The 115343-nt window shown below is 45.0% G+C and carries 98 protein-coding genes, 1 other RNA gene and 3 pseudogenes (2 of these 102 only partly in view); 44 read left to right on the forward strand and 58 right to left on the reverse strand.

Annotation, left to right across the window (positions count from 1 at the left end):
* Positions 1 to 458, forward strand: the 3' portion of a protein-coding gene (gene hutG / locus KUL49_RS00705) for a formimidoylglutamase (protein ID WP_131135975.1). 511 nt of this gene lie to the left of the window's left edge; only the last 458 of its 969 coding nucleotides appear in the window; the start codon falls outside the window, past its left edge; its stop codon occupies positions 456 to 458.
* 34 nt (positions 459 to 492) lie between these two features.
* On the opposite strand, the pseudogene KUL49_RS00710 reads toward hutG, so the two are convergent.
* The 13 genes and pseudogenes from KUL49_RS00710 to KUL49_RS00765 all read right to left on the reverse strand — a co-directional run.
* Positions 493 to 711: pseudogene (locus tag KUL49_RS00710) on the reverse strand (serine/threonine transporter SstT); the annotation flags it as partial.
* A 297-nt stretch (positions 712 to 1008) separates the two neighbouring features.
* Positions 1009 to 2898, reverse strand: coding sequence for a PhoX family phosphatase (locus tag KUL49_RS00715; RefSeq protein ID WP_131135976.1), 1890 nt, complete (start codon positions 2896 to 2898; stop codon positions 1009 to 1011).
* A 62-nt stretch (positions 2899 to 2960) separates the two neighbouring features.
* Positions 2961 to 5534 carry a TonB-dependent receptor gene (locus KUL49_RS00720; protein WP_131135977.1) on the reverse strand — a complete coding sequence of 858 codons (2574 nt, stop codon included), beginning with the start codon at positions 5532 to 5534 and terminating at the stop codon, positions 2961 to 2963.
* A 102-nt stretch (positions 5535 to 5636) separates the two neighbouring features.
* Positions 5637 to 8489 (reverse strand): TonB-dependent receptor, encoded by a 2853-nt coding sequence (locus KUL49_RS00725; RefSeq protein ID WP_131135978.1) that lies wholly within the window; start codon positions 8487 to 8489, stop codon positions 5637 to 5639.
* A gap of 7 nt (positions 8490 to 8496) precedes the next feature.
* On the reverse strand, positions 8497 to 9369 hold the full coding sequence (locus KUL49_RS00730) for a FecR family protein (protein WP_131135979.1): 873 nt from the start codon (positions 9367 to 9369) through the stop codon (positions 8497 to 8499).
* Positions 9366 to 9863 carry an RNA polymerase sigma factor gene (locus KUL49_RS00735; RefSeq protein WP_131135980.1) on the reverse strand — a complete coding sequence of 166 codons (498 nt, stop codon included), beginning with the start codon at positions 9861 to 9863 and terminating at the stop codon, positions 9366 to 9368. The genes KUL49_RS00730 and KUL49_RS00735 overlap by 4 nt, the downstream gene beginning before the upstream one ends.
* Before the next feature lie 34 nt (positions 9864 to 9897).
* Positions 9898 to 10083, reverse strand: a complete 186-nt coding sequence (locus KUL49_RS20995; protein ID WP_258312596.1) for a hypothetical protein — start codon at positions 10081 to 10083, stop codon at positions 9898 to 9900.
* A gap of 212 nt (positions 10084 to 10295) precedes the next feature.
* On the reverse strand, positions 10296 to 10613 hold the full coding sequence (locus KUL49_RS00740) for a transposase (protein WP_308805563.1): 318 nt from the start codon (positions 10611 to 10613) through the stop codon (positions 10296 to 10298).
* Positions 10614 to 10830: 217 nt separating this feature from the next.
* Positions 10831 to 14571 (reverse strand): AAA family ATPase, encoded by a 3741-nt coding sequence (locus tag KUL49_RS00745; protein ID WP_131135981.1) that lies wholly within the window; start codon positions 14569 to 14571, stop codon positions 10831 to 10833.
* A 4-nt stretch (positions 14572 to 14575) separates the two neighbouring features.
* Positions 14576 to 16084: an exonuclease subunit SbcD gene (gene sbcD, locus KUL49_RS00750; protein ID WP_131135982.1), complete on the reverse strand. Its 1509-nt coding sequence runs from the start codon at positions 16082 to 16084 to the stop codon at positions 14576 to 14578.
* Positions 16085 to 16300: 216 nt separating this feature from the next.
* A complete protein-coding gene (locus tag KUL49_RS00755) occupies positions 16301 to 18016 on the reverse strand; it encodes an alpha-amylase family glycosyl hydrolase (RefSeq protein ID WP_242633684.1) in 1716 nt (571 codons plus the stop codon).
* A gap of 122 nt (positions 18017 to 18138) precedes the next feature.
* Positions 18139 to 18540, reverse strand: a complete 402-nt coding sequence (locus KUL49_RS00760; RefSeq protein ID WP_230598743.1) for a heme-binding protein — start codon at positions 18538 to 18540, stop codon at positions 18139 to 18141.
* Positions 18537 to 19505, reverse strand: coding sequence for an aldo/keto reductase family oxidoreductase (locus KUL49_RS00765; RefSeq protein ID WP_131135984.1), 969 nt, complete (start codon positions 19503 to 19505; stop codon positions 18537 to 18539). The genes KUL49_RS00760 and KUL49_RS00765 overlap by 4 nt, the downstream gene beginning before the upstream one ends.
* 238 nt (positions 19506 to 19743) lie before the next feature.
* Between KUL49_RS00765 and KUL49_RS00770 the strand changes: the two genes are divergently transcribed.
* On the forward strand, positions 19744 to 20661 hold the full coding sequence (locus tag KUL49_RS00770; protein ID WP_014975775.1) for a LysR family transcriptional regulator: 918 nt from the start codon (positions 19744 to 19746) through the stop codon (positions 20659 to 20661).
* Between the two features lie 123 nt (positions 20662 to 20784).
* Here the strand turns inward: KUL49_RS00770 and KUL49_RS00775 are convergent, their stop codons facing one another.
* The gene (locus KUL49_RS00775; protein WP_131135985.1) at positions 20785 to 22077 is read right to left on the reverse strand and encodes a TMEM143 family protein; all 1293 of its coding nucleotides are present in this window, start codon (positions 22075 to 22077) and stop codon (positions 20785 to 20787) included.
* Positions 22078 to 22742: 665 nt separating this feature from the next.
* On the opposite strand from KUL49_RS00775, the pseudogene KUL49_RS21495 reads away from it, so the two are divergent.
* From KUL49_RS21495 to KUL49_RS00785, 3 genes and pseudogenes are all read left to right on the forward strand, one after another.
* A pseudogene (locus tag KUL49_RS21495) lies at positions 22743 to 23054 on the forward strand (PAS domain-containing protein); the annotation flags it as partial.
* A gap of 123 nt (positions 23055 to 23177) precedes the next feature.
* Entirely contained in the window at positions 23178 to 23585 is a 408-nt protein-coding gene (locus KUL49_RS21500) for a methyl-accepting chemotaxis protein (RefSeq protein ID WP_321825600.1), read from the forward strand.
* Positions 23586 to 23905: 320 nt separating this feature from the next.
* Complete coding sequence (locus KUL49_RS00785) at positions 23906 to 24508, forward strand: YigZ family protein (RefSeq protein WP_131135987.1); 603 nt, start codon at positions 23906 to 23908, stop codon at positions 24506 to 24508.
* Between the two features lie 130 nt (positions 24509 to 24638).
* Here KUL49_RS00785 and KUL49_RS00790 read toward each other — a convergent pair whose 3' ends face one another.
* From KUL49_RS00790 to KUL49_RS00800, 3 genes are all read right to left on the reverse strand, one after another.
* Positions 24639 to 25175, reverse strand: coding sequence for a redoxin domain-containing protein (locus tag KUL49_RS00790; RefSeq protein WP_131135988.1), 537 nt, complete (start codon positions 25173 to 25175; stop codon positions 24639 to 24641).
* 320 nt (positions 25176 to 25495) lie between these two features.
* Positions 25496 to 27442: a M1 family metallopeptidase gene (locus tag KUL49_RS00795; RefSeq protein WP_131135989.1), complete on the reverse strand. Its 1947-nt coding sequence runs from the start codon at positions 27440 to 27442 to the stop codon at positions 25496 to 25498.
* 220 nt (positions 27443 to 27662) lie between these two features.
* Positions 27663 to 28091 carry an organic hydroperoxide resistance protein gene (locus tag KUL49_RS00800; RefSeq protein ID WP_014948414.1) on the reverse strand — a complete coding sequence of 143 codons (429 nt, stop codon included), beginning with the start codon at positions 28089 to 28091 and terminating at the stop codon, positions 27663 to 27665.
* Between the two features lie 139 nt (positions 28092 to 28230).
* On the opposite strand from KUL49_RS00800, the gene KUL49_RS00805 reads away from it, so the two are divergent.
* The 3 genes from KUL49_RS00805 (at position 28231) to KUL49_RS00820 (ending at position 30269) form a co-directional block, all read left to right on the forward strand.
* Positions 28231 to 28674, forward strand: coding sequence for a MarR family winged helix-turn-helix transcriptional regulator (locus KUL49_RS00805; protein ID WP_131135990.1), 444 nt, complete (start codon positions 28231 to 28233; stop codon positions 28672 to 28674).
* 346 nt (positions 28675 to 29020) lie between these two features.
* Positions 29021 to 29695: a hemolysin III family protein gene (locus KUL49_RS00815; protein WP_131135991.1), complete on the forward strand. Its 675-nt coding sequence runs from the start codon at positions 29021 to 29023 to the stop codon at positions 29693 to 29695.
* Positions 29696 to 29741: 46 nt separating this feature from the next.
* Complete coding sequence (locus KUL49_RS00820; RefSeq protein WP_131135992.1) at positions 29742 to 30269, forward strand: hypothetical protein; 528 nt, start codon at positions 29742 to 29744, stop codon at positions 30267 to 30269.
* 100 nt (positions 30270 to 30369) lie between these two features.
* Here the strand turns inward: KUL49_RS00820 and KUL49_RS00825 are convergent, their stop codons facing one another.
* The 4 genes from KUL49_RS00825 to KUL49_RS00840 form a co-directional block, all read right to left on the reverse strand.
* Positions 30370 to 31311, reverse strand: a complete 942-nt coding sequence (locus KUL49_RS00825) for a hypothetical protein (RefSeq protein WP_131135993.1) — start codon at positions 31309 to 31311, stop codon at positions 30370 to 30372.
* A gap of 17 nt (positions 31312 to 31328) precedes the next feature.
* Positions 31329 to 32087 (reverse strand): hypothetical protein, encoded by a 759-nt coding sequence (locus KUL49_RS00830; protein WP_131135994.1) that lies wholly within the window; start codon positions 32085 to 32087, stop codon positions 31329 to 31331.
* Positions 32087 to 32617, reverse strand: coding sequence for an RNA polymerase sigma factor (locus KUL49_RS00835; RefSeq protein ID WP_131135995.1), 531 nt, complete (start codon positions 32615 to 32617; stop codon positions 32087 to 32089). The genes KUL49_RS00830 and KUL49_RS00835 overlap by 1 nt, the downstream gene beginning before the upstream one ends.
* 256 nt (positions 32618 to 32873) lie before the next feature.
* Positions 32874 to 33782 (reverse strand): hydrogen peroxide-inducible genes activator, encoded by a 909-nt coding sequence (locus tag KUL49_RS00840; RefSeq protein ID WP_014948406.1) that lies wholly within the window; start codon positions 33780 to 33782, stop codon positions 32874 to 32876.
* A gap of 334 nt (positions 33783 to 34116) precedes the next feature.
* Here KUL49_RS00840 and KUL49_RS00845 point away from each other — a divergent pair, with 334 nt between their 5' ends.
* On the forward strand, positions 34117 to 35094 hold the full coding sequence (locus KUL49_RS00845) for a universal stress protein (RefSeq protein WP_131135996.1): 978 nt from the start codon (positions 34117 to 34119) through the stop codon (positions 35092 to 35094).
* 96 nt (positions 35095 to 35190) lie between these two features.
* On the opposite strand, the gene KUL49_RS00850 is transcribed toward KUL49_RS00845, so the two are convergent.
* The 6 genes from KUL49_RS00850 to KUL49_RS00870 form a co-directional block, all read right to left on the reverse strand.
* Entirely contained in the window at positions 35191 to 36462 is a 1272-nt protein-coding gene (locus KUL49_RS00850; RefSeq protein ID WP_039224609.1) for an inorganic phosphate transporter, read from the reverse strand.
* A 340-nt stretch (positions 36463 to 36802) separates the two neighbouring features.
* Positions 36803 to 37519: a phosphate signaling complex protein PhoU gene (gene phoU, locus KUL49_RS00855; RefSeq protein WP_014948403.1), complete on the reverse strand. Its 717-nt coding sequence runs from the start codon at positions 37517 to 37519 to the stop codon at positions 36803 to 36805.
* Entirely contained in the window at positions 37507 to 37677 is a 171-nt protein-coding gene (locus KUL49_RS20745; protein WP_155279921.1) for a hypothetical protein, read from the reverse strand. Before KUL49_RS20745 ends, phoU begins: the two co-directional genes overlap by 13 nt.
* Positions 37670 to 38476 carry a phosphate ABC transporter ATP-binding protein PstB gene (gene pstB, locus KUL49_RS00860; protein WP_131135997.1) on the reverse strand — a complete coding sequence of 269 codons (807 nt, stop codon included), beginning with the start codon at positions 38474 to 38476 and terminating at the stop codon, positions 37670 to 37672. Before pstB ends, KUL49_RS20745 begins: the two co-directional genes overlap by 8 nt.
* A 15-nt stretch (positions 38477 to 38491) precedes the next feature.
* A complete protein-coding gene (pstA, locus tag KUL49_RS00865; RefSeq protein WP_131135998.1) occupies positions 38492 to 40051 on the reverse strand; it encodes a phosphate ABC transporter permease PstA in 1560 nt (519 codons plus the stop codon).
* On the reverse strand, positions 40044 to 42221 hold the full coding sequence (locus KUL49_RS00870) for an ABC transporter permease subunit (RefSeq protein ID WP_131135999.1): 2178 nt from the start codon (positions 42219 to 42221) through the stop codon (positions 40044 to 40046). Before KUL49_RS00870 ends, pstA begins: the two co-directional genes overlap by 8 nt.
* 209 nt (positions 42222 to 42430) lie before the next feature.
* On the opposite strand from KUL49_RS00870, the gene KUL49_RS00875 reads away from it, so the two are divergent.
* The 3 genes from KUL49_RS00875 (at position 42431) to ppx (ending at position 46777) form a co-directional block, all read left to right on the forward strand.
* Entirely contained in the window at positions 42431 to 42937 is a 507-nt protein-coding gene (locus KUL49_RS00875; RefSeq protein ID WP_014975755.1) for a glycine cleavage system protein R, read from the forward strand.
* 188 nt (positions 42938 to 43125) lie between these two features.
* Complete coding sequence (gene ppk1, locus KUL49_RS00880) at positions 43126 to 45198, forward strand: polyphosphate kinase 1 (RefSeq protein WP_131136000.1); 2073 nt, start codon at positions 43126 to 43128, stop codon at positions 45196 to 45198.
* Between the two features lie 16 nt (positions 45199 to 45214).
* Positions 45215 to 46777 (forward strand): exopolyphosphatase, encoded by a 1563-nt coding sequence (gene ppx, locus KUL49_RS00885; RefSeq protein ID WP_131136001.1) that lies wholly within the window; start codon positions 45215 to 45217, stop codon positions 46775 to 46777.
* A gap of 577 nt (positions 46778 to 47354) precedes the next feature.
* Here the strand turns inward: ppx and KUL49_RS00895 are convergent.
* Positions 47355 to 48371: an IS110 family transposase gene (locus KUL49_RS00895; protein WP_131136002.1), complete on the reverse strand. Its 1017-nt coding sequence runs from the start codon at positions 48369 to 48371 to the stop codon at positions 47355 to 47357.
* Between the two features lie 92 nt (positions 48372 to 48463).
* Here KUL49_RS00895 and KUL49_RS00900 point away from each other — a divergent pair, with 92 nt between their 5' ends.
* Positions 48464 to 49033: a transporter substrate-binding domain-containing protein gene (locus tag KUL49_RS00900; RefSeq protein ID WP_242633685.1), complete on the forward strand. Its 570-nt coding sequence runs from the start codon at positions 48464 to 48466 to the stop codon at positions 49031 to 49033.
* 24 nt (positions 49034 to 49057) lie between these two features.
* On the opposite strand, the gene KUL49_RS00905 is transcribed toward KUL49_RS00900, so the two are convergent.
* On the reverse strand, positions 49058 to 51184 hold the full coding sequence (locus KUL49_RS00905; protein ID WP_131136003.1) for a S9 family peptidase: 2127 nt from the start codon (positions 51182 to 51184) through the stop codon (positions 49058 to 49060).
* Between the two features lie 233 nt (positions 51185 to 51417).
* Between KUL49_RS00905 and KUL49_RS00910 the strand changes: the two genes are divergently transcribed.
* Positions 51418 to 51867, forward strand: a complete 450-nt coding sequence (locus tag KUL49_RS00910) for a hypothetical protein (protein WP_131136004.1) — start codon at positions 51418 to 51420, stop codon at positions 51865 to 51867.
* A 107-nt stretch (positions 51868 to 51974) separates the two neighbouring features.
* On the opposite strand, the gene KUL49_RS00915 is transcribed toward KUL49_RS00910, so the two are convergent.
* The 6 genes from KUL49_RS00915 to KUL49_RS00940 form a co-directional block, all read right to left on the reverse strand.
* A complete protein-coding gene (locus KUL49_RS00915; protein ID WP_131136005.1) occupies positions 51975 to 53453 on the reverse strand; it encodes a TolC family protein in 1479 nt (492 codons plus the stop codon).
* On the reverse strand, positions 53443 to 56628 hold the full coding sequence (locus tag KUL49_RS00920; protein ID WP_131136006.1) for an efflux RND transporter permease subunit: 3186 nt from the start codon (positions 56626 to 56628) through the stop codon (positions 53443 to 53445). The genes KUL49_RS00915 and KUL49_RS00920 overlap by 11 nt, the downstream gene beginning before the upstream one ends.
* Before the next feature lie 9 nt (positions 56629 to 56637).
* A complete protein-coding gene (locus tag KUL49_RS00925) occupies positions 56638 to 57723 on the reverse strand; it encodes an efflux RND transporter periplasmic adaptor subunit (RefSeq protein WP_014948392.1) in 1086 nt (361 codons plus the stop codon).
* A gap of 195 nt (positions 57724 to 57918) precedes the next feature.
* The gene (locus KUL49_RS00930) at positions 57919 to 58233 is read right to left on the reverse strand and encodes a hypothetical protein (protein WP_242633686.1); all 315 of its coding nucleotides are present in this window, start codon (positions 58231 to 58233) and stop codon (positions 57919 to 57921) included.
* Between the two features lie 212 nt (positions 58234 to 58445).
* Positions 58446 to 59870 carry a HAMP domain-containing sensor histidine kinase gene (locus tag KUL49_RS00935; RefSeq protein WP_131136007.1) on the reverse strand — a complete coding sequence of 475 codons (1425 nt, stop codon included), beginning with the start codon at positions 59868 to 59870 and terminating at the stop codon, positions 58446 to 58448.
* The gene (locus KUL49_RS00940; protein WP_131136008.1) at positions 59854 to 60543 is read right to left on the reverse strand and encodes a response regulator transcription factor; all 690 of its coding nucleotides are present in this window, start codon (positions 60541 to 60543) and stop codon (positions 59854 to 59856) included. The genes KUL49_RS00935 and KUL49_RS00940 overlap by 17 nt, the downstream gene beginning before the upstream one ends.
* Positions 60544 to 60836: 293 nt before the next feature.
* On the opposite strand from KUL49_RS00940, the gene KUL49_RS00945 reads away from it, so the two are divergent.
* Together KUL49_RS00945 and KUL49_RS00950 are read left to right on the forward strand one after the other, a co-directional pair.
* On the forward strand, positions 60837 to 62444 hold the full coding sequence (locus KUL49_RS00945; protein ID WP_131136009.1) for a phosphoethanolamine transferase: 1608 nt from the start codon (positions 60837 to 60839) through the stop codon (positions 62442 to 62444).
* Positions 62432 to 62851: a diacylglycerol kinase gene (locus tag KUL49_RS00950; protein ID WP_131136010.1), complete on the forward strand. Its 420-nt coding sequence runs from the start codon at positions 62432 to 62434 to the stop codon at positions 62849 to 62851. The genes KUL49_RS00945 and KUL49_RS00950 overlap by 13 nt, the downstream gene beginning before the upstream one ends.
* A gap of 156 nt (positions 62852 to 63007) precedes the next feature.
* Here KUL49_RS00950 and KUL49_RS00955 read toward each other — a convergent pair whose 3' ends face one another.
* The 4 genes from KUL49_RS00955 to tkt form a co-directional block, all read right to left on the reverse strand.
* A complete protein-coding gene (locus KUL49_RS00955) occupies positions 63008 to 63907 on the reverse strand; it encodes a fructose bisphosphate aldolase (RefSeq protein WP_131136011.1) in 900 nt (299 codons plus the stop codon).
* Positions 63908 to 64189: 282 nt separating this feature from the next.
* Positions 64190 to 65383 carry a phosphoglycerate kinase gene (locus KUL49_RS00960; protein WP_131136012.1) on the reverse strand — a complete coding sequence of 398 codons (1194 nt, stop codon included), beginning with the start codon at positions 65381 to 65383 and terminating at the stop codon, positions 64190 to 64192.
* A gap of 116 nt (positions 65384 to 65499) precedes the next feature.
* Entirely contained in the window at positions 65500 to 66510 is a 1011-nt protein-coding gene (gene epd / locus KUL49_RS00965) for an erythrose-4-phosphate dehydrogenase (protein WP_131136013.1), read from the reverse strand.
* 18 nt (positions 66511 to 66528) lie between these two features.
* Positions 66529 to 68520, reverse strand: a complete 1992-nt coding sequence (tkt, locus tag KUL49_RS00970; RefSeq protein WP_131136014.1) for a transketolase — start codon at positions 68518 to 68520, stop codon at positions 66529 to 66531.
* A 427-nt stretch (positions 68521 to 68947) separates the two neighbouring features.
* Here tkt and metK point away from each other — a divergent pair, with 427 nt between their 5' ends.
* Together metK and KUL49_RS00980 are read left to right on the forward strand one after the other, a co-directional pair.
* Positions 68948 to 70093 (forward strand): methionine adenosyltransferase, encoded by a 1146-nt coding sequence (metK, locus tag KUL49_RS00975; protein ID WP_049586187.1) that lies wholly within the window; start codon positions 68948 to 68950, stop codon positions 70091 to 70093.
* A 250-nt stretch (positions 70094 to 70343) separates the two neighbouring features.
* Positions 70344 to 70814 (forward strand): hypothetical protein, encoded by a 471-nt coding sequence (locus KUL49_RS00980; protein WP_131136015.1) that lies wholly within the window; start codon positions 70344 to 70346, stop codon positions 70812 to 70814.
* 88 nt (positions 70815 to 70902) lie between these two features.
* Here KUL49_RS00980 and KUL49_RS00985 read toward each other — a convergent pair whose 3' ends face one another.
* Positions 70903 to 71400 (reverse strand): exonuclease domain-containing protein, encoded by a 498-nt coding sequence (locus KUL49_RS00985; RefSeq protein WP_014948380.1) that lies wholly within the window; start codon positions 71398 to 71400, stop codon positions 70903 to 70905.
* Between the two features lie 336 nt (positions 71401 to 71736).
* On the opposite strand from KUL49_RS00985, the gene KUL49_RS00990 reads away from it, so the two are divergent.
* The 4 genes from KUL49_RS00990 to KUL49_RS01000 are packed head-to-tail and all read left to right on the forward strand — an operon-like array spanning position 71737 to position 76577.
* Entirely contained in the window at positions 71737 to 72915 is a 1179-nt protein-coding gene (locus KUL49_RS00990) for an ABC transporter substrate-binding protein (RefSeq protein ID WP_131136016.1), read from the forward strand.
* A complete protein-coding gene (locus KUL49_RS00995; protein WP_242633687.1) occupies positions 72912 to 75437 on the forward strand; it encodes an ATP-binding protein in 2526 nt (841 codons plus the stop codon). Before KUL49_RS00990 ends, KUL49_RS00995 begins: the two co-directional genes overlap by 4 nt.
* Positions 75430 to 75789 (forward strand): response regulator, encoded by a 360-nt coding sequence (locus KUL49_RS21000; RefSeq protein WP_232306485.1) that lies wholly within the window; start codon positions 75430 to 75432, stop codon positions 75787 to 75789. Before KUL49_RS00995 ends, KUL49_RS21000 begins: the two co-directional genes overlap by 8 nt.
* Before the next feature lie 23 nt (positions 75790 to 75812).
* Positions 75813 to 76577, forward strand: coding sequence for an ABC transporter substrate-binding protein (locus KUL49_RS01000; RefSeq protein ID WP_131136017.1), 765 nt, complete (start codon positions 75813 to 75815; stop codon positions 76575 to 76577).
* A 19-nt stretch (positions 76578 to 76596) separates the two neighbouring features.
* Here KUL49_RS01000 and KUL49_RS01005 read toward each other — a convergent pair whose 3' ends face one another.
* Positions 76597 to 77541 (reverse strand): DMT family transporter, encoded by a 945-nt coding sequence (locus KUL49_RS01005; protein ID WP_039224586.1) that lies wholly within the window; start codon positions 77539 to 77541, stop codon positions 76597 to 76599.
* A 400-nt stretch (positions 77542 to 77941) separates the two neighbouring features.
* Here KUL49_RS01005 and KUL49_RS01010 point away from each other — a divergent pair, with 400 nt between their 5' ends.
* Positions 77942 to 80338 carry a TonB-dependent receptor gene (locus KUL49_RS01010; protein ID WP_181412759.1) on the forward strand — a complete coding sequence of 799 codons (2397 nt, stop codon included), beginning with the start codon at positions 77942 to 77944 and terminating at the stop codon, positions 80336 to 80338.
* A gap of 68 nt (positions 80339 to 80406) precedes the next feature.
* Here the strand turns inward: KUL49_RS01010 and rnpB are convergent.
* The 4 genes from rnpB to KUL49_RS01030 form a co-directional block, all read right to left on the reverse strand.
* Positions 80407 to 80757, reverse strand: an RNA gene (gene rnpB / locus KUL49_RS01015) — RNase P RNA component class A.
* Positions 80758 to 80794: 37 nt separating this feature from the next.
* Positions 80795 to 82258: a potassium/proton antiporter gene (locus KUL49_RS01020; protein ID WP_131136019.1), complete on the reverse strand. Its 1464-nt coding sequence runs from the start codon at positions 82256 to 82258 to the stop codon at positions 80795 to 80797.
* 154 nt (positions 82259 to 82412) lie between these two features.
* A complete protein-coding gene (gene secD, locus KUL49_RS01025) occupies positions 82413 to 84980 on the reverse strand; it encodes a protein translocase subunit SecD (RefSeq protein WP_131136020.1) in 2568 nt (855 codons plus the stop codon).
* An 85-nt stretch (positions 84981 to 85065) separates the two neighbouring features.
* Entirely contained in the window at positions 85066 to 85380 is a 315-nt protein-coding gene (locus KUL49_RS01030) for a hypothetical protein (RefSeq protein ID WP_232298263.1), read from the reverse strand.
* Between the two features lie 293 nt (positions 85381 to 85673).
* Here KUL49_RS01030 and KUL49_RS21005 point away from each other — a divergent pair, with 293 nt between their 5' ends.
* The gene (locus KUL49_RS21005; protein WP_258312599.1) at positions 85674 to 85997 is read left to right on the forward strand and encodes an alpha-E domain-containing protein; all 324 of its coding nucleotides are present in this window, start codon (positions 85674 to 85676) and stop codon (positions 85995 to 85997) included.
* Here KUL49_RS21005 and KUL49_RS01040 read toward each other — a convergent pair.
* Positions 85950 to 86606: an NAD(P)H-dependent oxidoreductase gene (locus KUL49_RS01040; protein ID WP_131136021.1), complete on the reverse strand. Its 657-nt coding sequence runs from the start codon at positions 86604 to 86606 to the stop codon at positions 85950 to 85952. The two genes, KUL49_RS21005 and KUL49_RS01040, sit on opposite strands and share 48 nt — an antisense overlap.
* A 430-nt stretch (positions 86607 to 87036) precedes the next feature.
* Here KUL49_RS01040 and KUL49_RS01045 point away from each other — a divergent pair, with 430 nt between their 5' ends.
* The 3 genes from KUL49_RS01045 to KUL49_RS01055 all read left to right on the forward strand — a co-directional run bounded on the left by KUL49_RS01045 (position 87037) and on the right by KUL49_RS01055 (position 90430).
* Positions 87037 to 88938: a bifunctional diguanylate cyclase/phosphodiesterase gene (locus KUL49_RS01045; RefSeq protein WP_131136022.1), complete on the forward strand. Its 1902-nt coding sequence runs from the start codon at positions 87037 to 87039 to the stop codon at positions 88936 to 88938.
* Positions 88939 to 89038: 100 nt separating this feature from the next.
* The gene (locus tag KUL49_RS01050; protein ID WP_131136023.1) at positions 89039 to 89986 is read left to right on the forward strand and encodes a DUF3034 family protein; all 948 of its coding nucleotides are present in this window, start codon (positions 89039 to 89041) and stop codon (positions 89984 to 89986) included.
* A gap of 12 nt (positions 89987 to 89998) precedes the next feature.
* The gene (locus tag KUL49_RS01055; RefSeq protein ID WP_014948363.1) at positions 89999 to 90430 is read left to right on the forward strand and encodes a group 1 truncated hemoglobin; all 432 of its coding nucleotides are present in this window, start codon (positions 89999 to 90001) and stop codon (positions 90428 to 90430) included.
* 134 nt (positions 90431 to 90564) lie between these two features.
* Here the strand turns inward: KUL49_RS01055 and KUL49_RS01060 are convergent.
* Both KUL49_RS01060 and zapE read right to left on the reverse strand, forming a co-directional pair.
* Positions 90565 to 91286, reverse strand: a pseudogene (locus tag KUL49_RS01060) (YebC/PmpR family DNA-binding transcriptional regulator).
* A 330-nt stretch (positions 91287 to 91616) separates the two neighbouring features.
* Positions 91617 to 92714: a cell division protein ZapE gene (gene zapE, locus KUL49_RS01065; RefSeq protein WP_014948359.1), complete on the reverse strand. Its 1098-nt coding sequence runs from the start codon at positions 92712 to 92714 to the stop codon at positions 91617 to 91619.
* Positions 92715 to 92969: 255 nt separating this feature from the next.
* On the opposite strand from zapE, the gene KUL49_RS01070 reads away from it, so the two are divergent.
* The 3 genes from KUL49_RS01070 (at position 92970) to KUL49_RS01080 (ending at position 96344) form a co-directional block, all read left to right on the forward strand.
* Entirely contained in the window at positions 92970 to 93404 is a 435-nt protein-coding gene (locus KUL49_RS01070) for a ZapG family protein (RefSeq protein WP_014948358.1), read from the forward strand.
* Positions 93405 to 93492: 88 nt separating this feature from the next.
* Positions 93493 to 94854: a DegQ family serine endoprotease gene (locus KUL49_RS01075; protein ID WP_014948357.1), complete on the forward strand. Its 1362-nt coding sequence runs from the start codon at positions 93493 to 93495 to the stop codon at positions 94852 to 94854.
* A gap of 419 nt (positions 94855 to 95273) precedes the next feature.
* Positions 95274 to 96344 (forward strand): trypsin-like peptidase domain-containing protein, encoded by a 1071-nt coding sequence (locus KUL49_RS01080; RefSeq protein WP_131136024.1) that lies wholly within the window; start codon positions 95274 to 95276, stop codon positions 96342 to 96344.
* A 145-nt stretch (positions 96345 to 96489) separates the two neighbouring features.
* On the opposite strand, the gene murA is transcribed toward KUL49_RS01080, so the two are convergent.
* The 7 genes from murA to mlaF all read right to left on the reverse strand — a co-directional run bounded on the left by murA (position 96490) and on the right by mlaF (position 101197).
* The gene (gene murA / locus KUL49_RS01085) at positions 96490 to 97752 is read right to left on the reverse strand and encodes a UDP-N-acetylglucosamine 1-carboxyvinyltransferase (protein WP_014948355.1); all 1263 of its coding nucleotides are present in this window, start codon (positions 97750 to 97752) and stop codon (positions 96490 to 96492) included.
* Positions 97753 to 97764: 12 nt separating this feature from the next.
* Entirely contained in the window at positions 97765 to 98022 is a 258-nt protein-coding gene (locus KUL49_RS01090) for a BolA family protein (RefSeq protein ID WP_012517351.1), read from the reverse strand.
* Positions 98023 to 98051: 29 nt separating this feature from the next.
* Complete coding sequence (locus KUL49_RS01095; RefSeq protein ID WP_131136025.1) at positions 98052 to 98360, reverse strand: lipid asymmetry maintenance protein MlaB; 309 nt, start codon at positions 98358 to 98360, stop codon at positions 98052 to 98054.
* A complete protein-coding gene (locus tag KUL49_RS01100) occupies positions 98357 to 99022 on the reverse strand; it encodes a phospholipid-binding protein MlaC (RefSeq protein ID WP_131136026.1) in 666 nt (221 codons plus the stop codon). The genes KUL49_RS01095 and KUL49_RS01100 overlap by 4 nt, the downstream gene beginning before the upstream one ends.
* Positions 99023 to 99140: 118 nt before the next feature.
* Positions 99141 to 99614 carry an outer membrane lipid asymmetry maintenance protein MlaD gene (gene mlaD / locus KUL49_RS01105; RefSeq protein WP_014948351.1) on the reverse strand — a complete coding sequence of 158 codons (474 nt, stop codon included), beginning with the start codon at positions 99612 to 99614 and terminating at the stop codon, positions 99141 to 99143.
* A 9-nt stretch (positions 99615 to 99623) separates the two neighbouring features.
* Positions 99624 to 100400: a lipid asymmetry maintenance ABC transporter permease subunit MlaE gene (gene mlaE / locus KUL49_RS01110; RefSeq protein WP_014948350.1), complete on the reverse strand. Its 777-nt coding sequence runs from the start codon at positions 100398 to 100400 to the stop codon at positions 99624 to 99626.
* On the reverse strand, positions 100397 to 101197 hold the full coding sequence (mlaF, locus tag KUL49_RS01115) for a phospholipid ABC transporter ATP-binding protein MlaF (RefSeq protein ID WP_014948349.1): 801 nt from the start codon (positions 101195 to 101197) through the stop codon (positions 100397 to 100399). The genes mlaE and mlaF overlap by 4 nt, the downstream gene beginning before the upstream one ends.
* Positions 101198 to 102045: 848 nt before the next feature.
* On the opposite strand from mlaF, the gene KUL49_RS01120 reads away from it, so the two are divergent.
* The 12 genes from KUL49_RS01120 (at position 102046) to mgtE (ending at position 111425) form a co-directional block, all read left to right on the forward strand.
* Positions 102046 to 103002 (forward strand): calcium/sodium antiporter, encoded by a 957-nt coding sequence (locus KUL49_RS01120; protein WP_014948348.1) that lies wholly within the window; start codon positions 102046 to 102048, stop codon positions 103000 to 103002.
* Positions 103003 to 103004: 2 nt separating this feature from the next.
* Positions 103005 to 103985, forward strand: coding sequence for a KpsF/GutQ family sugar-phosphate isomerase (locus KUL49_RS01125; RefSeq protein WP_014948347.1), 981 nt, complete (start codon positions 103005 to 103007; stop codon positions 103983 to 103985).
* The gene (kdsC, locus tag KUL49_RS01130; RefSeq protein WP_131136027.1) at positions 103986 to 104534 is read left to right on the forward strand and encodes a 3-deoxy-manno-octulosonate-8-phosphatase KdsC; all 549 of its coding nucleotides are present in this window, start codon (positions 103986 to 103988) and stop codon (positions 104532 to 104534) included.
* Entirely contained in the window at positions 104531 to 105109 is a 579-nt protein-coding gene (gene lptC / locus KUL49_RS01135) for an LPS export ABC transporter periplasmic protein LptC (RefSeq protein WP_014948345.1), read from the forward strand. Before kdsC ends, lptC begins: the two co-directional genes overlap by 4 nt.
* Positions 105078 to 105632: a lipopolysaccharide transport periplasmic protein LptA gene (gene lptA, locus KUL49_RS01140; protein WP_131136028.1), complete on the forward strand. Its 555-nt coding sequence runs from the start codon at positions 105078 to 105080 to the stop codon at positions 105630 to 105632. Before lptC ends, lptA begins: the two co-directional genes overlap by 32 nt.
* Before the next feature lie 2 nt (positions 105633 to 105634).
* The gene (gene lptB, locus KUL49_RS01145; protein WP_014948343.1) at positions 105635 to 106360 is read left to right on the forward strand and encodes an LPS export ABC transporter ATP-binding protein; all 726 of its coding nucleotides are present in this window, start codon (positions 105635 to 105637) and stop codon (positions 106358 to 106360) included.
* A gap of 73 nt (positions 106361 to 106433) precedes the next feature.
* Positions 106434 to 107915 carry an RNA polymerase factor sigma-54 gene (locus tag KUL49_RS01150; RefSeq protein WP_014948342.1) on the forward strand — a complete coding sequence of 494 codons (1482 nt, stop codon included), beginning with the start codon at positions 106434 to 106436 and terminating at the stop codon, positions 107913 to 107915.
* 30 nt (positions 107916 to 107945) lie between these two features.
* Positions 107946 to 108233: a ribosome hibernation promoting factor gene (gene hpf, locus KUL49_RS01155; protein WP_012517338.1), complete on the forward strand. Its 288-nt coding sequence runs from the start codon at positions 107946 to 107948 to the stop codon at positions 108231 to 108233.
* Between the two features lie 13 nt (positions 108234 to 108246).
* Complete coding sequence (gene ptsN, locus KUL49_RS01160; RefSeq protein ID WP_014975727.1) at positions 108247 to 108690, forward strand: PTS IIA-like nitrogen regulatory protein PtsN; 444 nt, start codon at positions 108247 to 108249, stop codon at positions 108688 to 108690.
* An 84-nt stretch (positions 108691 to 108774) separates the two neighbouring features.
* A complete protein-coding gene (gene rapZ / locus KUL49_RS01165) occupies positions 108775 to 109620 on the forward strand; it encodes an RNase adapter RapZ (RefSeq protein WP_014948340.1) in 846 nt (281 codons plus the stop codon).
* Entirely contained in the window at positions 109620 to 109892 is a 273-nt protein-coding gene (locus KUL49_RS01170; protein ID WP_014948339.1) for an HPr family phosphocarrier protein, read from the forward strand. Before rapZ ends, KUL49_RS01170 begins: the two co-directional genes overlap by 1 nt.
* A gap of 174 nt (positions 109893 to 110066) precedes the next feature.
* On the forward strand, positions 110067 to 111425 hold the full coding sequence (gene mgtE / locus KUL49_RS01175; RefSeq protein WP_014948338.1) for a magnesium transporter: 1359 nt from the start codon (positions 110067 to 110069) through the stop codon (positions 111423 to 111425).
* 50 nt (positions 111426 to 111475) lie between these two features.
* On the opposite strand, the gene KUL49_RS01180 is transcribed toward mgtE, so the two are convergent.
* On the reverse strand, positions 111476 to 112228 hold the full coding sequence (locus tag KUL49_RS01180; protein WP_131136029.1) for a response regulator transcription factor: 753 nt from the start codon (positions 112226 to 112228) through the stop codon (positions 111476 to 111478).
* A 220-nt stretch (positions 112229 to 112448) separates the two neighbouring features.
* Between KUL49_RS01180 and KUL49_RS01185 the strand changes: the two genes are divergently transcribed.
* Together KUL49_RS01185 and KUL49_RS01190 are read left to right on the forward strand one after the other, a co-directional pair.
* The gene (locus tag KUL49_RS01185) at positions 112449 to 113264 is read left to right on the forward strand and encodes a spondin domain-containing protein (RefSeq protein ID WP_039224560.1); all 816 of its coding nucleotides are present in this window, start codon (positions 112449 to 112451) and stop codon (positions 113262 to 113264) included.
* 12 nt (positions 113265 to 113276) lie between these two features.
* Entirely contained in the window at positions 113277 to 114125 is an 849-nt protein-coding gene (locus tag KUL49_RS01190) for a spondin domain-containing protein (protein WP_131136030.1), read from the forward strand.
* Positions 114126 to 114309: 184 nt separating this feature from the next.
* On the opposite strand, the gene KUL49_RS01195 is transcribed toward KUL49_RS01190, so the two are convergent.
* Both KUL49_RS01195 and sspA read right to left on the reverse strand, forming a co-directional pair.
* A complete protein-coding gene (locus KUL49_RS01195) occupies positions 114310 to 114783 on the reverse strand; it encodes a ClpXP protease specificity-enhancing factor (protein WP_014948334.1) in 474 nt (157 codons plus the stop codon).
* Positions 114780 to 115343 carry the 3' portion of a stringent starvation protein SspA gene (gene sspA, locus KUL49_RS01200; protein WP_012517332.1) on the reverse strand. The gene runs 69 nt beyond the window's last position, so 564 of the gene's 633 nt are visible here — the last part of the coding sequence; its start codon lies beyond the right edge, outside the window — the gene reads right to left on this strand; the stop codon is at positions 114780 to 114782. The genes KUL49_RS01195 and sspA overlap by 4 nt, the downstream gene beginning before the upstream one ends.

Below are 115343 nucleotides of genomic sequence, written 5' to 3' on the forward strand. Positions count from 1 at the left end.
ATCACTGCCAGTTACACGATTCACCGTTTCATTATGCTTGTTTGGGCGTATCGAAAGCGGCCAATACACCAGCGCTGTTTAACTTTGCCAATACGTCCAACACGCGCTATTTAACCGATGTGGCGTTAAATGATGAATCACTGTCTATGCAGCGAATAGATGAGCAACTATCTCCGATGCTAAAAGACATCGATGAGCTTTACGTCACTGTATGTTTAGACGCATTTCCAGCAGCACAAGCACCTGGCGTTAGCGCGCCCAGTGCGTTGGGGATTTCCCCCACACTTGTTATTAACACACTGCACTTTTTAGCACAGCACCAAAATACTTATGGGTATCAATGGAGACTGTGTGACGTTGCGGAAATGAACCCCAATTATGATATTGATAGCCGCACAGCAAAGCTGGCTGCACGGCTAATTTTTGAAGCAGTAGATGCAATAAGCTCGCACACTTAACGAGTTAACGCTTTAACGTTTGACACTTTTATGTTTACTGGCCGCCTGCCCTTTCACACGCAGCGGCGGTAAACAAGACATCAGTGGAACTATTTAATGCTGTTTCAGCAGAGTCTTGCAGTACGCCAACAATAAAGCCCACCGCAACCACCTGCATAGCCACTTCATTGGGTATATTGAACAGGCTACAGGCAAGCGGAATAAGCAGCAGCGAACCACCTGCAACACCTGAACTTCCACATGCTGATACCGCAGGTATAGTGGTTCTACATCAAGGTGACACAACAAAGAGTACGAACATTTTAAACTTGCCAGCGCCTTCTGAGAGGGTAATTATCTATGCGGACTGGTATAGAGTATAACGTTACACAAATGAACCTGTTTGGTCTTAGTTACTCGCAAATAACCGTATGCTTGCCGTTTATAAGGGTTTACATGCCTTCACGCCTGAGGCTGTAGTCGGCGAAGAATAAGCTAATAATCAATCCCATATGTTGGCGGGAAACTGCTTCTTTTAAATGCCCCCCACTTACTTTAGGAAGTTTATGGTTTAGCCTATCGCTTTACCGTCGTGCTTTTGCACGACAACGATCGACGGTCTCGGTGGATTATTTTTATCGTCATCTGGCCAGCGATTAACAGGGTGATGTAGTGAATCCCTGCCACTTTCACTGCTGCCTACCCCAGGGTGCTGTATGGCAACAAACAGTGACGTGCCATCGTCTGAAAACATGGGCCCCGTGGTTTCAGCCCCCTCTGGACAGCGCAAAAACATTTTACCGGTCCCCCGCTCTTCACCTTCTGTTTCCAGCCCCCATAACCCATCATTAGTACCGGTTTCGTACGCAATATCACCTTGGTCCGTGCTTACCCAAAGCCGCCCATTGTGGTCCACAACAGCATTGTCTGGGCATGCGAACCATCCATTGTCACTGGTGTTCTTGTGCCATTTGGCTCCGACATTTTTATCGTTGGGATCTCCTGCGACCACCAGCATTTCCCACTGGCTCTTCGTTGACGCGAAGTCACCTTTGGGCTCCGTAATTTCAACAATCTGGCCGTATTTATTGTGAGCCCTTGGATTGACCCCATCCACGTGCTCTTGTTGTCTTTTCGTGTTATTGGTTAGAAGCACATACACCTTGCCTGTACTGGCATTAGGAACCACATCTTCAGGGCGATCCAGTGGTGTTGCCTTTAATAAATCAGCGGCCATTCTCGCATTGATCACCACATCTGCCTGGCTGAAAAAACCGTGTTTGGCGGTCAGGGGGCCTGTGTTATGGACAAGTGGCATCCAAAGCACGCCCCCTGACTCCCCAAAGCGCGCTACGTACAACGTGCCCTCGTCCAATAAGTTGAGATTGTTCTGTATATTCGTCTTATCTACCGAATCCGTGCTGACAAATTTGTATAGGTATTCGTTGGCAGCATCATCCCCCATGTACACCACTAGCTGACCTGACGGCGCAATGACAGACTCTGCACCCTCGTGCTTAAATCGGCCTAGCGCTGAGCGCTTTTTCGGCTTTTTTTCAGGCGAAAGGGGGTCTATCTCAACTACCCATCCAAATCGGTTTGCTTCGTTTGGCTCCTGCGAAACATTGAACCTGGCGTCATGCTCGCCCCACCCACTTTTCCGATGATTAATGCCGTATCGCTCATAACTTTTTTCTTCTTTGTGGTTAGCTGGCAAACTACCAGTAAACACATTATTGAAGTTTTCTTCACAGGTAAGGTACGTACCCCATGGGGTCATCCCACCTGCACAGTTCATCAAGGTGCCTGTCACTAGGGTACCACTGCTGTCTGCATGGGTTTTCATCCTCGCATGACCTCTGGCCGGCCCCGCAATATCTATTTGAGTAGTTCTGGCAGTAATTCTTCGATTGAACGGGGAATCGAGAACCAGCTTCCATTCGCCATTCATCATGGCTATTTCAACAATACTGTTCCCTACCGACGACTGCTCAATATTGATGTGCTCTAGGGTGAGGTCTTTTTCTGCCGATATATCCGGGAACATCATTTTAGGCAGACTGTACTCGTGATTGATACATAACAGAGCACGTTTCTCTGTATTCTTGGCAGGTAAAGGCAAATAGCCGATGTAATCATTGTTGTAACCAAACTGCCTTTCCTGAGCAAACGGTGTTTGTTTATTGACGTCAAATGCTGGCGCATCAGTAAACAGAGGTTCCCCCCAGCGGATTAGCACATTCGCATCGTAGCCTGGTGCCACCACGAGTTGATCGCTAATACCGTGGGTTATTTCCTGAAAATCGAATGATGATGTCGTATTTGAGCCCATTGTCGATGTCGCAAAAGACGGTAGCGACAGTGACGGAGCAATAGCTACGGTCGAGGCTAACGCTGATTTTTTAAGAAATAATCGGCGATTCATACGGCGATTTAAGATAGTCTGAAAGTGATCTGACATAGAATTTTCCTGAACAATAAAAGGCGCTCAAATGAGCGCCTTACACAGAGGTACAAACAGCTTTAGAAAGTAACGTTAACACCCATAGTGAAACGACGGCCGTAGTGGTCAATTCGACCTCCGCGAACCCGTTGGTCGAAATAAGTGTGAATAGACTCATCGGTTAAATTAACGCCCTCAAATGACAAGCTTACTGAGTCATTCACGTTATAGGACAAACTGGTATCCAGGGTGCCAAAAGCGTCCTGAAATTGATCTGCAACTGCACCCACACCGTTACTTACCAAAAAGTCATCGCGCCAGTTATAAGCTAACCGGGCACCGACATTGCCATATTCCCAAAACACCACCAGGTTTGCGCTGTTTTCCGATAGACCAGCAAGTGGCTGGGCGACTAACGCGTCTCCTTCAGTTACCTCAACTTCACTCTCAACAAACGTGTAATTCGCTTGCACGCCCAGGCCGCTGAACGGAGCAGGTAAACTATCAAATACTTGTTGGTAAGCGATTTCGAGGCCAGAGATGTCGCCACTCCCCGTGTTCGACGGCGCACTGAGTATGACCTCTGTACCTTCTACATCCAGCAACTGCGCTTGCGTTGAAATAAAGGTTGTGATGTCTTTATAGAAATACCCCAGCGAAACATAACCTGAATCGGCAAAATACCACTCTGCAGATACGTCGTATTGCATTGCTTCGTAGGGTTCTAATAGTGGGTTACCTCCTTTCGCTGTGGGAGAATCTGTGCTGAATGTCAACCCAGGGCGTAAATCCGGTAGCGATGGACGCGTCAGTACTTTCGCAAATGCAGTGCGAAGCAAAACGTCATCGGTTAGTTCAACGTTGATATTTGCACTAGGCAACACCTCAACATAGTCCGACTCGAAATCAACGGCCTGGGGGTTGCCATCAATGATACTTGTTCCGGAAGGTGATTGACTTGCGCTTACCACGCGAAGCCCTATATTACCAAACACTGGTAATTCATCTCCTGTAGACAAATTCGCCATAACGTAGCCTGCCGTAATAGTCTCATCCACCTGATAGGAATTACGCTGGTCGCCAGCAGTCAGTGGTTGGCTAGTTAAATCACTGGTAAAGAACGTGCTAAAGAATGCATCTTCATTTGGCACTGCCCACACATCCGGATAATTACCGTCAACGTTCGACGCAAAATCAGATACCGGGAACGCTTCAAAGAACGAAGCATCGAATAACTCACCGCTGATCCCCTCTGAGACACGAATATCGCGACGGTTATAAATACGCTCCCGTTTACGCATGTGTACGCCAAATTCGACCGAGGATATCGCCCCATCGAAAAATCGCTCTGCATCTAACTTCAAGCCATAATCGCTGTCTTCAACTGTGATTGTTCTGTATTCAATTCGACGCCCTGGAAACAAGTTACTGTCAGTGATGTCAACGGGGAAAGTAAAAGAAGGTGCGTGTTTGAAACCCTGGCTATAGTCAAAACCTACTGCTTTGTCGTTTAATCGTATACGTGTGCGGCGAATTGGATCTACGGTTTCACTGTTGGCCTCTGACAAAGAGATATCTGCCGATAGATTCCAGTTATCCAACTTCCACTCATTGTTAATACCTACACTTAAGGTATCGTGCTCCGCCTCGGAACTCTCTCTGGATAACTGTAAATTGGTGTCGAGCGCCGTACCAGAAACGAGTGAACCACTCACAACAACAGGGTCTACAACCTCACCTCCCAACTCAATATCAATACCTATTTCATCAAACGCAACATTGAATTTTGAATAGAGCAAATCGATGTTCATTTCATGGCTATCGTTGCTTTTCCATTGTATTGCCGATGCCAGGGACTGACGCTTCCTTGTTTGCCTTTCGAGTGTTGGACGATTTCGCTGTGGTGCAAAAGCATCATCCAGCGTCCCCTCTCCCTCTTGTGCGCTCAACGCCCCTTTTATCCAATTAAAAGTAAACACGCGATCTTGCCGTAACTCCCGCTCCGAAAATGCTCCGGATACCAAAATACCAAAGTTTTTGTCACCACTGTTCCAGCTGTACAACCCCGATACTTTTGGATCTGTACTATCGGACAATTCGGTATAATTTGCTTTTGCAGCAACAGAACCAAAATTCCCCAGCTCTAGTGGTTTAAACGTCTGTATATTAACCAGACCGCCAATGGCACCTTCCTCCATATTGGCAGAAGGGGACTTTATGACCTCTAAGCCCGAAATAAGCTCTGAAGGTAGTATGTCGTAACGAAACTGACGGCCATTCTGACCGCTGTTTTCGACATTTTCGTTAACGGCAACACCACGGCCATTCAACTGAGTTACCTGAAACGTTGGTCCTAAACCACGGACACTTACTCCCAATCCTTCACCGCGATTGCGATCAATCTGGACACCAGGTACGAGCTGAAGCGCTTCTGCCACGTTTTCTGTTGGAAATTTACCTATATCTTCAGCGGATATGGCGTCGGTGACGGTTTCAGCCGTACGCTTCAGGTCCATGGCGCGCATTAGACTACTCGAGTAGGAACCCAAGACTAATACTTCTTCAATGGCTTGTTCATCTTGTGCCTGTACGGGCGATATCATGGCGGCAGATACTGCCAATGCTAAAGGCGCTAAGTTTTTATGTACTAACATGTCACTCTCCTAGTGATTTTTTAATGTGTTGACTAGAAGACGAAACAAAGGAAAAAATTAGGACAAAAAATACTGTGACAGTTTTGTGAAAGAAGAGTCGCGTTAGAGCGTAACCGCTACAGAGAACGTAAAACTCCTTCCGATATATTCCATTTCTTTCAGAGTGTTACCCTGATTTTGCCGAAAGTAAAACCGCACTGGTTCATCTAATAAGTTACGCCCACTGACGCTTAAAACAATATTGTCTGAAACAGCGTAGTTCACCTGCGCTGATAGAAATGACTGACGCCCGATGTAAGTATCAGGAACGTCTGTGACAGAACGAGTGAACAGGTGACTTTGCTGCACATCGAAAGCCAATCTGGTGGCAAATGCCTCTCTCTCATAAAACAGCTGTACTTTGTAATGCCAGCGTGCGACGGCTTCCAATGCTTGCTGATGATCATCAAGTACGACACCATTGAGCTGCAAACCGCCTCCCGAGGGCCCGAGATATTGAAAGTCTAACTCAACACCATTCAGTGAGAACGTATCGAGATTTTCAGGGCGCGATAGTTGATAGTGCTTTCCGTCGATATGTGCAGTTTGTGGAATAGAGCCTATGTAATCGTGTAATTCACGATGAAAAACACCAACATACATGGCTATATTTTTCGGTGACCACAGCCACCCAGCATCAAACTGTTTTGACGTTGTTGGTGACAGGTTAGGGTTGCCTCCCGTTGCTAATCGAACACCTTCGGTAGTGTTCAGGGAAAGACCTGGCTGAACATCGGCATAACTGGGTAAGGTGATTGATTCACCGTAACTCGCTTTTAGCAGCAGGCGTGGTGAGAAGATTTTTTTGATGCTGAGACTGGGGAGCCATTCGCTCTTGGCGTTATCAAACTGATGCATGGCCAGCGCCGTCATATTGTTGCGTATATTGAGCCCACTCACTTCGTTTTGCCAGTGTTGCCACCGCAGCCCAATATTTCCTGACCACCCATTATCCAATATTACATTCGCTGATATACGTGAACCAAAAACATACTCGTCAACGCCATAACTGCGTGTGCGGTCTTGAAGGGATGGACTACCAAAAACCAGTGACGAGGCAAACGCCTGTTGCGCTGAATAATTAGGTATCAACCAAAGCCTCGGTACATCCCCGGTAATTTGCCGGTTTAAAAAGTTATTTACCGAGATGTCTTCCAAGTACGCCATCGCAGGTGAATGTGATACCAGAACGTCGCCGCTGACTTTCATATCCTGGCGGCTATATCTACGGGATTGTTCCCGCCAATCAAGTCCAAAGGATACTTCATGAATCATCCCTCTCATGGGCTTAGTGAGCGCAAAGCGTAGTGAATGTCCTTCGTCGTTTACTTTAATATTTCTGGCACTAACATGCTCTGGTGAAGAATTTTCAAACACAGGTGATGCGGCGAAATCGATGTAAGGAGTTGCTTTCTTGCCGGCTAATTTTGCAAAAGAAAAGGTGAGCGGTTCGCTCTGAAAACGTGTTCGCCGTATGGGCTGAGAGGTGTAGCTCAGCGCAGAGGTTTTTGCCAAAGACATATCAGCGAACCACCCCTGCGTGTCGACCTGAAGCTCGACTATCGACGTTTGATTTATATGACGTTGTTCAGAACTATCCAACGCAGCCTTAACCACAATGTTGCTAAATTGCCCACCCACTAAGCTGTTGTTTTGTACAACTATGGAGTCGACGGTCGCACCTTTGGTATCAAGCCTCGCCAGCCATCGCTGTTCCACATATTGCGAAGTAAGTGAAGAATAAAAATGATCGGCGCTAAATATCATTGATGTATTTGGACGCCACTGTGTGGAGACAGAAAAACTCTCTGTGTCTCGCTTTTCTCGCTCGACAGTAATCGCCATTCTGTTACTTGGAATGAGTACACCCCCATCGATGCCATCCAGCAAGTAGCTATTACCGTTTGGCTCCCAATTCCAGGTATGAAAATGATCCTGTCGTATTTCCCGAGCGTTGTGATTAGCAGAAAGTAAAACCCCCCAAGATTTGTCGCTACTCAACCAATTTTGCAGCGTGTTAAAGTTTGCGCGAATTTTCTCACTATGTTCTGTTAACGTAGCACCCGCGCTAACTTTAGAAACCCGCTCACCTATAGTGAGTGGTCGTAAGCTTTGTACAAGAATAGTACTTCCTACGCCCCCCTCAACGACAGACGCAGTAGGATTCTTAACAACATCAATGCGCTCAACATGCTGTGCTGGCAAAACATCGAATCGAAAAGACCGCCCTGACTGCCCACTGTCTCTGACATTCTCATTCACTGCGAGAGGGTGACCATTTAATTGTGTTGATTGATAGTCAGGCCCAAGCCCTTTCACACTGACATTCAGCCCTTCACCAAAATCTCTTGCTACGGTAAGTCCCGATAGAAAGCCAAAGGCATCCGCAAGCGTATTTGCAGATGACGCATTTAAGCTTTGAAAGTTTGCTGTACTGAGAAACGAAGGTGTCTGTTTTCGCGACGCCAATTGGGCTTCTAAGGCGTTTTTCATGGCTTGTGTAGGCGTTTTTGTCACCGAAGACAGTCTTTCTCCGACAACCAATACTTTTTCTATTCTACTTTGCTTTTCTGCCGTTTCCTGCTCGGTTTGCGCACTCAACTTTGCTGCGCGTAGTTTTATTACTGCGCCGTCTCCAACAAACCGTACCTCTAGCGGGAGACCATCAACAAGAAGACTCAGTGCCTCAGCAAATGTGTATTCACCATTTAACGGGGCAACATTAAACTGTGAAATTGCCTGGCTATCGGCAATGACGGATTGCCGATATTGTTCCCCCAGGCTGGACAAAGCAGTAACCAGCGTACCTTCAGGAATGGATACAAACTGTTCATCACTCACCGTTTCTGCGTTCGCGCTGCTAGTAAAAAGCAAGATAACTATGGTGATGAGCAGTGCTTTTGCAATAATATGCATGACACCGTTACTGCGGTGTTAGGTAATAACTCTTTTGGCTCTCTTCAATTTCCAAATCGTACAATTCGCTTAGCATAGCCAGACTGTCAGTAGGCTTTAACAGCGAAAATGTGCCGGTCACAGAATATTCAGAGAGGCCAGGCGCGAGGTATACCGGTTTGTTTGTGTGGCGATTTATTCGTTCGACAATCTGTCTCATCGACATACTGTCAGCGTGTAACATGCCTGACATCCAATCCTCTTTCACGACGTGATCAAAACTCGTCACTGAAGACATGTTTCCAAAACGGTCCACACCCACTCGCTGTCCAACGGACAGTGTCACTGCTTGACCATCGGAGGGAGCAACCTTCACCACCCCTTCGAATACCTTTATTTCCATGCCTGTGCTGTCTGTGTCTACATTAAACGACGTGCCCAACACGGTGACTTTGCCAAAATCGGTAGAAATTTCAAACGGCCTTGTAGCATCTTTAGCTACATTGAAATAAGCCTCCCCTTTCTCCATGCTTACTTGCCTAAATTGAGTGGAAAAGACAATGGTTAGAGAGGTTGAGGCATTGGAGTGAATATGGGAACCATCTTCCAGTTCAAATTTTTCCCGCTCAGCAGTACCGGTAGCAAGTACTACCGATGCTGTGGTATCAGACGGTACAACGTTTGTTTGAGATGGCAGAAGAAAAAAAGTTAACGTTACAATCATGAAACATGCTGCTGCAGACCAAGCTACCTGATGCCATTTAGCAACTCTTTTCTTATCTGATATCGTTTCTTCAGGGCTGGACAATGCTTCCAGTAAAGCAGGATCATCCCATATTTGTTTCGCCAGAGCGTCATCCTGGATCGGGCAAGATCTATTTGAGTCATTTCGCGATGTCATTGCTTGCCCTTCTTCTCATTGAGCAACACTGCCATTTCTGCTTTCAGCGTGGTTAATGCCCGGGTAATATGTTTATTAACACTGTCCATTGAGAGGCCCAATTGTTGTGCAATTTCTTGTTTTTCTCTGCCCTTCACCCGGTACAAAATAAACACCTCTCGCCGAATTTTGGGCATACGTAATACTATGCGCTGATAAAATTCAATTCTTTGCGCATGCTCCATCACATCATCTAATTCACTCTTATCACAAGCAGGTTCATCTTCTAATACCTGATGTTGGCGGAACTGCTGACGATGCATGTCATGTACGATATTCTTTGCAACACGATGAGCGTAGTGCACGGGTTCTTCAATAGACTGTTTAACGCCTGCCATCTTTATGTAGGTATCATGGATCACATCGTCGACGTCTGATTCTCTACTCACGAGCTTTCGGATATAGCTGCGAAGAGAATGCGAGTACACGGTAGTGGATAGAATCGTATCCTTCATTATTATTCCGGTGGACGTGTTAAGGCCAAAAAACTTAAATTATTATCCGAATACGTGACATTTTTATGATAAAGCTATTGTGGCCTACAGCGTGACGACAATTTACCGCGTTAAAATCATTCAATGGTCTGACATTGAACGTCTCGGACTTCAAGGTTGCGGTGAGAGTACGGTCGCGTCGGAAAATACGAAAATCTTGCCTCAACGTATTCCAGGCCAATGTGTACCATGTTGGATAACTTTAATAGTGTGGCAGAATGACTCTTTTAATCTGTTCATTTTTCCTGTCTATGCAGTCAATTTCAACGTGCTGAGCAAATAAAAAGGCTTGCTGAAGCACTCACAGAGTGAGGGGGGGCATCTTGTTTACCTTGTTCCTTATGATTCGCATTGTAGACTGCTAAGTACAAATCTCTTGAAATGGCGTTCTAGCTAGCCTTGTTTCAGCCTTTGCGCCCAAGACATATTGCGGGCATGATACGGCTTTTCTGAATCTTTCGGATGTTCTTTTAAACAAGGACTATTCTTACTACGCTTAGATACGGTGACTTCTGCTCTTACATGACTGTTTGGTGCTAATACCCCGTAAAAACGCATGAGATTGAGCCGCGCTGGTGGCACTAGTGCGGCGAGTTTACTCACAAAGTCCAGCTGGCTGAAAAAAACGTGATTCGCGCCATTGCTGTAGGGCGTCTTTAGTTTATATCTCACCTTGCCTGAATTGCTCTGGCCGATGTCGTTTATAATTATGCGTGTGAGTGGTTAACAATGGCGTCCTTACCAGAGATTTGCAGCCCAGTGTACATATGGTTTTGCTGTCAATCTACTGACCTTTGAGATGGAAAATTCATTTTTCCAAGGTCCGCTTTATACCTCACAATAGACTCTCAGGTTTGGTTCCACTTTATCGCTAAAAGTATCAGGTTAAGTGACGACTAATCATCCTCACTTCCTAATACTTCTCTTTTTAACTTAAAACCGCATAAGGCTTTTCAAGTGCGCTTAAGCCTACACCGTTGCGTTTAATCACTTTAAGCTGGGTAGGAATACGCTCTTTCATGGCTTCAATATGGCTTATCACACCAATCATTTTTCCGCTGGCATTTAGGTTGTCTAGTGCATCAAGCGCCACATCCAAAGTTTCAGCATCAAGGGTGCCAAAGCCTTCATCCAAAAACAGTGAATCGATACTAGTTTTGTGACTGACCAAGTCAGATAAAGCTAAAGCCAGCGCTAGGCTCACTAAGAAACTTTCTCCACCAGACAGGGTTTTGGTATCTCGCACTACGTCACCTTGCCAGGTGTCTAATACACTTAAACCCAACCCTTCGTTTTCTTTTCGAATTAACTGATAGCGACCGTGTAATTTATCAAGCTGCTGATTTGCAAGCTGCACTAAGTTGTCCAGAGTAAGCCCTTGTGCAAAACGTCTGAATTTGTCGCCGCTGGCCGAACCAATTAACGAGTGTAGGTAAGTAATATCGTCGTAATAGGCCTCAAACGCAGCCATCTCATCCACAAGCTGTTGCTGCCTTTCGCGGGCTTGATTGTTAGCGCTTAGCTGCTGTTCTATTTGCCCTAAAGACGATAACAGCGTGTCACGCTGCTGAGCTTGCTGGGTAATTTTCGTATCGAGCCACTGTGCACCGTGCTCTTCTAACTCGCTCTGCCACAATGCTGCGTTAGCATGGGCTTTTAGCGATTGTTGGGTAGCTAGCGCGTTTTCTAGCTTTAAGTCCGCTTGTTGTTTTTGCTGAGTTAATCGCTTTTGCAGTTCAAGCAAGGTGTTGCGGGTATCTTCGTCTAAAAGGGCATTGCTAAACGCGTGCTCATCGGCAAATGGGCTGCTCGCCAACTGACGGCTAAAGTGCTCTGTTGCCTCTGTAAGTGCTTGCTCTTTTTCGTTTAGTTGTTCATTAAGCTGGGCAATTTCGGCTTCTAAACGAGACAATATAGTGTCCGTTTGTTGTAGACGAGATTTGCATTCACTCACGTTTCGCTCAGCCATTTCTTGGGCGGCGTTTGCCTTATTCCTTGTTTCAGCAATATTCCCTTCAGGGAATACGGTTGTGCGCGAGTCTCGCAGCGCCTTTAAACTATTATCTAGCTGCACAAGCTCTTCAGATACATCCTTTAGCTGATTCTCGGCACTTTCAATATCCCGATTGTTCACAAGCAGAGTCCTGCCTACCTCTTGCAACTCATCTTTAAGTTTAGCGTGTAGCTGATGATTGTGTTTATAGGTTTTAAGCGCTTCGGCTTTTTCATTTAACCACGAGGCAATTCCATCAATAGCCAAGTTGTGAATATCAGCACCGTGCGCCGTCATAGTTTCGCTGAGCGCTAAAAGACCATCGTTAACCCCTTTTGTTTTATTCTCTAACTCTGTGTTACGTTCGTTAAATTGCTTTTCCAAGGTTTCGCGCTGCTGCAGAGAAACTGCAAGTTCTGACTGCTTGCCTTGTAATGCCTGTTGCGCTTCATTTTTAGCCTGCAGTGCAGCATTTAGAGCTTGCTCGCACTCATCTAAACGGGTTAATTGAGCACTAATATCATCAAGACGAGTTTTAAACTGCTGGGTAAATTGAGCGACGCTTTGCGATGTATTAATGTCGACCTTTTCAAAGCTCGGTATATCAGCGCTAAGTACGCTTGAAATCTGCTGCCACTTTTCTAGCAGAGTATCTCGTTGCCCGCTTGCCTGTTCTAGCTGCTTATTAACCTGAGCAAGAGTGAATTCAGTTTGTGTAACGCTTTCTTTTGCCCGCGCCCCTTGCTGCTCAATATCATCTAGCTGCTGCTTTAAGCTATCTCGCTTTTGGATAGTTTCAGGTACATCAATCGCCACGCTAGACGTGGTGTGCTCGTTTGCCCCACAAACAGGGCATGGCTCGCCACTTTTTAACTGCGCGCGCAGGTGCGCCACTTCAGCATCCAGGGCAATAAGCGCCTCTATGTCTTTTAAATTACTGCGGGTTTGCTTGTAGGCATCAACCAAGGCTTGACGGTCAGATTGCTGCTGAGCTAGTTTCTTCGCTAAGTCTTCCTTTTGCGCACCCAGCGATACTTTCTCTTGTTCTAGTGTCAAATATTGCTGCTGAATATGCCCTATCTGTAACACGTTATCCCAATGATGGAGCTTGGTATCGCGCTCTTGCTGAAGGCTTGCTTTGCTGGCTGCATTAGCACTATTAGTATCACTTGGTTTGCCAGATAGCGCCGCCTGAAGTGCCTTTTCGCACTTTGCAACTTGTGCGTTTTTGTCATCGAAGGTCTGCGTTAACGCGCTTAACGACTCATTTGTTTTTGCAATAGCGTCATCTAGGGATGAAAGCGCCTGACGATGATTATTTACGCTTTGTGTCAGTGTCTCTAACTGCTTTTTATCATGTTCAATATGGCGCGCCGTTTCACTCCAGCCACTTAAAAATTCCGCTATACCGCTAAGTGATTGATGTTCACGTAAGTAGGTTTCCAGTTCACCAAGCTTGGTCTTGTTATCTGCCGAAGCGTTTTCGATTTCTGTGCGCTTTAGCGTTAACGCGTTTATTGACTGCCTTAAACGTGCCGCGTTTTCGTTTGCTTTTTGCTGTTCAGTAGTGAGCTGCGCTATTTGGTTATCTAGCGGAACTACCTGCTCATTTATGCGCTTTTCAAGCTCACTGCTTTGTTGCTTTGTAAGAACTAACGCTTGTTCAGCGTTGATCACTTCCAAACTGAGCTGTGCCTTTTGCGTTTTTAAGTCTGGCAACTGGGCTGCTTTCTCTTCAAGCCTTTCTTTATAACGGGTTACGTCTTGCTGAAGCCCGTTTCTTTGCAAAAATGGCAGGCGAAGCTTTTCAGCTGGCTCACTTTGGGTTAGGAGTTCAAGCTCATGCTTCTCCTCATTGATGGCGTTATTCGCGGTCTGCTGCGCTTCACTGGCTTCTTTTATGGTTAGCTCATTGGCGTTAAACGCTTGTTGCCACTGCTGTTGCTTTTGTAACTGAACAAGTGTTTGGTTAGACGTTGCAACTTGGCTCTTGGTTTGTGCTTGCTCTTCTTCAAGCTGGGTGATTTGCTCGTCGCTAAGCAAGGTTACGCCTTCCAGCTTTATCGCAAACTCTTTTTTCTTTTGTTTAGCGTCACTAAATTGCTGATGTACTGCCTGTGATATCTGCCCGTAAATTTCAGTGCCAGTTAACTCTTCAAGCAGCTCGGCTCGGTCGGCCTCGTTAGCATTTAAAAACGCAGCAAAATCCCCTTGCGACAACATCATAGACTTGGTGAAACGGGCAAAATTAAGGCCAGTCAGCTTTTCAATCTCTTCGCTTTTCGGCCTAACTTGGGTAGCCAATACCTCGCCGCTTTCAACTTCGGCCAGCTCAACATCAGCACTTTGCAGGTTACCGTCAACTTTCCCTCTGGCCCGACGCATACTCCAAAACGCACGGTATGCTTTCCCCTTAATATCAAACTCAACCTCCGCCAAACACTCCGCCGTGCCGCGGGTCATGATGTCGTTGTTAGACGTTGAAATTGGCCCCAAGCGAGGGGTTTGGTGATAAAGCGCTAAACAAATGGCATCAAGTAGGGTGGTTTTACCTGCCCCTGTTGGGCCAGTTATGGCAAACAGGCCATTGTCGATAAACGGCGACTGGGTGAAATCTATCTTCCACTCCCCTTTTAAGGCGTTTAGATTTTTAAGGCGTAAGGTCAATATTCTCATTGTATTACTCGCCTTTGTTGTCTGTCGTGTTTGCCAGTGAGGTCTCTACTGGTACTTCAGCATCTTCATCATTGCTGTGCACTTGCTCTACTGCTTCATTGAACAGCTGCCTTATCCGGTTTATGCGTGGAGCGCTTTTTTCTGAACCTGCTTGTTCCATTGCTCGGGTGCTTTGGTCGTCATCTAGCAAGGTTCCTTGTGCCGACTCAGTTGGTGCCAACTCACTTGTTGGATTGTCTTCTATGCTCTCCAATGCCAAACGCGCTTCAAATACATCGTTTACCGATAGTTCACTAAGCTGAACGTTTTGCTTTTCTGTTAGGCTATTTACCATGCGCTTACGCTTGCGTTTCAACTGTAAAATCTCAGCGTTTTTCCCTTCTAACAAGCCCTGAATACGCTGCTGTAGATCAGTCAGATAGTCTTCTGTTTCAACTTCAATGCATAACCACACTGGGTCTTTAGAGCTAATGGCGTTATCCGTTGCGCTAACGGTTTTATTAAACTCGCTAAGGGCTTTATCCACTTCGCTAACGGCATCATCTGTTTGAGAAGCTAACGTGATGGCATCGCTTTCATTAATGGCCGCCTCAATCGCTTTTAAGTCGCCTTTTATGACTTCCATGGCCTGAAAGCGCGGTACCGGAAGCGTTGAGATAGTTGGCGTTGTGCTTTTTATTTCAAACGTAACCAACACCACTTGCTTTTGTGTGTTTAGTTCATCAAAACTTAGCGGTATGGGCGAGCCTGAGTAGCGAATGTGTTCGGTTTTAGCCACTTTTTGTGGCCTGTGAATATGCCCAAGTGCAATGTAATCGGCGGGCGGAAACCCTTTGGCGTCAAAGCCTTCAAGGGTGCCAATGTAGATATCGCGTACACTTTCTGACTGACTCACGCCTAAAGCGGTTAAGTGCCCTGTAGCAATAATAGGAATGGCAGCGCTATTTTTACTGCCCTCCTCTCCTTGTTTTTCTTCAATTGAAGCGCGCAGTGACAAGGCTTCATTATAAAGCGCCCCATAATGCTGCTTTATCGCATCGCCAAGCGCTTGACGCTTGTCAGTGCCGCTTTGCCCTGCCTCACTGACAAGCACATCACGTGGGCGAATAAAGGGTACGGCACACAGTACAGCACTGGGCTGCCCCTTGCGATCGTTAAGCGTAATGACTTGTTCACTCAATTCGCCGTATGTACTGGCAATTACGTGGCTATTTAAGTATTTCAGTAGCGCCTTACTTTCGTTCAATACCGATACTGAATCGTGATTTCCCCCCAGCACCACCAATGTACACTGCATCCCCTGAAGTTCACCGATAAACGCATGGTAGAGCTCTCTGGCGTAGCTAGGCGGCGTGCCCGTATCAAACACATCACCCGCGACAATAATCGCATCTATTTGATGCACTTCTACTTGTTGAAGAAGCCATTTAAGGAAAGCGGCGTGTTCGTTTTTGCGACTTTTCGTAAAAAAACTCTGACCTAAGTGCCAGTCAGATGTATGCAATATTTTCATGTAGAAGTGAACCAGGCTTGTTGCATTGGAGATAGAGAAACGCATTCGGCGCAATGGCGCTGCTGCTATGGAGTGTCGATGTTGCTCAACGCACCGTACAGCAACTATAGAGATTTTGTGGTTTTATGACAATGGTTTGTCTGTGATGCATGTTCACAGGGAGCAGGTAAAAAAAGAGGCACCACACGCTTTAATAAACGTCTGGTGCTCAGGATATTATTTTGATGAAAACAACCCAAAGCTAAAAGCTGGCAGAGTAATCTGTGTTTCACCGTTGTCAGAAGCGGAAATTTTAGCGGCTCCTGAAACAACTAAGTAGCTTTCATACTGCTGAGAAACCGTTACCGTTTGCTGCTCGGCTGACACGTTAAACACAACTAAAAGTGCTTCGTCATTTTGTTGCACCACGCCCCCGTTTGGCATTGTGTCATTCGCTACGCGGGCGAAGGCAAACACCTGCTTTTTATCATCAAAGAACTTATTTTCTTGCACTCCATATTGAAGTAACGGCTGCTGCTTGCGAATCGCAGCGTACTCTGCAATAGATTTGTACAGCGGGTGCTCAGGGTTGAAGTTGTCATTTTTAGTGGTTTGCTCAGTACCTAACAACGTATTGTCGTTATAGCTAGCTACCTTAGATGGCATCATATCTTCTCTGGCATCCACATCATTACCATCACCGGTAAAGCCTTGCTCATCGCCATAGTAAACGACGGGTACGCCGCGAGAGAAAAACATCATGGCATGTGCCAGCATACTGCGCTGCAGCTTTTCTTCGTTAGACGCATTGGGTAAATGCTTATTTAAGAAGAAGCCCGGGCGACCCATATCGTGATTGCCTAAAAAAGTAAGCAGTTGATTAACGTTGCTGTCTTCGTCATTGTAAAGGTGATCTTGTGCTATCAGAGTTTCAATGGTCGACACTGGCTTGTCTTCAAAGAACACGCCTCCCACCGCACTTTGAAATCCAAAATCAAGCACGGCAGGAAGTTTACCCTCGGTAGTGAATGAACTTAGCGCTTCAGGGTTTGGGTCATACACTTCACCAAATACATGAAAGTTCTTAATTCCCTCAGCTTTAGCGTGCGCCATAATTGCCGGTGAGAATGCTTGCCAAAATGGCAACTGGACGTGCCTTACCGTATCAATTCTAAAGCCGTCAGGTTTAAATTCACTGATAAGCTTGGTGTAAATATCAATCATCCCTTTAACCACTTCAGGGTCTTCAGTATTGATATCATCTAACCCATTAAAATCGCCATATAAACTATTTTCACCTTCAAAAGTTGTATCACCTTGATTGTGGTAAAAGCGCGGGTCGTTTAGCCATTCTGGAAATTTCTCACCCTGCTCTTTTTCTGGAACAAAAGCACGGTAAGTCCCTTGCTCTTTCACTTCCTGCAAGCTGCGATAAGTGCACTGGTCTAGTCCACTTTTAAACGAACCGTCGGCGTTGTGGCACTCTTCATACTTAATCACGTCTGCCGTATGGTTAGTAATGATATCGAAAAATACTTTAATATCTTTTTTATGCGCAGTGTCAATCAAGCGCTTTAAATCGGCGTTACTGCCAAAGTGAGGGTCAATTTCGGTGAAGTCGACTATCCAATATCCATGGTGGGCAAAACCGCCTTTCTGCACAGCTTTATTACGCAAAATAGGTGTCATCCAGATAGCGGTGATCCCCATAGATTTCAGGTAATCCAGTTTTTGTTCGATGCCCGCCATGTCGCCACCATGAAACGCCCATTTAGACGTTGTGTCGAGACCTCCGTGAGAGATCGATCCTTTTGGTGCCCCGCTGTCGTTACTTACATCGCCATTGTTAAATCTGTCTGGCATAACGAAGTAGAAGACGTCTTCGCGCACGTCGCGCTTTAAGTAACTACTTTGTGGCTGTGCCGCATTGTTGCTCTCGCCACTGTTCGTCACACCGCTGTTAGCGGTCTCTATTGTTAAGAGATGGGCTGCAAGCAGTTAACGCAAGCAATATTGCGGTAAAGGCCATTGTCATTTTAGATGTTTTTTGAATCATTAACCTGTTCCTTAGTAGGTTAAAACTGAGCAATAATATTTTGAGCTAGCGCTTCGTCATCAAACTCGGCCATACCGCTAATTCCTATTGCACCCACGACTTTGCCTGCCTTATCTTTTACAGGTACACCACCCGCCATACCTGTGATGCGAGGGTCGGTCCAAAAGTTAATGGTTTTGCTCGTTTCTTTTGCCCACGCAGCAAGCTGACTGGTTTTTTGCCTGTCTCTGGCTGCCGTATAAGCCTTGTTCTGCGCTAGTAGACAGGTTTGCGGGCTAGTTTCATCCATACGAGAGAACGCGATAAGTTCACCCACACTGTCTACAACAGCAACGGCAATGTGTTGATTGTTTTCTTGCGCCCAATGAATGCTGTCTGTAATCATTGATTGAGCTTGCGCTAAAGAAATAGAACCCATCATGGTAACTCCATCCCTTTTGCACTTACGTACAATGCGTACCAGTCTTCCCGAGTAAGCGTCACTGTAACGGCTTCTGCACTTGCTTTAATACGCTTGGGGTTTGCCGAACCAACAATTGGCTGAATGTTGCTGGGGTGGCGCATTAACCAAGCCAACACGATTGCGTCGGGCGATACACCATATTTTTGCGCTAAGGTCGCAACGAGTTTTTTAGTCGCTTCTTCTTGCGCAGTTAGCGTGGCGGGTGCTCCGGTATATTTACCCTGGCTTGCTGGCCCCCACGACTGCATTTGAATGTTGTTTTGCTTTGCGTATTGAAGTGTGCCCGCTGTAAAGTTCACATGCTGCCCATCTGGGTTACCGACATAAATACCTTCATCCACAAAGCCTAAGTTAGTAAGACTCATCTCAACCTGATTTGCAATAAGCGGCTGATTAATATAGTGATAAAGATGCTGCATTTGTACGCCGCTCATATTCGACACGCCAAAGCGCTTAACCTTACCGCTATCAAACAAGGCATCAAATGCAGCGGCAACCTCCTCTTCTTCCATCAATGGGTCTGGGCGGTGCAGCAAAAGCAGGTCGAGATATTCCGTATTTAATCGCGAAAGCGTGTTTTCAACAGAAGTGACAATCCAGTCTTTCGAAAAATCGTAACGTTTGGGCCCGTGTTCATCTTCAAAACGAATCCCGCATTTAGACTGAAGCACTATCTCTTCCCGCAAGTTAGGGCGAGCTTTTAACACTTCACCAAATGCTTGTTCTGCTTTACCCATTCGGTATATATCAGCATGATCGAACACGGTAATACCGGCTTCTAGCGCAGCATCGACCGCCGCAAAAGCATGCTGGGTTTGATCTTTGGTTAATGGGTTAAAGTCCCACTCTCCACCAATAGCCATACAGCCATAAACCAGCTGACTGGCGTGTGAAATGTACTGATTTAGAGGAAGGTTTTTCATATACACCGCTCGCAAAAAAGAATTAATAAAGGCCTTTCGGATAGCTCAAGTTTACGCTTGCCGTTACCACCTTTCAGCGCACAATAGCGAAATCATTATTCTTTATAGCGAATAGCTGTATTCCATATATAATCACTAACTCTACATTTTCTGATGTGACGTTGCTCAAGACGCAGTTTTTCGAGCATGTTGTGAATATTTATCTCCGATTTAATCTCGTGTAAAAAGTAACAAGCCAATGAAACCACATAAAAAAGTCGAGCGATTGATGCTGTTTAGTGCGGTAGCAGAAACCTTAAGCTTTGGTGCTGCGGCAGAGAAAATGCAGATATCGAGGGGCTACCTGTCGGAGCAAATAAGGGAGCTTGAACTTGCGTTAGGCGTAAAGTTGCTGCAGCGCTCAACACGCCAAGTAAGTCTTACCAACGAAGGTAAACAAGTGTACGCCGATACACAGAAGATTAATCGCAGCGTGGTAGAGCTAGAGCAAAATTTAGTACGTGAGCAAACGCAGCTGGAAGGAATAATCGCCATTACGGCGCCGAATATGTTTGCGCACTACTTGTTAAGCGAACTGTGTTTTTCCTTCTCGCAGCAGCATCCTGATGTTTCGTTCCATTTAGATACCAGCTATCAAAGGCACGACTTAAACCGAGGTCATTTCGACTTGGCGTTTCGCTCTACTAACAACCCGCCGCAAGATATGGTGGCCAAGCAATTATTTACTTATAGCCATACCATAGTTGCAGCACCGCAATACCTTAAGCAAGCCGGCACACCCAAAGTGTTGAGCGATTTAGATGCGCACCAGTGCTTTTGCGGCCCCGACCAAGATAACTGGCTCATAAACGGTAAGCGCACAGCGGTTAAAGGCTGGTTAAAACTTAATGATAATCTGGCGCTCATTCAGCATGTGCTGGAAGGCCGCGGCATTGCAAGACTGCCAAGCTATGTGGCGAAAAAGCATAGTAAGGCGGGTGAACTGGTCGCACTTTTTGAAGAAATTAAGCTGGGGTCGACACCGAGTGAGCCTCCAATAAAAAGCACCAGTCAGCTGTTTGTTGTGCACCCACAGCGTCCCCATCAATCGCTAAGAATAAAAGCCTTTTTAGACACAGTTAAACAAGCACAACACGAAGGTTATTTTAGTGGATAAGTACTCAAACTGTCAGCGCTTACCTTCCGCTATTCACGTGCGTAATGAGTAGCAATAAGGCTTGAAAGCTTCGCTTAGGCTTTATTATTCCTTGGCGTACTATTATCGACGTTAAAGGGTCAATCAAACAGGCTGATAAATATTATCCCAGTAGTCATCAAGTATCTTCACAGCATCGTTAAGCGCCCGCGCCATAAAAATATCGCCGTATTGTTCGACTAGTTCCATGTCCACCAGCTTATTAATAGCGTCAGTAACGTCGAAATCGAGCGCACAATCAAGCTCTTCTGAAAAGTAACTTTCTATTACACTATCGAGGGTTGCTAATGTCATTCCACCAGCGGCAATCTCGCGCTCTGCACGCACCGCGCAGAATGCAGCACCACCTTCTACAGACACTTCACTACATTTCAGCAAAAATGTATAAGCCAACAAAGCTTCTTTGCAGTCCTCTTCCTCTGCTGCATCAATTAACGTATGAAACACGCCTGCATTATTGTCTAAATTTTTAAAATAGAGATTGTCAGACAATGCTTTCATAAACCTGATTTTTCTGTTTTTAAACTTTGTCCATTCCTTAAAGATAAAGCTGCCGAATACACCCATGCCAATACCAAAAGTTATTAGGCTTTGCTTAGTCAATTCCACTTCATCGTCTTTAAAGCCAAGCCAAAAGGCCAGAAAAGATGCCATGAGAAGTAGCGATGCGCCTAACTTAGTCACTAGCACCACGGTGCCACCTATTGCCGCCGATGCACTAATGATCAACTTATCTAGCGGACGCATTTTGACTTCGCTATTGGGAAACAGCATCTCCAAGTCTGCTTTAGGTACGTTTTGGAAAAGCTTTATTATGGTGGAACCAGGTTTAAAGGTAACTGGCGTTTGCCCTTTCTCTTTGAAGTAGGCTTCATCTTTAAAAGTGATATAAACAGCCACTTTGTCGTAGTTGGTAAATGACACCTGCTTTTTTCGCAACCCGAAAAAAGTACGCAGCGTTTCAGTTTTTACCGACTCGCCCCGTCGATAAAACACCACATCTTCAAAGTCTTCGAAGCTAACCGCAAGGCGCACTTTAAACAGCGACTCTTCGTTTAATGCTGCTTCTAAATCTTCGTTTGTGACTTTTTCAAAATTGGCTGCGTTTAATAGATTGGCAAACGCACTCGAAAACGCCTTTTGGCTTTGCTTTCTCGTAGCTTCACTTGAAGGTGTAAGATCGCGGGTGTCTTTGTTTGGATCAAAGTCGTTATAGCTATCTTTCAGACCCTCAAGTTGCTCATGATATTGATAGTGTATGCGATTAACGAGCAATGTTGAGAACGTACGAAAAAGAGTCCTCTCTTGCACAATTACGTTTTCACACAATCTACTAACATCATGTTTGCGAAATGGGATAAAGCGTTCTAATGGCATCGAGTGGTCTTATTAGTTCGAATGTTTCTTGTTAGATGGAAATAGTTACCGTTATGTAACAATGAAAACAACCACTTATAGATAAATTAAGCCTAATTGATAATGCCTTAGACATAGGCTTCGCCTAATGTCTAAACGACATAAATGTTAAATATAGTTAACATAGACTACGCTAATTCTTAATTATACTTGTAATTTTCGGAGACGTTATGCTCGTATCAAGTTCTCGATACAATAATGACATTTCGGCTCTTAGGGACGAGAGCCAAGGCTTGCTTGGCACGCTGGATGCGTTCAAAAATACAATGGCCTATGCCATCTATAGTACTGATGGACAGTGCACATTTGCCTCTCCCGTATTACTTTCCATTTTGGATTACCCAAATTCAACCGCAACGTCGTTTTCCCATGCGGCAATGCGCGTTGAAGGTGTTGAACCTGAGTCACAGTACAAATCGTTTTGGCAACACTTAGTCAATGGCGGCAGCTTTAGCGACACGGTTGCAAGAAAATCGGCGTTAGGTGAAACGAAGTGGCTTAAGGCAAGCTATGTAGCGGTGAATAAGCATGGCGTTACAGAAATTCATGCCATTTACCACGATATCACTGAACATGAAAACGCCTATTTTGCCGGTAAAGCAGTGACTGACGCACTAAACAAGTCGATGGCGGTAATTGAGTTTCATCCTGATGGAACAATTATCACGGCAAATGAGAATTTTACTGCAACAGTGAAATACAGTTTGGCCGACATTCAAGGTAAACACCATCGCATGTTCTGTCGCGATAAGTTTTATCAAGAAAATCCTAATTTTTGGGATAACCTTGCCCGCGGTAATTTCTCTTCAGGTCAGTTTGAGCGCGTAGATGCGCACGGTAACGCATTGTGGTTGGAAGCAACGTACAACCCCGTGTTTGACGCTTCGGGCCGAGTAGTAAAAGTTATTAAATTTGCATCTAACATTACCGATGCAATTAACGAAAAGAATGCAATCGCACAGGCGGCGGAACTCGCAGTATCAACGGCAGAAGAGACGTCTCAAATTGCCCATGAAGGAGCCTCGTCACTTCAACGAAGCGTTGAGATTTTCAATACAGCCATGTTAGAAGTTGAGCAAACCAATCAACTTATGCACGAACTGAGTGAGCAATCGCTAAAAATTGAAACCATTGTGACAACAATCAGTGGCATTGCTGAGCAAACCAACCTTTTAGCACTAAATGCTGCTATTGAAGCTGCACGTGCAGGCGATCAAGGTAGAGGATTTGCTGTAGTAGCAGATGAAGTGAGGCAGCTAGCGCAACGTACCAGCGATTCGACTGTGGAGATTGAAAGTGTAGTGGCAGAGAACAGAAAGCTTGCTGACAAATCCACGAAGAAAATGGCAGGCGTTAAAGACAGTGTTGACCAAAATAGTCAACAGATTGCGCAAGTGCAAAGCATTATTGATGAAATTCAAAAAGGCGCATTGAATGTATCTGAAACTGTATCAGGTATTCTACGCTAGCAGTCCTGTTAAATTAGTAAAAAGGGCTGTTGTATCATCAACAGCCCTTTTTTAATCCGCTTTTTCACACAGCCGATTTTTCGCGTACGCATACGTACAAGCCTAGCACCGTTTAATTGTGGGGGTTATTTTGCGTGCACCACGCTAGAACAGTAAATGAAATACGACCTTTCAAAATAATTCGCCAAATAGTAGTATTTTTGACCACTGCGTTCTATCTGAGCCTATCGTCGTCTAAAATTTCGTTTTATTAAGCGATAAAACACACTGCTTACCTTATTTGGCTTAAATAAAAAATTGTCTTAGCTTACAATGCGCTGATGACTTATCCCGTTCCAGCTAAACAGGTTGAAACCCTGTACGAAATTAAGAAAAGCAAATTCATTGCTTGTGCCGGCTTTGCAAATTCTCGTGAAAGTGCAATGGCGCTTTTAGATAGTGTGAAACAACGGTATCCCGACGCCAGACACCATTGCTGGGCTTATGTTTTTGGCAACCCTAACTCGCCAAGTAGCGCGGCGATGGCTGATGACGGCGAGCCTAGCGGCACTGCCGGTAAACCCATATTAAATGTACTCCAACACAAAGATATCGGCGACATCATGATTATTGTCACGCGTTATTTTGGCGGAATTAAATTAGGTGCGGGGGGATTGGTAAGGGCTTACTCGGCTGCAGCACAGCAAGCCGTAGATGCTCTTGAGGTAAGACAAGAGATAAAGCTGGAACCGCTTAGCGTAGACATCGATTTCAAACACGAGCAGTTTGTACGTCACTTGGTAGAGCAAGCTCAAGGTAAAATTGCGAACTGTAACTATGGAAACAGTGTGGTAATAAATGTTGAGCTACCTTTAGATGCACTGGAGGACTTTAAAAAGCAGATGGCCCCCATTGCTTTTTCAGTGTCAGTTGAAAACGAGTAAGCCCTAGAAAACAATAAGCAAGCGATAAAATTAGGGCTAGCTTTTGATGGTTTCTATATGTAAATAAAAAAGGCTCTGAAAACCACCAAAGCCTTACCTTTTTATCTCACATAACTAGGGCCTGTTGACCTTATCCTTTAAAGGTGCCTCGAATGGGGTAGTTGTTATCTGGGTTACGTATAAATTCCAAGCCTGATACGAGTTGCTCTAAGTCAGGGCGCACAAACGGCGCGTTTGCTATTTCAGCAATATGAATGTCGTTTTTTTCATTCACTACAAATAGCGCAGGTTCAGCAAAATTGTGGTCGGTTTCTTTATCTGAGCGCGGCTTGGAGATGTATAACCCAAGTTTTTCCATATCTTCTTGCGAGAGACCGTAAGCGATAGGGAACGTAATCGACAGGTCGTCTAGATGCTCATCGAGCTGTGCTTTGCTGTCACCACTTACAGCCACCAAATCAATATTGAGCTCGCGTAGACGACCTTTATAATCTTCTAATTTGTTCAGGAATTTAGTACATATTGGACAGTGTTTACCGCGATAAACAACCACCATTTTCCAATCACATCCCTCTTCTTTATTGGTAAGCGACACCGTTTCCTCTGTGGATAGGGTTGCTGAGACATCGGGAAATGTCGTTGCTGGATGCATTTTTTGCGTATACATAAAAACTCCTTAAAGTCGGTTTAATCCTTCAAAGTACAAGCGAGATCGCGATAAGCTGCTTTGTACAGATACACATCAAAGTAAAATTCTATACGTTGTACCCAACTTTCAGATCGTTTATTTGAACAATTGTTCAAATTTTTATTATTTTTCCTCTCGCGTTTTCTATACCAGTGACAGACACAAAAAAAGCAGCTCAATTGAGCTGCTTTTATTTTTTAGCCAAGTAACGGTAATCTACAAACGTAGACCTTTACTGTCGTTATCACAAAAACGAAGGTCTTCTTATCAAGACCGGTTCGCATGAGTCTAATAAAGTCTTAGTTCACATAGCCTTCATTAGCTTTCACAGTAAGTGGGTGATAGCCCGGTTTCGCTTCTTCAAATGCGCGTTTAGCAAACGCCTTGCCTTCAGGTGTTTTTGATAGCTCGCGGTAAAGGGGCTTAACAAGCTTATTGCGCCCTATCGACACCAAATAGCTATACAAACGATCAAACGCAGGCTGATAGTTATTCTCTACTGCAATCATCAACCAGCTGTGAGCAATTTCATTATTTTTAGTAGAGGTAAGTGAAAATGCTGAATCTAGCTCAGCCAGCTGTGCGCTGCTTAGCGATTCGGGCATGTTGTTAAGGAAATATAACCACTCGTGTACAGTCCATTGCGCGGTTTCAATATCCGCCGCTTTCACGTCGCCAGAAAGCCACGCGCTTCGTGTGTCATCGATTTTAGTGAACGCATCAGATTCTGGCTGTGGCGCTCCCTCGGGAATGCCTGGTTCAAAAATCCACGTTTGAATGCGCTCTGCATCAAGCTTATCCGGGTACTGTTTTAATAAGGTATCATCTAAATAAGCGATGAACGTGTCAGTGGTAATGCTCTTAAAGGCAAAGTCTTTAAAGTATTGCATTAAGAACGCATCAAAGTTTTCTCGGCCAATTTTCTGTTCAATTTCACGTAAGAACAGTGCGCCTTTTTCATAGGGAATATTTGAGAAAACATCGTCCGGATTGCGACCACGAAGGTCGATGGCCAGGATCTCATCATTTTCTTCTAATGCGGCAACATCGTTCTCCAGGTCTTGATAACCTAGAACAGCTTCTTTTTTGAAACGATCATGGCCGTAGATCATTTCCATAATTCGGTATGTTAAGTAGGTTGTGAAGCCCTCGTTTAACCACAGATCACGCCATGTAGCGTTTGTTACCGTGTTACCAGACCAGCTGTGCGCCAGTTCATGAGCAATCAATGAAACCAAGCTTTTATCACCCGCGATAACCGTTGGCGTGATAAACGACAAACGAGGGTTTTCCATACCGCCAAACGGGAATGACGGTGGTAGAATTAGCAGATCGTAACGGTCCCACTGGTAAGGTCCATAGGTTTCTTCTGTTACTTCTAACATCGCCTCAGTGTCTTCAAATTCTTTCGCTGCACTTTCAAGTAGCGCAGGCTCAGCATACACACCGGTACGCTCACCCATGGCTTTAAATTCTAAATCACCTATAGCCAACGCAATAAGATACGAAGGGATAGGCTGTGGCATGGTGAACTCATATTCACCATCGCGCTCGGTGGTAGGATCGTTTGACGCACTCATCACCGCCAACAGCGCTTCAGGTGTCTTAATGGTCGCGTCATAGGTTACGCGTACTTGCGGTGAGTCTTGAAGCGGAATGAAGCTTCGCGCGTGAACCGCTTGCGCTTGGGTAAACAGGAACGGGTGCATTTTACCTGCAGTTTGCGCTGGCGTTAACCATTGTACGCCAGACGCTTCAGGTGAGGTTGAATACGCAACCGTTACTGCGTTTGCGGAACTAGGTAACGTAATCGTAAGAGGTGTACCTAAATCAGGGTCAACCTCTCCCATTTCAAAAGGAACACTTTCACCGTCTACGGTAACACTTTGAATGTCCAATGCTCGCGTATCTAGCACCAATGTGTTGTTGTCGGGCTTTTCACGCTTTACATCAAGCGTTACGTCGCCAACAAGCTGCTTGGTCTCAAAGTTTGCAGTTAGGTTTAGGCTGAGATGGGTAACCCGAATCTCATTAGGGTTCGCGAAGGAGTGATAATCTACCCCAGAGGCAATAGCCGCGTCAGCTTGGTTTGCTACTGCAACATTTTGTGCTTCAGTGTCTGAAGTCGAGCCTACGCTGACGGCTTGATCTTTGTCTGTCTTGGCTGCGTCTACATTGCTGTTGTCGCTGCATGCGAACAAAACAGGCGCGCATACGAATGTAGCCAGTAATCCGTATTTTTTCATATAACTTCCTAAAGGATGATTGATACGATCTCAGTGTATCAATCTGTTATATGACTGGCGACTCTAATTCGAAGAGCTGCGTTGTAACTGCGCTATATTTCGAAAAGCAGTAAGGGTTAACGTGAATAAGTGCAGGATAGCTACGCCATCTGACGAAGGCGTAGCTATCTGACGAGGGCATTAACTATCTGCGTTAACCGCTGACTCGTTTGCCGTTTAATTAAGCAAGGCTAATATCTACTTCAATGTTACCGCGGGTCGCATTTGAGTATGGGCATACTTGATGCGCAGTTTCCACCAAGCCTTGCGCTTGTGCTTTGTCCATATCGCCCAAATCTACCGTCAGTTTTACTGCAATAGCAAAGCCTTGTTCAATAGGTCCAATTGCAACGTTGCCAGTTACACTAATGTCATCGGCCAGCTTAATTTTTTGCGATGCAGCCACATGCTTAAGTGCACCGATAAAGCACGCAGAATAGCCCGCTGCGAACATTTGTTCAGGGTTCGTCCCTTCTCCACCTGCACCGCCCAACTCTTTGGGTGTAGAGAGTTTAAGGTCTAGCTTACCATCACTTGATTTAGCTGTTCCTTCACGACCACCCGTTGCTGTTGCACTTCCGGTATAAACGACTTGTTGAAGTTTATGCATAGTTACTCTCCTCATAGGTTTATTTAAACAACTACTTTGCATGCAAAATAAATTATCACCAAACCAACTTGCAGATCAAGTTCTTTGTATGCAAAATATTATTGTTAAGAAAAAGCCGTATCGATAAGGGTTAAGCGTCATGTCAGAATTATTGAAGTTGGAAAATCAGCTTTGCCACCGTTTTTATACGCTGTCGAATGCATTCACTCGTGCTTACCGCCCCCTTCTTAAAGCGCTGGATATCACCTATCCTCAATATGTGACGTTAATGGCGCTATGGGAAAATGACGGCATTACTATTGCCGAGCTTCTGGAGAGAACGGCCATAGATGGTGGTGCTATGTCGCTGATTCTTAAAAAGCTACAAGACAAAGGCTTTTTAGTTGTCACTAAAGATAAAGCCGACAAACGCGTTAAGCGCGTTCAACTCACTGAAACGGGCAAGAAGAAGAAAGCCATAGCAGAAGACGTGCCTGTGCAAATGCTCTGCAAGCTTAATGGCATGACTGCAGATGAAAGCCGTACGTTAAAAGTCCTACTGGACAAATTAGGCGGCTGTTTTGAGAATGCAGATTTAAACTAGTCCGGATAGATAATCACCACTCAGCCCTACATTCCCAAGCATTGCTAGGAAACTTGCCAGCGCCTTGTGAGTGGGCAATTATCTATGCGTATTGGTATTTTAACCTCTTTTTGTAATCTGATTGTCATCAGATTATTGACGTTTTCTGTTATTATTTTCGCATTGAGCGAACAAGTGTGCGCTATAATTGTCCTAATGGACGTAGTAGGGAAAATGCTGAGCTGCACGTTTCAATTGAAAGCGTTAGTCGCTGAAATGATCGCATGTCTTATCGAGAAAGTGCGACAAGAGGCTTTAAGGGCATTTACTACCCATTATTCTTAGAAAGAAAAAAACAGGAGCTGTGATGATCCAAGAGCAGATTCAGACACAGGCTGTGCCGCAATCAAAAAGCATTCCTGCAAAAGCCTACTCTGTACTGGAAGAGTGGCTGAACAGTGTTAGTCATGGGGTTGGCTTTATTGCTGCTATCGTGGGTTTAGTATTTATGTTGTATCGAGCGGAGGATACGCTCGCGTTAACCACTGCAGCTATTTATGGCTCTACACTCATTCTGGTGTTTTTAAGCTCAACCCTTTATCACGCCATTTCCCATCAAAAGGCAAAGGGATGGCTTAAGCTATTTGACCACAGCGCAATATACTTATTGATAGCAGGTACTTACACACCATTGTTACTGGTTTCGATTGGTGGCGTGTTGGGTATTACTATGACCGCGATTATCTGGAGCTTGGCAATTGGCGGCGTGGCGTTTAAGCTCGTCGCGCAGCACCGTTTCCCAAAGGTATCCGTGATGACTTATTTGCTGATGGGATGGATTGCACTGGGTCTTATCTACCCTCTTTATGTCGCCCTTCCCGGTGCTGGCCTATGGTTATTGGTAGCAGGCGGGCTGTGTTTCAGTGTAGGCGTGTGCTTTTACGTGGCAAAAAAGGTAAAGTACACCCATGCAATTTGGCACATGTTCGTGATTGGCGGATGTAGCTGCCACTACTTTTCAATTTATTATTTTGTCGTTTAACAAAAGGCCCAAATTAAGCTGCTATGCCAAAACCATGTAAAAACTTATGCTAACAAACAAGCAAGACGCTGAGAAAAAGCAAGACAGCACTACGTTGACACCAGGTATTGCGTGGTTTTCACTACACGCAGGACAAATATGCTTGGGTAAAAAGCCCGTTGAAAGTGACTTTGAACGCCTTAAGTCACTGGGTGTTACCCATATTGCAACGGTTCAGACCAGTGAAGAACATGCGCCAGTTATACGCGACAATTCTGTCGCAGTTGGGCTAGAGTGGCTATGGGTTCCCTTTGTACATCCATCGTCAGAATCGCCTACTGAGGATACGCATCTGCATCAATACCTTCATGAACTATCTCAAATGTTGACCGAAGGAGCGAAGATATACTTACACTGCGACGGCTCACAGCACCGCTGTAGCCTTTTATTCTATGCACTTTGCCACTATTGCCGTGTTCCATCTAATAGCGCTTACAATGCGCTGCACAGCTTTGGCGCTAGTGCGGCAAATAACCTTAAGAGATCTGAACTCACATGGGCAGCAGAATTAGGGCATATTGCACCTAAAATGTAGGCCAATAAAAAGCGCGCCTTCGTTATCAACGTTCATTAACGAAGGCGCGCGTGCTGTTTTAACAAAGCAAAGCGCTCATAAGTGCGCCGAGCTTATTTATTTAAAACTGATAAATATTAGCGTTGGTGAGAAGTTTATTCGCGTCTATTTTTTCTTGAACACAGCGCACTATATCAGCACGAGTAAATACATAAATTCGGTCTTTGCGCTCGCGACTCTCGTCCATCTCAAAATCTTTCAGCACCATGCTGATATGTTCATTTTCCGGCAGACCGCGCAAGCCTGACCCAAATCTGCATAAGGTCTCGCTCATGCCCGACTCAAAACCGGCCAGAAACGTTTTGTAAGCTTGCTGCTGCTGCGCTTTACGCGCCTCCATTTGTTTAGTCTGCTCTTTTTCAATTGCTTTAAGCTCATCCTTCATGCTTTTTTCTTTCGCTTCTAATTGCTTAAGCTGCTCTCCAGACTGCTCTTTTTGCGCGAGTAATTCTTTTTTTCGCGCCTCGTCAGCGTGACGCAATTCAAAGGTAATATCTCGCAGTTCACGCTCTACTTCTCTTGCTTCCCAGGCAAGTTCACGCTGCATGTTGCGCAAGTCGCGTAAGCGACTATTGTTGTCAGCAAACGCCTGAGAAAAATGATGGCTGGTTTCTTCTGCGTAAGCTTCCCACTCTCTGGCTGCTTCAAACACAATGTCATCTACATCACTAAACGAATTTGCAGACGGAACTGGTGGTGCAGGCGGTACAGGTGGTACGGTGGCAACTAATCCTTCTACCAGCGTTTCTATCTCTCGTACCCAGTTACCGCTTTGGCCTCTTACTGAAAAAGTAAATACCGCCCCCTGCCCAGCAAGATAGCTGGTTTCAATTTGACTCACTCTCCAAGAATCAGTCGCGGCATTTTGTCGTAAGGACGTTTTGAGTACCCCAGACATTATTTCTAATTCATTTGATAGCGTGTCATATTTTTGCGTACTTTGTGCGTTCGCAAGACCACCAGCAGCAGAGCAAAGTAGTAAAGCAGTTAATAAACGTTTCATAATTTCACCTAATTACATTAATCATCTAGCGACGACTGTGGATTGTTTGTTTCATACGGCATGGTTAATGGCACTTCAGAACGGCTGTTAGATAAACTTACCGCGCTGTACCCTAATTCAAGGTCATCAATTTCATCCTGTAGACGCGTAAATTGGCGTGCATAGAATCTTTGATCGTCAATACGCTGCTCGTTGATAAATTTAATAAGCTCGGCAAAGTCGTGTTTGCGTTCTTCTCTACTCGACGCTAACAAGTACTTAGTAAGCTCTGCACTGCTTTGTTGCTGCTGTGTAGATAGCGCCTGAGCGTATTCTTTGAATAGTGTTTGGTTTGCTTGTTGATAGAAATCACGTTGCTCACCTAAAGCTTTAGCAACTTCTTGTGTCACGCGCTGCTCCACCATTTCATCCACTGTGTTGACGCCATTGTTTGAAAACGTAAGCGCTACACCGTTATCGCTATATGACAACTTAGCGCCAGTAAGTACGGCTAACAGCGCACAGGCTGACATGGCCATGGCACACCCTGGCAAGCTCAACCAAGACGAAAGCGAACGAGGTTCATCTTTCTTAAAAAAGGTCTGTTCTTTGGCCCATTGGGGAGGCGCCGGAGCAACGAAGCTTGCTCTTGCGCTGTTCAAACGGGCGCTATTTTCTACCGCCTGCGCAAATTCAGCATCTGCTTCGCACAACGCGTTAAACTGCTTTTCTTGCTCGCTATCAAGCGAGTTGTCCAGATAAGCTGAGAATAAGGCTTCTTTGTCATATAAGGTCATTATTCCAACTCCAACTTCAACTTTGCCAAGGCTGCGTAAAGTCGCGACTTAGCGGTATTTACTGAGATATCCATTTGCTGTGCAATTTCTTCGAACGTGAAGTGGCCGAAGAATTTCAATTCCACCACCGCCTTTTGGCCCAAAGGTAGGGTCTGCATAGCCTGCGTTAATGCTCTACTCTCTCTGTCGCTATAAAGCTGCATTTCAGGGCATGGCGCACCGCAAAGTGGCGCCTGTATATCGTTAATGTCAGAATGCGGCTTTCGCTTGCGATACAGTTCAACGCAGCGACAGTGGGCAATGCGATAGAGCCAACTTTTAAAACTGCCCTCACCTTTAAAACAGGCAAGACTGCGAAACACAGAGATAAAAATCTCCTGCATTAAATCTGCTGCATCATGGCTATTCCCTGTCATTCGAATACCGTATTGATACATAGCGGTTTCGTAGCGAGATATAAGCGTAAACCACGCTTTTTTATTACCCTTTAATGCCTGTTCCACGAGTTTTTCATCTCGTTTATTAAACACGCCGTTCCCCGTTTTTACGCTCTGTTTTTTACTTAACCATTAAGTCGATAAGCTTTGCAAAAAAGTTTGTTTAATTGATAAATAAATTGTCATTTAGGGAATAACGCCAATGAAACTGTGCTTTAAGCGATGGATGAAGAACTTCTTTGGGGTTGGTGCACAAGACAATAATTGATGTCAGCAATAAAAAAGCGGCTGAACCTATAGGCTTAACCGCTTTAGATAAATATGAAAGGTAGCGCGCTCAGCGCCAAGGTTATTTTAACGTGGGAATAGGCAACAGTGGCGAGATAATTTCACCGATACGACGAAACAGCTGCATACGCGTAGTGCCTGAACGCCATACTAAGCCAATCTCACGAAACCCCTGCTCTTCAGCGGGGAAGCTCTTAAGACCCGTGTGCTCAAGAATAGACTGGTTTATCGCAAGTTCAGGTAAGAAGGTGTAGCCCATTTTGCTATTCGCTAATTGCACCAAGGTATATAAGCTGCTTGCCGCTACGCTGCTAATTTGGTCGCTGTGCTGAAGATTGCACGCACTTACCGCATGCCCGGTCATACAGTGCTCTTGCTGAAGTAAGAAAATACTCTTTTTCGGCAAGGTTGAAATGTCGACAGGATTAGGTAGTTGCTCAGCCATATCTTTGTGCGCTATAAGATGGAACGGGTCATGCCCTAAGACCATCTGTTTACACCCTGGTGTTTCCATTGGCAACGCTAGAATAAGTAAGTCTAATCTGCCGTCGGTCAATTGCTGTAGCAACTTCTCCGTCGTGTCTTCCTGCATTTCCAAGTTGATCTCGGGTAAAAATGCAGAAAACGCTCCCATCATGCCTTCAAAAAGAAACGGCGCAATGGTTGGAATAACACCTAATTTTAAGGTGCCTCGCTGCCAATTGCCTGCGTTTTGCGCATACTCAACCAGCTCTCCCGCTTCCTGAAGTAGCACTTTACTGCGTTCAACGATATCTAGTCCCAACGATGTAAACACAAAGGTTTTATGTTCACGCTCAAGAAGTTGGCTTCCGAAGTGCTCTTCAAGGTTCTGAATGGCCGTACTCAATGTTGACTGACTTACGTTACAGCGCTGTGCAGCACGGTGAAAATGTTGCTCTTGATGTAGCGTCACCAAATAGTGCAGGTGCTTAAGATTAGGCCATTTCATGGGCATCTCACAATTATTTAAAAAAGGATTAAAAAATATTGGATTAATCTAACATAAAGATTAAATAGCGCCTAGGGTTGATACCCATGGTTAACGAGAGCGATCTTCTATTATTCGCAGCTGTACGTACACAACATCTTAAAAAGAGGTAGATAATTCTGTTTATTGTGCAATCTATAAGAAGCTTTTGAGAATTTGACATTTCCCGCTGGAAAGCCCCCATAAGTAGCGTTAGGATTAAAGTTAAAGCATTATACGCAACATATTTTTACAGCGAAGTAAGACCCGCTCTTGTATCATTCAGTCAATAGAGCGATTAACTATTGAGGGCAGTATGAAAGGACATTATAAGAACATTTTATGTGTATTAAGCGACTCTCATCGTCAAGATGATACGGTAGCCCAAGCACTGCATATCGCCAAAGCGCATCAAGCCTCGCTTACCATTATGCTTTCGTTAGAATCTTTGCCGCCCAACGCCAGTATGGTCATGGAGTCTTTCTCTTATGTTGATTCTCAGCAAACCATGGAAACCCAAGCCCAGCATTGGTTAAAAGAACAAGCGGAAAGCTGGGGAAAACACTATCCTGTGTCTACCGCGGTAACGGTAGGTCAGCCGCTTATTGACGTTGTGCGTTATGTAAAAAAGAACAATATCGATCTAGTAATTAAACGGGCAGAAGAGAGCTTTCTAGATAAGTTATTCGGAAGCTTAGATATGCGTTTATTCCGCAAGTGCCCTTGCCCGGTTTGGATCATTAACCACAAGCCTCGCAGTCAGTACAAAAACGTAGTTGCAGCACTGGATTTGAACTATCACTATCCTCAACATGAAGTGTCTATTAGGCGCGAGCTTAATCGCGACATTTTGCGTCACGCAAGCCAAATAGCCTTGTTAGAATTTGCACAGCTGCACATTGTCCACGTTTTCGATGCGGTTCCTGAGAACATAGCAAGAGACGGGTTTATATCGGTTGATAACGACAGAATGGAAACCGATCTTGCAAAAATCCATGCCGAGCGTGAATCGGAACTAGACAAATTGCTTGAAGAACTAGGCAATGAATTGGATGACAATGTATTAGAGTATTTGAAACCTCAGAAGCACATTGTTCACGGTTACCCTCGAAGAGAAATTGCAGCCACTACCACATCCCTTGATACCGACATTATTGTTATGGGCACAGTGGCACGTTTAGGTGTGCCTGGCTACATCATGGGCGACACCGCAGAAGAAACTATCCATCAGCTTAAGTGCGCCGTTGTGGGTGTTAAACCCCGTGGCTTCGAAACGCCTATCTCTATTGATTAAAGAAAACATTCCACAAACAAAAAGGCCGTGCTTCACTTCAAGCACGGCCTTTTTTAATTCTTTTCGCTTAATACGAACGTTTGTAAGCGCTGTGTTTTACGCTACGCCAAACGACGCTTTAAGAATGTAGAAGAAAATAATCGAGAGGATTGCGCCTGCAGGCAACGTAACAATCCACGATACGACAATATTTCTCACAATGCCTAGGTTAAGCGCTGATACACCACGCGCCAGACCCACACCTAGTACCGCTCCTACAAGCGTTTGGGTAGTCGAAATAGGTAAACCCGTACCCGATGCGATAACTACCGTACACGCTGCAGCGAGTTCTGCTGCAAAACCGCGGCTTGGTGTTAAGTGTGTAATACCTTGACCAATGGTCTTGATAACGCGATGTCCAAATAGCGCAAGACCCGCAACAATACCTAAACCACCAAGAGGCAGGATCCAAGGTGCAAGTGTAGTGCTAGAGTTAATTTCGCCGCCACTACTTACTACGCTAACTACCGCAGCCAATGGCCCAATAGCGTTAGCTACATCATTTGAACCGTGGGCAAACGCCATACAACAGGCTGTTACTACCATTAGCAGTGCGAATACTTTCTCAACGTTAGCCGCCTGTAGGTCTGCATCTTCAGAACCGCTGAACTTCATACGGCCGATAAACCATTTACCCAAGAAGCCCAACGCTACGGCAATAGCAATCGCCAGCACATATCCGTTAACGGCACTTAGCTCTAAACCAACGTGCTTAAGGCCTTTCTTGATAGTAACAAGCGACATAACAAAGCCCGCTAACGCCATATAAAACGGCACATAACGCTTGGCATTTGCAAACGGTGAGGCTGTTTGGAAAATGAGCTTGTGCGCGCTCATGAAAATAAGATAAGCAATGATGCCTGAAATAGCTGGGGTTACTACCCAACTACCAACAATACCACCCACTTTGTCCCAAGCTACCGCGTCCATGCTGACGCCAGTTGCCGTAAAGCCGATGATTGCACCGATAATTGAGTGAGTTGTAGATACAGGCCACCCCAACCACGACGCTACTGCTAGCCAAATTCCCGCTGCAAGTAGTGACGAGATCATGCCTAATACAAGGTATTCAGGTATGTCTATGAAATAGGTTGAGTCGATAATTCCTTTTCGAATAGTAGACGTTACTTCACCACCTGCAAGGTAGGCACCAGCAAACTCAAATATCATTGCAATGATAATAGCTTGTTTTATGGTTAAAGCTTTAGAACCTACTGACGTACCCATTGCGTTGGCAACGTCATTCGCTCCAATACCCCATGCCATGACGAAACCAACGCCAGCGGCAAGGATTATAAGAATTAGGCCATAACTTTCAAAAAATTCCACGGATAATCGCTCCCGATCTAAACGCGATTTAGGCTGGACGCTACTTGAGTAAGTAGCATGATCTCTTCACCCCAAAGGCTAGAGAAAGAAGTTAAAGACAAATTGTGTTTTATCATAAGGTTCGATTAAATTTTGCACGATCTGTTCTTGGCTGCGGCGCATGATAACGTAATCATCTTAGAAGCCATAGCGAAAATCACTGAAAAACGATAAAAGTATGCGGAATTATTTGAATACGATGATAAAACCACCAAATATTTCAGTTTTATGACAAATAAATTTCACAAACATCCATATTAGGTTATTGAAACGCAAAATCGTGCTGACCATTTGGACAGGATCACGTCAAATCTTCCAATTTTTGCTGCATATTTTCCAGCGGCGTATGCCTTACATCTGTACCGCGAGTAAGATAAACCACATACTCACACACGTTTTTGCATCTGTCACCTATTCGCTCTAATGAACGCATTGCCCACAACACATCTAGCCAATCCTGCATATCGTCGGTGCTTTTTTGCATTTCGGACGTGGTATATGACAGTAACCGTTTATATTCACTGTCTATGCGATTGTCTTGGTCATACACTTCTAATGCAGCAGCCTCATCTTGACGGGCAAAAGCATCGAATGTGCCACGCATCATGGCGGCTACCCTTTCACCAATAAGCAACATACTGCTCTTGATGGTATCTGAGCTTGGCAACTTATTGCGCGTTACTAGTTTGGCTATACGCTCGATTTCATCGCCCATTCGCTCTATATCGGTAATGGCTTTGGAGATGGTCATAATTAAACGTAGATCGCTGGCGGTAGGATGACGTTTTGCAATAATGCGCAAGCACTCTTCGTCAATTTGAATTTCCATGGAGTTAATTTTTAAGTCGTTCAACACCACTTTTTCAGCCAGAGCGGCATGATTGTGCTTTACCGCTTTTAACGTATCCACCAGCTGCTGTTCAACTTCGCCCCCCATGGTTAATACCGAGTTACGCAAGTTTTCCAACTCGATATTAAATGTACCCGAAATATGCGTGTTTAAGGCTACCTGTCGCATGGTGTTTTCTCCTCGCGGCGTAAGCATAACGAATAACGACAATCAATCGTGCCGCTACCTGTGGCAGAACTATCGTGACAAACCGCTACGTCTTGCCAAACTTCAGCATTGCGGTACAAACCCATGTGAGAACACACACCTACTGCTACCTTATCCATATCGCCCCGTTATATAATCTTCGGTTTGCTTTTTATCAGGCATGGTAAATAGCGTGTCGCTGTCTGCATATTCTATCAGCCTGCCCTGATGGAAAAAGGCGGTGTAATCGCTTACCCGAGCCGCTTGCTGCATGTTGTGCGTTACAATAATAATGGTGCATTGCTTTTTTAACGCATCCATCAGTTCTTCGATAAAAAGCGTGGTCAATGGGTCAAGGGCTGAGGTGGGTTCATCAAGAAGTAGTATGTCGGGTTTTAATGCCAGCGCTCTTGCAATCACCAAACGCTGCTGCTGACCGCCAGATAAAACATGGGCGGATTCAAATAAACGATCTTTAACCTCGTCCCAGAGCGCCGCCTGTTTGAGTGCACCTTCCACTGCGTCGTCTAAGTGTCGGCGAACTTTTACACCTTGAAGCTTAAGCCCATAACACACGTTTTCGTATATGCTCATAGGAAAGGGGTTGGGGCGTTGAAAAACCATGCCCACATTCGTTCTTAGGCGTGACACATTTACTTTGCGGCTATTGATGTTTTGCCCATCAATAATAATCTCACCATCATATTTGCAGCCGTCATACAAATCATTAAGGCGATTGAAACAGCTAATGAGTGTAGATTTACCGCAACCACTTTGACCAATTAACGCTGTAATTTTGTTTTTTGGGATCCGCATGCTGATGTCATTCAACACATGCTTATTGCCAAACCACAGGTTGAGGTTTTTAACCTCTACCGCGGTTTGCTCTTCACTAATGTCGTTAACGTTTAGCGTATTGTGTTCAAACAACTTCAACATGTTACAAAACCTGTATTATCCTTTGAGATAGCGTTTGCGCAGACGCGTTCTTAGTACAACGGCCAAAATATTTAATACGAACACCACGACAAGTAAAAGCAAGCAAGCGGCAAACATCATACTTGCGCTTTTCCCATCGGTTTGGCTATGAAACGCTCCGTCATAAATAAGCACGCCTAAATGCATAAACTGTCTATCAAGATGGAGATAAGGAAACTCTCCATCTATGGGCAGCGTGGGTGCAAACTTAACCGCACCAACTAACATGAGTGGCGCTACTTCACCTGCCGCCCTCGCAATCGCCAGAATTACGCCAGTCATAATACCAGGAGACGCGATTGGCAGTACGGTACGCACAATAGTTTCAATTTTGGTTGCCCCTAACGCGTAACTGCCTGCTTTTAACCCTTCCGGCACTCTGCGCAAGCCTTCTTCAGTCGCCACAATCACCACAGGTAAAGTTAATATTGCCATGGTTAAGGCCGCCCAAAATACACCAGGGCTTCCCATTGTGGGTGCTGGCAATGTTTCACTGAACAATAGCTCGTCAATGCTGCCGCCCAAGGTGTAAACAAAGAAACCAAGCCCGAATACGCCGTAAACAATAGAAGGTACACCTGCCATATTGCTCACACTGACACGAATAATGGTGGTAAGCGCTGTGTTAGGTGCATATTCGCTCAAGTAAATAGCGGCTAATACACCAAAGGGCGTTACGATGATGGTCATTAAGAATACCATGAGTACAGTGCCAAACAACGCGGGGAACACGCCACCTGAGGTATTCGCTTGTTTAGGGGAGTCGGTGAGAAACACACCAATTTCCGAAAACGCCACCTGCCACTTTTCCCATGTACTTAGACGACTGACAAAATCCACATCTTGAATACTAGCAATGGGTATAACAAACGGCGTTCCGTCTGCAAAACTCACCAATAAGGTATACTCAGCTCTTGTTGCTTCCAACGCCACCACACGTTTTTGGTATTCGCCAAATGATGCGACTAAACGCTCTCTTGCTGGCGCGTCGGCGACAACGTTGCGTTTATCAAACTGAGATAGTGCTTCGTGAATAGGTGCAAGGTGCTGCGTATTCAAATCTTCAATTTGCGCGCTTATTTGAGCCACTTCCTCTAGCACAGTATCAATATTGTTAAGAGGTTGAGCCGGTTTTGAGGGCACGACGATGTATTCAGGAATTGCCAACACACGCCTGCCGTCTAAAAGTTTTATTTCTGCGCTTTCGTTTGCAAGTCGCGGAGTATCTATTTCATCTCTAGATATCTGAACTTGAAAGCCATAAGGATGCTGGGCATCTGAATACTTAAGGGTGACATCCTCGCTGGCGGTTTCATCAAATAGGTTCGCAAGTACCGAGAACCTTGTGCCGTCTTGATGTGTACCGGTGACCGTATAGATGGGTTCTGGCCAAAAATATGCGGTACCGCGAAAACTAATCAGTATAAGAATGCTAACCAGCGCAATAAGCAGTAGGCTGGTAAAAAAAGCCGTTAAGCTAATAACTAACGATTGCCGCTGTACCGCACTTAATCCAAACATGGTCCCATTAACCATAGTACGCCCTACTTCTAATACGCTGCCGCAATAGCTCTGCCATGGTGTTAACTAAGAAGGTAAACAGGAACAAAATACACGCGGTGAAAAATAGAATTTGATAATGCGCCGATGACACATCTGCTTCTGGAAGTTCGATTGCCAAGTTAGCAGTAAGTGCTCGCAAACCTTCTATCAAGCCCCAGCTGGAGATTGGCGTATTTCCCGTCACCATTAGTACTATCATAGTTTCACCAAACGCGCGGCCAAAACCTAGCATTATCGCGGCTACAATACCCGGTAGTGCAACATGAAGAACAACATGAAGTAAGGTCTGTAGTCGTGTGGCGCCTAAAGCAAAAGAGGCGTGTTTTAAATCATTTGGAACGCCGTTTATGGCATCTTCAGCAAGGGAATAGATACTAGGTGATATGGCCACACCTAACGCTAACGCTACCACTATAGTCGTTTTCCCGATGGGACTATCGGACTCGGCCGCAAGCATTGTAAACCCGTCTACCCCCATTATCGAGAAAATAAGCGAAGGCGCATACTCCACGCTAATAAAACCTAAAAGGAACACTCCGTTTATAGCAAATAGTAGCTCTGCTCCGTGTCTTAGCTTCTTTGGTAAGTATTCCGCAACAGGGCGCTGTACCAGGGCAACGACAATAAGCACAAAAGGGATAACGATTAGGAAAAAGGCAAAGGAAAATAAAAACTGCTCAGCTTTTGGCGATAACCAAATGGCTGCGATGAAGCCAATAAGTACACTGGGAATCGCTTCGAGCAATTCGATAGCCGGCTTAATAACGTTGCGAAGGCGGCTTTTAGCAAAAAACGCGGTGTAAATTGCGGCACCGATAGCAACCGGAATAGCAATAAGCAGCGCTAAAAGAGAGGCTTTAATACTGCCTATTAATAGCGGCGTTAAGCTAAATTTTGCCTCTTGGAAATCAGAGGCACTGGTGGTTTGCCATACGGTTTCTTCCGTTTCATACCCTTCGTAGTGCTGCGGTTCAAACAGAGAGGCCCATGTAGTAACGCCGCTTAAGTGCCTGCCTTCCCATACTGATAAGGTGCTATCTGAATAGCCATAAAGCTTATTGCCGTACCAAATGATATGCTCAGCTGAACCTTCTGTTTGTTGTGACGCCACTACATCGCCAGACACACGGTTTACCAGCAGTACTCTTGCTTTATCGGTCAATACAGCCACTAAGTTCATACTGGCATGTTCTGCCACATCCTTAACGTTCTCTCCTGGTAACGCTACTTGGTAGGTTTGTTCAAAGGTAAGGCCTTTATCGCTTTTGCTCAGCACCCAGCGAGTAAGTGCCTGTGTATTGCTGTTCATTAGGAAAAAGGTGCGGTCTTTAGCAAGTGGGAATACAATCTTCTCATCTAATGACGCTGTGATGTTTCCTGCTATTGGCAGTAGTGACGCCCCTTCATCCGTGAGCCTATTAAGGTAAAGCGCATCATCCACTTGGAGTAACACGCTCTGGCTGCCAGGTAACAATACGAGTCTGTCTATATTATGAAACCGTTTATCCACCACTTGTGTAGGACGAAGCCGATTTACCCAACGGATAAACACTTTATTGTCTTGAACGATAGAAACCACTGCCCATTTTGAAGACAGTGCAATGCTCCAGTCACTGCGTCTCTCCCACTCATCTTTGGGAAGCGCGAACGTAATGCTGTTCGACAACGCCGCTTGCGGCGTACTTGTGGCAATATCCTCTGCGCTACCGTCGGTCATGTTGAACGATCTAACCGGTAAAACTCTCACTTGGGCGTTGGGAGAAACGTCTACGATATAGTTCTCTCCCATCACACTGTGGGAAGACAGCCTATGCTCGCAAGGACGAATATAATCGTGATTACTTACCAGAGCATCGCCTTTAAGCAACTTTAATCCCAATCGACAGTCAGACTTCCTAACCAGCATTGGCTGACTGTTAATGATGTCGCCTGCGCTGATAATTTTTTCATTATCTGGCGTTTTCAAGCTCAACAGATGATTTAAGCTAGGGGTATATGCCAACGGCAGAGCTTGGCTGATTAGATGGGTAATAAGAATAACTAACGTCAACAAAACAAGGCCGCCAAAGCCGGTCACTACATAGCGTGACCACCTGTCGCTTCGCTGGCGTTTTTTGTTTGTGCTGTTGCTGTCGAAAGTCATGCGGCTGTTTAGTAATTCTTATTTTCGAAATTCTTCATTTTTAAGAAGAATAATCCTAAATTGCACTGGTGAGCAGTGTAAGTTTTGTTATGCTAATAGCAAGTGAAAGTTTAAAGCATTACCTTCGCGCAACCTACTCTGCGCCTATGGTATTACCCAACAGGAAGACGATCAAAGTTTTTCTCTACACGCCCAATAAGGAGCATCGTATGCAATCATTGGTTATAAGCATTATGGGTAAAGACAAGCCGGGTTTAGTAGACGCACTGGCTAAGTGTGTATACAAACATGAAGGCAACTGGCAAGGGTCGAGCTTTGCGCATATGGCGGGAATGTTCACCGGTTTTGTAGAAGTACATGTTGCCGATGAGAACAAACAGGGCTTAATCGATGCGCTAGACGCCATTAAAGATTTGTCGGTGCAATCTGTAGCGGTAGCGAGCAGTGAAAATAATAACACCACCAAATTGACGGTTGATGTAATGGGCAATGACAAAACCGGAATTGTCCAAGAGCTTACCTCTGTTTTAAACCAGTTCAATTTGAATATTCTCACCTTTGCTTCACACTGTGAAAGCGCGCCTAACTGGGGCAGCCTGATTTTCAAAGCAAAAGCAGAAATTGCGGTGCCAGAAGATTTTGACGACGGCGCACTGCAAGACTCACTGGAGTCGTTGGCTAACGATTTGGTGGTGGATATTACCGCGAAGCGATAAAAACAAGGGCGTATTTGTGGTGCCATACACTATCCCGTGCATCACAATTACGAACTCATCATATTGAAAGTTAATGGAATAACCACAACGCATTGCGTGCGCACTTGCACCAGAATACGTGTTGTCACAGTAGTGTCACTGACTGATGGCAGTCTTTGACCATTTTTATAAACGTGAATTGAGAAATTATGGATAACGACGTTTTATATTATCCCAAAGAATTAAGCTGGCTTGCGTTTAACGAGCGCGTGTTGCAAGAAGCCGCAGATAAAAACAACCCCGCCGTAGAGCGAATTCGTTTTCTTGGTATTTACTCAAATAACCTTGATGAATTTTATCGCGTACGCGCCGCCGACGTGAAGCGACAAATTACCATTGCGCAAAATGACGGCAATGAAGAAGAAGCTGAGCGCCAAACGGCCCTAATGGCACAAATTCAAAAGAAAGTTGTTCAGCTCTCTGAAAAGTTCGATCAAATTCATAAGGAAGTAGTTAGATCCCTAGCTCGCTACAATATCCATATCCTTCGAAAAGACGATTTAGACGATTATCAAAAGCAGTGGGTGCGCAACTTCTTCGTTAACAAAGCACTGCGTCACATTGCACCTATTCTAATAGATAAAAAAACCGACCTACTTAGCCGTTTAAACGGAACGTCGGTGTACTTATATGTTGCGCTTAGAAGAAAAGAACGCAACCCTAAGTTCGCGGTTATTCAAGTTCCTACCTCTGAAATGTCGCGCTTTATGCTGATCCCTCCGCAGAAAAGCCGTAAGAAAAAGAACATTATTATGCTCGACGACATGATTCAGCTGTGTATTGAAGACATTTTCCGCGGTTTCGTAAAATTCGACGAAATTGAAGCTTTCTCATTTAAGATGACCCGCGACGCAGAATACTCTATTAACGAAGAAATTGACGAAAGCTTCGTTGAAAAGATGTCTGAAAGTATGAAGCAGCGCCTAATTGCAGAGCCTGTGCGTGTTATTTACGACACGAACATGCCTGAAGACATGAGATCAGACTTGCGCAAGCGCCTTAAGATCACCAAGCTTGATACCATGCACGCAGCTGGGCACTACCGTAACTTTAAAGACTTTATTGGCTTCCCTAACGTAGGTCGAGAGTATTTAGAGCACGCGCCGCTGCCTGCTATCGACAGTAAAGCTTTCTCTAAGTACAACACTGTTTTCGATGCCATTACTGCACGAGACATACTACTGTACTACCCGTACCATCGCTTCCTGCACTTCACCGAGTTTTTGCGTCAGGCGGCCTTCGACCCCAATGTTAAAACCATACGTATTAATATTTATCGTGTTGCCAGTAATTCACGTATTGTAAACTCGTTGATTGACGCGGTAGACAACGGTAAAAAAGTAACCGTAGTGGTAGAACTTCGCGCCCGTTTTGACGAAGAAGCAAACATTGAATGGTCTAAGCGCATGACCGATGCAGGGATACGGGTTGTACTTGGCGTGCCTACCCTTAAAATTCACTCTAAGCTGTGTATTGTGACCCGTGAAGAACGAGGCAGTTTAGTGAACTATGCGCATTTCGGTACAGGCAACTTCAACGAGAAAACAGCAAAGATCTATACCGACTACAGCTTATTCACCCGTAATCAAGAACTCGCCGATGAAGGGGTGGCGGTATTCGATCTTATTCAGTACCCTTACCGACGCTACAAGTTCCAGCATCTTCAAATATCGCCATTAAACGCCAGAACCAAAATTCAGTCGTTAATTCGTCAAGAAATTCAGCATTTGAACCAAGGCCAAAAGGCACAAATCACTTTCAAAATTAACAACCTTGTTGATAAAGAACTCATTGATGATTTGTACCGGGCTAGCCAGGCGGGGGTTAAGATCCGCGGTATAGTGCGCGGTATGTGCTCACTTAATCCAGGGATAAAAGGAATAAGCGAAAACATCGAAATTATCTCTATTGTTGATAGATTTCTCGAACACCCTCGCGTGATGATTTTTGAAGGTGGCGGCGATAGAAAAGTGTATATCTCTTCTGCTGACTGGATGACCCGTAACATGGACAACCGCATTGAAGTAGGTTGTCCAGTGTATGATAAAGGTCTTCAACAGCGTATTGTTGATATAATGGAGCTACAATTTAAAGATACCCTGAAGGCTCGAGTGATTGACAAGGATCAGAGCAACAAGTACGTTCGCAGGGGAAATCGTAAAAAACTTCGTTCTCAGATAGAAATTTATGACTATTTGAAGAAGCTAGAAGACACTTTGTAGGATAGAAAATTAGTACATGACCCAGCACGAATCAGTTTTTAATGACGTGGAAACCCGCGAAGTCAATAAAGTCGCAGCACTAGACATTGGCTCAAATAGTTTTCACTTAGTAGTAGCACGCATTGTTGCTGGGTCTGTGCAGATTCTGCATAGAGTTAAACAAAAAGTTCGCTTGGCCGAAGGTCTTAACGACGACGATATCTTGTCTGATGAAGCGATGGAGCGTGGGCTTGCTATGCTAAAAGTAGTAGCAGAGAGCCTGAAAGGTTTTGAGCCCGACTCCGTGAGAATTGTCGCCACCCACACGTTGCGCAGGGCGCGTAACGCCCGCGATTTTATCAGCGCAGCAAAAGATATCCTTCCCTACCCTATCGAAGTCATTTCTGGTGTAGAAGAAGCACGACTTATTTATTCAGGCGTTGCACATACTAACCACTCCGACGGCCAACAGCTGGTTATTGATATAGGCGGTGGCTCTACTGAGTTCGTTATTGGCGAAGGTTTTACGCCTTTACTTTGCCGCAGCCTTCAAATGGGCTGCGTAAGCTATACCAAACGGTTTTTCCCTGACGGTGAGCTAAAGCCAAAAGCCTTTGATCGTGCTATCACGGCTGCACAGCAAGAGCTTGAGTTAATAGATAATAAATATCGCAGACTGGGCTGGGTCCAGTGTATCGGTACGTCTGGTACCATTCGTTCGCTGTTTACACTTTGTCAGCAAGACAGACCCAATGGCCACGATATTCCGGTGACACTTAAAAGTTTGCGCAATTTAATGAAGCAATTCATAAGCGCAGGGCATATAGACAAATTAAGCTACCCAGATTTAAGTGAAGATCGTCGTGTGGTTATTGCTGGCGGCCTCGCTATTCTTATCGCCGTTTTCAAAGCGCTAGAAATTGAAGGCTTGGTGTACTCGCCTGCCGCCTTGCGCGAAGGCGTGCTTTATCAGATGGAAGATGAGCTTCATCACGCTGATATTCGCGGCAGAACCGCGAGTAGTTTGGCAACCCGCTACGATGTAGATACGTCCCAAGCCACTATGGTGCTTAATACAACCCTTTCACTTTTCAACGATGTTGAAAAAGCATGGAAACTTAAAGGGCGTGACTTTAAAAGCATGCTCGGCTGGGCAGCTTTACTTCATGAAGTCGGCATGCAAATTAACTCTCGAGGCATACAAAAACACAGCGCCTATATTCTTGGTAATGTGGACATGCCTGGGTTTACGCAGGAACAACAATTACTGCTAGCTACGCTCGTACGATTCCATAGAAAGAAAATTCGAACCAATGAATTGCCCTCATTTAATCTTTTCGATGAGCAGTCGGTTAAGCATTTAATCGCGTTACTGCGTTTGGGTGTACTGCTTAATATTAAACGCCAAGAGTGTTTCGTACCTGACCTCGTTGTTAATGTAGAAAAGAACGAACTGACCATTACCTTCCCCGATGGCTGGTTAGATGAAAAACCTATTATCTCAGCTGACCTACTGCGAGAAAGCCACTACTGGAAAGCGCTTGATTTAAAACTCACAGTTGTTCCTGATATCGAGCAATTACATCCCGCGGTAGAATAAGCAAGTACCGACTATCAACACCTCAAATTGAACAATTTATAGGCAAATATCAGTATTATTTGCCTATAAAACCGGTATACTACGCATTAGCATTACCTTATCTAAAATCTCCAATTGACGTTATTTTTATAGGTTCTTAACAGTAGTTATGTTTCGTAGTATCTGGATTTTTTTGTTGCTGATTGTAAGTTCATTAGCCTTCGCATCGTCCAACCATGTCTACTTTCTAACCGAGGTCACCCCACCCTATTACTGGATTAATGAGGATGGAAAAGCACAAGGCGTCAACGTAGACCTCGCAAACGCACTAGAACCTCTGCTGCCATTTAGCAGTTCTACATGGACTCCCCCTTTGTCAAGCAATTGCACAATTAACAACATTGGATCGAACAGCAGCTCTACATTCGGCGTTTGATTAGTCTTTTTATGTGACTATCGCCCTGATGATGTTCGCATGGACATTGATCTCATTCGTTAGCCGGTATTTCTTACCAAAAAGCTAATCAGATTCTTAATATCCTCGGTTTGACCGTATTGTCATCGTGTGCCTTTGCTCAGACTTGGTAGGAAACTCTTATTAAAAGTTGATTCGATACTCTTGCTTTGATGTTAATAAAGCCCAGACTAGACGCGCATTCTTAGAAGCAAGTGCGACACAGGCTCGGCCGAATCCCCGTCGTTCAATGAGGTCTTTTATCCATAGACTGGTTTTATCGGTTTTGTGCTTGCACGCTGCGATGACGGAGCGGGCGCCGTGAATCAGTAGTGTTCGAAGGTATTTATCACCGCGTTTTGTAATCCTACCCAATCGAATATGACCACCTGTTGTGTATTGTTTTGGGACCAGCCCAAGCCATGCGCTAAATTGTCTGGCATTGTCGAACTGTTTGGCATCATTCACGCTGGCTACAATGGCCGTTGCACTGAGTTCACCAATCCCCGGTATGGTCATGATGCGTTTGGCTTGATTAGACTGGTTCGCGAGTCGATACAATTTCCTATCGTAATGAAGAATGTCCTTATTTAGCTCAAGTACAGACTGCCACGTTTCATCAATGAGCTCACGTGCCAGGTTAGGCAAATCATTTTCTGCATCTTCAAGAATGGTTTGGATAACTTTTTGGCCAGGATATCGACCTTTTGGCGTAGCGAAACCGAACTCTTCAAGTAGGCCTCGGATGCGATTGAGCCGTGCTGTTCTATCTTTGATTAAGCCTTGTCGTATTCGGTGGATACACAAAACAGCTTGCTGTTCTTGATTTTTATGAGATACAAATCGTGTGTTGGGCCGCGTCACGGCTTCGCATATTGCTCGTGCATCATTCGCATCGTTTTTTTCATTATGGCGATAGGGTACGACGAACTTCGGTGCCATGATTTTCACTGTATGACCGAGTGAAGACATTTTTCTAGCCCAATGATGGGCACCAGAGCATGCTTCAATACCGATGGTGCATGGTGATATGTGGCTGAGTGTCTCTAGTAGTTTGTGACGTTTGACGGTTTTCCGAAAGACAGGCTTGTCATGCTCGTTAACACCGTGGATACTAAAACTATATTTGGCTAAATCAATGCCAAGGACTTTAATATTCATATGGACTCTCCGCTTAGTTTTGAAACTGTTCAATTTCAATATGGCACAAAAATGCCAATTGAGTGGGGAGTCCATATCATTCGTTAGAGCACATGCCGTGGGCCCGTGCAGTACAAGAAACCCTCGACAATCCCAATCTGGTACTTCTATCTTTATTGAAAACACCGAACAGGGAAGATGAATTTGAGTGGATTTCATCAGTAAATCACATGCAAGCCTCGCTGATCCGCTTAAAGCAGAAAGAGACAGCACACGTCAATTCCTTAGACGACGCAAAGCAGTTCCGAGTAGGCTCAATACGCGGCTATGGCTCAGCATCGTTTTTGAAGCAAGAAGGTTTTGAAGAAAATAAAAACCTCGCTTTGGTTGCTGAGCCAGCACTACTGTGGAAGCTTTTGTATATGGGGCGCATAGACTTTGCATTAGCCAATTTTGAGACAGGAAAATATGAAATCAGCGACGCAGGCTTTAACCCTAACGACGCAACGAGCGAATATGTTATCGAAGCATTGGGTGCCGATCTTTTTGTTGCCACTGGCCTTAAGACTGAGCAAGACAAAGTAAGCTCACTTAAACATGCGCTTTCGATTTTAAAAGCGAATGGCGAATATGCTCGAATACTAAAAAAATGGGGCCTTGAACCGATTGAGTCGGCGCATTAGCCCCACTTAGTCTCAGCACACTAATTATTGAGCTTCAACTTGCGTACTTTGTGACTGCACGCTGTCGTATTTTTTAAACCACGCCAAGATATTTTCAACTTTACCAATCATTCTAGATGGCTTAGAAGCGATCCCGTGGGGCGATCCAGGTACTTTTACCAGCACGCTATCAACCTTTTGAATCTTTAACGCTTGATAGAACTGTTCGGTCTCAGACATTGGCGTGCGCTTGTCCTCCACTCCCGTGATCAGCATGGTGGGGGTCGTTACATTGCCTACTAGCGATAGCGGTGAGCGCTTCCAGTAGTGCTCTACATTATCCCAAGGCATACCCGGAAATTGGAAAGGGATTTGATATAGACCTGAATCGGCAGTCAGCACTTTCGATAACCAGTTGATAACGGGTTTAGCGACTACGGCTGCTTTAAATCGGTTAGTAAGGCCAATGGCATAGGCTGATGCAATGCCGCCTGCTGAACCACCAGTAATAAACAGTCGCTCTGGATCAGCGATGCCTTTTTCAATAAGCGCATCTACGCCCGACATATGGTCTGAGAAGTCATATTCCGAACTGTATTTCCCTTGAAGTAACAATGCAAAGCGTTCTCCATAACCTGTACTACCTCTGTGATTATCATAAAACACCACGTAGCCCTCTGCAGCCATGCGCTGCAGCTCGGCCGTGAAGACAGGGCCATAAGCGAGATTAGGTCCGCCGTGAATTTCTAAGATAAGCGGATACGTTTTCGAACTGTCATAGTTTGGCGGCAGAATGTACCACCCCTGGATTTCTTCGCCATCAATAGAAGACGGATAGACAATTTCTTTTACTTCGCCAAGTTGCTTATGACCTAGAACGTCTTCGTTTAGTGCAGTAAGCTGTCGCTCGTTTCGCGTAGTGACATATAAATCAGCGGGGCGATCGGTACGTCCTTTGGTATACGCCACTACATCATCAACAGCGTGATAAGTGCCAAACACATAAGGTCGTCCTAACGTAGTACCGCCCAGCCCCTTAGCTACGGCTTTTAAGCTGCCCGATAGCGATACCACATCCACCTGCGCTAAACCGCGAACCGACTGCTGAAAATAAACGTGCTTATTATCTTTCCAGTGGAAGTTAGACACTGAATTATCAATGTCTTTTGTTAAATTTTGAGCATCTGTACCATCACTCTTCATCACATATAAATAGCTATTTTTGTACATCACTTTTTCGTCATCGCGGCGTGCGTAAGCAATGTGCTTTCCGTCAGGCGATACGACAGGCGATGATTCAAGGCCTTTGTCGTTGGTAAGCTGTGCGATATTACCCATCATATCCACAGAAAAGATGTCCCCCTCAACAGGCTCATCCTCCCAATTGTCGCTGCGGTTGGCAGAGAAATAGATTTTGTCGCTATCAGGAGAGAAACTTAAGCGCCCATTGTGGTGATAGTTCCCTGAAGTAAGCTGTCGCGCTGTGCCTCCGTCAGCAGGAACAATAAAAATATGGGTGTAAGCAGGTTCAAGAATGCCTCGGCCATCGGCTTGATAGCGCGCTTTGGTAATATATTGAAAGCTAGGAGACCACTTTGCACCGTCAGGCTTTTTAGGCATTTTAATGTCTAGCGGCTTTTCCTTGGCATCAACGCTCATAGTGAAAGCAATGTGCTTACCATCTGGCGACCAAGTGATGTTACTTGGGTTTGAGGTGACATTTGTTACGAGTGCCGTTTGCCCTGTATCCATCCAACGCACATACAATTGCGGTTTACCTTCTTCATTAGAAAGGTAAGCCAATCGGCTACCGTCTGGTGACCAGCGAATAGAATAGTAACTCTTTTTCGACGACAGTAAGGGGCGGTGTGACTTTCCATCAACCGACGCTAGCCAGACGTTCGCTCGACTGCTGTCCGACATAATGTCGTTTGAACGGCGCACATACGCAACATATTTACCGTTTGGCGACACCTGAACTTCGCTCACGTATTCCAAATTAAAAATATCTTCCGATTTAAAATAGCGTTCAGAGTCGGTAGTAAGAGATTCACTCTCTTTGCTTGCAAGCGCTGTGGATGGCATAGCTAGCGTGCCTACGCTAAATAGTGCAGCCCATATAGCAAACCGTTTTTTGACTGACGGGTACCTGTGATTTCTCGTAAAAGACATATCTCACCTTAATCTATTTGTTCTTATCCGTTCTTTTTATGGGGTGATCACGTTGTAGTGATGCATTTATCGTCTCCATATTACTGAATATATTCAGCCAATAAAGATTAAACGTTGAGCGACATCGCTAGGCGATTAAGCGCAGTACACAGGGGCGTTGGCTTTAGCCGAATGGTTAGTTGCGTGATAGCAGTAAAGTGCTAACTTCTATATAAGGCTTAAAGGTAATGCCCATGAATAATCCACACGGCGAGTTTGAATGTAGCGTAAGCGGTCAGTTGCTGCTCTTCTCAGCGCGCGGACCGTGGAATGACGAAACCATGAGAAATGGCGTAGTAAAGATGTCTTCTGACATTTCAAAATTCGAAAAGGGCACTAAATGGGCACAAGTAAGCTGTCTTTACGGTGAAAGCCTGATGCCCCCTTCCACCTTTGATATTTTTGTAAAACAAACTCGGGTAAGAAAAACCCGCGGCCTGTCGTTTCTTGCCGTGGTGATATTAGATACCGACATTATGCTGACAACTAAGCATCAGATTTCTCAGTGCTACGACGCTGCCGAAGTTGCTTATGGCTTTTACGAAACGGTAGAAGATGCTTTGGAAGCGATGACGAATAATCGCTATGATTTTGATAGTGACGAAGCTGAGCGCTTTTTTGCCCGCTTTAACTTTACGCGTTAACATTTAACGCCGCACGTGTTCTGCTTTTGTCACACGTTGAGTCTGAAATTCACCGCCAGTTTTTGATAAAGGCGAAAAAAAGGAGAGCGAGCGCTCTCCTTTTTATTTTAAGACTGCCATCCGCCTCCGAGTGCCTGATACAAATCGACGAGTGCGGCCATTTGCTGCTGACGAGTTTCTATAAACTCGCTACGCGCTTCCAGTGCTTCTCGTTGCGCAAGCAGCACCTCTAAATACTCACCATGAGCTGACGAAAAAAGCCTATTGGCAATATCAATCGACTGTTCGAGTGAAGCAATTTGATGACGCCTTGCCTCAGCACTTTTCTCCAAATTATCAAGCTTCGACAAACTGTTTGTTACTTCAGCTACCGCCGTTAAAACGGTCAGTTCATATTCGTAAGCCGCTTCAATTTGTTCGGCGCTGGCATTTTGATAAACTGCCTCAATCGCCCTGCGGTTTATTAATGGCGCAAAAACATCTCCAGATAAAGAATATGCCAATGACTCAGGCACATTAAACAAGTAGCGACTATCAAACGCCGATAAACCTACCCCTGCTTTTAGCTCAAAAGAAGGGTAGAAGTTGGCTTTAGCCACATCGATATTTAACTCTGCTGCTTGGAGCGTGAGTGCAGCTTGTTTTATATCCGGGCGATTGTCTAATAGCGCAGAGGGTACACCCACCTGCGGGCTTTTTAGCTCGGCGCTGAGCAACACGTTACTGTCCCTTTGAATGGGCTGTGGAGTGCGTCCTAATAACAGATTGAGCGTGTTCTCTTTCTCTAGGATTTCCTGCTCAATCAAGTAACGCTCGCTCTCGTTTTTCTTCACTTCCGCATTAAAGCGCGCAACGGGTAGCGATGATGCCCGCCCGTATTCTTTCAACGCATTAATAGTGTGAATAACATTGCGCTGTAGCGAAATGGTTGAGTCAAGATTCTCTAGCTTGTTATCTAGCGCCAGCAGTTCATAGTAAGTACGCGCAACTTCAGATACTAACTGGGTAACGAAAAAGTTCTTACTTTCAACCGACGCCAAGTATTCAAGCGAGGCCACTTTAGACCCATCTCTCAGCTTATGCCAAACGTCAATTTCCCACGACGCATTAAGGCCTAGCTTTAAGTTTGCCAGCGGGTCGGGAAATTCTTTATCCTCCTTGATATTTAACTGTTCTTCTACTGCGCCTTCCCGGGTATATTCGCCTACCTTTTCGGTTTCAGCGGCTACCCCCGCAGAGAGTCGAGGCAAATATTCCCCTTCCCGTGCATACACTTCATTCGACGCCATATTAATGCGTTGAATTAATATAGACACCTCTTGGTTGTTTTTAACCGCCGTATCCACCAGCGCAGAAAGCGTAGGGTCGTTAAACCACTCACTCCATTGAATATTTGCTTGTGTACTCTGGTTAATCCCTTGACCAGCCTGAGTATCCACTTGCGAAACTTTCGCGTTAAACTGCTCAGGCAAATCTAGATTAGGGTTTCGCGTTTCAATGGTGGGGATGGCACATGCCTGTACTAACAATGCACTACTAAGCGCTAACCACAGCAGCTTATAAGTAAATCGCTTTTTATTTATCATCGCTTAGCACCTCATCGTTATAGTGGTAAGTTTCAGTAAGAGGGACATGATCTTCGTTTTTGATTAATGACTTACCTTCTTCAAGTTTGGCGAACAAGTAGTAAAGCCCAGGAATAACCAGCACACCAAAAATAGTGCCGAACAAAGTACCGCCTAAGGCAGAAGCACCAATAGTTCTATTTCCCACTGCGCCTGCCCCTGTTGCAATAACAAGCGGAATTAGCCCTGCTACAAACGAGAACGATGTCATTAAGATTGGACGGAAGCGCTGTTTGGCCGCTTCAACTGCCGCGTCGGCAATTGATAAGCCCTGCTGATTTTTTTGCACTGCGTATTCCACAATAAGCACGGCATTTTTGCCGAGTAACCCAACCAGCATAACTAAGCCAAGCTGCGCATAAACGTCGTTGGCCAACCCCATTCCTTTTAGAAACAGGAATGAGCCGAGAATACCGGTAGGTAGTGAAAGAATGACTGCAAAAGGTAGAAGCAGACTTTCGTATTGTGATGCCAGCACGATATATACAAACAACAATACTACGGCAAAGATAACGATGGCTTCATTGCCTCGTTTAGCCTCGTCAAATGACAGGCCTTCCCAACCTATGTCATATCCTTTTGGCAAGGTTACAGCCGCTACTTCCTCAACTGCTTTTATCGCTTGCGCCGAGGTATACCCTGCTGCAGGCTCTGCACGAATTGCTGCCGAGGTATAAAGGTTGTAGCGTGTAATTTCATTAGGGCCTTGGGTTTTAATCAGCTTCATAAAGGCCGAGTAAGGCACCATTTCACCCTCTTCGTTTTTCACGTAGTAATCCAATAGATCACTGGGATAACGACGATATTCTGGCGCACTTTGTGTGTACACTTTGAAGAAGTTATTAAAACGCGTAAAACCTTGCTCGTAAGTACTACCGATAAGAATATTCAAATTCTCCATGGCCGCGCCAATAGATACCCCTTTCTGCATTGCAGCTTGGTTGTCTATTTCAATTTTGTATTGAGGATAATCGGCCGCGTAAAACGTGAATAAACCTTTTAGCTCATCACGTTTACCAAGCTCTTCCATGAAGGCTTTGTTGATTTGGTCAAACTCTTGATAGTCGGTTGTGTTGGTTTTATCGAGTAAACGAAATGATAACCCCGACGACGCGCCATAACCCGGCACAACAGGCGGTTCGAAATACTCAATCACTGCACCTAAGTGGTGTGTCTTGGCTTCCAGTTCTTCAATGATGTCACGTACCGACTGTTCGCGATTAGCCCAATCTTCAAGGTTAATCAAGCAGGTGCCTGCATTTGAACCTCGTCCTTCCGTGAGAATTTCATAGCCAGCAAGCGAGGACACCGAGGAGACGCCTTCAACGTCCAGCGCCAAGCTTTGCAGCTCTCGCGCCACTGTATTCGTCGCTTCAAGGGTACTACCTGGCGGTGTTTGAATAATGGCATAGATTTGCCCTTGGTCTTCACCGGGAATAAAGCCTGTAGGTAATGCCTGATTAACGCCAAAGGTACTTACCACAAAGCCTGCAAGCAGCACTACAGTAACACTGCGGCGTGTAACGATAGCTTTGATAATGCCTGTATAACGACCGGTTAACTTATTGAAATAATGGTTAAATCCATCAATAAACTTGCTTAATGGCGTAGCCTTTCTTGTGTGTGAATGAGGGTTTTTAAGCAACATTGCACACAGCACTGGCGTTAATGAAAGCGCCACAATACACGAGATGATAATTGACGATGACATGGTAATAGAGAACTGGCGATAGAAGACACCTACCGGGCCCGTCATAAAAATAAGGGGCACAAAAACCGCCGTCATCACAAGTGTAATTGCGATAATAGCTCCCCCCATTTCACCCAATACTTGTTGGGTTGCCATATAAGGGGTTAGGCTGCTGCTCTCTTCCATTTTCGCGTGAACGGCCTCCACGATAACAATAGCGTTATCTACCACAATCCCGATAGCTAGAACCAGAGCGAACAGAGTAATAAGGTTTATGTTCACCCCTGTGGCCTGCATGCAGAAAAACGTGCCCACCAGTGAAACCGGCACAGCAAGAAGCGGAATAAGTGTGGAGCGCCAGTCTCCCAGAAAGATGAACACCACCAAGGAAACCAAAATAAAGGCTTCAAACAAGGTATGCAGCACTTGTTCAATAGAGGCATCTAGAAACTTGGAAACATCGTAGTTGATTTCGTACTTCATGCCTTCTGGAAACGTTTTTTCTAGTTCAGCCATGGTGGCTTTCACCTGAGAAATAACCTCGTTGGCACTGCTTCCGTAGTTCTGCTTAAGTACTATGGCAGCGGATGGATATCCGTCTTTGTTCGAATAAATATCGAAAAATTCACTACTTAACTCAACATCGGCAATATCACCTAATTTGAGTAAGCGACCGTCGGAATCGGCGCGAATAATGATATTTTTATATTCTTCTGGCTCGTCGTAACGTCCTTCGTAAATAAGCACGTATTCTTTGGACTGAGCAGTAATGCCTGAGCTTCTGCCAAGTCGTCCAGGGCGTCCAATCAAGCTTTGCTCGTCTATCGATTCCATGATCTCATCTACAGAAACATTGTAAGCTCGCATGCGATCAGGCTTTAACCAAATTCGCATGGCATACTGGCGACTTCCCAATATTTTTGCACTAGCAATACCGTTTACCCGCTGTATCTCTGGGATAAGGTTGATATTGGAATAGTTGTACAGAAATTTTTCATCAGCCGTTTCGTCTGTGCTATAAACGTTTATGTACATCAACATGCTAGGCTGAACCCGCTCTAGTACCACCCCTTCTAACTGCACGAGCTGGGGCAGCCGGTTCATGATCTGGTCAAGCCGCGTTTTCACATTAATGAGCGCCTGATTCGGATCTACATCTAAATCGAAGATAACTTGAATGGTGGCTTCACCCGCGCTGGTCGCATCAGACACGATGTACTTCATGCCCGGCACACCGTTGATTGAACGCTCAATGGTAACCAGCGATGACTTCACCAATACATCAGCGCTCGAACCGGGATATGCCAGAGAAATAAGCACTCGCGGCGGAGCAATATCTGGAAACTGTGACGTGGGCAGGCTAAACACCGACAACACGCCCAAAAATATAATCATCAGCGATAGCATGATGGCCATCACTGGACGTTTAATAAAAACCCCAAACATAGCGCCCCCTTATTCTGCGTGCAGTGACAGTTCAGCCAATGTGTCGCTGGCTGAGATAAGTTCAGGCTCTATCTCATCGCCGTTCGAAACTCTTCGCAGCCCTTCAATCAAAATAGTGTCGTCCGGCGCTAGTCCGTCAGAAACCAGATAGATGTTAGGGAGCTCTGCAGCAATGTTAATGTGGCGGGTTGCTAACTTGTTCTCGCTATCCAGCACATACACAAAGCTTTGATCGAGAATTTCGAATGTGGCTTTCTGAGGAATAACTAAAGCATCCGGATAGGCAATATCCACCATGACATTACCGGTCTGCCCATGTCTTAGCAGTTGGTCAGGATTAGGGAAAGACGCACGCATTTCGATGGTACCAGTGTGATTATCAAAATCGGCTTCGATGGCATCTATCACGCCTTGATGCGCGTAAATACTGCCATCGGCAAGCTTTAATCGCACTGAAGTTTGATCATTTGATGCGCTGTTCTGCGCGTACTTTAAATACTCTGATTCAGGCACATTGAAATACACCCACATTGTGCTGATATCAGACAATGTGGTGAGCAGTTCGCCCTCATCAAGCAAACTTCCCGTTCGAGCTTCCAGTCGGTCCATTTTGCCTGTGAACGGCGCTTTGATATCTGTGAATGCTAAGTGAGTCTTTGCCAGTTCAACTTCAGCCTGAGCTTTTTGAAGCTGTGCTTCAATCACGGCGAGTTCGTTAGGAGAAACAATGTTTTGCTCAACAAGCGACTTTGTATTTTTGTACTCCATCTCGACCGCTTTAGCCTCGGCTTCAGCGCGGTGTAGTTCAGCTTCATATACGTTAGGCATTATTTTGAACATGGGCTGACCACGTTCTACCGTTTGTCCCTCATCAACAAAGGTCGATTGAAGATAGCCTTTTTCCATAGCTCTAACTTCAATATGTTGAATGGCACGTATCTGACTGACGTACTCTTTTACCAGCGTTGTGTCTTGTACGATAGGATGAGTAACGTTGAATTGAAGTTTTTCGTGATGCGCAGCATGTTCTTCATGCCCACAACCACCTAAAAGTGCGGAAACAATGCTTACTGCAAGAAGTGCTTTTTTGCTCATAATGTAAATTCGTAATAAAAAGGCTAATCGTGACATGCTTAATAAGAAGACAGCATGCCACTAGCGCGCTTTCAGCAAATAGGTTCACCGCTGATAATTAAGCACGCAAAAACATCCAGCAAAGCGCTGGCGCGTTGTTAGGAATATCGAATTAACGTGTTTTTTAGGTAGCCAATAACCACTAAACCTAAAAAACTAAGCAATAGGCGGCGCTCGGGTTAACGGCGTTGCGTAGTTAAGGGATGTTTTGAAAAGCCCACGCGGACGTGGTTTTGCGGTATCCGTGAAGGAGTCCGTAAGGTAATCCAGCGCAACATTTTGTGGCGGGACGGGCTCTTCCGGCGCACTTTCCTCAGTATCAAATTCAAATGAATATTCTGAGATAGAAGCATCAAAATGATGCTTGAACGTGATCGGCTTGTAATCCTGTTTAAGTCCAGATAAGCAAGTAAACAACAACGCAATTAATGCGTATATAGTGTACTGCTTCATGTACTGATGATTATTCACCGATGACTATTCCAGAAATTCAATTATATAAGGAAAATTGCGGAGTTATGCTACACAGGCGAGTACGCTTTTGCAAGAAACACTCTTGCTAGTAAACGCAGGCAATAAACGGTTGCACGTATTTGTCACAAACAAACTCAGAATTCATGAGTGTGGCAGTGTACGTCATATTTTTTACTGCAAGCAATAGGGCATTTTAACAGCACGCGTTTTTAAGAGGCCTTTTTGAAAGTCACAGAAAAAGAGATGTGGTTGTGGTCCAACTTATCTACCGTCACGGCTGCCCCAATTGCACCGCACAATGCACTTACTATTGATAGCCCTAGGCCAAAGTTGTCTTCTGATGTACGTGATGCATCCTTTTGCCACAAGGGTTCAAACATATGTCTTAAGTCACTTTCATCAATTTCAGTATGCGTTGTATTTGTCACTTCTATTTGGGCCTGCCCTGATGGTGTTTTGCCTATATACACGCTGATCGGCTCCCAATGCTTTCCATGCTCAATAGCGTTGTCTAACAAGTTGCTAAATATAGACTCCACCGCAATTCGGTTAGAGTGAATAACCAGGTCGCTCCTTTCTTTCGCAACCACATTAATATTATCTACCGCTTTGCTTGCAACAACTTGAGCGACGAGCTCTTCAATATTAATAAGGTCGTTTAATTGAGTCTGCTTGGCACTGTGCTTTTGGATTAACATCAAACCGGAAATGATGTTTTTCATTCGCATACCAATGCGAAGAATCTGCGGTTTAAAATCTTTTTCGAGTCGCTCCTCTCCTGGAAACTTCATGGCAACTTCCGCCAGATTGATAAGTTCGGAAACCGGCGTTTTAAGTTCGTGAGCAATGTCAGAGGTAAGTCTTTTCTCTCTAAGGTATAGGGCGTAGTTATCGTTTATAAAATGGTTCAAGCTGCTGACGATTGGCTCTAGTTCTGAAACGTTTGTAGAGAATGCTTCGTGCTTATCCGTGGCAGTAAACCTTAGAGTTCTTATATTGTTGTTCAATGCATCAAGTGGTGCCAAGGCGTAAGACACCGTGTTGCGCACGACGAACCTTACCATTAACGGAATTACAATAAGCGCCACTAAAAACGCGATATCGATAAACCAAAGAGTGAAATTCAACAGCTCAGTGGAGGTTGCATATGCGATAACCATGGGGTCGCGCTGCACTTCGCCTCTGACGCTATAGAATGCTTCGCGGTCTTCAGAGTCAATTTGAGGCACGTATTTGGTGTGAATAATGCGCCCGGAACGACCATCTGGCAGCGTAATGTCGTTAATCACCGCCTCATTTAAACTTAAATTTTCAAACGGCAGCTCGTCGACAGTGTACAGTGCAAGGGATTCCGACTTTTCGAAAACCTGCCCTTTGTACCACAATTGAAAGTACTCTGGAGAAGAGGCACCCTCGAACTCAGGGAAATACTCACCAGCGAACTCAAACTCAACCCCGTCTAAATCTTCATTGACTAAGCTTTGAAGCATGCCAACTTTGGCTTTTAAACCTTGGTTAAACTCTCTTTGGACCCAGGTATCTACTCCGATATCTGCAGCGAGTAAAACGACAATCACCAGCAAAGAAATAGTAATAGAAAGGCGTCGCGTTAAGGTTTTACGTATTGACTTCATCGCCTTCCACCACGACGTAGCCAAATCCTCGCTTACTTTTGATGGGGAGTGTAGCGCCACATGACCTTACTTTTTTTCGCGCAGAAGAGAGGTGCGCTTCAATTGCATTTTTTGAGATATGGTCATAACTACCGGAAATAAATTCACTTAATTTTTCTGATGTGACGACCTTGCCTTTGTTTAGGAACATGCACTCTACTATGCGATATTCATTCGGCGTTAAACTAATCGCCCGCTCACCGAATAAAAAAGACTTGGCTTGAATATCCAATACTAATCCATTAATAGTAATTTGATCGTTAATACAATTTGTTACGCCTCGTCTCATCAAACTGAGAAGTCGTGCTGACAACTCTTCAAATGAGAAAGGCTTAGATAGATAATCATCAGCGCCTGCTAACAAGCCTTCGACTTTCTCTTCAGGTCCGGCACGTGCAGACAAAATGAGCACCTTGGTCTCTACCCTTCTTTTTCTTAGCGTTTTCAAGATAGCCATCCCGTCAAGTTCTGGCAGCATGCGGTCTAATACAATAATGTCGTAGCTACCAAGAAGCGCCATACTTAAACCATCGGGCCCTGTGGCAGCCAAATCAACTGAATGGCCAAGTTTTTCTAGACCTAAGCTCAGGCTATTTCTCAAAGACAATGAATCTTCTATAAGGAGTATTCTCATGTTTCATTGATCGATTTTTATTCCTCGCTAAGGTTATGATCTCAATCTTAAGATAAACTGAAGGCGAGAGTAATATTGAATTAATTAACGATAGAATGTGACGGCCTAGGAAGCTTTTTGAGCAACCACACCCCGTTTCTCTATGTATAACAAATGGTTGCAATGGCAAACCACCTAGAATTGCTGGTTCTAGATAAAAATTCCCATTAACGCTAATCCCAAAGTTTTGCTTAAGCTTTATTTAAGTTTTGAAAGTTATCTTGTGCTGCAAGTAGTACACAAGAGAACTGACTTTGAAATTTCCACGTTCGTTAAATTTAAACCCTTCATTAGCCAATTTTGTTTTTATAGCATCAGCCTTAATAACACTGGTTTTCAACTTCCCTTTTATTTCAAATGTCTATCACGCTGTGTCGCCAACTACAGTAGGCCAGTGGATATTTTTTCTTTCCGTTCCATTGTTGCTTACCTTTTTCAATATCATCGCCCTTAGCCTATTAGGCGCCATTCTTTTGCCAAGATTGACCGTGGCAGTGACGCTGTTAGTCAGTTCACTTCTTTTATACGGTACGGTCGCTTACGGCGTGATATTTGATAAGAGTATGATTCAAAATGTGATGGAGACCAATTCTGGTGAAGCATTTGCCTATCTAAACTCAACGCTTTTACTCTTTTTCTTCTTGTTAGGATTGGTGCCCGTTGTTGCCGTCTTTAATCAGGAAATTAATGGAAAATTAGTTGCTAGAGTTAAGCACTTACTTAAGCTCAACGTATTAGCAGTGGTTGGAATAATCGTTATCGCTGCTGGCCTTTATAAAGACTATGCTGCGGTGGGTAGAAATAACAAAGATTTGGCCAAGTATATTATCCCGTATGCATTTTACGACTCTGGCTACAAATATCTCAGAGACACCTACTTTTATCCGCCACTTCCTTACAAGGTACTGGACAAGACACCTTCTATAATAAATAGAAATAACGCTTTGCCTTCTACGACTGTACTGGTTGTTGGAGAAACAGCAAGGGCAGATAAGTTTGCCAGTAATGGCTATAGCAGAAACACCACACCCTTTATGAACGACATAGGCGCGGTAAGTTTCAACGACGTGACCTCATGCGGGACCGCTACTGCGGTGTCAGTACCCTGTATGTTTTCTCGACTTTCAAGGCAAAGCTATGATGTTCGCATTGCGGAAAGTCAGGATAATGTGCTTGATATCATACATCGGGCTGGCGCTGACGTGACATGGATAGACAACAATAGTAGCTGCAAGGGGGTGTGCAAAAGAGTTGAAACTATTGCATTTGACCCATCGCGAGACCCTAGCTTATGTGACGGTGATTTTTGCTACGATGTTTTACTCAACGAGCTTTTAAAGGGCGTTTTGTCAACACCTGCGACAAGTAACAGGGTTATTGTTCTTCATATGATAGGCTCTCACGGCCCTACCTACTATCGAAGATACCCCGCTGAATTTGCCAAATTCTCTCCCGACTGCCCTAGAAGTGATATTCAAAACTGTGATTCACAGGCGCTTATCAACACGTATGACAATACCATTGCGTACACTGACTATGTACTTGGAGAGATTGTTAATACATTAAAAAATGTGCCAAATGCTTCCATGCTATACCTGTCTGATCACGGTGAATCTTTGGGTGAAAAAGGACTCTATCTACATGGATTCCCTTTTCAAATTGCACCACAAGAACAAACTCACATTCCTATGCTTTTTTGGGCGTCGAAGTTTGAAGATTCAGGCTACCGAAATTGTATTAAAGATCTGGCCAACTCCCCTTACTCTCAAGACAACTTGTTTGACACGTTACTTGGTTTATCAAATGTAAAGAGTATTACTTACCAACCTACTATGGATATTTTTAAACAATGCGAAGCCTAAATGAATCAAACCCTGTGGTTAGTACCACCTCGCACTTCGACCCAAGTAACAAACCAAAAGGCCTGCGTCGAGTATTTAAGGCTCTAAAGAATTCACTTCGAGCGTTTAGCTGGCTTACTAAGAACGAAGCTGCATTTAAACAAGAACTCAGTCTAGCCGCTGTGGCATTCGTGGTTCTTGTTTTTTGGTCAATTCCTTTTCTTGAACGTGCAATTTTAATGTCTTCCATTTTTTTCATTTTATTTGCGGAAATCATCAATACGGCCATTGAAGTCACCGTCGACAGAATAGGTACAGAGTTTCATTCTCTATCAGGGTTAGCAAAAGACTTAGCATCAGCAGGCGTTTTTCTATCCATCGTTATTGCCTGTGTGTTGTGGGCAGGCGTATTTTATAGCCACATATAAAAGTATTAGTAAAGACCTTAATTCCCCGGAGGCATCCCTTTAGCAAGGTTATAAAGATGAGCTTATTAAGTTGAAGGTGTCACAATACTTCAAAAGAACTCGTAACGAAAAAGAGCGCCATTAGGCACTCTTTACAATCAATTTAAAAGGAGAAAATTAAGCTTTAGACGCTTGGTAGATACCTTCAATTGCAGTATCAAGCGTTGCTTCAAATTCTTCTTGAGTTTGCTGTGCAGATACACCTTCTGTCAGTGCGCGAGAGAAACTCGCGATCATACCTTGGTTTTCTGCCAGCTTCGCGTTTGCTTCCTCGCGGCTATAGCCACCAGATAGCGCCACTACTTTAAGTACGCGAGGATGGTCAACAAGCTCTTTATAGAAGTTTGCTTCTGTCGGAAGCGTAAGCTTAAGCATGACTTCCTGACCTTCGTTTAGCAGATTAAGCTGGGTCAAAATCTCTAGCTTAAGTAATGCTTCTGCTTCCGCTTTTTGTGGACTGTGAATATCCACTTCTGGCTCAATGATTGGAACAAGGCCCGCGGCTAAAATTTGCTTACCCACTTCAAACTGCTGAGCAACAACGTCTTTAATACCTTGGTGATTCGCAAGCTTAACGACACTGCGCATTTTAGTGCCAAATACGTCTTGCGCTACCGCTTTAGCTAGCAGTGCATCAAGACCTGGCATTGGCTTCATTACCTGCACGCCGTTGCTTTCTTCAGCTAGTCCTTTATCTACCTTTAAGAAAGGAATAACACGCTTTTTCTGCCACAGGTAGTGTGCAGAAGACATGCCTTCAATTTCTCTATCAAGGGTGTTTTCAAACAAGATTGCGCCAAGAACGCGCTCGCCGCTAAAAGGGGTGCTGGTGATAATGCGTGTACGCATTTCATGAACAAGATTAAACATCTCTTCGTCTGAGCTGTACTCTGACTCTTCGATGCCGTATAAGCGCAACGCTTTAGGGGTACTACCGCCGCTTTGATCTAACGCTGCAATAAAACCGGTTTGCGTCTTCAGTTTATCCAGCATTGCCTGCTGAGCTTGTGATGCCATTGCAACACTCCTTTTGTATATTACTGCCTTAATAGACAGGTGTAGGGTTTATTGTTATACCAATTCTATTAAAGATCTGTTTGTCTCAGACGCAGCATGCCAGCACCTTAAGTAAACACATCTGTAATAAAGTTGGTATTTATGCCTGCGCACTTCACTGTTTCGCAGGTGTAATCGTTCCCGATTAAATTGTCACGCTCAAAAATGCTGTTACTGAGCGTGACATCTATGGGGTAACGTTTGTACTAGGCCTTAGCTATCTTGAGCTTTAAAACGCTGCGTTTACATGCAGCGTTCAGGCTTATTTATTTTTTCTTCTAGTACTGCTACCGCTGGTAGTGTTTTTCCTTCCAAGAATTCTAGGAACGCGCCACCACCTGTTGAAATATAAGAGACCTTATCGGCAATCCCGTATTTATCAACTGCTGCTAGTGTATCACCACCACCTGCGATTGAGAATGCGTCGCTTGCCGCAATCGCTTCAGACAGCGCTTTTGTTCCAGCACTGAACTGTTCAAATTCAAATACGCCTACAGGACCATTCCATACAATGGTTCCCGCGTTCTTGATAATGTCCTCTAACGCCTTTGAAGAGTCTGGACCAATATCAAAAATCATATCGTCGTCGGCAACGTCACTGACTACTTTTAGCGTCGCTTCGGTATTCTCATCAAACGCTTTGCCCACGACCACATCTGTAGGCACTGGAATATTACCGCCATTCGCCTGCGCTTCATTCATAAGCTGCGTGGCTTGCTCGGTAAGGTCCATCTCTACTAGTGACTTACCCACATTATGGCCTTGAGCCGCGATAAACGTATTAGCGATACCACCGCCAACAATCAGCTGATCAACTTTTTCAGCCAATGTTTTTAACACGGTCAACTTGGTAGATACTTTAGAGCCACCCACAATGGCAACCATTGGACGCTTAGGGTTGTCTAGCGCTTTGCCAAGTGCGTCTAATTCTGCAGCAAGTAATGGGCCAGCACAGGCTTTTGGTGCAAATTTAGCAACGCCATGAGTAGACGCTTGTGCGCGGTGAGCAGTACCGAACGCATCCATAACAAAGATATCGCAAAGTGCTGCGTACTGTTTTGCTAACGTTTCGTCGTCCTTCTTTTCGCCGTTATTAAAACGTACGTTTTCAAGGATAACTAATTCGCCGTCTGCAAGCTCCACGCCATCTAGGTAATCTTTTACAAGCTTAACCGGTACGTCTAGGGCGTCATTAAGATAATCAACAACAGGTTGAAGAGAGAATTCGTCTGCAGGCTCGCCTTCAGTAGGACGACCAAGGTGAGACATCACCATAACTGCCGCACCTGCGTCTAGGGCTGCTTTAATCGTAGGGATTGATGCTTTGATACGCGCATCAGAAGTTACTTTGCCGTCTTTTACCGGCACGTTTAAATCTTGTCTAATTAATACGCGCTGACCTTTTAGGGCCATATCGCTCATGCTTGGAATTGCCATCGTCTTTCCTATGTTAATTTAAATTCAGTAGAGCGTGTTTTGAAGGTAAGACACGCTCAAATTAACTGTGAAAGCTGCGCGGGCTGGTGCTACCAACCCTTGGCAGCATCAATGCTTTATTTTGCGTCGAACATCACTTTTGCGGTATCGAGCATACGGTTTGCAAAACCCCATTCGTTGTCACACCATACTAGTGTTTTAACCAGTTGTTTGTGACTGACTCTTGTTTGTGTGCCATCTACAATACACGAGTGAGGGTTGTGATTGAAATCTATCGACACCAAAGGCTCTTCGGTGTAGTCCAAAATGCCCTGTAAACGCCCCGCTTTTGCATTGCGAAGGGCTTGGTTCACTTGCTCAATCGTTACCTTAGATTGAAGCGTTACACTTAAATCCATGGCAGTAACATTGATAGTTGGCACTCGAACCGCAATGGCTTCAAATTTTCCCGCAAACTTAGGCAGAATGCGCTCTATACCGGCAGCAAGTCGGGTATCAACGGGAATAATCGACTGACTTGCAGCACGGGTTCTGCGCAAATCTTCGTGATAGGCGTCGATAACTTGCTGGTCATGCATAGACGCGTGAATGGTTGTGATCGTACCACTTTCAACACCGAACGCAGCGTCTAGCGCTTGGATAACAGGAACAATGCAGTTTGTGGTGCAAGAGCCGTTGGAGACTAATTTTTGTTCACTGGTCAACGTGTCTTCATTGGTTCCGAAAATGACCGTATTGTCTAAATCTGGTGACCCGGGTGACGAGAAAAGCACTTTGCCAGCGCCGGCATCTAAATGTGCTTGCCCCGATGCTCTGTCATCAAACTTGCCCGTACACTCAAGCACAATATCAACGCCCAAGTCTTTCCAGGGTAGGTCTTTAATATCGCTTATCGCGAGCAGTGTAATATCGTCGCCTGCGACATTTAGCGTGTTATTTTCTAAGGCCACATCAAAACGGAACCGCCCGTGGGCGGTATCGTATTTAAGTAAATGTGCTATGCCTTCGGGTTTAGCAATGTCGTTAATGGCCACCACGTTAAATTCGTTGTTGCGCCCACTTTCATACAGCGCGCGCAACACGTTACGACCAATACGACCAAACCCATTTATGGCAATATTTACCATAGGCTTATCTATTACCTCTTACAGAGACAGTGCAGCCTCTACTACAGCGTCAGTGGTAATGTTGAAGTGCTTGAACAGGTCGCCCGCAGGTGCAGATTCACCAAAGGTGTCCATTCCCACGATAGCGCCATTAAAGCCAACGTACTTGTACCAGCTATCTTTAGACAGCGCTTCAACCGCTACGCGTTTAACAACGCTAGAAGGCAGTACGCTCTCACGGTAATCAGCAGACTGACGGTCGAATACGTCAGTTGATGGCATAGACACTACGCGAACGGCTTTGCCTTGCTCGGTTAGTTTTTCTGCTGCTTCAACGGCTAGCTGAACCTCAGAACCGGTACCAATAAGAATAAGCTCTGGCGTACCTTCACAATCTTTAAGTACGTAACCACCTTTCGCGATATCAGCAACTTGTTGGGCCGTTCTTTCTTGCTGCGCTAAGCCTTGACGCGTGAAAATCAGCGTTGTTGGGCCGTCAGTGCGCTCAATAGCAGACTTCCACGACACAGCAGACTCAACCTGATCACAAGGGCGCCAGTTATCAAGGTTAGGCGTTGCACGTAGCGCAACCACCTGCTCTACTGGCTGGTGTGTTGGGCCGTCTTCACCTAGACCAATTGAATCGTGGGTGTAAACGAAAATTGCAGGCTGCTTCATTAGCGCTGCCATACGTACCGCGTTGCGTGCATATTCCATAAACATTAGGAAGGTTGCACCGTATGCCTTAAAGCCACCGTGAAGGGCAATACCATTCATCATGGCCGACATACCAAACTCACGTACACCGTAATAAATGTAGTTACCTGAGGCATCATTTGCTTCAACACCTTTGCTGCCTTCCCAAATAGTAAGGTTAGAACCTGCAAGGTCAGCAGAGCCGCCTAATAGTTCAGGAAGTAGCGGACCAAACGCATTCAGTGCATTTTGTGACGCTTTACGTGACGCGATATTTTGTGGGTTAGCTTGAAGTTCAGCGATGATAGCGTCTGCCTTGTCGCTGAAATCTGCTGGCAACTCGCCATTTACACGGCGTTTGAATTCTGCTGCAAGCTCTGGGTAGGCGGCTTCGTATGCAGCGAAAGCGTCATTCCACGCGCTTTCCGCGTTTGAACCTTTCTCTTTAGCATCCCAACCAGCGTAAATATCGTCTGGAATTTCGAACGCGCCATGGCTCCAGCCAAGCTTCTCGCGAGTAGCGACAATTTCGTCCTCACCTAGTGGTGCACCGTGACAAGACTCGGTACCTTCTTTATTAGGTGAACCGAAACCAATGGTGGTTTTACAACAAATAAGCGTAGGTTGCGCAGTATTCGCCTGTGCCTTTTCAATAGCGGCTTTTACTTGCTCTGCATCGTGCCCGTCAACGCCATCGATCACTTCCCAACCATAGCTCTTGAAGCGTGCTGGTGTATCGTCGGTGAACCAACCTTCCACTTCGCCATCAATTGAAATGCCGTTGTCATCCCAAAACGCGATAAGCTTACCAAGGCCTAGCGTACCGGCTAGTGAACAGGTCTCGTGTGAGATACCTTCCATTAAGCAGCCGTCGCCTAAGAATGCGTATGTGTGGTGGTCAACAATAGTGTGACCATCTTTGTTAAATTGTGCAGCTAGTACTTTTTCGGCAAGCGCCATGCCCACAGCATTACTGATACCTTGGCCTAGTGGGCCAGTGGTCGTTTCAACACCTGGCGCATAGCCATATTCTGGATGGCCTGGCGTTTTTGAATGCAATTGGCGGAAATTCTTTAACTCTTCAATTGGCAGTTCGTAGCCTGAAAGGTGAAGAAGAGAGTACAACAGCATCGAGCCGTGACCATTTGAAAGCACAAAGCGATCGCGGTTAGCCCAAGATGGGTTTGCAGGGTTGTGTGATAAGAAATCACCCCATAGTACCTGTGCGATATCAGCCATCCCCATTGGGGCACCTGGGTGACCAGATTTAGCTTGTTGAACGGCATCCATGCTTAATGCACGGATTGCATTGGCGAGTTCACGACGAGAGGGCATGTTGTCTCCTGATTTATTTTGTATCTTTTGTTTCGTATCTTAGCGGGCTAGGCAAGCTAGACGAGCGTAGAGGTAAGGCGTTCGCTCTACTTCTTTATACGAATGAATGTGGCGTTATTCTTACCTATGCCACCTTACAGTTCAATGGGTTTTGATTGCCAATAGTGAAAGTCATAGTAAAAAATGGTCTATACCCTGACCATCACGTATTCCCAATACAGCAAAAACGGTTATATCTAACGTCTGGTTTTACTAGTACATCATTCGCTTTACTAATTTCGTCCTGAATAACCCCATTAGTGATCGGGTTGTGTCAACTATTCGTAACGAAGAGACTTTTAGACGTCTAGAAGTAAAGACTGGTATTTATAACTTGTTTTAGTACAATATACGACTATTTTGATAATTTAACGCTTACGGAGCATTTATGGCCACGCATTTATTCACATCCGAGTCAGTGTCTGAAGGACATCCGGACAAAATTGCTGATCAGATCTCAGATGCGGTTCTTGACGCTATTTTAGAACAAGATCCTCGCGCTCGGGTGGCCTGCGAAACGTATGTAAAAACCGGTATGGTTTTAGTAGGTGGTGAAGTGACCACTTCTGCATGGGTAGACATTGAAGAACTTACCCGAAAAACTGTTAAAGAAATTGGCTATACGCACTCAGATATGGGCTTCGACGCTGACTCATGTGCTGTATTAAACGCAATTGGTAAACAGTCTCCTGACATCAATCAAGGTGTTGACCGCGCAAGCCTAGAAGAACAAGGTGCAGGCGACCAAGGCCTAATGTTCGGTTACGCGAGCGACGAAACTGACGTGCTAATGCCTGCGCCAATCACTTACTCTCACCGTCTTGTTCAAAAACAAGCCGAAGTACGTAAGTCTGGTAAGCTGGACTGGTTGCGTCCAGATGCGAAAAGCCAAATTACATTCAAGTATGAAAACGACAAGCCTGTAGGCATTGACGCGGTTGTACTTTCAACCCAGCACTGTGATTCAGTAAGCACTGAAACAGTACGTGAAGCGGTAATGGAAGAAATCATCAAGCCTGTGCTTCCAAGTGAGTGGATTGATGCCAACACGCGTTTCCACATCAACCCAACAGGTCGATTTGTTATCGGTGGTCCAATGGGCGACTGTGGTTTAACCGGGCGTAAAATCATTGTTGATACTTACGGTGGTATGGCTCGTCACGGTGGTGGCGCGTTTTCTGGTAAAGATCCATCTAAAGTAGACCGCAGTGCAGCATACGCGGGTCGTTACGTTGCTAAGAACATTGTTGCAGCGGGTCTTGCAAAGCGCTGTGAAATCCAAGTGTCTTATGCAATCGGTGTGGCAGAGCCAACGTCTATCAGCATCGATACTTTCGGTACTGGCGTAGTGGATGAGAAAACACTGGTTGCACTAGTGCGCGAGCATTTCGACTTGCGTCCTTACGGCCTTATCCAAATGCTAGACCTTGAGCGCCCAATTTATCGCCCAACTGCTGCATACGGTCACTTTGGTCGTGACGAATTCCCATGGGAAGCTACAGATAAAGCAGAAGCGTTAAAAGCATCGATTTAATTCGACAGTCAAGCAGCGCTTTTATAAACGCCGTTTTGTTTTTGTAACGCTTAGCTTATAAGCGGTTACACAAACTAGCGGCGTTTTTTATTTAGGCTTTGCTAACTAGCTAAATTAACCAGGCAAATAAAAAACAGAAAAGAATATTTCCATCATTTATTGTTTACAGCTATGCTTAAATAACGAACACACTATCGCTTGTAGTTTCTGGTTGTTTACAAGCCATGATAACAACAACTTGGGCTCTTCCATGAATGTGGTTACTGGAATTCTTCTGGCACTTACTTTGGCTGCGTCTACGGCGGCTTCCCCCGTGCTCGCGGAAATGAATGCTCCCCACTACAGTCCTATCCAATTCAAAAGCAAAAAAATAGCTCGGTGGCAGCTAAATAGTATGTACCGTGTCCAATCTACAACCGAAACTTATCTTTACGACAACAGCTATACCTATCCAGCAGGTTCACAAGGTATATTTAGCGCCAGCCGTCGTTTTGATACAAGGATCCCGCAAAAGGTCTATGCAACGTACAAAACCAACAATACCGCCTTTCAGCATTACGCAGAGTGGCTTTATTTACCTCATGATGTAGGTACTTTTACTCGGTTGGGCTGGCTGCTTGGCAAAAGCGAGGGTTTAAACATGGCGGTAGAACTTGAACATAGGCAAGTTGGGGAAGAAGAGAATATGGCTCTCTCATTGGGCGTCAATTACTTGTTTTAAGTCATCCTTGTTTTAGGTCACCGCTACATTGCATTCACAGTGCGCTTTTAGTATTACACCCCATCATAAAGACGAAACGTAGTTGCCGTTATGCCAATGATAAGGTTTTTGCGTAAGTCTGTTGAATTACCATCGCGTCGGAACTCGCTCTATGACGCTTAACATCAAGTTGGCTCGCAAGGCGGCTTTTCACCTCATGCCATTGATTCATTTGTGCTTCAGACAAAATATATTCCAATGCTCTACACGTAAAAGACATTTCTACCTGCGCTGCGGCGTAGAGCTTAATTAGCCACGGGTTATCAACGACCCAACCGTCACTGTAAACAACCGTATTGCCAAGGAAATTATTTAACTCAACACAGACTTTTCGAGGCTCTTCTCCTCGAGTTTGCAGCATCTGCTGCGTTATGCCGTGCAGTGACTCCGCTTTTCGATCCCAGTGAACCCACGAGTCAAAGGGCCGAAGTAGCTTACACCACTTTGCACCATCATAGCGCACGATACCTATTTCAATAGGGTAACTCGCTGCGCCAAATCCACTTGCTTCAATGTCTATTATTGTTGGCAGGGTATTCTTTCGCACTCACGCTCCAAACCGCTGTTTATCCTTGCTTGCAACATACGCAAACCATTTTTATCAGGCGGTTTTACTGCTACCTCGTCACCAGAGGAACAACTAAACAACGTCGAACACTGTTTAGCAAATGTACAACCACTCTTCTCGAAATATAAGCTAATAGTAGAATCGTGCCACAATTAATGCGCACTTGTTTAGTACACCAACCCGTCGCCAGCGCTCAAAATTCTCGTAAAAGCTCTCAAAAAAGCATCAAACTTATACTAAAGGATAAGACGTTTACGCTAAAAGACTGAGCACATTGCTATACACTCTTAAGGTTAACATTTAGGTAGCCTATTCATGCGTGCACTTTCTATCTTTCTCTCGCTGGCTTGCGTCTTTTCAATTTTTACTGCAAGTAAAGTATTAAGTTCAACGGAGCCTCTGGTGATTGGTATTGACGCCGATCTTTCAGCGGTAGCTGTTGAAGGTGGCATCGCTATTACAAGAGGGGTCGAGCTTGCCGTAGACGAAATAAATGCCGCTGGTGGGATTCTGGGTCGTCAAATAAAAGTTATTGCGAAAGACCATCGCGGCAACCCAGCTCGAGGTGTATATAATATTGAGCAATTTTCCCAAACTCCCAATTTACTTGCGGTAGTAGGCGGCGTTCATACACCTGTAGTTCTCGCTGAAGTCGACCCAATACACGAAAAAAACATTCTGATGTTGGTTCCTTGGGCAGCGGGGACGCCTATTATCGACAACGGGCACTCACCGAATAACATATTTCGCGTGTCGGTACGCGACGCTGAAGCAGCTTCAGTCCTAATTAATCACGTCAAATATATGGGGCTTTCAAATATCGCGTTAGTACTGGAAAGAACAGGATGGGGACGCTCAAACCTTGAATCATTAACACAAGCTGCAAGTAATAATGATATTGATATAACAGCAACCCATTGGATAAATTGGCAGCAGAAAGACTTTTCTGAGGATATCGCGGCAATAAAAAGCGCGAAAGCGGAAGCGATTATTCTTGTTAGTAACGTTCCTGAAGGTGTTGTGGTACTCGATGAGATGGCAAAACAAGGCATCGCCTCTCTCCCTGTTGTGTCGCATTGGGGAGTCGCGTCGGGTCAGTTCGCCTCTTTACTTGCAAAGCCCATCGCTAACTACAATGTGTCAGTACTTCAAACCTTCCACTTCAACCACCAGAAAAATACCAAGGCAAAAAGCTTGTTAGAAGCCTATTATAGTAAGTATGGCTTGGTGGATGCGACTGCGATTGGTGGTGTGACAGGTTTGGCTCATGCTTATGATTTAACTCATTTAATCGCGGCAGCTGCCGCGAAAGCTGGTAGTATAGAAGTAGACGCATTACGCGCTGCGCTAGAGTCTCTTCAAAATGTGCAAGGTGCAGTGAAGCACTACACAGCTCCATTTTCAGAGGACAGACACGATGCACTCTGGGCAAAGGATTATTTTATGACTACGTTTAACGAAAAAGGTCACTTGGTAACAACGGGCGTGCAATGATGCAGCAGCCCCCAAGGTTACGCTCTCTTCTGCTTTCAAGCATGCTACCGCGACTGGTTTTACTCGTCGCGGTTTTGTCTATCATTCTATTTGCTCTCTCTTTTCACTTCATTGTCAAACAAACCGACCAGCTTCAAAAACAATCTGTTGATGGTTTAGAACAAGATATCAATTACATTGTTAGCGATACCACTAGACAGCTAGCAGACTTGGCAGCTAACGATATCATCATCAATTCCTTGGTTGATTTCGAGCAAAGGGATAATTACCTTCCCATGTTTTTCCGCTCGTTAAATTTAACTCAGGCGAAAAGTGTCGAGTTTGCGCTATTTGATTTTGCCGGGAACCGGGTGATTGATAAAAACTGGAATGCTGTTATCCCCGAGTCGCTCAGTAGTGCATGGCGCCAGCAAACCCTTGGTTCATCGAATGCATACTCCTCGGTATCAAAGTACGGCGTATTAATAAGCGTTCCAGTGTTACTTAGAGGCGTAGCGGAAGGCGCGCTTGTTATGTATGTGGATAGCTTGCAGTCTTTGCTCGCTCCTTACCCCAGACTGACTAACCAGCTTGTTACCGACTCTAGTGGGCATGTCCTGTTTAGCAGTGAGCCCTCACTCATTGCTCCCAACTCAAGCTTTTCCGATTTTGATGACAGCGGCTACGCTATAAAAAAGGCTGATTGGCAAAATCTAACCTTATACAGCGTGAAACCCACCATCACCGCATACAGAGAAGCCGCATGGACTGGGATTGTATTGCTGGCAATGATTGTAGGCTTCGTATTTATCATTTTGCATATGGTGAGTATGACGGGAACGCTTGCCGAGCGAACACTTTCGACTTTGTACAATGACATTAAGAATCGACTAAACAGTGATGATAAGACCTCACTACGCCTTGATAGTGACGTTGAGGCCCAAGAACTTGCGGATATTCGCGAAGCGTTTGACAAACTGATTTGGGATCTGACAGAGGTTTCACTGTCTAACGAACAGTTTTCCAACGTATTGGAGTCAATGGGCGATATGCTTGTTGTGGTTGATCAAGACAAGCAAATTTTACTTTCTAATAAGCGCTTCGACGACTTTTGTCATGACCAGTACGGTGAAAAGAACGGTATTTTGAAGTTCATTATGCAAAAGCTCGCTTCTTCACAGAGCAATGAACTTACACACTTTTCGGTATCAACCGGCCAAGAGCGGTTTGTTCATTGGACTAAAACATCACTGGCCGATGCTAATGGTAATATTCGTGGTGATATCTATGTTGGTAGCGACGAAACTGAACAACGCTCTCTTGAAAGTCACGTTAAAGTGCTCACTCACGCTATGGATGAGGCAACCGTGTCGATCATCATTTCGGACATTAAGCGCGTCGGCCAACCAATAATATACGTAAACAGTGCCTTTGAAGAGCTTACAGGCTACAGTCGTGAAGAAATAATCGGTCATAATTGCAGGTCGATGCAGGGCGATGAAACCAGCAAGCAGACAGTTGACCAAATCCGCAAGGCTATTGCAGTGCGCGAGCCTATTGAAACGACGCTGCTCAACTATAAAAAAGACGGCAGCGCCTTTTACAACCGTTTGAATTTGACGCCGGTAAAAATAAATGGTGAAGTCACTCACTATATCGGGTTTCAACAGGACGTTACTCAACAACGACAAACCGAACAGTATCTTCAGGATGCGCGAGAAAAAGCGGAAGAGTCTGCCCGTCTTAAATCGAGTTTCCTCGCTAGTATGAGCCATGAAATACGCACGCCAATACACGGTATTTCTGGTGTTTTGCAGTTAATGGCTAGCTCTGAACTCACTGAGGAGCAAAAGCACTACCTGTCTCTTGCTAAGTTTAGTATCCAGGGCCTTTTACATATCGTAAATGATATTTTGGACTTCTCTAAAATTGAGGCAGGCCAACTGCAAATTGAAGAAAACCCATTCGACATTTTAGAGTCGCTTGAAAACCTTCAAAGTCAGTACGCGATTATGTGCCAAGAAAAAGGGTTAGCGCTACATTTTCACTTTGATTTACAAGGCTTTCACGTTGTACAAGGCGATGATGTACGCTTTAGACAAATACTCTCGAACTTGTTAGGTAATGCCGTGAAGTTCACCGACAGTGGTTGCATTGAAGTCACCACCAGCATTCAGCAAAACGCAGATAACAGCCTTAAGCTTTTATGTAGCGTAAAAGACACTGGCATTGGCATTGCACAAGATAAGCAAAGTACTATCTTTGATGTCTTTACCCAAGAAGACCTTTCTACAACTCGCAAATTCGGCGGAACAGGCCTTGGTCTTTCTATTAGCAAACAATTATGCGAACTCATGGGCGGCGATATAAAACTTGAGAGCGTTAAAGGTCACGGAAGCACGTTCTCTTTCACTATTATGCTTGAGCAAGCCGACGAAGCCCTGCTTAAGCCAGTTCACCACTCCTCAGGAGTGAAACGGGAAAAGGGAAAAACGCAAAGTATTAATTGTCGAAGACAACGACATCAATCAGGTTATTGTTAAACAGCACCTAAATAACCACACTACATTGAGTGCCAAATCAGGCCTAGAGGCACTTGAAGCGTTGAACAAAATGAAAGTGACTTTTGATGTTGTCTTGATGGACTGTCAAATGCCAGAAATGGACGGCTTTGAAGCAACTAAACGCATAAGAAATGGTGAGGCCGGAGAACGCTATTTAAACGTGCCGATCATCGCACTAACCGCCAATGCCATGAAAGGTGACAAAGAGCGCTGCGTTAACGCCGGAATGGACGATTACCTAAGTAAACCTTTTGATGCTATTGACCTCATCGACAAAGTCGAGCATTGGGCAAGTATTGAAAGAAATAGCGAAGAAAGCGCCGTTCATTAACCTATTGTAGTGGAACATCTTGAGTGAACGCCTTAGCGAGATTAGCCCCTCACATCAAAAAAGTTGTTTCGTTTATCTTATTGATTAACGTTTCGCTTTTTGGCGGTGGCGCGACTGCCGATGAAGTACTGCGATATAATCTTGGAACGTCAGGCAGCTCTATCCCGTACGAAAATGCTGTCGACGAAGATAGGGCCGGTATTCTAGTTGAAATCCTTTCCCTTATTATGAATAGAGCAGATATTAAGACAGAAAAAGTCATGCTCTCTACCAAACGTGCGATGCTTGCATTTAAAACAGGCGCTCTTGATTTCGACTTCTTCAGTCCAAGCTGGCTGTCTAAAGATGAGCCCGCGGGCGACTTCACTTTCTCAGATCCCATTATAGACATCACAGAATACTTTATTACTCTACCTGAAAACCATAGCCGATACCAAACCGTCGCCTCTATCTACGGTGAAACCGTAGGGATGATCTCCGGCTATGTGTATTTTGATTCTGATAAGTTCGTCAGAATGGACTTTCAAGCCGAGAGTAACCTTATCTTAGCCCTTGGCATGAAACGGATAGATGTCATCATAATTGAGGAAGCAGCGGCGCGTTACTGGTCTTCAATGCACAACATAAAAATAGCGCTGGGCCCCATCCATACCGCAGGCAAAATGGCGTTGCGTATTCACAATCGACATAAAGATAAGCTCCCCGCCATTAACCGCGCCATTGCTGAATTAAAACAAACGGGTCAAATTGATAGAATACTTAACAAGTATTCTGACTTTTCATTATAAGCCACACGCAGTTTCAACATTACGCCGTTGCTTTTTTGCCATAGCGCTTTAAAGCAAAGGGAAATTTTATCGATTGGATTAAAAGGCAAAGACACACCAGCGTCATGCCAACCCACCCCACCGGCTTGAATACTTCACCAATTAGAAAAATAGCGAAAAGTGTCGCAACCAGTGGCTCAATTAACGTAATAAGCGTAGCTTTACTCGCTTCGGTAGTGCGAAGACCATAGCCAAATAGCAAATAACCAAGAAACATCGGCACCACAGCCATATAGAGTGAAACGCTAATGTGGATAGTGTTAGCAAACAAGTTTTGACCGGTAAACCAGAGGGAAGGCAACAGAGCAACGGCAGCGCAACCGAAAAGTCCGGCCATGGCAGATTTTGAATTTGCGCCAGCGTCAATGTGTTGCTTCGCAGCCCATGAGTACCCAGCGTAAGTTAAACCTGCAATTAAACCCAATAGAACGCCGAACACCTGATCATCTTTAGATGCTGACAACGCCATTGCGTCGTGTGCCTTACCCATGGCTAACATGCCAATCCCAAACGCACCAAACACAAAACTAATAAACCATTTTAAAGACACGGGCTTTTTACTTAAAAAGTACTCTAAAAGCGCAGCGAATAGTGGTGCACTGGCGATAGAAACCACGGTGCCAATGGCAACGCCTGACAAACGCATTGAGCTGTAAAAGGCCAGCGGATAAATTGCAACACATGCACTGCCAAACAGAAAGGTCAGTGGTGTAGAAAAAAGAATAGGTGCATCCTTTACTAGTGATTTTCGGGCACTAACACAAAGCAATACACCGCCTATACCCATTGCAAAGGCACCGATTGCCAGAGGACTGATTTCTGGAGCGAACTGAGCGGCAGTGCCTGTTGTCCCCCACAGAAAGCTTGCGATAACAATGGCTAAGACCCCTTTTACTACATCGCTTGTATTCACTGCTTTCTCCACTCTATTACTCACCTTCTTAGCTTTAACTGTTGAACAATGCTTTCATGCTGTACTTTCTAATTAACCCATCAGCTTTTACTGTGACGCTGATATAAACTGATTGCTGCCGCTTGTTTTTATCACCCAGTCATTTTTGCTCTTAGGGTCAACACCTCTCTCATAAAGATGATACTTAGATTATTGCTTTTGTAATTAGCCAGATAGACGCTTCTTTTGACCTTTTAGACGCACATTCACCACACATTTAAAATTAACACTAAATTAACAAGCAAAACGTACCGTATTAGATACAACAAAAAATGAAATATTTGTTTCGCAAATTATGGAAATAAACCAACTTTTTTGTCACATTACACCCTTACCTGATAACAAAATAGAAACAACCAACCTGGATGGACTTATGTTTAAAATAGAAAAATCGTCGTTTAGACGAAGCACACTTAGCGTTGCGGTAATGGGGCTGCTTAGCTCCGGTGCAATGGCGCAGGACACACAACAAAAGGATGACGATGACTTTGAGCAGATCATAGTAACTGCAACAAAGCGTGCAGAATCCATTGAAGACATTCCTTTTTCAATCAACGCACAAACGCAGCGAGACTTTGAACGCAGCGGTGCAGGAAACTTAGAGGACGTCGCAAGAAACGTGGCGAGCGTCTCAATTCAAAACTTAGGACCAGGCCAAAGCCAAGTATCTATGCGTGGCGTTTCAGCGGGTCAAATTGTACGAGACCAACCAGGCGTTAAGGAGCAGGTCGGCGTATACCTCGATGAAAGCGTGATCTCGCTGTCTTTATTTACTCCAGATCTCGACCTTTTCGACCTTAACCGCATTGAAACCCTGCGCGGTCCGCAAGGTACGCTTTTTGGATCTGGCTCTATCGGCGGAACCCTTCGCTACATCACCAATCAGCCCGAGTTAGATACCTTTGAAGGTAAGTTTGAAGCTAATCTTAATAGTGTGACAGACGGTGGCGTGGGCGGTCACGTTAAGGGCATGGTAAACGTACCTATTTCCGACACCATTGCCATGCGCGCGGTGGTATACCGCACTGATTACGCAGGCTTTATAGATGCGTTAGGTGAAAACGGCGCGTTTAGCGAAGACGTTAACGACGGCGATAGAACTGGCGGACGCGTAGCGTTCATTATTGCACCCAACGATAAGCTCACGATTACACCACGACTTATCTTCCAAGAATTGGAAATGAACGGGTTTAACAGACAGGAAGTGTATAATGTGTTTGCTAACCCTTACACAACGACCCGCCAGGCTATTCAATTGGGTGAACGAGAACAGTACCTGCTGCTTGAAGAAGGCTTCTCTGACGATACCTTGATTGCTGACGTAACTGCTGAATATCAAGCCGACGTTGCTGATTTTACCTTTGTTTATAGCTATACCGACCGCGATATTCTTGTAAGTCGTGATGCCAGCGCGCTTTCGGGCTCAGTAAGTATCGACTTAGGTTTTCCTGATGAAGCCGTACTATTACCGTCGAACTTATTAGACAGAACGGAAGTAGAGCAAGATACCTTTGAGCTTCGCGCCGCATCCAATGGCGATGGCGCGCTAGACTGGCTAGTTGGCGCTTTCTACTCTTCTACAGAGCGTGTTTATGACCAATCACTCCCTACCCCGGGATACGACGCATTTACCGATGCTACCTTAGGTGAAGGCACGTCGGCAGCGGTTGCCAACGGTTTTGAAGCTGATTCTCCTTACAACGCCTATTTACCGTACGACTTGAAGCAGCTTGCTGTGTTTGGTGAAGTGAACTATCAAGTGAACGATGACTTTAAAATGACCGTGGGCTCTCGTTTTTACGATTATGAAGAAGAGCGTCAGTTTATCTCTGGGGGCTTATTTGCCAACGGTGACAACCAGACCGATTCTACAGAATCAGATGGCTTTACTTCTCGCGTTATCGGCCAGTATAGCGTAAGCGAAAACGTGAACTTAAATGCTCAGGTGTCTCAAGGATTTAGACTTGGCGGTGTAAATGACCCCCTAAATAGAAGCCTGTGTACCGACCAAGATGAAGCCATCTTTGGTTCGTTCCAAGACTATGACGATGAAAAGCTCACCAACTATGAGATCGGTATGAAATCATCAGGTCGTGGATGGTCAGCTAACATCTCGGCTTTCTATAACGATATTGAAGATCTTCAGGTTACATTGGATGCTGGTTCTTGCTCGTCACGTGTATCATTTAACGTGCCGGACGCCCACACCCAAGGTATTGAATTTGAGCTTACGCGTCAGTTTACTGACCAGCTCTTTTTCTCATTAACGGGTAGCATCATTGAAGCCGAGTTCGATTCAACCGTTGTTGATGGTGATGGTGCGGTACTAGGTGGCGTAGAAGACGGTAACCGCTTAGCTTCAGTACCTGAAGAGAGCTTTGCCATCGCATTTACCTACGATTTGGCGCAGCCTTTATTCTCTTCAAACAGCACCTATTTCCAAGGCTCTTACCAGTACGTGGGAGACCGTATAACCCAGCCTAGTGACCAAGTTGCAGGCGCAGGTATATTCACTTCAGGCCTTGCCTTTGGCGGTGCCACTGGCGCAGAAACAACGGAATTAGACTTGTTGTTAGACGACTACGGCACGCTTAATATGAGCTTCGGTCTTACCTACGATGACTATGAAATATTACTGTATGCAAACAACCTGTTCGACGAAAACGCGCAGCTATCCTTTGATAGAGAACGTGGTGGACGAGCTCGACTTGGATTTACGGTGAACCAGCCACGCACCATTGGTGCGACGTTCCGATACTTCTTTCAGTAAAGAGTGATAAATGTCTCTGCCTGAGGAAATATCCCTTCAGGTAGAGGCTTCACTTTCTTTTGGGAAAAGAGTGGAGTTGGCCGTAAGCCGGGTTCTGTCGTGGGCAACCATTCCTCTAGATCAGCAATCGCTCACTGATTCAAGCAACCTACCCGATCCCCATGCGGGCCACACGTTGAGGGATCCTATTTGGTCTTGCTCCGGGTGGAGTTTACCTTGCCACACTCTGTTACCAGAGGTGCGGTGCGCTCTTACCGCACCCTTTCACCCTTACCGGCATGTAAACATGCTTAGGCGGTCTTCTCTCTGCTGCACTTGTCGTCGGCTCACGCCGCCCAGACGTTATCTGGCACCCTGCCCTTTGGAGCCCGGACTTTCCTCCCCTTTCTTACGAAAGCGGCGATTGCCTGGCCAACTCCGCGGCGCATTCTACATGAAGTACCCAACAATAGCACCCTATTCCTGCTCGCTGTAAAAGCAGCGCTCAACGGCGCTTTTATCGAGCAGTTTGGTGATAATGAAAATTTGGTCGCCCATTTCTATTTTAGTGCTTCCTTTGGGTATAAGTGTTTCTTCACCACGAGCAACCATCGCCACCACAGTATTTTCGGGAAGAGACAATTCACCGATGGTTTTATGTAGTGCCGGCGATAACTTCGATACCTCTATTTCTATAAGCTCGCGCTTGCTCTTAGCAACTTTTACAATTTCCAGCGTACTCGACTCTCTTACTTCATCGTCCAACACTAAGCCTAACTTACGCGCCGCATAGGGTAAGGTGGAACCTTGCAATAAGGCGGAAATAAGCACGATAAAGAACACCACATTAAAAATGAGCTCGGCGTATGGCATGCCGAATATTAGCGGAAATATAGCGAGTATAATTGGCACCGAACCGCGTAAACCCACCCATGATATAAGCAGCGATGCTTTGAACGAGAATTTTGAAAGCAATAAAATAGGCATAACCACCAGCGGACGTGCAATAAAAATAAGCACAAACGCAATTAAAAGGCCTTCTTTCCAATTAACAAACAGCTCGGTGGGCGTTACCAACAAACCTAAGATAACGAACATGGCAATTTGCCCAAGCCAGGCCAGCCCATCCAGAAACACGAACGTATTACGCTGATAAGCAAAGCGGCTGTTACCCACGATAACACCCGTAATAAAGGTAGCGAGAAAGCCGCTGCCATTTAAGTTCGCAGCAAGGCCAAAAGACAATACACCAAACAACATCACAAATACCGGATACAAACCGATGGCCATTAAGGTGACGCGTCTGAAAAGCCATACTGCAATACCGCCAATGGCAAGGCCCACTATCGCTCCCACTCCCATTTGACTGGCAAACAGCGAAAGTAAGTCAACTGGCTTAGTGGTGCTGTCTTGAATAAGCGTTATAAGGCCAATTGTGAGGAATATGGCCATTGGATCATTCGACGCACTTTCTAGCTCTAGTGTGGATTTTATTTTTGAAGGAATGCGTATACCAGCGTTGCGCAAAACAGAAAACACTGCTGCGGCATCTGTCGACCCCACAATAGCGCCAAGCAATAAGCCTTTATAAAGCGGTAAATCGAGAATAACCATAGCAGCGATACCTGTGACTACTGCCGTACCAATTACGCCAAAGGTGGCGAGTAACGCGGCGGGTTTCCACGACAGCGCTATAGACTTTTTTGACGTTTGTAGACCGCCATCAAATAGGATGAGAATAAGAGCAAATGTACCAATAGCATGCGCAGCATCGGCATTATCAAAGAAAATTCGGCCAATCCCATCTTCACCAGCAAGCATACCAACACCAAGGAATAGCACCAATACAGGTACGCCAAAGCGCGGAGACAATTTACTGGCCAGTACGCCCAAAATGGCAAGCACTGCACTGAGTAAAATAATGTGATCAACTGCAAACATTATACGTTCCTTATTGCCACTGATGCATGCTTACGCAAAACTGGAAGTACGCATCGAGGGTTCCTGTTAATACTGCTACCTTACCGCGTTTTGTTACCAAAGTATTGAGGTACAGAAACGCGGCAGGGTAATAAAGTTAAGGAACTCGTGTCGTCTAAGGAATGTGCGACAACGAAGCCTTAATTTCTTCGGCAGTGGGCTTTAACTGTGCTTTGCCCTGTTTCTCCCTTCTACTGCCCAATAGGTATAATAATGTAGAGGTAATAAACAAGGTCGAAGACGTGCCAATTACCACAGCAAAAACCATAGGCACTGCAAAACTTTCTACGGCATCACCGCCAAAAATAGCCATCGGTAACAATGCCAACAGCGTGGTAACGGAAGTAAATACCGTGCGGCTTAGCGTACTGTTTACTGCTTCATTAATGGTATCTGCCAATGGCTTGTTTGGGTCTAAACGCAATAACTCACGGATGCGATCAAGCACCACCACCTTATCGTTTATAGAGTAACCAATGAGCGCCAACAGTGCTGCAACAGCCGTTAAGTTAAATTCGATACCCGTAAGCGCGAAAAAGCCTATGGTCTTGGTTAAATCGAGTATCACGGTTAGCAGCGCTGCGCTCGCAAAATGCGCTTCAAAGCGTGCCCACAGATACACCAACATGCCGCCACCTGCGATAAGCAATGCTAGAATGGATAGCTCGGCAAAGCCTCCGCTGACCTTGGGTCCAACCATATCAATTTTATCAAAACTTACCTCACTGTCGGCTTGCGAAATCGCACGCTTTAGTGCGTCAGTCTGCTTTGCGTTGCTATTTTCAAGCTCGCCACTGCTATCTAGAACAGGTGCTCGCAATAAATAGTGATGTTCACTGCCATATTCTTGAATTGCTATTTGATCAAAGCCATTGCTTTCAATCACATTCCTTAGCTCATCGGTAGTAAGGGTTGGTGCGGTCAACTCAATCATGGTGCCACCGGTAAAGTCGACGCCATAATGTAAGCCAGGTTTAGCAAACAAGCCGATTGAAAGTACTGTTAGCACTACCGAAACAGCGAGTGCAATTTTACGCTTTGCCAGAAAATTAATACCGCTAAGCTTATCGCTTAACCGCAAAAGCGGTGATGAAAAGCGCAAAGGGACACGCTGCTGCGCGCGATCTTGCGTACTCTTTTGCTTCGACTTAACCACTCTTAGCATTAACATTTTAGTTAGGGCTACAGCAGTAAATACCGAAGACACCAGACCAAGGGCAATTGTAATTGCAAACCCTTTAATAGGGCCGCTTCCAAACATAAACAACAAACTTACCGCTATTAGTGTGGTGAAGTTTGAATCCACAATAGTCGCGAACGCTTTATCAAAACCCACCTCTATTGCACTGGCTGCCGGACGACCTTTTTTACTTTCTTCACGAATACGTTCATTAATCAAAATGTTCGCATCGACCGCCATGCCCATGGTTAGGATCAAACCTGCAATGCCCGGTAACGTCAGTGTTGCGCCAAACAGGGTTAATGCGCCAAACACCAACGCCATATTGATACAAAGAGCAAAACTTGCGATAGCGCCCCACCTGCCGTAGATCGCTACCATAAATGCCAATACCAGTAACGCACCTGCCACGCCGCTTTCCACTCCGGTTTGAATTGCATCGCTGCCTAAATCTGGCCCCACCGTGCGTTCTTCTATAATGGTAAGTGGCACAGGTAGCGCACCTGTGCGAAGCATTAGTGCAGTGTTGCCCGCCTCAGGCAATGTAAAGTTACCGGTTATTTCACCACGACCACCCGGAATCACGCTATTTATGACGGGGGCTGTAACCACTTTGTCGTCAAGGACGATAGCAAGCACACGGCCGATGTTGTCACGTGTCATAGTAGCAAACTGCTTGGCACCTGCGCTGTCTAATCGGAACGTCACTACTGGCTGGCCATTTTCACTACTTAAGACACCTGCCGCATCAGTAATATGCTCACCTTCTAGCGCTACTTTTTGCTCTAAGCGATAGGTATTACCCGCCGCATCTTGCTTATTCATAACCTGCTCAGACTGGCTATTCGCGGCCCAGTGAAAAGTCATTTGTGCGGTAGTGCCCAATAATTTTTTAACTTGGGTGGGGTCAGACATACCCGGCATCTGAACTAAAATGGCGTCTTTACCTTGTAGCGTAACGCTAGGCTCAGTAAGCCCCGTTTCGTTCAAACGCTTTCGAACTACTTCAACACTTCGGCTTAACGTGTCTTTAATGAGTTGTTCGGTATATAGCTCGTTAAGCGTAAGAGTAACGGTATTTTGCTTTATCGTAACATCAAGTGCACTTGAACCATTTGGCTGAGCGGAAATTTGATATGCGGCGTCTCTAACCTTTCTCGCATCATCTGCGCTACGCAATGTAAAGACGACACTTCCAGAACGACTATCTTTATGAGTGAGTGAATGAGTCGTTTTTGTATAGCGCACGTTTTGACTGCGCAATTCGCTAAGCAAGTCACTCGAAAAGCTGTTGAGCTGCTTTTCAAACAAGGCGTTGGTGTCTGCGGCTAAAAGTAGGTGTGAGCCACCTTGTAAGTCTAAGCCTAAAGATAGGGTGGAAGTGGTGTACCACGTAGGTAACTGCTGTTTGATTGATTGTGGCAATATGTTGGGCGCAGCGCTCAGTAAACCGAGCATAACGATGAGCACATACACAAAGCCACGAAATGAAAATCGTGCCATTTTAAAATCCTGAATAATTTAATTTTTTGAAGCGCCTCAATATGCAGCTAAGCGAACGTGCTAGCGCATTAAGGCAAAAAGAGAATTAGCTCAGGGATAAAGGTGGGCCGCGAGAAGGCTGGCGGTAGTATTGGCGAGCACGGGGTACAACATTTGCCATACCCAAACACAGCACAATAGCCAGAACAACAAACCCCAAGGTCAATTCAACAATTGCCTCTGGTCCATCGCCTTGATCGTCACTGTTTTCTAGCTTAGTGCCGGTAAACCGTAACGAGTAGCTCTTGCCCGCGTAATTAAATTGGGCAAGTGGTGACTGCTGACTTACTTCAACTTCATTATTAATTTGACCACTTTGGAAGCTTGCACTGAGGATGAGGCACGAGAGTACCCATGCCATGAAAAGCGGCATGTAGGACGAAAACCCATGGCGAAAGTTTAGTGCTCTCAAAGTAGTGAATTGTCTATCTGTGAAGGAAAAGTCGCGCTTAAAACACGCGCTGTTTTATAGCGCATATATTGGGGTGAGTATACATTATTCAATATCGTGAGTAACGAGATTACCGTTGAAGCACATAATTTTTGGGTTTTACATTTCTGCCCATCGCTTCTTCTTGTAAGTTTACTCACTTGGATATAAGGTGATTTTTTGTGCTGTTTGTATATCAATTGGCAATGGAGCCATAGCATGACATAACAGGAAATCGCGAGCCATTTGAGGCCATTTGTAATGAATACAGCGAGAAGAATGTCGTTAAGTTCCTTACGGTAGACACACGTAATCCGTCTTCCATATTGAATTCCCTTCAATACGCAAGAGATAATGCGCGCACAATCAGAGACGTTATTCCAAAGGAAGTTATAAGTGAACACAGGAAATGGAAGCCAGAACACAAAAGTAAGAAAGCAAAACAAAGCCCGCTTAGTACGGGCTTTGTTATATTCATTGCAAGCTTGTGTTGTCAGGTATTACACAACCGCGATCACATCTTCTTTTGCAAGGCGTGCTTTCGGTAGACCATGGTTCCAATCTTGCTCTGTATCTGGGTAGCCCATGGCAAGTGCCACTTCGCAAACGTGGCCGTCTAGCTCATCTTTAAACTGTTCGCCAAGCAGTTCGGCGTCAACACCTTCCATCGGCGTAGACGCTATGCCTAAACGCGCCAGCGTGTGAAGGACATTGCCTAGCGCTAGATAAACTTGCGCTTTGGTCCAAGCCGCGTTGTTACCGTTCTCATCGGTGTTCGCTTCAGCAAATGCGTAAGCGCCCATGAAGTTTTCACGCATATCTTCAGGTAAATGACCCGAAGATACTTCCGCATCAACACGCTTAACAAATTTCTCTTTTGTGAATTTAGGATCATAGGCAAACAAAATAGTATGCGACGCTTCTTTTGCGTGATGCTGATTAAACTGATGTTTGTTGGCGAAGCTATCATGTAAGCGCTGTTTAGCTTCGTCACTTTCGACAACGACAAACTTCCAAGGTTGTGAGTTGATTGACGACGCCGATAATCTCAGAGCCTCAAGTATTGTCGCCAGATCATCAGCTGAAATACGCTTGTTGGCATCGTATTGCTTCACGGTATAGCGCTTGTTTAAATCTTCAATAATAGGATGAGACACTACTAACTCCTCAATACATAGTCGGGATTAAATTAAAAGTTGTGCGTATAGTATCGCTTAAGCTTTTCAATGATAATCCCGATTAAAGATGAATCAGTTTCAAATTAACTTTGATAATAGTATGGGTTAGGCAAGGAAATTGAGAGCTTAGTTTTAGTAGACACCACCTAATGATGAGGGGACATTATACGTCCCGCATAATATTCGATTACAATAAATTACTCAGAAAAAGTGTTAGATTTAGCGCCCTTTTAATTAGAAATACCTTATATGAAAGCAAGTAATTTCAATACTTTTTATGCCATGCCCATCAACTAAAAGCTCATTGATAACTTCACATAACTCACCTACTATTACTGAGTTATTCCTATTATCTTAAGACCAACGCCTCCAACTTCTTCATACGGAAATATAATAACCTTACATTGATATGACCCAAACCCACGAAACCACAACAGGGCAACGAGAGATGATGCAGGTTCGTCATCGACGTAGGTTTACGCTTTGTCAAATCTTAACGCTTATCGGCGTACTTTTTCTGTTCGCATTAGGTAGTCTAAGCTTATATAACCAAGCTTTGTTGCTTGGAAGCATATTGATAAGTAGTGCGCTAGTTGGTTTGATCAACCTTTATCTTTTGAGGCGAACAGGTAATGTAGAAAGAGCCGCCATTGTATTAAGCGGCATCTTGTTTGTTTTATGTATGAGCCTGCTTATTACAGGGGGAAAGGACAACACCGGCATGTTGTGGATATATCCCATTGCGGCAATTAACTTATTTATTAATCGTTTTTGGCCTGCAGTTGTCGTCTTCTGCATTTTTAGTATTACTAGTATTCTTCTTTTATTTACGCCACTTTCTAGCTTATTGATGACGAGCTACACCCTAGTCGAAGCCATACGTTTTATTCTAACAACGTTGGCCTTGAATCTAATTTGCCTTGCCGCATTGCGTTCTGAAGAGCAGTCGTACGAGACGATCATTAAACTGCACGATGATGACATCAGGCAAATGGCGTTCTACGACACCTTAACCGGTCTCCCAAACAGGTGGAATTTCAAAACAAACTTACAACGAGTTATTGATAGAGCCACCAAAGATAAACAAAAAGTAGGGCTACTTTATATAGACCTAGATAACTTTAAACAGGTCAATGATCAGTATGGTCATGAAATGGGTGACAAACTCTTGCTCAAGTTTAGTGAAGAGTTATGGAGTGAAATCCGTCCATCGGACCATGTACTGAAGCCTCAAGAGGAAAGTATTGCCAGACTTGCGGGTGACGAATTCGTAGTACTGCTGCCGAATATTAAAGACGCATTCGATGCGGGTACAGTGGCAACACGAATTCTGAACATTTTTGATGGTGGCTTCGAGGTTGATGGTATTACTCACTTAACTTACGCCAGTATTGGTATTGCAGTTTTTCCCGACGACACAGCTGAACCTTCTGAATTACTTCACTACGCTGATACTGCCATGTATGACGCAAAACAAAACGGTCGAAATTGTTTTAGATTTTTTACCAAAGAAATTGCAGATACCATCAAACAGCGCCAGCAAATAGAAAGCGGATTAAGGGCGTCGTTGGAAAACGACCAATTCACGTTGGCATTCATGCCCATTTTCGATTGTGATAACGACGACATTGTTGCCGTTGAAGTACTGCTTAGATGCAAAGCCCCAGAATTAGAAGATATAGGGCCTGATCAATTTATTCCGGTTGCCGAATCAACAGGACTTATAAAAGAGATTGATTTATGGGTACTAGAGCACGCCTTGCAAAGCCTTGTAGTATTGCAGCAGCAACACTATTTCACAGGAAAGATGTGCATCAATATATCTGGCGTTGAGTTACACAACGAAAACTTTCCACCTTTGGTTAAACGTTTACTTGAGACGCACGAGGTAAATCCGTGTAGCGTAGAATTAGAAGTGACTGAAACCGCATTGGTTGCTGGAGATAAAGCCTGCTTAGAAACCCTTAATGCGTTAAATGAACTAGGTGTTTCCTTAGCACTCGACGACTTTGGAACAGGTTATACCGCATTCAGCCAACTTATCCACTACCCTGCCCACTGCCTTAAAATTGATCGTTCTTTTGTCAGTGATTTATTTTCTGAAAAGGAGCCACGAAGCAAAATGGTGTTAATTATACAAAACCTTGCCGAGCTTTACGGTTTGCGTGTTATCGCAGAAGGAGTTGAAACTGAAGAGCAGTTAAACTACTTGAAAAGGCATGGCTGTGACTGGGCACAGGGGTATTTCTTATCTCGCCCCCTACTTTGGGGTGATTTACTGACAAAGCTGAATTCTCAACATTGCAGTTGACTAAGCCTCGTTGCACTAGCTGTTTTTTAATACGAAATCAACTAATCTCTACACTATGCCCTAATAATAGTAACTTCATAAAAAACATTAGGTTTACCTTATGATTAAGCATTTGCTCCTCCCTCTTTTTCTAGCATCTTCTCCCGTATTCGCAGACAGTGGTTCTCGCTTAATTGCATCCGGTGGTATTACGGGTTTCGAGGGCACTGCGGGTGGCGGCATTACGCCTTGGGCATTTATTGGCGGATACGCGAGTAAAGAAGAGGTCAGTTATTCTGCAAATATTCAATACTTAAACCTGAGCGATTATTCCCTTACAACAGCAGGGGCAAGTCTTAGTTTGTTTGACCGTGTAGAACTTAGCGTGCAGCGACAGCGACTCGATATTGCTTCAGGGTTAACAAGTAACGTTTTCGCTTTACTCACAGAAGGTGCTATTACAAATGCCAACAGCACCACCATTGAGCAAGATATAGTCGGTGCAAAAGTGAAGGTTCTTGGCGATGGCGTTTTCACTCAAAACTCATGGATTCCACAAGTATCTATCGGCGCCCAATACAAGAAAAACAGAGACTACGATAACTCTCTTTCGCTACCCGATGGTACAATTCCCTTGCCCGGTGTGGGCGTTCCTATGCTGCTAGGTGCGACAGATGACAGTGGCACTGACGTTTACCTTTCAGCCACGAAACTGTGGTTGGGCACACCGTCAGGCTATAATTTACTCACTAATTTAACCGCCAGATACACTAAGGCAAATGTGTTTGGTCTACTGGGTTTTGGTGCCGAAGATAAAGACAACGCAAAAGTTGAGTGGGAAGGCTCCGTTGCAGTATTAATCAGCCCTACCACAGCAATTGGCGCAGAGTTTAGAACGCAAACCAATCGATTAGGAGGCTTAGCTGAAGAAGACACGGTTGTTGATGCCTTTATTGCCTACTTCCCAAATAAATCTATTTCAATTACCGCTGCCTATGTGGATTTGGGCAATTTACCTTTGCAAGAAAGTTCTTCAGGATTTTATCTAACGGTAAACAGCACTTTTTGATAGGGGAACGAAATGATCAGACACTGCTTCCGGTTAATGGTAATTGCTGCGTTAAGTGTATTGATAACCGCATGCGCCAGCGCTCCTGAACAAAGCCTTTATGAAGAAATTGGCGGCCATAAAACGCTCAATACCATATACGGCGTAGCGATTACACGAATTTACACTGACCCCGTAATTGGTCATTACTTCAAAGGTGTTCCCAAAAAACATTTAAGAGATCAACTTGTATTGCAAACATGCGAGCTTATTGGCGGGCCTTGCGAATATGATGGAAAAACAATGTTGGAGTCTCACACGGGTCTCAATATTAAGGAGCGTGAATTTTACATATTGGTGGAGTATGTCCAAGGCGCAATGCGCGATGTGGGGCTAACCTATCAACAAGAAAACCGTATTCTCAAGCTGCTAGCGCCAATCAAGTACGAAACGGTATACCTATAGGGAAGCGTGTATTTATCCGTCCTGTACACGTTGAATAAAGCAGGTACGTTAACGTTCTAGTTCTTTTTATAGATACAACGCTAAAAACCCTCGTCTTAGCGAGGGTTTTTATATCAATCTAAATTAGCTGAAGCTTAGTTAGGCGTAATCGCGTTGTGATAAACGTCTTGCACGTCATCACAGTCGTTAAGCATGTCCATGAATTTTTCAAACATCGGCATGTCTTCTTCGCTTATCTCTGTTTCGGTCTGAGGCATCCAGCTCATTTCTTCTGCAATAAAGCTAATGTCTGGGTAGGCTTCAGTTAGCGCTGTTTTTACTTGATAGAATTCAGTGTGCGGCGCATAAACGGTCACTTTACCGTCTTCAACTTCAACATCAGTTACGTCTACGTCGGCTTCCATTAGCACTTCTAGGATAGCGTCTTCGTCGTCACCTTCAAATTGGAATACCGCTTGGTGATCGAACATATGCGATACCGCACCCTGTGCACCAAGTTTCGCGTTGGTTTTAGTAAAGCAGTTACGTACTTCAGTGATGGTGCGGTTTGCATTGTCAGACAAGCAGTCAACAATGACCATGCAGTTACCTGGGCCAAAACCTTCATAACGCATAGGCTGGAAGTCTTCGCCAGCGCCACCAGCAGCTTTATCAATCGCTTTTTCAATAACGTGGCTTGGTACTTGGTCTTTCTTCGCCTTTTCCATTAGGCGGCGAAGTGAAAGGTTGGTGTCTGGATCGGCACCACCATTTTTCGCACATACGTAAATTTCTTTACCGTATTTAGAATAAACTTTAGTTTTTGGCCGGCAGTTTTTGCCATGGCGTTTTTACGAACTTCGAATGCTCTTCCCATCTTAAAATTCTCTTTCTCGCAATTTGAAATGCTGCGTTGGGTTTTATCGGGCTACCTGTTGCCTGACCGTTCATCAGGCGCATCGCTCTGCCTTACTTGGTAGCATTGCCGAACTCGACGTTTCAATAAATGGTCGAACGCGACGGTGCTAAAAATTGCCAAGCGAAACACTGCCCAAAATAACGGTAGGCTAAGCGACACAAAAAATTTGGGCGAAATTCTACCTTAATTTTCGTGTAATACCAATGTGAACGCCCCTAGAAAGGGTGTAGGTTGATAGCTTTCACATTTTCAATGAGGTCAAAATGTACTCTGACCCCATATTTATGCTTACGGCAAATGCTCGGTTGCCAGATAGTCGTGTGACTGCATTTCCTTTAAGCGGCTAAGACAGCGTCTGAACTCAAAATTAAGTAGCCCCTCGGTGTACAAGCTTTCCAGCGCTACTTCTGCCGATATGATTAACTTTACATTTCGCTCGTAAAATTCGTCCACCATCGCAATAAAACGACGCGCCACATCGTCATTATGCTGTCCCATTTCCCTAACATTGGCTAACAGCACTGAGTGATAACAACGGCTTAACTCAATGTAGTCGCTCTGGCTTCTGGGCCCGCCACACAAGGCTTTAAAATCAATCATCAATACCCCGTCAGCGTTTCTAAGCGTCGGTATTTTTCGGTTGTTCACCTCAATATCTTCGCCTTTAGAGCCTTCTTCCGGAGCTAATTGAGAAAAGTAGCTATGCAAGTTTTCGGTGGCTTCGCCATCAAGTGGGTAGTGATAAATTTCGGCTTGCTCTAACGTTCTAAGACGATAATCAATACCGCTATCAACATTTACCACGCGGGTATTCTGATTGAGTAGATCGATAGCGGGTAAGAACCGCGCACGCTGCAATCCGTTTTTATACAAATCGTCAGGGACTATGTTCGACGTCGCCACCAGCACAATACCGTGACCAAACAGCTCTTCCATTAACGTGCCTAAAATCATGGCATCGGTTATATCAGACACGAAAAACTCGTCAAAGCATATTACCCGCGCTTCTTTTGCTAACTTAGCCGCTACCAGCTTTAGCGGGTCTTGTGCGTTTTTAAGCTGCTTTAGTTCATCATGCACACGGTACATAAAGCGGTGAAAATGCACGCGCATTTTCTTTTCGAAAGGCAAACAGTCGTAGAATGTATCTACTAAATAGGTTTTGCCTCGCCCTACCCCACCGTAAAAGTAAATGCCCTGGATACCAGGCTTCGCATGGCCTTTCCCAAACGCTGCTTTTAACTTTACCCGCCACGTCGTTTTCTTTTCAGGTTGGGTAAGTTCATCAAACAAACGCTGAAGTTCTTTTACTGCATTTTCTTGCGCCGCGTCGTAATGAAAGTCAGACGACTGAAGATCTAGCTGATATTTTTCCCATGGCGTCATCGCCGAAACCACTCCGTACAAAAGTCAATAGCGGCGCTTGCTGCACCGACCTGCTTGAATTTCTCAATTATGACCTTAATTTTAATGGAAATCACGGTAGAATCTCACATTGAAATTCGACATACACCGAATAAATGTCACGATGTATGCGCTTTTCGGGTTCGACCTTGCTATATTCAGCGTATGGTCGAAAGCAGCTTTTAGATCGTAGAAGTAAAGGTCGGCTGCAAGATGTAGATTGATTCGGAGAATATAATGGAATTGTTAGTATCTCTTGCTTTGTTAGTAGTTGGGTTAATTATTGGCTTTTTCGCAGGTCGCTTTTTTCAACAAAAGCAGGGCGCAGGCAATACTGCACAGACTGAGAAGCAAGTTAAAGAGATCCTCGCACAGCAGGCGCAACACCACATTCATCAAACTCGTCAAAGCTTAGAGAGCATTGAAAGCCAGTGCGAAACCTTAAAGCAACAAATTGAAGAGTATGAATTGCTGCTTGAGCAAGGCAGCGATGATGACAGCAAAGTTCCTTTTTATGGGGAACAAGCAACTACGTATTTACGTAACAACCTAAAAGGGTCTGACAAATCGAGAGTTCAGCGTGTATCTGACACACAGCCAAGAGACTTCGCTAACTCGGGTTCTGGGCTGTTCGTCGGCGGATCTGATAAGAATACCGCAGAAAAACAGTAACATCGGGAACTTTCTCACGACCTCGGACTCTTTTAGTGAAACCATGCTATGTCGCATATAACATGAAGGAGTGTAAGCGAACATGAAAATGTCTTTCCGCCATTGTTTATTGGCGTCTGCCGTTGTTGTAAGTTCATTGGGCTTTACTGCTAGCACACAGGCGGCGTTACCGTTCTTTTCTGATAAGAAAGATGAAGTTCCCTCTTTAGCCCCTATGCTAGAAGAAGCTACCCCAGCGGTAGTGAGCATTGCGGTAGAAGGAACACAAACCTCTACGCAGCGTGTACCCGAGATGTTTCGCTACTTCTTCGGCGCCCCGCAAGAACAGGTTCAAGAGCGCCCTTTCCGAGGTCTTGGTTCTGGTGTCATCATAGATGCCGATAAAGGTTATGTCGTTACCAACAACCACGTTGTTGATAATGCAGATGAAATCACTGTTAAGTTAACTGACGGTCGCGAGTTTAAGGCGAAAAAGCTAGGTTCAGATGAGCAAAGCGATATCGCGCTACTTAAAATAGAACCTGATGATTTAAAAGCGTTACCGCTTGCCGATTCTGACGCGCTGCGCGTAGGCGACTTTGTAGTAGCTATTGGTAATCCGTTTGGTCTTTCTCAAACGGTTACCTCTGGTATTGTAAGCGCTCTGGGTCGCTCTGGCCTGAACATTGGCGGTTATGAAGACTTTATTCAGACCGACGCAGCAATTAACCGCGGTAACTCAGGCGGTGCGTTAGTTAACCTTCACGGTGAACTGGTTGGTATCAACACCGCTATTTTTGGTCCTAACGGCGGCAACGTCGGTATTGGTTTTGCTATTCCTGCCAATATGATGAAAAGCCTAATTGATCAAATTGCAGAATTTGGTGAAGTTCGCCGTGGCCTTCTAGGCATTTTAGGTAGCGATATTGACGCGGGCCTTGCCGAAGCCATGAATGCGGAAGTGAACATTGGTGCGTTCGTGAGCGAAGTGCAGCCAGACTCTGCCGCTGAAAAAGGTGGTCTGCAAGCCGGTGATATTATTACTGCCATTAATGGTCGTAAACTTCATAGCTTCCAAGAACTGCGCGCAAAAATTGCGAGTATGGGCGCGGGCGCTGAAGTTGAACTCACGGTAATGCGCAAAGGTAAGAAAATGAATGTAGACGTTGTATTAGATGACGCTACAGACACGACAGTGACGGCTGCTCAAATTCACCCAGCCCTAGAAGGAGCAACCCTGTCTAACGGCACAGACGATGCTGGTAATGCTGGTGTAGTGGTTTCTGATATCGAGCGTGGTGCGCCTGCGGCGAGAATTGGCCTTCAATCTGATGATGTGATAATTGGCGTTAACCGCGTACGTACGTCCACGGTTGCAGAGTTTAGAAATGCACTAGACGAAGCCAAAGGCGTTATCGCACTCAATGTAAAACGTGGAAACTCTACGCTTTACTTGGTAATCAGACAGTAGCAATTTAGCTCTTCAATTACATCCTCCGCTCAGACGCGTTGGTGTCCAAGCTGAGGGTTGGCATAAAGACGGCGCTTTATTAGCGCCGTTTTTGTTTTCAAATGATAACCGTTGAAAGCAGTGTGCTCCTAGCTTCCTAAAGGGGCTTCTTTACGGGCTCCTCTGATAAGCCGCATTATCAAGCTACACCTATGTCCACGTAAATAAGGCTGTATGAACAGCATTAAAGGTTTTGAAGTACATGCTAGTGCAAATTGAGTTGCACAAAATTTGCGTTTCATTACGGTAGTTTATTAAATAAAGTGATATCCTTTGCCGTAAGATGATAATTTAAGAATGTTGCGCTTTAAGATTGTGAAGTAGTGCTGAGTTAACGGCACGTATTAATTAAGTGCGACAGATAACAAAAAGTGTGATTTGTGACTGGCCGCTCAATTTTTAACTTCTTACTAAAATCTGTATTTCTTGGCGTAGCTGTTGCTGCACTACTGTTAGTTTTCCTACCCGATCTACGTCAAGGCAAAGGCCTTGCTCAAGGGTTCTTTAACTCCCCCTCAGTAAGCGCTAGTCGCGAAAGCTATTTTACTGCTCTAAGTCGCTCTGCGCCTGCAGTAGTCAATATCTACAGCGTCAGTATTGAGAACGGTTCAGGCCTATTCAGAAATCAATCTCGTGGGCGCACCAATTTGGGTTCTGGCGTTATCATGACAGAAAATGGCTATTTGCTTACCTGTCACCACGTAGTTGCAGATGCAGATAGCATTTACGTAGCGGTTCAAGATGGACGTATTTTGGAAGCGCAAATTGTGGGCACCGACCCACTGACCGACCTTGCCGTTTTAAAAGTCACCGCTGATAACCTGCACATTATTCCTCAGGTGTCAGAACCTGACACCCATGTGGGTGATGTGGTGATGGCGATTGGTAATCCTTTCGATTTGGGACAAACCATTACTCAAGGCATAGTAAGCAGAGCCGGACGAAATGGTCTATCTAATTATGTTGATTTCATTCAAACCGACGCAGTTTTGAACCAAGGTAATTCTGGTGGTGCGCTGGTAGATAGCAATGGTATTTTGCTGGGTATCACTAACGCCAACTTCCAGGTGCTAGATTCAAATAATCGCGCTCGCAATGTAGACGGCATTAACTTTGCCGTGCCTTACGAATTAGCTAAGCGAGTCATGGATGAAATTATCAGCAATGGACGTGTTGTTCGCGGGCAGCTTGGTTTTGTTGGCGGTGAAAACCGCAACCGACCAGGCATAGACGTTTCAGCAGTAGCTAAAGGCAGCCCTGCCGACATCGCGGGTATCCGCCCTGGCGACATCATAGTAGCCATAGACGGCGTACGTTTAGAAAGCGCATCAAAAACGTTGGATATGATTGCCGAAACCGAGCCCGGTACAGAACTTGAAATTGAGCTCAGCCGCGACGGGCGTTCAATTACTATTACGGCAACGGTTGCAGAGCTTCGCGCTGGTCAATAAGTATTGTTGGAGCTGGCAGATTAGTTCGGCTTCCCAAGTTTAGAACGTGAAGATTTAATACCAGCCCGCATAGATAATAGACACAAAAAAAGCGCCAGATAGATATTCTATCTGGCGCTTTTTCGTAGAAGTGCGAAACCTTGAGTTATTCTTTCACTCTTTCAATGATGGCACCCAAGCCACCCAGCTTCTCTTCAATGGCTTCATAACCACGGTCTAAGTGATAAATGCGATTCACGTGAGTCTCACCTTCTGCGATGAGCCCAGCTATCACCAAGCTTGCCGACGCGCGCAGGTCAGTAGCCATTACTGGAGCTCCTTTAAGACTTGAGCTGCCTTTAGACACTGCTGAGTTCGCTTCTAACGCGATTTCTGCGCCCATACGTTGTAACTCTGGCACGTGCATGAAGCGGTTTTCAAAAATGGTTTCTGTAATTACGCCCGTGCCTTCGGCAACACAGTTCAAGGTAACAAACTGCGCCTGCATATCCGTAGGGAATGCTGGGTGTGGTGCGGTTTTAACTCGCACAGCCTGCGGTTTGCGCCCTTCCATGTCTAGCTCTATCCAGTCATCACCAGTGGTGATTTTAGCTCCGGCCTGCTCTAGCTTATCTAGCACCGCATCTAATGTATCTGGCGCCGCATGAGTACAGCGTATTTTCCCACCTGTCACAGCGGCCGCTACCAAGAAAGTACCGGTTTCTATACGGTCAGGCAGCACTGCATAATCACAACCGTTTAAGGTTTCCACGCCCTCAATGGTTATTTTATCGCTTCCTGCACCGCTAATTTTCGCGCCCATCTGAATAAGACAGTTTGCTAAATCAACGATTTCGGGCTCGCGTGCCGCGTTTTCAAGAATGGTTGTTCCGTCAGCCAGCGCCGCTGCCATCAGTAGGTTTTCAGTGGCACCCACGCTTACCATATCCATGAAAATACGCGCACCTTTCAGACGCCCATCGACTTCGGCTCGAATATAGCCTTCGTCTACTTCAATCTTCGCGCCCATCTTTTCAAGGCCAGTTAAATGAAGATTTACCGGGCGCGCACCTATAGCACAGCCACCGGGCAAAGAGACATTCGCTTTACCTTGCTTAGCTAACAGTGGGCCAAGTACCAAGATAGACGCACGCATAGTACGTACTAACTCATAGGACGCTGTAACGCTTTGTAGCGTACTCGCATCGATAACGATATCGTTAGGTGCGGGTAGTGCGACTTCAACACCTAATTCACGCAAAAGTGCCGTCGTAGTATTGATGTCACGAAGACGAGGAACGTTGGTGTAACGACAAGGAGAGTCGGTCAGCAAGCTTGTCATCAACAATGGCAAGGCCGCGTTTTTAGCGCCAGAGATGCGCACGGTACCGTTGAGCGCAGGGCCCTTTTTAATTACGAGTTTATCCACGTGCTACGCCTATTATTGAGGAATATTAAACTGGCGCTCACGCTCCCAGTCTTTTACTGAAAACGTCTTGATGGTAATTGCATGCATGCTGCCGTCTGCAATTTTATCAGCCAAAGGCGCATATACCGCTTGCTGGCGTTTCACACGGCTCATTTCGTTAAAAGCATCGCTTACCGCAATAATATTAAAATGCGAACCTTCGCCCTTTACATGGACTTCGTGAAGGTCTAACGCATCTTTCAAGATTTTTTCAATTTCAGACAATTCCATAACTTACTTCTTAATTCGCTAACGGGTGTTTATTCTACGGGTAAAAAGCTATCTGCGTCGCTTATTTTAGCAAGCTTACGTAGCTTCTCTGGCATTTTATATAGGCTCATGCTAACACCATTTTGATTTGCATCCCTAACGGCATTAATTAGCCAAGCCAAACCTGCACTGTCTGCGCGCTCAACGTCACTTAAATCAACAAGACATCTTTTATTGTTAATCAAGGTACTACGCTCATTTCCGTTCAAACTATCCCAGAAATTCTTCGACAGCGTTTCACGGTCAAGATGACCGTGAACCACTACATTGCCTTTGTCGTTTACCTCGAATAGGCTCACTCAGCCTCTCCTTCGATTTCGATTGGCTCGCCTTGCTTAAGCTCAACTGGCTTACCAATTTTGGCGCGCATTAGTGCGATAACTGCATCGATACCGTCTTGACGAAGGATTGATTCAAATTCGCTACGCTTGCTGTTTAGCATGCTGATGCCTTCAGCAACCATATCGTAGGCTTTCCACTCGTTCGTTTTACTATCTTTACGAACTTTAAAAGCAATTTTGATTTCAGGGCGGTTTGGATCTTGAACCACTGCACGCACTGTTACTGATTTTTTATCATCAAAAGATGATTCAGGCTCAAAGATGACTTCTTGGTTGTCGTAGTAGCCCATTGCCACAGCGTAGGTTGTTACCAAATATTGACGAAATACGCTGATGTACTCGCCCATCTTCTCTTGAGGTACTGACTTAAAGTGTTTACCTAGTACCATAAAAGCAGCGAATTTGTAGTCGATATGAGGTACTAATTCTTCTTCCATAATAGTGCGTAGCATTTCAGGATCAGCTTTAATCGCTGCTTGGTTCGCTTTGATGCGCTCAAACGTGCGGTTTGCTACGTCTTGAACCAATTCATACGGGTTTTGTTCATTAACTTCTTGTGCATTCGCTATGCCCGCTACAGACATCATGAAGATGCCAAGTGCTACCATAAACTTTTTCAAAATTACTCTCCTAACTTAAAACTCTATTTAGCAGACCTGATGGCAATCTAATAAGTTTCATCACGCCGCTGGAATAATTTAACGACCTGGTAATATACGTCTGGCCGTAATACTGCGATTAGTCTTCGTCGCTTCCGCGATTAAATAAGAACTGACCAATGAGATCTTCAAGAACCAAAGCTGACTTAGTATCCTGAAGGTAATCGCCATTCTGTAAATTAGCGACACCGTCGAAAGAGAAGCCAGGTTGGAAGCCAACATACTGTTCGCCTAGCAAACCCGAGGTCAAAATAGACACAGAGCTGGTTTCTGGAAAGCCGTTGTATTCATTTAAAATTGACAGCTCAACCACTGGCGTAAAATCTTCTTGGTCTAGCGTAATCGATGACACACGGCCAACCGTTACCCCACCAACCTTTACTGCCGATCTCGGCTTTAAGCCGCCAATATTGTCGAATTTTGCGTATAACGTGTAGGTATCGCCTTCGGTGGCTACCGTTTGGTTTGCTACTTTCAGTGCCAATAACAACAACGCACCGATTGTAAGCATGACAAACACACCAACCATTACTTCCGTTTTATACTTACTCATTCCAATCCCCTACTCGATACCAAACATAAGGGCGGTTAGCACGAAGTCCAGCCCTAATACTGCTAATGATGAATAGACCACCGTTTCGGTAGTCGCTTTGCTGATCCCTTCCGATGTTGGAATAGAATCGTAACCTTTAAATATGGCAATCCACGTCACAACCAAGGCAAACACGAGGCTTTTTATTACGCCGTTTATGACATCCTGGTTCCAATCTACTGTCGATTGCATAATTGACCAGTAGCTGCCTGCATCAACGCCTAACCAATCAACACCCACTAAGTGGCCGCCTAAAATACCAATGGCACTGAAAATAATGGCAAGCATAGGCATCGCTAACATTCCCGCCCAAAAACGCGGTGCGACGATACGTCGTAGCGGGTCTACCGCCATCATCTCTAAACTACTCAGCTGCTCAGTGGCTTTCATTAAGCCTATTTCAGCTGTTAAGGCTGAGCCAGCTCGCCCAGCAAAAAGCAATGCGGTAACAACCGGACCAAGCTCTCTTAACAATGAAAGTGCGACCATGGGGCCTAAGCTACCTTCTGCGCCATAATCAACCAAAATGGTGTAGCCTTGTAGCGCCATTACCATGCCGATGAATAACCCCGACACCATAATAATAAGTAGCGACTGAACGCCCACTACATACAATTGCTTAATCACCAGCGGTACATTTTTAAGCCTAGGAACAGCGATTAATGCACCAAATAACATAAGAGCTGCTCGACCAACCGCAGTGACCTTTCCTATTGTTTTAGCGCCTATTGATTGGAAGAACTTCATTTATCTGCCCCCAAGAAGCTTGCTTTCAAATCAGGTGCAGGATAATGAAATGGTACCGGACCATCTGCTTTTCCTTTCAAGAACTGTTGGACTAATTCAGAGTCACTTTCTTTGATTTGCTGCGCCGTTCCTTCACCGATAACCCGCTTGTCAGCTAAGATATAAATATAATCGGCAATGGTCAGTACTTCAGTGACATCGTGAGTCACCACAATACTGGTTAGATTAAGTGCGTCGTTTAATTCACGAATAAGCTTAACCAGCACACCCATTGATATAGGATCTTGTCCTGCAAAGGGTTCGTCGTACATGATTAAATCTGGATCTAGTGCAATTGCCCTTGCCAAAGCGGCCCTGCGCGCCATACCACCAGACAATTCACTAGGCATTAATTGAGCTGCACCGCGCAATCCTACTGCCTGTAGCTTTAAAGCGACAATTGTCGCAATAACGTCTTCAGAAAGTTTTGTATGTTCGCGAAGTGGAAACGCCACGTTATCGAACACACTCATATCGGTAAAAAGCGCACCACTTTGAAAAAGCATGCTCATTCTACGACGTGTCTCATATAGCGTTTTTCTCGACATAGAAACAATCGAATCGCCGTCGAATCTAACGTCACCTTCATCTGGCGTTAACTGCCCGCCAATAAGGCGCAGCAGCGTGGTTTTACCTATACCACTTGGCCCCATTACCGCAGTAATTTTGCCTTTGGGTACCTTTAGCGATATCCCATCATAAATGATGCGATCAGCGCGCTTAAAGGTAAGGTTATCTACTTCAACTAAATGATCCATAGTTACTTAAATGTCGACCCCTGACGTTGGATTGAGACCTTATAAAATAACGCGTTCAATCCACTTAGAAAATTTTAAAATTATAAAAGTAAGTGAGTATTCAATTTCTGTGCCTTCACTTGATCCACTCTTAAGGTTTACTGCACAGTTTACTTTATGAGCGCATAAAATCAAAAAAGTTTACTCTCCAGTGTACTTTTTTGAATTTCTATCGCCAGACACGGTATAGAACACCTTGTCTGGGCGGTGTAATTTAAGGGCATTGTACGCTTTTTCAAGCCCCTCGCCAAAGTCAAAAAGTTACAAGTTATGTTCGATTAAGACGAATATATACCAGTCCGTATAGATTATTACCCACGCAGCGAGAGTTAAAATGTTCGTAATCGCGGCGTGTTACCGCAGGTATAGTGGTTCTACATCAAGGTGACACAACAAAGAGTACGGACATTTTAAACTCGCCCTTCGGGAAGGTCTGGCAAACTTCCTAGCTTCATTCTGGGAATTTGAAAGGGAACAGCCATTCCTGCATTCCCACGCTTCGCTAGGAAACTTGCCAGCGCCTTCTGAGTGGGCAATTATCTATGCGGACTGGTATTCGGTATCTCACGCCCAAGTGCCCATCTAGTATCCTACAAGCCTCCCAAATCAATCCTAATACCATCCTATTTTGTTGTTTCTTAACTGAAACTGAATATGAAGTCTTGTGTGTGTAAGTGCGACCTAATTTGCGTATTCAGCGGAAATTTACGTCAATTGACAGTATTTGGCGAAAATAAAACGCTGCGAGCATAGGCAAATGGCACTCTTTTTGCGACAATCTAGAGAAATACTTTCTATTACAGGTTGTTGTGCTTTTAAACATTGTCATTTTTCTTGTTGGGCTGATTGTACTGAGTTGGAGCGCTGACCGGTTTGTATATGGCGCCTCAGCATTAGCAAAAAACATCGGCATTTCTCCAATGATGATCGGACTAACGATTGTCGCTATGGGATCTTCGGCACCTGAAATTGTGGTTTCCGCCATAGCCTCCGCAAATGGCAATATGAACACCGCCGTGGGTAACGCGCTAGGTTCTAACATCACGAACATCGCGCTAGTTTTAGGTATAACCGCGCTAGTGAAACCATTGCTTGTTTCATCTACAACATTAAAGCGCGAGCTTCCAGCACTCCTTATCATCTCATTGATTGCCATTGGCTTTATGTTTGACGGTGAACTTAAGTCTTATGAAGGCATTATCCTACTAGGCCTGTTCATTTTCGTACTGGCAATGATGGCGTGGTTGTCGCTACAGGTAGATAAAGAAGATCCTCTGGTTGCGGAAACCGCAGATGAAATCCCCAAAGGCGTTTCAAATACGTCAGCCCTCATTTGGATTGGTGTAGGCCTTGTAATACTGCCATTAAGTGCTCACTTTTTGGTGAACTCAGCAGTAGAAATTGCCAGATACATGGGCATTTCGGATTTGGTTATCGGACTAACGATTATTGCGTTTGGTACAAGTCTACCTGAACTAGCAGCAAGTGTTGCGGGTGTACTGAAAGGTGAAGACGATTTAGCACTGGGTAATATCATCGGCTCAAATATCTTCAACCTACTTGCCGTACTTGGCATGCCCGGCTTAATCGCGCCTGGTATCCTGGACCCTGACGTTTACAACCGAGATATGTACGTAATGCTTGGTTTAACATTATTACTGTTCTTGTTCAGCTTCGATTTAATCGGCAAACGTACAATATCAAGAACAAATGGATTCATACTTCTGGCTTGCTTTATCGGCTATCAATTCTGGCTATTCGGATAATCATGAATACACAAACTCAGATGAACTATATCGACTCAGCGAAGCGCGTTATTGAAATTGAAACTCAAGCTATTGCTAATCTGGCAGAGCGCTTAAACAATGAATTTATCGCTGCCTGTAATATTCTCTTTGCCTGCAAGGGTAAAGTTGTCGTGAGTGGTATGGGAAAGTCTGGGCATATCGGAAATAAAATTGCCGCTACGCTTGCCAGTACAGGTACTCCTGCATTTTTCATGCACCCTGGTGAAGCCAACCATGGCGACTTGGGCATGCTAAGCAAAGGCGATGTCTTACTCGCCATCTCTAATTCTGGCGAGACTAACGAGCTAGTTAACTTATTGCCCGTAGTTAAGCGCTTAGGCATACAGGTGGTCGCCATGACCAACAGTGCTTCCAGTTCATTGGGGCAACACGCAGATGTCGTACTTGATATCAGCGTTGAAAAAGAAGCGTGTTCGCTAGGTCTTGCTCCTACGTCAAGCACAACCGCCACACTGGTTATGGGTGATGCGCTTGCGGTAGCACTGCTCGACCAAAAAGGTTTCACCTCAGATGACTTTGCGCTTTCGCACCCAGGCGGTAGTTTAGGCAGAAAACTTCTGCTTAAAGTTAGCGATATCATGCTAAGCGGCAGTGATATCCCACTTGTCCATGCCAGTGCTTCTGTCGCTGACGCACTGCTGGAAATATCTAAAAAGGGATTGGGTATGACAGGCGTGATAGCGGCAGACGGTACGCTGACAGGCGTCTTTACGGATGGCGACCTACGACGAATTCTCGATGCCCGCGTAGACGTACACAGTGCGACAGTAGAAGAAGTAATGACTAAAGGCGGCAAGACTACCACCGCAGGTCAGCTGGCTGTAGAAGCCCTGAATTTGATGGAAACCCATAAAATTAGTGCGTTAATGGTTACTGACGATAAGCGCAAACCTGTTGGGGCTTTTAACATGCATATGCTACTAAAAGCAGGAGTGCTTTAAATGACAACCACCTTGTACACGGAAATAAATGACTCGCTTTTCGCAAAACTAGCCAAGATAAAGTTGCTGGTATGCGACGTTGATGGTGTGTTCTCAGATGGTCGAATTTACTTAGGTAACGACGGTGAAGAACTTAAAGCATTCCATACCCGTGATGGATATGGTGTAAAAGCGCTAGTGAGCAATGGGGTGAATGTTGCGGTTATTACTGGACGTCGCTCTGCCATTGTTGAAAATAGAATGAAGGCACTGAATGTTGCACATATAATTCAAGGCGAAGAGAATAAAGCAGACGCGCTTAGCGACCTGATGAAACGCCTTGAGTTAAACACTGACGAAGTGGCTGCGGTAGGTGATGACATGCCAGATACGGGTATGTACAAGCACGTTGCGGTTAAAATTGCGGTTGCCGATGCCCATCCTTACGTAGCAAAACAAGCAAACTGGATTACGACCCTTCCCGGTGGGTTTGGCGCGGTCCGAGAAATATCGGATACCATTTTGCAGGCCAAAGGGGTAACAAATGAGATTTTTGGAGCTAGTGTATGAGCCTGTTTGGCTTTAATCGCTTAGGATTAAGTATATCGGCGCTATTTATTCTGGCGATGCTGATGTACATCCCTACGTGGATGGAAGAGCAGCCTGAAACGCAGGGGAATCGTGAAAACGATGCGCTAAAGCCCGCCTACAAAGCAAAAAATCTAACCACTACGCTGTACAATCAAGACGGTGAGTTAAATCACAAAGTATTTGCAGAGTCGATGGAGCATTACGACCAGCTTGGCTTTGTATTGTTTCAGCAACCTAAATACACCCTTTATACAGAAAACGCGTCATCACCATGGGTGGTAACCGCTGATGAAGGTACACTATACAATAACGAGCTAATCCAGCTGGAAAACCAAGTTAATATTGAGAACCAAACTGGCGATGACTTTGTCAGAAGTATATCGACCGAGTACATTCAAATTAATTTAGAAACCAAGCAAATGACATCTGACCAACCCGTTGAAATACTGGGCACCCAATATGTCATTTTAAGTAATGGGTTTAACGCGAATTTACGCACACAAGAATACGAGCTTTTAGATCATGTACAAACCACTTATTCCCCTAGCAACTAGTTTATTGCTTGCCATCGCTAGCGGTGCGGTACACGCCAGTGAAGATGATTTTTCGCAGCCCATAAAAATAGGCTCGAACACCCAGTTTATCGACGGTAAAAATAAAACCGCGTTGTACAAAGACGACGTACTCATAACTCAAGGCTCTTTGGTTATTGAAGCCGACGAAGTGGAAGTAATTGCCACTGACGGTGGTGGTCGTGAAATATTTATTGCTAGAGGAAAGCCGGCAAGCTACTCCCAGCAATTGGAAGACGGCACGCCAGTTTCGGCAAAAGCTAATGAAATACGCTATGAAGTGGTAAACCGAACGATTTCTCTTGCCGGAAACGCAGAGTTGAAACAAGACACCAGTAAAGTACAGGGTGACAACATCACGTTCGATATGATTACCGAGCAATTGCTAGCGACTGGCGGCGCAGGTAAGGATGGTGAGGGTCGAGTGACCACAGTATTCACACCTGAGACCATTCGCAAAACTTCGTCTAAGAAAGACAAAAAAGACAACGAGGGCAATAAATAGCAATGGCAACTTTGAGCGCTAAAAATCTTGCTAAGGCTTACAAGTCAAGACAGGTTGTTCGAGATGTAAGTCTGTCTGTCTCAACGGGTCAAATTGTTGGTCTTCTTGGCCCAAATGGCGCTGGTAAGACCACTACATTCTACATGATTGTTGGTTTAGTGAATCTGGATAAAGGCAAGATTGAAATCGACGACAATGAGCTAACTCATCAGCCCATGCACGAGCGTGCACGCCGCGGAATAGGCTACCTACCGCAGGAAGCCTCTATTTTCAGAAAGCTCACAGTGCATGAAAATATCATGGCCATTTTGCAAACCCGTAAAGATTTAAATTCACAACAGCAAGAAGAAGAAGCAGATGCGCTACTTGATGAATTTAATATTAACCATATACGTAATAGTACGGGGATGAGTTTGTCAGGGGGCGAACGCCGTCGCGTTGAGATTGCCCGCGCTCTGGCAGCAAAACCGCAATTTATTTTGTTAGACGAACCATTTGCTGGTGTTGATCCGATATCAGTTAATGATATAAAGAAGATAATACAACATCTTCGCGATAGGGGGATTGGAATCCTTATCACGGACCATAACGTACGAGAGACATTGGATGTTTGTGAAAAGGCGTACATTGTGAGTCATGGCGAGCTTATTGCGCAAGGAACGGCGGAACAGGTTTTAAGTAATCAAAAAGTAAGGGATGTATACCTAGGCGAACAATTCAGGCTATAGTTAATGTAACCGAATTGTCATTTTTCAGTTTCGCTCTGGTATATTCAATTTAGAGCATTTAAATAAGACGTAGATGAAACCATCTTTACAGCTAAAATTTAGCCAACAACTTACCATGACACCACAGCTTCAGCAGGCCATTAAACTGCTGCAGCTTTCTACACTTGATCTTCAACAAGAGATCCAAGAAGCGCTCGATTCTAATCCGCTATTAGAAGTTGAAGAAGGTAACGACGAGCCGCAACTAGAAAAGAACAATATCGACAACGATGACAGCGGCTCTGAGGCCACTGCTTCTGCATCTAGTGACACGTTAGAAGCCGGCGATGCACTTGAGAAAAACGATCTTCCCGATGAGCTGCCAATCGACAGCACATGGGACGAATACTACTCTGCTTCATCTTCGCCAGCTCCAGGTCCATCCAATGACGACGAGCAAATCTTCCAAGGTGAGACTACTGAAGATATTCAAGAGCACCTTCTTTGGCAAATGCGCCTTACCCATTTCTCGGATACCGATCGCGCAATCGCTACAGCAATCATCGACTCTATTGACGAGTCAGGTTATTTAACCGTTACCCTTGACGATATTTTAGAAGCGGTTAACGATGATGATATGGAAGAGCCGATTGAAATGGACGAAATAGAATGTGTGCTAAAGCGCATTCAGATGTTCGACCCTATTGGTTCTGGCTCACGCTCTCCACAAGAATGTTTGATGGTGCAATTGCGCCAATTTTCAGAAGACACACCTTGGCTTGCTGAAGCAAAGCAACTGATTGAAGAGTACTCTGACTTACTGAGCAGCAAAGACTATCGTACGCTTATGCGTAAAAGCCGATTGAAAGAAGATCAGCTACGCGAGGCAATGCGTTTACTGCAAACCTTGAATCCTCGCCCAGGTAGTGCTTTAGTTACTAAAGAGCCTGAGTACGTTATTCCTGATGTCTCAGTAACCAAGAAAAATGGCCGTTGGGTGGTTGAGCTGAACCCCGACAGTCTGCCTAAGTTAAGCGTAAATCAACAATACGCTGCAATGAGTCGCCGTGCCAAGAATAGTAGCGATTCACAATTCATCCGCTCACACATGCAAGAGGCTAAGTGGTTCATAAAGAGCCTTGAATCTCGTAACGAAACCTTAATGAAGGTTGCAAACTGCATTGTGCAGCAGCAAATGGGCTTTTTTGAGCACGGCCCGGAAATGATGAAACCAATGGTGCTAAATGATGTCGCAGAAATGGTAGATATGCACGAATCCACTATTTCGCGAGTGACAACGCAAAAGTACATGCATACGCCACGTGGAATCTTCGAATTGAAGTATTTTTTCTCAAGCCACGTTGCAACAGAGTCTGGTGGTGAATGTTCATCTACAGCGATTCGTGCATTGATCAAGAAATTAGTGGCCGCTGAAAAGCCTAGCAAGCCGCTAAGTGATAGCAAGATTGCTTCATTGTTGGCCGAACAGGGCATTAAAGTTGCCCGGCGAACAATAGCAAAGTACCGGGAATCGTTGTCGATCCCGCCGTCGAACCAACGCAAAAGCCTTATTTAATCGGGCTTAATAATATAAGGAAGACGAAATATGCAAATCAACCTTACTGGTCATCATGTCGAAATCACCGACTCTTTGCGTAATTATGTCGATACGAAGTTCAGCAAACTTGAACGTCACTTTGATCACATTTCTAATGTGCATGTCATCCTGAACGTTGAAAAATTAAATCAAAAAGCCGAAGCGACCGTTCATTTAAGTGGCGCTGAAGTATTCGCATCCTCAGAAAATACCGACATGTATGCGGCGATTGACAGCATGGTTGATAAACTCGACCGGCAGGTAATCAAGCATAAGGAAAAACTGAAAAAACATTAGTAGTTAATTAAGCATGGATATACAAGCCATCGTAAGTCTGGACCGCACCGAGTGTGCGGTTCAGTGTAATAGTAAAAAGCGAATTCTTGAGATCATCGCTGATATCGCTGCCAAGCAAAACGAGAACATTGATCAGGCAACGGTACTCAACAGTTTGATGGCTCGAGAGCGTATGGGTAGTACAGGCATTGGCAATGGTATCGCCCTGCCCCACGGACGCCTGCCGGGCCTCGAGAAAGTGATTGCCATTGTTGTAACCAGCACGCCAGCAATTGACTTCGACGCCCTTGACGAGAAACCCGTAGACATCTTTTTTGCGCTACTCGTTCCTGAGGAACAGACCGAAGGACACCTTCAAACGCTGGCCACCGTGGCTGGTAAACTAAGCGACAAAGAAACGATTAAAGCAATACGTCGCGCAACGACAAGCGACGATATTCTATCTGCATTAAGTTAAACATTAAGCGCCTATTAACCGTTTAGTAGGCGCCTAATTCAACAACGCGTATGTGATAAAACCAGAGTATTAGGGAGAAAGTAGGTGAAGCTGATAATAATCAGTGGTCGTTCGGGGTCTGGTAAGTCTGTCGCACTTCGCGCATTGGAAGATTTAGGTTATTACTGTGTTGATAATATCCCGGTAAACTTACTTCCCACCTTAACCCATACAGTTGTTGACGAGTACGATCAGGTTGCGGTAAGTATCGATGTGAGAAACTTACCTAAAAATCCTGACGATTTGGTAGAAATTTTAGACTACTTGCCTTCTTCGTGGTCGATGACCATTGTTTACATTGACGCGAGCGATGATGTACTGGTTAAGCGTTTTAGCGAAACACGTCGTCTTCACCCTCTCGCCAAGCTTAATAAATCGCTTTCAGAAGCCATTAAAGCCGAGTCTGCCCTACTTGCTCCTATTGCTGAACGCGCAGATTTATATTTAGACACAGATAAGCTTACCATTCACCAACTGGCTGAGTTAATTCGAGAGCGTATCCTGGGTAAGAAAAGCTCACGCCTTGTGCTTGTGTTTGAGTCTTTTGGCTTTAAGCACGGTATTCCTAAAGATGCGGATTACGTTTTTGATGCCCGCTTTTTACCTAACCCCCACTGGGAGCCCGACCTTAAACACCTGACCGGATTAGACGCACCAGTAGAAGTATTTTTGGGGTCGCAGCCTGTAGTGACCAAGTTCATTTGGCAAATTCAGAATTTAATAACGACATGGCTGCCTCATTTAGAGCGCAATAACAGAAGTTACGTAACCGTAGCAATTGGCTGTACTGGTGGCCAACACCGTTCGGTTTATATCGCACAGACCCTGTCGAAAACCTTCAGTGAAATACACCCTGATGTACAAATTCGCCATAGAGAGCTGAATCAGTAATGACTATTCAAAAAACGCTAACTATCGTCAATAAGTTAGGGTTGCATGCAAGAGCGGCGACCCAACTGGTTAAATTGGCTAATCAATTCGACGCTAAAATCATCTTAAAAAAAGGCGATAAAGAAGCAGACGCAAGCAGTGTATTGGGATTAATGATGCTTGAAAGCCATCAAGGTGAACAGGTAGACGTGATTGTGGACGGCAGTGATGCTGTTGATGCACTTGCAGCTATTGAAGAGCTTATTGAGGGCAGATTTAACGAAGACGAATAGTATTACTTGCCCAATCCATTGACCAATTAATCGACACTTAGCGCAGTTATCTTAAAATCCTGCGCAAAACCTACGCAATTATCATGACAGACTCATCATAATTGCGATATTCTACGCCCACTTAGGCTCTATGGCCTGCATTGTTCATCTTTTAGCTTGTAGGAATAACGCCTTATGGCAGAAGCGCTTGTTTCTAAATACGTACAAACTCAGTTACGCGCACTCAACGCTGCGTTGACCAACGGTCAATTCGTATCTGTACGTAAGCTTCTGCTTGAATTACCGCCTTCAGACGTCGCCCACATTCTTGAATCTAGCCCTAGCAGAACCCGTGACGAATTATGGGAGCTCATTGATGGTGACTTTCACGGCGACATTTTAGAAGAACTGTCTGACGATGTTCGAAACGGTATCATTACAAAAATGCTTCCCGCTAATGTGGTTGACGCACTTGAAGAGATGGATACCGATGACTTAGCAGAGACGCTAAGCAGCCTTCCCGAGCCAGTATTGGCCGATATTCTAGATTCGATGGATGCACAAGATCGTGTGCGCGCAGAGCAAGCGCTGTCTTACGGTGAGGAAACCGCTGGTTTCATCATGAACACCGACACCATCACTTTACGTCCCGATGTGACCATTGACGTGGTTCTGCGCTATATCCGCTTAAAAGGCGAGCTACCTGAGAATACGGATACGTTTTACGTGGTAAACCGAACTGATAACCTTGTTGGTATTGTTCCGGTTACCCGTTTACTCACAGCAGATACCGACGATAAAGTGTCTGACGTTATGGACGAGGAATCTGAAGCGATCCCTGTGAATATGCCAGACGACGAAGTGGCAAGCCTGTTCGAGCGATACAATTGGCTTTCAGCACCTGTTGTAGATGAAAACCATCGCTTAGTGGGCCGAATTACCATTGATGACGTGGTTGATATTATTCGTGAGGACGCCGAGCACTCGATGATGAGTATGGCGGGTCTTGATGACGACGAAGATACCTTTGCACCCGTTATGCAAAGTACCAAACGACGCTCGGTGTGGCTGGCGGTAAACTTAGTGACGGCGCTAATGGCTGCGATGGTGAGTGATCTATTTGAAGCAACGCTCAGCCAACTGGCTGTGTTAGCTATATTAAATACCATTGTCCCCAGTATGGGCGGTGTAGCGGGTAATCAGACGCTAACGCTAGTTATTCGCGGTATGGCACTAGGCCATGTTAACGCGAGTAACTCACGATGGCTTATCAGTAAAGAAATATCCATCGGCTTTTTAAACGGTGCCATTTGGGCGGTGCTTATTGCCTCTGTCATCGCGTTATGGAAACAAGATTACATGCTGGGCGTAATTATTGCCTTTGCCATGATGGTAAACATGATTGCAGCTGCTTTAGCGGGCGCAACCTTACCTATGATCATGAAGCGTCTTAAGATAGACCCTGCCCTAGCTGGCAGTGTTATCTTAACTACGATAACCGATGTAGTGGGTATTTTTGCTTTCTTAGGTACTGCGACGCTGTTTCTAATTTAAGTTAATTTTGAACTCTCATGCCTGATAGGGCATGGTGAGCTAAAAAATACTCATGCAATAAGCGCTTTCGCTATATATCCATTGACGTTCAGCTTGTAACCCACACCCCAGACGGTTTCTACTAGCTGTCCACCATTTTCAATACTGTTGATTTTATCAAGCTTAGTGCGTAAACGATTTATATGGGTATTCACCGTGTGCTCGTAGCCTTCGTGGTTATAGCCCCACACCTCACTGAGCAATTGATTGCGAGAAAAAACTTGGTTTGGATGACGACAAAAATAATCCAGTAGCGCAAACTCCCTAGCCGTTAACGTTAGCACTTGGCCATTTAAGGTTACGCTATGAAATCGCTGGTCGATTTTAAGGGGTCCTATTTCGATGCGCTCTTCACTACCTTGAGATGGTCTTAAATGTTCTTGGCTAGGCATACTTCTGCGCATATGGGAGCGAATACGGGCAATAAACATACGTGCATCAAATGGCCCTGATAGATAATCATCTACGCCTACTTCATAGTAGTTTGCTTCATCTACCTCTTCGTCGGCCACATCGCCTGTCATCGCGTCACTTTCCACTGCCATCACCCAACTTTCGGGGTTCGTATCAACAAGGCCTTTTATACGATTAAGACAGATAATATTTCCATGCGACTCAACAATAACGAGCGAATAATGCTGCGCCTTAAGCAACGACTCTGCGGATTGAAAATTAGAGACTGCGTCGTAAAGAAAGCTATGCTTACTTAAGCATTGCGATATGTTCTGTTGAAACTTATTTCCACTGTAGATGATAAGGATCATATCTCGCTCCTAATTCGCCAATAAAAAACAAGACCAGTGTGTTCGTGGTTTTCTTTCACAGTGATTACAATTTTTTTAAAAAATATAAATTCAGAATTTATAACAGCACTGTTATTTATTGAGACGAATCTGTGTGCGTTTTGTGAAAGTTCTGTGATGAATTGGACATTTTACTGCCCTAAATTTTTATGCGATTTAAGCCATAAATAAGGACAATAAAATGAAATTCACTAAACTTGCTAGCGCAACGCTTTTGTCGCTAGCAGCAGTATCAGTAAGCCAAGCTGTCACTTTAGACATTGAAATTACCAACCTGACTCAGGCGCAGAGTTTTACGCCGCGTTTAGTCATAGCTCACGATGACACCGTCGATGCCTTTGAAGTTGGGCAACCTGCGTCATCAGCTCTAGCGTGGTTAGCTGAAGCTGGTGTTATTGACGACGAACAAAATGCTGATTCAAGCGGCGCAAACTTTGAAGCGTTACTCGGCCCTGTTGATACCGACAATGGTTCAAATACGTGGCACCGTTTTGGCGGACTTCTCGCGCCGAAAGCTACGTTAAGCTATCCCTTCGATACTATGGACAAGCCATATCTTTCGCTACTTTCCATGCTAATACCTACTAACGACGCTTTTGTTGGTATGGACAGTATTGAAATTCCAACCGAGCCGGGTACCTACACTTATTACCTTAATGCATACGATGCCGGTACTGAGCTTAACGATGAACTAAATAGTGCCCGTACAGATGTTGTTGAAGCTGGAACCGGAAACGCGCTGGGTGGATATGGCGTACCGGGTGTTGCCGGTGGCGGCGCTCCAACTCGTATTGTTGATTTGGGTACAGGTGGCACGGGTGTGGGTGCACAAATCGTTAATGGCGAAATAGAAGATGGTGAAGATGGCCCAGTACACATCCACCGCAATGCGCTTGGTGATACTGATAGCGCCGCTGGTGCCAGTGATCTGGACTCTACCGTACACCGTTGGTTGAACCCAGTAGCACGTGTAGTTATTACTGTTCCTGCATCTTAAGGAGCCAATACGATGAATAATCCAGTAATTAAACTCAGTACATTATTGATGCTTTCAGCGCTTCTTGCTGCCTGCGGCGACGATGGTGATACAGGCCCTCAAGGACCAGCGGGTCCGCAGGGAGAAGCAGGTACTGACGGACAAGATGGTACGGATGGCCAGGACGGTTCTGACGGACAAGACGGTATCAACGGTAATTCAGCGGTTTATACCGTACAAATTACCAACTTAACTTACTCTCAGCCCTTTGCACCTGCCGCCGTCATATTGCATGAGTCAGGCTTCCATTCCTTTAATGAGGGCGAGCCAGCCAGCATGGGCATTGAAATAATGGCTGAAGGCGGTGACCCGTCTATGGTCATTACTGAAGCCATGGACTCCACGGACTTTTTGGATGCGCAAAACTCTGGGGGCATATTGGGTCCTCGCTCAATGGGCGCAGAACTAACTCTTGTGGTTCCAGAACTCGATGCTGACGACCTTCGCCTTACGGTAACGACCATGCTGGTCAACACCAACGACGCATTCACCGGCTTAAACGCTGCGAATGTAAGCAACATGGCGGTTGGTGATATAAAAACGTTCATGACAGTGACTTGGGATGCGGGTACAGAAGCAAACACAGAAACAGCTGCTACTATGCCAGGCCCTGCCGCTAGTGCAGCGGGTGGCGGCGGAGAAGCTGCGGGCTATGATGTGGTGAGGGATGATCTTGCCGATGCAGTAAGACTTCACCAAGGTGTAGTCACTAGTGCAAACGCTGACGATCCAAGCCGTGAGGGCCTGTCTACATCGGTACTAACCGAGGCCCATCGCTTTGATTTCCCAACGAGCCGCGTGGTGATAACCCGAACCCGTTAAATGGTCAAACGCAGTACCACCTGAAAGCGCCCTATTACGCAGGTAATGGGGTGTTTTTACTTTTGTGCGAAGGGGAACGGGAGATAAAACTTAACGGGAATAAGAAAGATAAGCGCTGGCTTTGCTGAGTAGATAAACTTCACAAAACCAGGCTAATACGTTATTTGATAAGCTATTTAATAAGTTACTTAATAACTTTAAGGGTAGGTTTACCCTTTTTAGGTGGAACAGGTGCGTCTTTCACGTCGCTTGCATCAGCATCTTCCAGCGACGTCGGGCCGCTAGGTTGAGAAACATCTTCAGATGTTTCTGGACGCTCTTGCTGCGCACGAGCCACATCTTCTTCAGTGGCGAATACTGTACCTGCACCATTTTCTCTTGCGTAAATAGCCATTACCGCTTCACAAGGCATACTTAATCTTCTAGGTTGCCCAGAGAAGCGCGCTTGAAACGATAAGCCATCTAAATCAAGAGAAAAGTTAACACACGCACTAGGCGATACGTTTAAAACGATCTGACCGTCTTTCACGAATTCCTGCGGCACTTCAACCAACTCGTTGGTTGCATCTACCACAATGTACGGCGTTAAGTCGTTATCAACAATCCACTCATAAAAAGCCCTAAGCAAATAGGGCTGGTTTGACGTCATAGATGTCATAGCGGGTTGTGGATCTCACGCTCTTGGTCAGTCAAAGACGCTTTAAATGAGCTACGAGAGAAAATACGGTTCATGTAAGCGTTAATTTCTTTGCTGCCAGCACCGTTTAGTTCAATACCTAGTGCAGGTAAACGCCATAATAGCGGAGCAAGGTAGCAATCAACCAAGCTGAACTCTTCGCTCATAAAGTAAGGCATTTCACCAAATACAGGCGCAAGAGATAGCAAAGCTTCACGCAGCTCATTACGTGCTGCTTCTACATCACCTTCGCCACGGAAAATACGGGCAGCAAGCGAGTACCAGTCTTGCTCGATGCGGTGCATCATAAGGCGGCTCTGACCACGTGATACTGGGTAAACCGGCATAAGTGGTGGATGAGGGAAACGCTCATCAAGGTATTCCATGATGATGTGCGACTTGTAAAGTACAAGCTCGCGATCAACTAGAGTTGGAACAGTACCGTAAGGGTTAAGCTCCAACAGATCTTCAGACAAGTTGCTAGGATCTGTGTAGCTGATTTCAACACCCACACCTTTTTCTGCCAACACAATACGCACCTG

It is taken from the genome of Alteromonas sp. KUL17 (genome assembly GCF_006538305.1).
GTDB classification, from domain to species: domain Bacteria; phylum Pseudomonadota; class Gammaproteobacteria; order Enterobacterales; family Alteromonadaceae; genus Alteromonas; species Alteromonas macleodii.

Bases quoted from the DNA above. Each gene is read 5' to 3' on its own strand.
- KUL49_RS00840 (WP_014948406.1), bottom strand. From the start codon at position 33,782: ATGAAATGGCCTAATCTTAAGCACCTGCACTATTTGGTGACGCTACAT.
- tkt (WP_131136014.1), bottom strand. From the start codon at position 68,520: ATGCCCTCTCGTCGTGAACTCGCCAATGCAATCCGTGCATTAAGCATG.
- KUL49_RS00940 (WP_131136008.1), bottom strand. From the start codon at position 60,543: ATGAGAATACTCCTTATAGAAGATTCATTGTCTTTGAGAAATAGCCTG.
- KUL49_RS01185 (WP_039224560.1), top strand. From the start codon at position 112,449: ATGAAATTCACTAAACTTGCTAGCGCAACGCTTTTGTCGCTAGCAGCA.
- KUL49_RS00830 (WP_131135994.1), bottom strand. From the start codon at position 32,087: ATGACCTTATATGACAAAGAAGCCTTATTCTCAGCTTATCTGGACAAC.
- lptC (WP_014948345.1), top strand. From the start codon at position 104,531: ATGAGCCTGTTTGGCTTTAATCGCTTAGGATTAAGTATATCGGCGCTA.
- KUL49_RS00895 (WP_131136002.1), bottom strand. From the start codon at position 48,371: ATGAATATTAAAGTCCTTGGCATTGATTTAGCCAAATATAGTTTTAGT.
- KUL49_RS00910 (WP_131136004.1), top strand. From the start codon at position 51,418: ATGAATAATCCACACGGCGAGTTTGAATGTAGCGTAAGCGGTCAGTTG.
- mgtE (WP_014948338.1), top strand. From the start codon at position 110,067: ATGGCAGAAGCGCTTGTTTCTAAATACGTACAAACTCAGTTACGCGCA.
- ppx (WP_131136001.1), top strand. From the start codon at position 45,215: ATGACCCAGCACGAATCAGTTTTTAATGACGTGGAAACCCGCGAAGTC.
- KUL49_RS01190 (WP_131136030.1), top strand. From the start codon at position 113,277: ATGAATAATCCAGTAATTAAACTCAGTACATTATTGATGCTTTCAGCG.
- KUL49_RS00955 (WP_131136011.1), bottom strand. From the start codon at position 63,907: ATGGCATCACAAGCTCAGCAGGCAATGCTGGATAAACTGAAGACGCAA.
- mlaD (WP_014948351.1), bottom strand. From the start codon at position 99,614: ATGAGTAAGTATAAAACGGAAGTAATGGTTGGTGTGTTTGTCATGCTT.
- KUL49_RS00875 (WP_014975755.1), top strand. From the start codon at position 42,431: ATGCAATCATTGGTTATAAGCATTATGGGTAAAGACAAGCCGGGTTTA.
- KUL49_RS00920 (WP_131136006.1), bottom strand. From the start codon at position 56,628: ATGTTTGGGGTTTTTATTAAACGTCCAGTGATGGCCATCATGCTATCG.
- KUL49_RS00785 (WP_131135987.1), top strand. From the start codon at position 23,906: ATGACTTATCCCGTTCCAGCTAAACAGGTTGAAACCCTGTACGAAATT.
- KUL49_RS00960 (WP_131136012.1), bottom strand. From the start codon at position 65,383: ATGGCAATTCCAAGCATGAGCGATATGGCCCTAAAAGGTCAGCGCGTA.
- KUL49_RS01050 (WP_131136023.1), top strand. From the start codon at position 89,039: ATGATTAAGCATTTGCTCCTCCCTCTTTTTCTAGCATCTTCTCCCGTA.
- KUL49_RS00730 (WP_131135979.1), bottom strand. From the start codon at position 9,369: ATGACATCGCGAAATGACTCAAATAGATCTTGCCCGATCCAGGATGAC.
- KUL49_RS00760 (WP_230598743.1), bottom strand. From the start codon at position 18,540: ATGATGGGTTCTATTTCTTTAGCGCAAGCTCAATCAATGATTACAGAC.
- KUL49_RS00770 (WP_014975775.1), top strand. From the start codon at position 19,744: ATGAAACCACATAAAAAAGTCGAGCGATTGATGCTGTTTAGTGCGGTA.
- secD (WP_131136020.1), bottom strand. From the start codon at position 84,980: ATGGCACGATTTTCATTTCGTGGCTTTGTGTATGTGCTCATCGTTATG.
- phoU (WP_014948403.1), bottom strand. From the start codon at position 37,519: ATGCGACAGGTAGCCTTAAACACGCATATTTCGGGTACATTTAATATC.
- zapE (WP_014948359.1), bottom strand. From the start codon at position 92,714: ATGACGCCATGGGAAAAATATCAGCTAGATCTTCAGTCGTCTGACTTT.
- KUL49_RS00950 (WP_131136010.1), top strand. From the start codon at position 62,432: ATGCGAAGCCTAAATGAATCAAACCCTGTGGTTAGTACCACCTCGCAC.
- KUL49_RS00845 (WP_131135996.1), top strand. From the start codon at position 34,117: ATGAAAGGACATTATAAGAACATTTTATGTGTATTAAGCGACTCTCAT.
- KUL49_RS01045 (WP_131136022.1), top strand. From the start codon at position 87,037: ATGACCCAAACCCACGAAACCACAACAGGGCAACGAGAGATGATGCAG.
- KUL49_RS00725 (WP_131135978.1), bottom strand. From the start codon at position 8,489: ATGCATATTATTGCAAAAGCACTGCTCATCACCATAGTTATCTTGCTT.
- KUL49_RS20745 (WP_155279921.1), bottom strand. From the start codon at position 37,677: ATGGATAAGGTAGCAGTAGGTGTGTGTTCTCACATGGGTTTGTACCGC.
- KUL49_RS01150 (WP_014948342.1), top strand. From the start codon at position 106,434: ATGAAACCATCTTTACAGCTAAAATTTAGCCAACAACTTACCATGACA.
- KUL49_RS01090 (WP_012517351.1), bottom strand. From the start codon at position 98,022: ATGGAATTGTCTGAAATTGAAAAAATCTTGAAAGATGCGTTAGACCTT.
- KUL49_RS01010 (WP_181412759.1), top strand. From the start codon at position 77,942: ATGTTTAAAATAGAAAAATCGTCGTTTAGACGAAGCACACTTAGCGTT.
- KUL49_RS01180 (WP_131136029.1), bottom strand. From the start codon at position 112,228: ATGATCCTTATCATCTACAGTGGAAATAAGTTTCAACAGAACATATCG.
- KUL49_RS01020 (WP_131136019.1), bottom strand. From the start codon at position 82,258: ATGTTTGCAGTTGATCACATTATTTTACTCAGTGCAGTGCTTGCCATT.
- lptA (WP_131136028.1), top strand. From the start codon at position 105,078: ATGTACAAACCACTTATTCCCCTAGCAACTAGTTTATTGCTTGCCATC.
- KUL49_RS00935 (WP_131136007.1), bottom strand. From the start codon at position 59,870: ATGAAGTCAATACGTAAAACCTTAACGCGACGCCTTTCTATTACTATT.
- ppk1 (WP_131136000.1), top strand. From the start codon at position 43,126: ATGGATAACGACGTTTTATATTATCCCAAAGAATTAAGCTGGCTTGCG.
- KUL49_RS01170 (WP_014948339.1), top strand. From the start codon at position 109,620: ATGACTATTCAAAAAACGCTAACTATCGTCAATAAGTTAGGGTTGCAT.
- KUL49_RS00815 (WP_131135991.1), top strand. From the start codon at position 29,021: ATGATCCAAGAGCAGATTCAGACACAGGCTGTGCCGCAATCAAAAAGC.
- KUL49_RS21500 (WP_321825600.1), top strand. From the start codon at position 23,178: ATGTTAGAAGTTGAGCAAACCAATCAACTTATGCACGAACTGAGTGAG.
- lptB (WP_014948343.1), top strand. From the start codon at position 105,635: ATGGCAACTTTGAGCGCTAAAAATCTTGCTAAGGCTTACAAGTCAAGA.
- ptsN (WP_014975727.1), top strand. From the start codon at position 108,247: ATGGATATACAAGCCATCGTAAGTCTGGACCGCACCGAGTGTGCGGTT.
- KUL49_RS00790 (WP_131135988.1), bottom strand. From the start codon at position 25,175: ATGTATACGCAAAAAATGCATCCAGCAACGACATTTCCCGATGTCTCA.
- KUL49_RS00800 (WP_014948414.1), bottom strand. From the start codon at position 28,091: ATGCATAAACTTCAACAAGTCGTTTATACCGGAAGTGCAACAGCAACG.
- KUL49_RS01070 (WP_014948358.1), top strand. From the start codon at position 92,970: ATGGAATTGTTAGTATCTCTTGCTTTGTTAGTAGTTGGGTTAATTATT.
- KUL49_RS00980 (WP_131136015.1), top strand. From the start codon at position 70,344: ATGAATGTGGTTACTGGAATTCTTCTGGCACTTACTTTGGCTGCGTCT.
- hpf (WP_012517338.1), top strand. From the start codon at position 107,946: ATGCAAATCAACCTTACTGGTCATCATGTCGAAATCACCGACTCTTTG.
- metK (WP_049586187.1), top strand. From the start codon at position 68,948: ATGGCCACGCATTTATTCACATCCGAGTCAGTGTCTGAAGGACATCCG.
- KUL49_RS01125 (WP_014948347.1), top strand. From the start codon at position 103,005: ATGAATACACAAACTCAGATGAACTATATCGACTCAGCGAAGCGCGTT.
- KUL49_RS01075 (WP_014948357.1), top strand. From the start codon at position 93,493: ATGTCTTTCCGCCATTGTTTATTGGCGTCTGCCGTTGTTGTAAGTTCA.
- KUL49_RS00925 (WP_014948392.1), bottom strand. From the start codon at position 57,723: ATGAGCAAAAAAGCACTTCTTGCAGTAAGCATTGTTTCCGCACTTTTA.
- KUL49_RS01195 (WP_014948334.1), bottom strand. From the start codon at position 114,783: ATGACATCTATGACGTCAAACCAGCCCTATTTGCTTAGGGCTTTTTAT.
- KUL49_RS00765 (WP_131135984.1), bottom strand. From the start codon at position 19,505: ATGAAAAACCTTCCTCTAAATCAGTACATTTCACACGCCAGTCAGCTG.
- KUL49_RS00720 (WP_131135977.1), bottom strand. From the start codon at position 5,534: ATGTTAGTACATAAAAACTTAGCGCCTTTAGCATTGGCAGTATCTGCC.
- pstB (WP_131135997.1), bottom strand. From the start codon at position 38,476: ATGTTGAAGTTGTTTGAACACAATACGCTAAACGTTAACGACATTAGT.
- KUL49_RS01030 (WP_232298263.1), bottom strand. From the start codon at position 85,380: ATGGCATGGGTACTCTCGTGCCTCATCCTCAGTGCAAGCTTCCAAAGT.
- pstA (WP_131135998.1), bottom strand. From the start codon at position 40,051: ATGGTTAATGGGACCATGTTTGGATTAAGTGCGGTACAGCGGCAATCG.
- KUL49_RS00915 (WP_131136005.1), bottom strand. From the start codon at position 53,453: ATGATAAATAAAAAGCGATTTACTTATAAGCTGCTGTGGTTAGCGCTT.
- KUL49_RS00905 (WP_131136003.1), bottom strand. From the start codon at position 51,184: ATGTCTTTTACGAGAAATCACAGGTACCCGTCAGTCAAAAAACGGTTT.
- KUL49_RS00825 (WP_131135993.1), bottom strand. From the start codon at position 31,311: ATGAAACGTTTATTAACTGCTTTACTACTTTGCTCTGCTGCTGGTGGT.
- KUL49_RS00995 (WP_242633687.1), top strand. From the start codon at position 72,912: ATGATGCAGCAGCCCCCAAGGTTACGCTCTCTTCTGCTTTCAAGCATG.
- KUL49_RS00715 (WP_131135976.1), bottom strand. From the start codon at position 2,898: ATGTCAGATCACTTTCAGACTATCTTAAATCGCCGTATGAATCGCCGA.
- epd (WP_131136013.1), bottom strand. From the start codon at position 66,510: ATGGTAAATATTGCCATAAATGGGTTTGGTCGTATTGGTCGTAACGTG.
- mlaF (WP_014948349.1), bottom strand. From the start codon at position 101,197: ATGGATCATTTAGTTGAAGTAGATAACCTTACCTTTAAGCGCGCTGAT.
- KUL49_RS00775 (WP_131135985.1), bottom strand. From the start codon at position 22,077: ATGCCATTAGAACGCTTTATCCCATTTCGCAAACATGATGTTAGTAGA.
- KUL49_RS00820 (WP_131135992.1), top strand. From the start codon at position 29,742: ATGCTAACAAACAAGCAAGACGCTGAGAAAAAGCAAGACAGCACTACG.
- KUL49_RS00870 (WP_131135999.1), bottom strand. From the start codon at position 42,221: ATGACTTTCGACAGCAACAGCACAAACAAAAAACGCCAGCGAAGCGAC.
- KUL49_RS00795 (WP_131135989.1), bottom strand. From the start codon at position 27,442: ATGAAAAAATACGGATTACTGGCTACATTCGTATGCGCGCCTGTTTTG.
- KUL49_RS00745 (WP_131135981.1), bottom strand. From the start codon at position 14,571: ATGAGAATATTGACCTTACGCCTTAAAAATCTAAACGCCTTAAAAGGG.
- KUL49_RS00900 (WP_242633685.1), top strand. From the start codon at position 48,464: ATGCCGTGGGCCCGTGCAGTACAAGAAACCCTCGACAATCCCAATCTG.
- mlaE (WP_014948350.1), bottom strand. From the start codon at position 100,400: ATGAAGTTCTTCCAATCAATAGGCGCTAAAACAATAGGAAAGGTCACT.
- KUL49_RS00805 (WP_131135990.1), top strand. From the start codon at position 28,231: ATGTCAGAATTATTGAAGTTGGAAAATCAGCTTTGCCACCGTTTTTAT.
- KUL49_RS00990 (WP_131136016.1), top strand. From the start codon at position 71,737: ATGCGTGCACTTTCTATCTTTCTCTCGCTGGCTTGCGTCTTTTCAATT.
- kdsC (WP_131136027.1), top strand. From the start codon at position 103,986: ATGACAACCACCTTGTACACGGAAATAAATGACTCGCTTTTCGCAAAA.
- KUL49_RS00735 (WP_131135980.1), bottom strand. From the start codon at position 9,863: ATGAAGGATACGATTCTATCCACTACCGTGTACTCGCATTCTCTTCGC.
- sbcD (WP_131135982.1), bottom strand. From the start codon at position 16,084: ATGAAAATATTGCATACATCTGACTGGCACTTAGGTCAGAGTTTTTTT.
- KUL49_RS01055 (WP_014948363.1), top strand. From the start codon at position 89,999: ATGATCAGACACTGCTTCCGGTTAATGGTAATTGCTGCGTTAAGTGTA.